121 protein-coding genes, 2 tRNA genes and 1 other RNA gene are annotated in these 110,573 nt (G+C 67.8%); 78 read left to right on the top strand and 46 right to left on the bottom strand.

The window, feature by feature from the left end; all coding sequences use genetic code 11:
• Positions 1 to 44: 44 nt before the first annotated feature.
• A tRNA-Asn gene (locus RQG77_RS08030) sits at positions 45 to 120 on the top strand.
• 143 nt (positions 121 to 263) lie between these two features.
• On the opposite strand, the gene RQG77_RS08025 is transcribed toward RQG77_RS08030, so the two are convergent.
• Positions 264 to 779, bottom strand: coding sequence for a septum formation family protein (locus tag RQG77_RS08025; protein WP_056307280.1), 516 nt, complete (start codon positions 777 to 779; stop codon positions 264 to 266).
• 120 nt (positions 780 to 899) lie between these two features.
• Positions 900 to 1,466 (bottom strand): peptide deformylase, encoded by a 567-nt coding sequence (gene def / locus RQG77_RS08020; protein WP_311244259.1) that lies wholly within the window; start codon positions 1,464 to 1,466, stop codon positions 900 to 902.
• Between the two features lie 49 nt (positions 1,467 to 1,515).
• On the opposite strand from def, the gene RQG77_RS08015 reads away from it, so the two are divergent.
• Positions 1,516 to 2,526: a DMT family transporter gene (locus RQG77_RS08015; RefSeq protein ID WP_311244452.1), complete on the top strand. Its 1,011-nt coding sequence runs from the start codon at positions 1,516 to 1,518 to the stop codon at positions 2,524 to 2,526.
• 10 nt (positions 2,527 to 2,536) lie between these two features.
• On the opposite strand, the gene pgl is transcribed toward RQG77_RS08015, so the two are convergent.
• From pgl to tkt, 6 genes are read right to left on the bottom strand one after another with little or no spacing between them, the layout of a single operon-like run.
• Entirely contained in the window at positions 2,537 to 3,322 is a 786-nt protein-coding gene (gene pgl / locus RQG77_RS08010; RefSeq protein ID WP_311244258.1) for a 6-phosphogluconolactonase, read from the bottom strand.
• Positions 3,322 to 4,257 (bottom strand): glucose-6-phosphate dehydrogenase assembly protein OpcA, encoded by a 936-nt coding sequence (locus tag RQG77_RS08005; protein ID WP_311244257.1) that lies wholly within the window; start codon positions 4,255 to 4,257, stop codon positions 3,322 to 3,324. Before RQG77_RS08005 ends, pgl begins: the two co-directional genes overlap by 1 nt.
• Positions 4,254 to 5,804: a glucose-6-phosphate dehydrogenase gene (gene zwf / locus RQG77_RS08000; protein ID WP_311244256.1), complete on the bottom strand. Its 1,551-nt coding sequence runs from the start codon at positions 5,802 to 5,804 to the stop codon at positions 4,254 to 4,256. Before zwf ends, RQG77_RS08005 begins: the two co-directional genes overlap by 4 nt.
• A gap of 22 nt (positions 5,805 to 5,826) precedes the next feature.
• Complete coding sequence (locus tag RQG77_RS07995) at positions 5,827 to 7,434, bottom strand: glucose-6-phosphate isomerase (RefSeq protein WP_311244255.1); 1,608 nt, start codon at positions 7,432 to 7,434, stop codon at positions 5,827 to 5,829.
• Entirely contained in the window at positions 7,431 to 8,543 is a 1,113-nt protein-coding gene (tal, locus tag RQG77_RS07990; RefSeq protein WP_311244254.1) for a transaldolase, read from the bottom strand. Before tal ends, RQG77_RS07995 begins: the two co-directional genes overlap by 4 nt.
• Positions 8,540 to 10,636 (bottom strand): transketolase, encoded by a 2,097-nt coding sequence (tkt, locus tag RQG77_RS07985; RefSeq protein ID WP_311244451.1) that lies wholly within the window; start codon positions 10,634 to 10,636, stop codon positions 8,540 to 8,542. Before tkt ends, tal begins: the two co-directional genes overlap by 4 nt.
• A 330-nt stretch (positions 10,637 to 10,966) precedes the next feature.
• On the opposite strand from tkt, the gene RQG77_RS07980 reads away from it, so the two are divergent.
• Positions 10,967 to 11,881 (top strand): heme o synthase, encoded by a 915-nt coding sequence (locus RQG77_RS07980; protein ID WP_396653402.1) that lies wholly within the window; start codon positions 10,967 to 10,969, stop codon positions 11,879 to 11,881.
• Here RQG77_RS07980 and RQG77_RS07975 read toward each other — a convergent pair.
• Positions 11,827 to 12,273: a hypothetical protein gene (locus RQG77_RS07975; protein ID WP_311244253.1), complete on the bottom strand. Its 447-nt coding sequence runs from the start codon at positions 12,271 to 12,273 to the stop codon at positions 11,827 to 11,829. The genes RQG77_RS07980 and RQG77_RS07975 overlap by 55 nt on opposite strands.
• A 100-nt stretch (positions 12,274 to 12,373) precedes the next feature.
• The gene (locus tag RQG77_RS07970) at positions 12,374 to 13,483 is read right to left on the bottom strand and encodes a COX15/CtaA family protein (RefSeq protein WP_311244252.1); all 1,110 of its coding nucleotides are present in this window, start codon (positions 13,481 to 13,483) and stop codon (positions 12,374 to 12,376) included.
• 233 nt (positions 13,484 to 13,716) lie between these two features.
• On the opposite strand from RQG77_RS07970, the gene sufB reads away from it, so the two are divergent.
• The 6 genes from sufB to RQG77_RS07940 are packed head-to-tail and all read left to right on the top strand — an operon-like array spanning position 13,717 to position 18,933.
• Positions 13,717 to 15,135 (top strand): Fe-S cluster assembly protein SufB, encoded by a 1,419-nt coding sequence (sufB, locus tag RQG77_RS07965; RefSeq protein ID WP_042537589.1) that lies wholly within the window; start codon positions 13,717 to 13,719, stop codon positions 15,133 to 15,135.
• Between the two features lies 1 nt (position 15,136).
• Positions 15,137 to 16,342: a Fe-S cluster assembly protein SufD gene (gene sufD, locus RQG77_RS07960; RefSeq protein WP_311244251.1), complete on the top strand. Its 1,206-nt coding sequence runs from the start codon at positions 15,137 to 15,139 to the stop codon at positions 16,340 to 16,342.
• Positions 16,339 to 16,665 carry a non-heme iron oxygenase ferredoxin subunit gene (locus RQG77_RS07955; protein WP_053096453.1) on the top strand — a complete coding sequence of 109 codons (327 nt, stop codon included), beginning with the start codon at positions 16,339 to 16,341 and terminating at the stop codon, positions 16,663 to 16,665. The genes sufD and RQG77_RS07955 overlap by 4 nt, the downstream gene beginning before the upstream one ends.
• Positions 16,666 to 17,436, top strand: a complete 771-nt coding sequence (gene sufC / locus RQG77_RS07950; RefSeq protein WP_056307297.1) for a Fe-S cluster assembly ATPase SufC — start codon at positions 16,666 to 16,668, stop codon at positions 17,434 to 17,436.
• Positions 17,437 to 17,446: 10 nt separating this feature from the next.
• Positions 17,447 to 17,776, top strand: a complete 330-nt coding sequence (locus tag RQG77_RS07945) for a metal-sulfur cluster assembly factor (protein WP_045280093.1) — start codon at positions 17,447 to 17,449, stop codon at positions 17,774 to 17,776.
• Between the two features lie 2 nt (positions 17,777 to 17,778).
• Positions 17,779 to 18,933 carry an aminotransferase class I/II-fold pyridoxal phosphate-dependent enzyme gene (locus tag RQG77_RS07940; RefSeq protein WP_311244250.1) on the top strand — a complete coding sequence of 385 codons (1,155 nt, stop codon included), beginning with the start codon at positions 17,779 to 17,781 and terminating at the stop codon, positions 18,931 to 18,933.
• 62 nt (positions 18,934 to 18,995) lie between these two features.
• Here the strand turns inward: RQG77_RS07940 and RQG77_RS07935 are convergent, their stop codons facing one another.
• Positions 18,996 to 19,577 carry a TetR family transcriptional regulator gene (locus RQG77_RS07935; RefSeq protein ID WP_311244249.1) on the bottom strand — a complete coding sequence of 194 codons (582 nt, stop codon included), beginning with the start codon at positions 19,575 to 19,577 and terminating at the stop codon, positions 18,996 to 18,998.
• Positions 19,578 to 19,632: 55 nt separating this feature from the next.
• On the opposite strand from RQG77_RS07935, the gene RQG77_RS07930 reads away from it, so the two are divergent.
• The 3 genes from RQG77_RS07930 (at position 19,633) to RQG77_RS07920 (ending at position 21,492) form a co-directional block, all read left to right on the top strand.
• On the top strand, positions 19,633 to 20,220 hold the full coding sequence (locus RQG77_RS07930) for a biotin transporter BioY (protein ID WP_311244248.1): 588 nt from the start codon (positions 19,633 to 19,635) through the stop codon (positions 20,218 to 20,220).
• An 85-nt stretch (positions 20,221 to 20,305) separates the two neighbouring features.
• The gene (locus RQG77_RS07925) at positions 20,306 to 20,902 is read left to right on the top strand and encodes an ABC transporter ATP-binding protein (RefSeq protein WP_311244247.1); all 597 of its coding nucleotides are present in this window, start codon (positions 20,306 to 20,308) and stop codon (positions 20,900 to 20,902) included.
• Positions 20,899 to 21,492 (top strand): energy-coupling factor transporter transmembrane protein EcfT, encoded by a 594-nt coding sequence (locus tag RQG77_RS07920; RefSeq protein WP_311244246.1) that lies wholly within the window; start codon positions 20,899 to 20,901, stop codon positions 21,490 to 21,492. The genes RQG77_RS07925 and RQG77_RS07920 overlap by 4 nt, the downstream gene beginning before the upstream one ends.
• Here RQG77_RS07920 and RQG77_RS07915 read toward each other — a convergent pair.
• The 4 genes from RQG77_RS07915 to RQG77_RS07900 form a co-directional block, all read right to left on the bottom strand.
• Positions 21,439 to 22,755 carry an acyltransferase gene (locus RQG77_RS07915; protein WP_311244245.1) on the bottom strand — a complete coding sequence of 439 codons (1,317 nt, stop codon included), beginning with the start codon at positions 22,753 to 22,755 and terminating at the stop codon, positions 21,439 to 21,441. The genes RQG77_RS07920 and RQG77_RS07915 overlap by 54 nt on opposite strands.
• Positions 22,756 to 22,865: 110 nt before the next feature.
• Positions 22,866 to 23,537 (bottom strand): response regulator transcription factor, encoded by a 672-nt coding sequence (locus RQG77_RS07910; protein ID WP_311244244.1) that lies wholly within the window; start codon positions 23,535 to 23,537, stop codon positions 22,866 to 22,868.
• Complete coding sequence (locus RQG77_RS07905; RefSeq protein WP_311244243.1) at positions 23,534 to 24,790, bottom strand: sensor histidine kinase; 1,257 nt, start codon at positions 24,788 to 24,790, stop codon at positions 23,534 to 23,536. The genes RQG77_RS07910 and RQG77_RS07905 overlap by 4 nt, the downstream gene beginning before the upstream one ends.
• Positions 24,791 to 24,795: 5 nt before the next feature.
• Complete coding sequence (locus RQG77_RS07900; RefSeq protein ID WP_311244242.1) at positions 24,796 to 25,416, bottom strand: VTT domain-containing protein; 621 nt, start codon at positions 25,414 to 25,416, stop codon at positions 24,796 to 24,798.
• Positions 25,417 to 25,443: 27 nt separating this feature from the next.
• Here RQG77_RS07900 and RQG77_RS07895 point away from each other — a divergent pair, with 27 nt between their 5' ends.
• The 5 genes from RQG77_RS07895 (at position 25,444) to RQG77_RS07875 (ending at position 29,242) form a co-directional block, all read left to right on the top strand.
• On the top strand, positions 25,444 to 25,830 hold the full coding sequence (locus RQG77_RS07895) for a CHY zinc finger protein (RefSeq protein WP_311244241.1): 387 nt from the start codon (positions 25,444 to 25,446) through the stop codon (positions 25,828 to 25,830).
• 93 nt (positions 25,831 to 25,923) lie between these two features.
• Positions 25,924 to 27,522 (top strand): ABC-F family ATP-binding cassette domain-containing protein, encoded by a 1,599-nt coding sequence (locus tag RQG77_RS07890; RefSeq protein ID WP_120493569.1) that lies wholly within the window; start codon positions 25,924 to 25,926, stop codon positions 27,520 to 27,522.
• A gap of 36 nt (positions 27,523 to 27,558) precedes the next feature.
• Positions 27,559 to 28,173, top strand: coding sequence for a pyridoxamine 5'-phosphate oxidase family protein (locus RQG77_RS07885; protein WP_311244240.1), 615 nt, complete (start codon positions 27,559 to 27,561; stop codon positions 28,171 to 28,173).
• On the top strand, positions 28,170 to 28,604 hold the full coding sequence (locus tag RQG77_RS07880) for a cupin domain-containing protein (protein WP_311244239.1): 435 nt from the start codon (positions 28,170 to 28,172) through the stop codon (positions 28,602 to 28,604). The genes RQG77_RS07885 and RQG77_RS07880 overlap by 4 nt, the downstream gene beginning before the upstream one ends.
• Positions 28,592 to 29,242, top strand: a complete 651-nt coding sequence (locus RQG77_RS07875; protein WP_311244238.1) for an HAD family hydrolase — start codon at positions 28,592 to 28,594, stop codon at positions 29,240 to 29,242. The genes RQG77_RS07880 and RQG77_RS07875 overlap by 13 nt, the downstream gene beginning before the upstream one ends.
• A gap of 21 nt (positions 29,243 to 29,263) precedes the next feature.
• Here RQG77_RS07875 and RQG77_RS07870 read toward each other — a convergent pair whose 3' ends face one another.
• The 4 genes from RQG77_RS07870 to RQG77_RS07855 form a co-directional block, all read right to left on the bottom strand.
• A complete protein-coding gene (locus tag RQG77_RS07870) occupies positions 29,264 to 30,076 on the bottom strand; it encodes an SURF1 family protein (RefSeq protein ID WP_311244237.1) in 813 nt (270 codons plus the stop codon).
• Positions 30,073 to 30,267, bottom strand: a complete 195-nt coding sequence (locus RQG77_RS07865; protein WP_311244236.1) for a hypothetical protein — start codon at positions 30,265 to 30,267, stop codon at positions 30,073 to 30,075. Before RQG77_RS07865 ends, RQG77_RS07870 begins: the two co-directional genes overlap by 4 nt.
• Entirely contained in the window at positions 30,264 to 30,623 is a 360-nt protein-coding gene (locus tag RQG77_RS07860; protein ID WP_311244235.1) for a DUF3099 domain-containing protein, read from the bottom strand. The genes RQG77_RS07865 and RQG77_RS07860 overlap by 4 nt, the downstream gene beginning before the upstream one ends.
• 64 nt (positions 30,624 to 30,687) lie before the next feature.
• Positions 30,688 to 31,380 (bottom strand): DUF4190 domain-containing protein, encoded by a 693-nt coding sequence (locus RQG77_RS07855; RefSeq protein ID WP_311244234.1) that lies wholly within the window; start codon positions 31,378 to 31,380, stop codon positions 30,688 to 30,690.
• A 137-nt stretch (positions 31,381 to 31,517) separates the two neighbouring features.
• Between RQG77_RS07855 and RQG77_RS07850 the strand changes: the two genes are divergently transcribed.
• On the top strand, positions 31,518 to 32,225 hold the full coding sequence (locus RQG77_RS07850; RefSeq protein WP_056516934.1) for a beta-ketoacyl-ACP reductase: 708 nt from the start codon (positions 31,518 to 31,520) through the stop codon (positions 32,223 to 32,225).
• Between the two features lie 70 nt (positions 32,226 to 32,295).
• On the opposite strand, the gene RQG77_RS07845 is transcribed toward RQG77_RS07850, so the two are convergent.
• The 3 genes from RQG77_RS07845 to glgC are packed head-to-tail and all read right to left on the bottom strand — an operon-like array spanning position 32,296 to position 34,964.
• Complete coding sequence (locus RQG77_RS07845) at positions 32,296 to 32,994, bottom strand: alpha/beta fold hydrolase (protein ID WP_311244233.1); 699 nt, start codon at positions 32,992 to 32,994, stop codon at positions 32,296 to 32,298.
• 32 nt (positions 32,995 to 33,026) lie between these two features.
• On the bottom strand, positions 33,027 to 33,662 hold the full coding sequence (gene serB, locus RQG77_RS07840) for a phosphoserine phosphatase SerB (protein ID WP_311244232.1): 636 nt from the start codon (positions 33,660 to 33,662) through the stop codon (positions 33,027 to 33,029).
• A gap of 60 nt (positions 33,663 to 33,722) precedes the next feature.
• Complete coding sequence (gene glgC, locus RQG77_RS07835; protein ID WP_056307331.1) at positions 33,723 to 34,964, bottom strand: glucose-1-phosphate adenylyltransferase; 1,242 nt, start codon at positions 34,962 to 34,964, stop codon at positions 33,723 to 33,725.
• A 69-nt stretch (positions 34,965 to 35,033) separates the two neighbouring features.
• On the opposite strand from glgC, the gene glgA reads away from it, so the two are divergent.
• From glgA to RQG77_RS07820, 3 genes are all read left to right on the top strand, one after another.
• A complete protein-coding gene (glgA, locus tag RQG77_RS07830; RefSeq protein WP_311244231.1) occupies positions 35,034 to 36,218 on the top strand; it encodes a glycogen synthase in 1,185 nt (394 codons plus the stop codon).
• A 17-nt stretch (positions 36,219 to 36,235) separates the two neighbouring features.
• Positions 36,236 to 37,021: an ABC transporter ATP-binding protein gene (locus RQG77_RS07825; RefSeq protein WP_056307335.1), complete on the top strand. Its 786-nt coding sequence runs from the start codon at positions 36,236 to 36,238 to the stop codon at positions 37,019 to 37,021.
• A gap of 91 nt (positions 37,022 to 37,112) precedes the next feature.
• Positions 37,113 to 37,370, top strand: coding sequence for a type B 50S ribosomal protein L31 (locus RQG77_RS07820; protein ID WP_056307337.1), 258 nt, complete (start codon positions 37,113 to 37,115; stop codon positions 37,368 to 37,370).
• 67 nt (positions 37,371 to 37,437) lie between these two features.
• Here RQG77_RS07820 and RQG77_RS07815 read toward each other — a convergent pair whose 3' ends face one another.
• From RQG77_RS07815 to RQG77_RS07805, 3 genes are all read right to left on the bottom strand, one after another.
• Complete coding sequence (locus RQG77_RS07815; protein ID WP_311244230.1) at positions 37,438 to 37,719, bottom strand: hypothetical protein; 282 nt, start codon at positions 37,717 to 37,719, stop codon at positions 37,438 to 37,440.
• A 66-nt stretch (positions 37,720 to 37,785) separates the two neighbouring features.
• Entirely contained in the window at positions 37,786 to 39,033 is a 1,248-nt protein-coding gene (locus tag RQG77_RS07810; RefSeq protein WP_311244229.1) for an alpha/beta fold hydrolase, read from the bottom strand.
• Position 39,034: 1 nt separating this feature from the next.
• Positions 39,035 to 41,038 carry a DUF262 domain-containing protein gene (locus tag RQG77_RS07805; protein WP_311244228.1) on the bottom strand — a complete coding sequence of 668 codons (2,004 nt, stop codon included), beginning with the start codon at positions 41,036 to 41,038 and terminating at the stop codon, positions 39,035 to 39,037.
• Between the two features lie 176 nt (positions 41,039 to 41,214).
• Here RQG77_RS07805 and RQG77_RS07800 point away from each other — a divergent pair, with 176 nt between their 5' ends.
• Both RQG77_RS07800 and RQG77_RS07795 read left to right on the top strand, forming a co-directional pair.
• Complete coding sequence (locus tag RQG77_RS07800; RefSeq protein WP_311244227.1) at positions 41,215 to 41,988, top strand: hypothetical protein; 774 nt, start codon at positions 41,215 to 41,217, stop codon at positions 41,986 to 41,988.
• Between the two features lie 187 nt (positions 41,989 to 42,175).
• Positions 42,176 to 42,679, top strand: a complete 504-nt coding sequence (locus RQG77_RS07795; protein ID WP_311244226.1) for a DUF3145 domain-containing protein — start codon at positions 42,176 to 42,178, stop codon at positions 42,677 to 42,679.
• Positions 42,680 to 42,820: 141 nt separating this feature from the next.
• On the opposite strand, the gene RQG77_RS07790 is transcribed toward RQG77_RS07795, so the two are convergent.
• Positions 42,821 to 44,224 carry a PLP-dependent aminotransferase family protein gene (locus RQG77_RS07790; RefSeq protein WP_311244225.1) on the bottom strand — a complete coding sequence of 468 codons (1,404 nt, stop codon included), beginning with the start codon at positions 44,222 to 44,224 and terminating at the stop codon, positions 42,821 to 42,823.
• 95 nt (positions 44,225 to 44,319) lie between these two features.
• Here RQG77_RS07790 and RQG77_RS07785 point away from each other — a divergent pair, with 95 nt between their 5' ends.
• Positions 44,320 to 44,976, top strand: a complete 657-nt coding sequence (locus RQG77_RS07785; protein ID WP_311244224.1) for a hypothetical protein — start codon at positions 44,320 to 44,322, stop codon at positions 44,974 to 44,976.
• Between the two features lie 68 nt (positions 44,977 to 45,044).
• Here RQG77_RS07785 and RQG77_RS07780 read toward each other — a convergent pair whose 3' ends face one another.
• From RQG77_RS07780 to aceE, 6 genes are all read right to left on the bottom strand, one after another.
• Positions 45,045 to 46,283, bottom strand: a complete 1,239-nt coding sequence (locus tag RQG77_RS07780; RefSeq protein WP_056307355.1) for a beta-ketoacyl synthase — start codon at positions 46,281 to 46,283, stop codon at positions 45,045 to 45,047.
• Between the two features lie 90 nt (positions 46,284 to 46,373).
• Positions 46,374 to 46,622, bottom strand: a complete 249-nt coding sequence (locus RQG77_RS07775) for an acyl carrier protein (protein ID WP_017202249.1) — start codon at positions 46,620 to 46,622, stop codon at positions 46,374 to 46,376.
• 69 nt (positions 46,623 to 46,691) lie between these two features.
• Entirely contained in the window at positions 46,692 to 47,693 is a 1,002-nt protein-coding gene (locus tag RQG77_RS07770; protein WP_311244223.1) for a beta-ketoacyl-ACP synthase III, read from the bottom strand.
• Positions 47,690 to 48,610, bottom strand: coding sequence for an ACP S-malonyltransferase (locus RQG77_RS07765; RefSeq protein WP_311244222.1), 921 nt, complete (start codon positions 48,608 to 48,610; stop codon positions 47,690 to 47,692). Before RQG77_RS07765 ends, RQG77_RS07770 begins: the two co-directional genes overlap by 4 nt.
• A 105-nt stretch (positions 48,611 to 48,715) precedes the next feature.
• Positions 48,716 to 49,921: a helix-turn-helix domain-containing protein gene (locus RQG77_RS07760; RefSeq protein WP_311244449.1), complete on the bottom strand. Its 1,206-nt coding sequence runs from the start codon at positions 49,919 to 49,921 to the stop codon at positions 48,716 to 48,718.
• Positions 49,922 to 49,952: 31 nt separating this feature from the next.
• The gene (gene aceE / locus RQG77_RS07755; RefSeq protein ID WP_311244221.1) at positions 49,953 to 52,679 is read right to left on the bottom strand and encodes a pyruvate dehydrogenase (acetyl-transferring), homodimeric type; all 2,727 of its coding nucleotides are present in this window, start codon (positions 52,677 to 52,679) and stop codon (positions 49,953 to 49,955) included.
• Positions 52,680 to 52,833: 154 nt separating this feature from the next.
• On the opposite strand from aceE, the gene RQG77_RS07750 reads away from it, so the two are divergent.
• The 3 genes from RQG77_RS07750 to RQG77_RS07740 all read left to right on the top strand — a co-directional run bounded on the left by RQG77_RS07750 (position 52,834) and on the right by RQG77_RS07740 (position 54,838).
• Positions 52,834 to 52,906, top strand: a tRNA-Val gene (locus tag RQG77_RS07750).
• A gap of 163 nt (positions 52,907 to 53,069) precedes the next feature.
• Entirely contained in the window at positions 53,070 to 54,707 is a 1,638-nt protein-coding gene (locus RQG77_RS07745) for a sodium-dependent transporter (RefSeq protein WP_311244220.1), read from the top strand.
• Positions 54,704 to 54,838: a methionine/alanine import family NSS transporter small subunit gene (locus RQG77_RS07740; RefSeq protein ID WP_311244219.1), complete on the top strand. Its 135-nt coding sequence runs from the start codon at positions 54,704 to 54,706 to the stop codon at positions 54,836 to 54,838. The genes RQG77_RS07745 and RQG77_RS07740 overlap by 4 nt, the downstream gene beginning before the upstream one ends.
• Here RQG77_RS07740 and RQG77_RS07735 read toward each other — a convergent pair.
• Genes RQG77_RS07735 through RQG77_RS07725 form a run of 3 tightly spaced genes read right to left on the bottom strand, consistent with a single transcriptional unit; the run spans position 54,790 to position 56,434 of the window.
• Positions 54,790 to 55,122 carry a DUF6510 family protein gene (locus RQG77_RS07735; protein WP_311244218.1) on the bottom strand — a complete coding sequence of 111 codons (333 nt, stop codon included), beginning with the start codon at positions 55,120 to 55,122 and terminating at the stop codon, positions 54,790 to 54,792. The two genes, RQG77_RS07740 and RQG77_RS07735, sit on opposite strands and share 49 nt — an antisense overlap.
• A complete protein-coding gene (locus tag RQG77_RS07730; protein ID WP_311244217.1) occupies positions 55,122 to 55,847 on the bottom strand; it encodes a ferredoxin reductase in 726 nt (241 codons plus the stop codon). The genes RQG77_RS07735 and RQG77_RS07730 overlap by 1 nt, the downstream gene beginning before the upstream one ends.
• Entirely contained in the window at positions 55,844 to 56,434 is a 591-nt protein-coding gene (locus tag RQG77_RS07725; protein ID WP_311244216.1) for a molybdopterin-dependent oxidoreductase, read from the bottom strand. The genes RQG77_RS07730 and RQG77_RS07725 overlap by 4 nt, the downstream gene beginning before the upstream one ends.
• A gap of 256 nt (positions 56,435 to 56,690) precedes the next feature.
• Here RQG77_RS07725 and RQG77_RS07720 point away from each other — a divergent pair, with 256 nt between their 5' ends.
• The 17 genes from RQG77_RS07720 (at position 56,691) to RQG77_RS07640 (ending at position 70,406) form a co-directional block, all read left to right on the top strand.
• Positions 56,691 to 57,494: a sigma-70 family RNA polymerase sigma factor gene (locus RQG77_RS07720; RefSeq protein WP_056517012.1), complete on the top strand. Its 804-nt coding sequence runs from the start codon at positions 56,691 to 56,693 to the stop codon at positions 57,492 to 57,494.
• Between the two features lie 116 nt (positions 57,495 to 57,610).
• On the top strand, positions 57,611 to 58,435 hold the full coding sequence (locus RQG77_RS07715; protein ID WP_311244215.1) for a flagellin: 825 nt from the start codon (positions 57,611 to 57,613) through the stop codon (positions 58,433 to 58,435).
• Positions 58,436 to 58,537: 102 nt separating this feature from the next.
• Complete coding sequence (gene fliD / locus RQG77_RS07710) at positions 58,538 to 59,902, top strand: flagellar filament capping protein FliD (protein ID WP_311244214.1); 1,365 nt, start codon at positions 58,538 to 58,540, stop codon at positions 59,900 to 59,902.
• Between the two features lie 58 nt (positions 59,903 to 59,960).
• Positions 59,961 to 60,371 (top strand): flagellar export chaperone FliS, encoded by a 411-nt coding sequence (gene fliS, locus RQG77_RS07705; protein WP_311244213.1) that lies wholly within the window; start codon positions 59,961 to 59,963, stop codon positions 60,369 to 60,371.
• 6 nt (positions 60,372 to 60,377) lie between these two features.
• Positions 60,378 to 60,656, top strand: a complete 279-nt coding sequence (locus RQG77_RS07700) for a hypothetical protein (protein ID WP_311244212.1) — start codon at positions 60,378 to 60,380, stop codon at positions 60,654 to 60,656.
• Positions 60,657 to 60,765: 109 nt separating this feature from the next.
• A complete protein-coding gene (locus tag RQG77_RS07695; RefSeq protein WP_311244211.1) occupies positions 60,766 to 61,113 on the top strand; it encodes a flagellar biosynthesis protein FlgB in 348 nt (115 codons plus the stop codon).
• Complete coding sequence (gene flgC, locus RQG77_RS07690) at positions 61,110 to 61,502, top strand: flagellar basal body rod protein FlgC (RefSeq protein ID WP_056307381.1); 393 nt, start codon at positions 61,110 to 61,112, stop codon at positions 61,500 to 61,502. Before RQG77_RS07695 ends, flgC begins: the two co-directional genes overlap by 4 nt.
• Complete coding sequence (gene fliE, locus RQG77_RS07685; RefSeq protein ID WP_311244210.1) at positions 61,502 to 61,822, top strand: flagellar hook-basal body complex protein FliE; 321 nt, start codon at positions 61,502 to 61,504, stop codon at positions 61,820 to 61,822. Before flgC ends, fliE begins: the two co-directional genes overlap by 1 nt.
• Positions 61,822 to 63,462 carry a flagellar basal-body MS-ring/collar protein FliF gene (gene fliF, locus RQG77_RS07680; RefSeq protein ID WP_311244209.1) on the top strand — a complete coding sequence of 547 codons (1,641 nt, stop codon included), beginning with the start codon at positions 61,822 to 61,824 and terminating at the stop codon, positions 63,460 to 63,462. Before fliE ends, fliF begins: the two co-directional genes overlap by 1 nt.
• Positions 63,459 to 64,541 (top strand): flagellar motor switch protein FliG, encoded by a 1,083-nt coding sequence (gene fliG, locus RQG77_RS07675; RefSeq protein WP_311244208.1) that lies wholly within the window; start codon positions 63,459 to 63,461, stop codon positions 64,539 to 64,541. Before fliF ends, fliG begins: the two co-directional genes overlap by 4 nt.
• Positions 64,542 to 64,674: 133 nt before the next feature.
• Positions 64,675 to 65,328 (top strand): FliH/SctL family protein, encoded by a 654-nt coding sequence (locus RQG77_RS07670; protein WP_311244207.1) that lies wholly within the window; start codon positions 64,675 to 64,677, stop codon positions 65,326 to 65,328.
• Positions 65,325 to 66,653: a FliI/YscN family ATPase gene (locus RQG77_RS07665; protein ID WP_311244206.1), complete on the top strand. Its 1,329-nt coding sequence runs from the start codon at positions 65,325 to 65,327 to the stop codon at positions 66,651 to 66,653. Before RQG77_RS07670 ends, RQG77_RS07665 begins: the two co-directional genes overlap by 4 nt.
• Positions 66,650 to 67,075 (top strand): hypothetical protein, encoded by a 426-nt coding sequence (locus tag RQG77_RS07660; protein ID WP_056307391.1) that lies wholly within the window; start codon positions 66,650 to 66,652, stop codon positions 67,073 to 67,075. The genes RQG77_RS07665 and RQG77_RS07660 overlap by 4 nt, the downstream gene beginning before the upstream one ends.
• Positions 67,072 to 67,425 (top strand): hypothetical protein, encoded by a 354-nt coding sequence (locus tag RQG77_RS07655; RefSeq protein ID WP_311244205.1) that lies wholly within the window; start codon positions 67,072 to 67,074, stop codon positions 67,423 to 67,425. Before RQG77_RS07660 ends, RQG77_RS07655 begins: the two co-directional genes overlap by 4 nt.
• The gene (locus tag RQG77_RS07650) at positions 67,422 to 68,747 is read left to right on the top strand and encodes a hypothetical protein (RefSeq protein WP_311244204.1); all 1,326 of its coding nucleotides are present in this window, start codon (positions 67,422 to 67,424) and stop codon (positions 68,745 to 68,747) included. Before RQG77_RS07655 ends, RQG77_RS07650 begins: the two co-directional genes overlap by 4 nt.
• A gap of 12 nt (positions 68,748 to 68,759) precedes the next feature.
• A complete protein-coding gene (locus RQG77_RS07645; protein WP_056307397.1) occupies positions 68,760 to 69,209 on the top strand; it encodes a flagellar hook capping FlgD N-terminal domain-containing protein in 450 nt (149 codons plus the stop codon).
• A gap of 30 nt (positions 69,210 to 69,239) precedes the next feature.
• The gene (locus tag RQG77_RS07640; protein WP_120493589.1) at positions 69,240 to 70,406 is read left to right on the top strand and encodes a flagellar hook protein FlgE; all 1,167 of its coding nucleotides are present in this window, start codon (positions 69,240 to 69,242) and stop codon (positions 70,404 to 70,406) included.
• Between the two features lie 109 nt (positions 70,407 to 70,515).
• On the opposite strand, the gene RQG77_RS07635 is transcribed toward RQG77_RS07640, so the two are convergent.
• On the bottom strand, positions 70,516 to 70,983 hold the full coding sequence (locus RQG77_RS07635) for a hypothetical protein (RefSeq protein WP_311244203.1): 468 nt from the start codon (positions 70,981 to 70,983) through the stop codon (positions 70,516 to 70,518).
• Between the two features lie 171 nt (positions 70,984 to 71,154).
• Here RQG77_RS07635 and RQG77_RS07630 point away from each other — a divergent pair, with 171 nt between their 5' ends.
• The 19 genes from RQG77_RS07630 to RQG77_RS07540 all read left to right on the top strand — a co-directional run bounded on the left by RQG77_RS07630 (position 71,155) and on the right by RQG77_RS07540 (position 85,978).
• Positions 71,155 to 71,370, top strand: a complete 216-nt coding sequence (locus RQG77_RS07630; protein ID WP_311244202.1) for a flagellar FlbD family protein — start codon at positions 71,155 to 71,157, stop codon at positions 71,368 to 71,370.
• On the top strand, positions 71,367 to 72,173 hold the full coding sequence (locus RQG77_RS07625; RefSeq protein ID WP_311244201.1) for a MotA/TolQ/ExbB proton channel family protein: 807 nt from the start codon (positions 71,367 to 71,369) through the stop codon (positions 72,171 to 72,173). The genes RQG77_RS07630 and RQG77_RS07625 overlap by 4 nt, the downstream gene beginning before the upstream one ends.
• Positions 72,170 to 72,982 carry a flagellar motor protein MotB gene (locus RQG77_RS07620; RefSeq protein ID WP_311244200.1) on the top strand — a complete coding sequence of 271 codons (813 nt, stop codon included), beginning with the start codon at positions 72,170 to 72,172 and terminating at the stop codon, positions 72,980 to 72,982. The genes RQG77_RS07625 and RQG77_RS07620 overlap by 4 nt, the downstream gene beginning before the upstream one ends.
• A 33-nt stretch (positions 72,983 to 73,015) precedes the next feature.
• Positions 73,016 to 73,909 (top strand): flagellar motor switch protein FliM, encoded by an 894-nt coding sequence (locus tag RQG77_RS07615; protein WP_311244199.1) that lies wholly within the window; start codon positions 73,016 to 73,018, stop codon positions 73,907 to 73,909.
• Positions 73,909 to 74,565, top strand: coding sequence for a FliM/FliN family flagellar motor switch protein (locus RQG77_RS07610; protein WP_311244198.1), 657 nt, complete (start codon positions 73,909 to 73,911; stop codon positions 74,563 to 74,565). Before RQG77_RS07615 ends, RQG77_RS07610 begins: the two co-directional genes overlap by 1 nt.
• Before the next feature lie 3 nt (positions 74,566 to 74,568).
• The gene (locus RQG77_RS07605; protein WP_311244197.1) at positions 74,569 to 74,994 is read left to right on the top strand and encodes a flagellar biosynthetic protein FliO; all 426 of its coding nucleotides are present in this window, start codon (positions 74,569 to 74,571) and stop codon (positions 74,992 to 74,994) included.
• A 200-nt stretch (positions 74,995 to 75,194) separates the two neighbouring features.
• Entirely contained in the window at positions 75,195 to 75,965 is a 771-nt protein-coding gene (gene fliP, locus RQG77_RS07600) for a flagellar type III secretion system pore protein FliP (RefSeq protein ID WP_311244448.1), read from the top strand.
• A complete protein-coding gene (fliQ, locus tag RQG77_RS07595; RefSeq protein WP_056307414.1) occupies positions 75,965 to 76,240 on the top strand; it encodes a flagellar biosynthesis protein FliQ in 276 nt (91 codons plus the stop codon). The genes fliP and fliQ overlap by 1 nt, the downstream gene beginning before the upstream one ends.
• Positions 76,240 to 77,001 carry a flagellar biosynthetic protein FliR gene (locus tag RQG77_RS07590; protein ID WP_056307416.1) on the top strand — a complete coding sequence of 254 codons (762 nt, stop codon included), beginning with the start codon at positions 76,240 to 76,242 and terminating at the stop codon, positions 76,999 to 77,001. Before fliQ ends, RQG77_RS07590 begins: the two co-directional genes overlap by 1 nt.
• Positions 76,998 to 78,101 (top strand): flagellar biosynthesis protein FlhB, encoded by a 1,104-nt coding sequence (locus RQG77_RS07585; protein ID WP_056307418.1) that lies wholly within the window; start codon positions 76,998 to 77,000, stop codon positions 78,099 to 78,101. Before RQG77_RS07590 ends, RQG77_RS07585 begins: the two co-directional genes overlap by 4 nt.
• A 45-nt stretch (positions 78,102 to 78,146) precedes the next feature.
• On the top strand, positions 78,147 to 80,213 hold the full coding sequence (locus RQG77_RS07580) for a flagellar biosynthesis protein FlhA (RefSeq protein WP_311244196.1): 2,067 nt from the start codon (positions 78,147 to 78,149) through the stop codon (positions 80,211 to 80,213).
• Between the two features lie 89 nt (positions 80,214 to 80,302).
• Positions 80,303 to 80,551, top strand: a complete 249-nt coding sequence (csrA, locus tag RQG77_RS07575) for a carbon storage regulator CsrA (protein WP_311244195.1) — start codon at positions 80,303 to 80,305, stop codon at positions 80,549 to 80,551.
• Between the two features lie 117 nt (positions 80,552 to 80,668).
• Positions 80,669 to 81,151, top strand: coding sequence for a flagellar export chaperone FlgN (gene flgN / locus RQG77_RS07570; protein WP_056307424.1), 483 nt, complete (start codon positions 80,669 to 80,671; stop codon positions 81,149 to 81,151).
• Between the two features lie 6 nt (positions 81,152 to 81,157).
• Positions 81,158 to 82,564 carry a flagellar hook-associated protein FlgK gene (flgK, locus tag RQG77_RS07565; protein ID WP_311244194.1) on the top strand — a complete coding sequence of 469 codons (1,407 nt, stop codon included), beginning with the start codon at positions 81,158 to 81,160 and terminating at the stop codon, positions 82,562 to 82,564.
• Between the two features lie 17 nt (positions 82,565 to 82,581).
• On the top strand, positions 82,582 to 83,469 hold the full coding sequence (gene flgL, locus RQG77_RS07560) for a flagellar hook-associated protein FlgL (protein ID WP_311244193.1): 888 nt from the start codon (positions 82,582 to 82,584) through the stop codon (positions 83,467 to 83,469).
• Positions 83,466 to 83,861 carry a flagellar assembly protein FliW gene (locus RQG77_RS07555; RefSeq protein ID WP_311244192.1) on the top strand — a complete coding sequence of 132 codons (396 nt, stop codon included), beginning with the start codon at positions 83,466 to 83,468 and terminating at the stop codon, positions 83,859 to 83,861. Before flgL ends, RQG77_RS07555 begins: the two co-directional genes overlap by 4 nt.
• 71 nt (positions 83,862 to 83,932) lie before the next feature.
• Positions 83,933 to 84,469: a hypothetical protein gene (locus RQG77_RS07550; protein ID WP_311244191.1), complete on the top strand. Its 537-nt coding sequence runs from the start codon at positions 83,933 to 83,935 to the stop codon at positions 84,467 to 84,469.
• 219 nt (positions 84,470 to 84,688) lie between these two features.
• Complete coding sequence (locus RQG77_RS07545; RefSeq protein WP_056307433.1) at positions 84,689 to 85,003, top strand: HU family DNA-binding protein; 315 nt, start codon at positions 84,689 to 84,691, stop codon at positions 85,001 to 85,003.
• 177 nt (positions 85,004 to 85,180) lie between these two features.
• Positions 85,181 to 85,978: a sigma-70 family RNA polymerase sigma factor gene (locus tag RQG77_RS07540; RefSeq protein WP_311244190.1), complete on the top strand. Its 798-nt coding sequence runs from the start codon at positions 85,181 to 85,183 to the stop codon at positions 85,976 to 85,978.
• A gap of 45 nt (positions 85,979 to 86,023) precedes the next feature.
• Here RQG77_RS07540 and RQG77_RS07535 read toward each other — a convergent pair whose 3' ends face one another.
• Entirely contained in the window at positions 86,024 to 87,112 is a 1,089-nt protein-coding gene (locus RQG77_RS07535) for an AAA family ATPase (RefSeq protein ID WP_311244189.1), read from the bottom strand.
• Positions 87,113 to 87,242: 130 nt separating this feature from the next.
• Here RQG77_RS07535 and RQG77_RS07530 point away from each other — a divergent pair, with 130 nt between their 5' ends.
• Entirely contained in the window at positions 87,243 to 87,623 is a 381-nt protein-coding gene (locus RQG77_RS07530; protein WP_311244188.1) for a hypothetical protein, read from the top strand.
• Positions 87,624 to 87,633: 10 nt separating this feature from the next.
• Here RQG77_RS07530 and RQG77_RS07525 read toward each other — a convergent pair whose 3' ends face one another.
• Entirely contained in the window at positions 87,634 to 88,467 is an 834-nt protein-coding gene (locus RQG77_RS07525; protein ID WP_311244187.1) for a zinc-ribbon domain-containing protein, read from the bottom strand.
• 115 nt (positions 88,468 to 88,582) lie between these two features.
• On the opposite strand from RQG77_RS07525, the gene RQG77_RS07520 reads away from it, so the two are divergent.
• Positions 88,583 to 89,473 carry a TIGR01777 family oxidoreductase gene (locus RQG77_RS07520; protein ID WP_311244186.1) on the top strand — a complete coding sequence of 297 codons (891 nt, stop codon included), beginning with the start codon at positions 88,583 to 88,585 and terminating at the stop codon, positions 89,471 to 89,473.
• Between the two features lie 27 nt (positions 89,474 to 89,500).
• On the opposite strand, the gene RQG77_RS07515 is transcribed toward RQG77_RS07520, so the two are convergent.
• Complete coding sequence (locus tag RQG77_RS07515; RefSeq protein ID WP_311244185.1) at positions 89,501 to 90,265, bottom strand: SDR family NAD(P)-dependent oxidoreductase; 765 nt, start codon at positions 90,263 to 90,265, stop codon at positions 89,501 to 89,503.
• Positions 90,266 to 90,365: 100 nt separating this feature from the next.
• On the opposite strand from RQG77_RS07515, the gene RQG77_RS07510 reads away from it, so the two are divergent.
• Positions 90,366 to 91,202 (top strand): helix-turn-helix transcriptional regulator, encoded by an 837-nt coding sequence (locus RQG77_RS07510; RefSeq protein WP_311244184.1) that lies wholly within the window; start codon positions 90,366 to 90,368, stop codon positions 91,200 to 91,202.
• On the opposite strand, the gene RQG77_RS07505 is transcribed toward RQG77_RS07510, so the two are convergent.
• Positions 91,174 to 92,109: a methyltransferase gene (locus RQG77_RS07505; protein ID WP_311244183.1), complete on the bottom strand. Its 936-nt coding sequence runs from the start codon at positions 92,107 to 92,109 to the stop codon at positions 91,174 to 91,176. The two genes, RQG77_RS07510 and RQG77_RS07505, sit on opposite strands and share 29 nt — an antisense overlap.
• A gap of 27 nt (positions 92,110 to 92,136) precedes the next feature.
• A complete protein-coding gene (locus RQG77_RS07500) occupies positions 92,137 to 92,976 on the bottom strand; it encodes an aldo/keto reductase (protein ID WP_311244182.1) in 840 nt (279 codons plus the stop codon).
• A gap of 22 nt (positions 92,977 to 92,998) precedes the next feature.
• On the opposite strand from RQG77_RS07500, the gene RQG77_RS07495 reads away from it, so the two are divergent.
• From RQG77_RS07495 to rnpB, 4 genes are all read left to right on the top strand, one after another.
• Positions 92,999 to 93,424, top strand: a complete 426-nt coding sequence (locus tag RQG77_RS07495) for a YchJ family metal-binding protein (RefSeq protein ID WP_311244181.1) — start codon at positions 92,999 to 93,001, stop codon at positions 93,422 to 93,424.
• 34 nt (positions 93,425 to 93,458) lie between these two features.
• Positions 93,459 to 94,190 carry a C4-type zinc ribbon domain-containing protein gene (locus tag RQG77_RS07490; protein WP_311244180.1) on the top strand — a complete coding sequence of 244 codons (732 nt, stop codon included), beginning with the start codon at positions 93,459 to 93,461 and terminating at the stop codon, positions 94,188 to 94,190.
• Positions 94,191 to 94,215: 25 nt separating this feature from the next.
• Positions 94,216 to 95,910: a bifunctional 3'-5' exonuclease/DNA polymerase gene (locus RQG77_RS07485; RefSeq protein WP_311244179.1), complete on the top strand. Its 1,695-nt coding sequence runs from the start codon at positions 94,216 to 94,218 to the stop codon at positions 95,908 to 95,910.
• 30 nt (positions 95,911 to 95,940) lie between these two features.
• Positions 95,941 to 96,297, top strand: an RNA gene (gene rnpB, locus RQG77_RS07480) — RNase P RNA component class A.
• Between the two features lie 57 nt (positions 96,298 to 96,354).
• On the opposite strand, the gene ppgK is transcribed toward rnpB, so the two are convergent.
• On the bottom strand, positions 96,355 to 97,101 hold the full coding sequence (ppgK, locus tag RQG77_RS07475; protein ID WP_056517137.1) for a polyphosphate--glucose phosphotransferase: 747 nt from the start codon (positions 97,099 to 97,101) through the stop codon (positions 96,355 to 96,357).
• Positions 97,102 to 97,171: 70 nt separating this feature from the next.
• On the opposite strand from ppgK, the gene RQG77_RS07470 reads away from it, so the two are divergent.
• From RQG77_RS07470 to RQG77_RS07455, 4 genes are all read left to right on the top strand, one after another.
• Positions 97,172 to 97,387, top strand: a complete 216-nt coding sequence (locus RQG77_RS07470; RefSeq protein WP_056307461.1) for a hypothetical protein — start codon at positions 97,172 to 97,174, stop codon at positions 97,385 to 97,387.
• Between the two features lie 2 nt (positions 97,388 to 97,389).
• Positions 97,390 to 98,727 carry a type I glutamate--ammonia ligase gene (glnA, locus tag RQG77_RS07465; protein ID WP_042541155.1) on the top strand — a complete coding sequence of 446 codons (1,338 nt, stop codon included), beginning with the start codon at positions 97,390 to 97,392 and terminating at the stop codon, positions 98,725 to 98,727.
• Between the two features lie 9 nt (positions 98,728 to 98,736).
• The gene (locus tag RQG77_RS07460; RefSeq protein WP_056307463.1) at positions 98,737 to 101,712 is read left to right on the top strand and encodes a bifunctional [glutamine synthetase] adenylyltransferase/[glutamine synthetase]-adenylyl-L-tyrosine phosphorylase; all 2,976 of its coding nucleotides are present in this window, start codon (positions 98,737 to 98,739) and stop codon (positions 101,710 to 101,712) included.
• A gap of 69 nt (positions 101,713 to 101,781) precedes the next feature.
• Entirely contained in the window at positions 101,782 to 102,696 is a 915-nt protein-coding gene (locus RQG77_RS07455; RefSeq protein WP_120493606.1) for a diacylglycerol kinase family protein, read from the top strand.
• Here the strand turns inward: RQG77_RS07455 and RQG77_RS07450 are convergent.
• Positions 102,683 to 103,831: an AI-2E family transporter gene (locus tag RQG77_RS07450; RefSeq protein WP_056307466.1), complete on the bottom strand. Its 1,149-nt coding sequence runs from the start codon at positions 103,829 to 103,831 to the stop codon at positions 102,683 to 102,685. The two genes, RQG77_RS07455 and RQG77_RS07450, sit on opposite strands and share 14 nt — an antisense overlap.
• Positions 103,832 to 103,959: 128 nt before the next feature.
• Between RQG77_RS07450 and RQG77_RS07445 the strand changes: the two genes are divergently transcribed.
• Entirely contained in the window at positions 103,960 to 104,460 is a 501-nt protein-coding gene (locus RQG77_RS07445; protein WP_311244178.1) for a GNAT family N-acetyltransferase, read from the top strand.
• A 56-nt stretch (positions 104,461 to 104,516) separates the two neighbouring features.
• Here the strand turns inward: RQG77_RS07445 and glnA (RQG77_RS07440) are convergent, their stop codons facing one another.
• The gene (gene glnA, locus RQG77_RS07440) at positions 104,517 to 105,941 is read right to left on the bottom strand and encodes a type I glutamate--ammonia ligase (protein WP_056307474.1); all 1,425 of its coding nucleotides are present in this window, start codon (positions 105,939 to 105,941) and stop codon (positions 104,517 to 104,519) included.
• 160 nt (positions 105,942 to 106,101) lie between these two features.
• Between glnA (RQG77_RS07440) and RQG77_RS07435 the strand changes: the two genes are divergently transcribed.
• Entirely contained in the window at positions 106,102 to 106,488 is a 387-nt protein-coding gene (locus tag RQG77_RS07435) for an RDD family protein (protein ID WP_311244447.1), read from the top strand.
• Positions 106,489 to 106,494: 6 nt separating this feature from the next.
• Here RQG77_RS07435 and RQG77_RS07430 read toward each other — a convergent pair whose 3' ends face one another.
• A complete protein-coding gene (locus RQG77_RS07430) occupies positions 106,495 to 106,974 on the bottom strand; it encodes an ATP-dependent zinc protease (RefSeq protein ID WP_259162628.1) in 480 nt (159 codons plus the stop codon).
• Between the two features lie 26 nt (positions 106,975 to 107,000).
• Here RQG77_RS07430 and RQG77_RS07425 point away from each other — a divergent pair, with 26 nt between their 5' ends.
• Entirely contained in the window at positions 107,001 to 108,188 is a 1,188-nt protein-coding gene (locus tag RQG77_RS07425) for a RimK family alpha-L-glutamate ligase (RefSeq protein WP_056307480.1), read from the top strand.
• Positions 108,189 to 108,251: 63 nt separating this feature from the next.
• Here the strand turns inward: RQG77_RS07425 and RQG77_RS07420 are convergent, their stop codons facing one another.
• Positions 108,252 to 108,962 carry a DUF4191 family protein gene (locus tag RQG77_RS07420; RefSeq protein ID WP_056311620.1) on the bottom strand — a complete coding sequence of 237 codons (711 nt, stop codon included), beginning with the start codon at positions 108,960 to 108,962 and terminating at the stop codon, positions 108,252 to 108,254.
• A gap of 161 nt (positions 108,963 to 109,123) precedes the next feature.
• On the opposite strand from RQG77_RS07420, the gene RQG77_RS07415 reads away from it, so the two are divergent.
• Positions 109,124 to 110,573: hypothetical protein (locus RQG77_RS07415; RefSeq protein WP_311244177.1), on the top strand; the 1,450-nt coding region annotated here is incomplete at its 3' end.

Here is a 110,573-nt window from a genome sequence, read left to right as displayed (position 1 = left end):
GGAGTTTGCTAGGATTGACGAGTTGCCCGCGCAGCGGAGCACATTCCTCGGTAGCTCAATTGGCAGAGCAGCCGGCTGTTAACCGGCAGGTTCTTGGTTCGAGTCCAAGCCGGGGAGCCAATGAAAAGCCCCTCTTCGGAGGGGCTTTTCCCTTTCCCTCGGTCCGTCCATGGGGACGGATCGCGCACTGCGGCAGGCGATCGCTCCCGCGCATGAAAGAAGGCCCCGTCGATGACGGGGCCTTCATTCGTGTCAGCGTCGGATCAGCGTGCTGCGCCCTGGAGCGAGCCCGTGGTCTGGCCGGCCGGGTCCGAGATGACGCACTGCACGATGCGGTCGTTCAGCTCGTCCCAGGTCTGCTGGGTCGGCGTGATCGGGTAGACCTCGAGCACGGAGTCGTTGAACGCGATACCGACGAAGCTCGTGTAGGCATCGCCGATGCACTCCTGCGAGGCTGCGTCGACGCTCTCCTCGGAGAACTCGCCGTCGTCCATCGTGATCTCGTAGTAGACCTCTTCGTCGTGCGGCTGGTCGCACGGGACGACGTCCGCATCTTCGATCAGGCCGGTGGCGCTGGCCATCTTGCAGTCGCCCAGCTTGAGCGCGAAGATGTCGATGTTCGAGCTTTCGGTGACCTGCCCGGTGTCCTCGTCGCGGTCGGCATCTCCCGAACCGCCACCCAGGATCCCGTTCAGCGCGCTACATCCGGTCAGTGCGACCGACAGCGCCACAGCAGAACCTGCAAGCGCCAGTGCGCGTCGCGTGCGCAGTTTCATCATGATTTCCCCTCCCAGAGCCTCTTGGTGCGTGGTATATCGAAACACCACCTCAAGCACGCTATCCGTGTCGGAGTCTGTGATGCAACTCCGAGAAGGCTTTGATTGGGCTGAAAGGTTAGGTCAGCCTTCCAAGTCGTCGACTCCGGGCATCCAGCTGGCGCCGGGCTTGCCCCACCCGCGCTTCTTCGCGATCTTCTGAACCGTCTTCCAATCGCCGTCCGAGAGACGGTCGATGTAGAGGATGCCGTCGAGGTGATCGAACTCGTGCTGCATGATCCGCGCACGCCAGCCGTCGACCGCGATCTCGACCGGCGCACCGTCGAGATCCATGCCTGTGACTCGTACCCGCTCGGAGCGACGCAGGGGGAATCGCTCGCCCGGAAAGGAGAGACACCCTTCCGACTCGAGGTCGTCGTCCGGCTCGCCCGGCTCGAGCGGCACCATCCAGAGCTCGGGGTTGATGATGACGCCGCGCCACGGCTGGTCGTCATCGTCGACGTAGGCATACGTGTAGATACGCAGTGGCACACCCACCTGGGGTGCCGCCAGGCCGACGCCTGGAGCCGTGTCCATGGTCTCGAACATGTCGGTCACGAGTGTGCGGATGTCGTCGGAGATCTCCTCGACGACGGAAGCGGGGGAGTGCAGGACGGGATCGCCCATGATGCGAATAGGAAGAACAGCCACGCCATAACCCTACTCGGCGCTTATCGCCGGGTAGGGTCGTAGGGTGAGCATCTCCGTATGGGCAGCTGGGGCGGAAGACGTCACCGACCAGTTGGTAGGCGCGTTCCAGAACCCGGGACTGCTCCTCGGCATCCCCCTCGCACTCGCGGGCGCGGTCTTCATGTCGCTCGGTGCTCAGTATCAGCACCGCGGCGTCGAGAAGATGGAGCGGCTGAGCGGTGCGGACGGAGCATCCGGTCTGTCGATGGCTCAGGTCCGCGGGCTCCTGACGAGACCCTCGTGGCTCGTCGGGACATTGATGCTGGGCCTTGCCATCGTCTGTCAGCTTGCAGCGCTGACCGTGGCACCTCTGATCGTCGTGCAGCCGCTCGGCGCGATCGCGCTGGTCATCACCACACTGCTCAACGCGCGCATCTCGGGGCACTCACCGACCAAGCAGTCCATCACGGCGATCATCTGCTGCGTCGGAGGGATCTTCCTCTTCGTCTTCTTCGCGGCGATCTTCGCCACAGAGAAGGACGTCACCGACACCGAGCTGTTCACGATCCTGGCGATCCTGCTCGTCGTGATCATCATTCTCGGTGCCTGCTGGCTCGTGCTCCGTCACCGGATGCGCGCGCTCTTCTACATCGTGGGCGCCGGAATCCTCTACGGCTTCGTCGCGACGCTCGCGAAGGTCGTGATCAAGCGTGTCCAGGCCGGTGACTTCGAGTGGATCACGCTCGTATGCGTGATCGCACTGATCGCCGCAAGCGCCGTCGGCGCCTACTTCGTGCAGACGGCGTACAGCTCTGGTCCGCCTGACCTCGTCATCGCCGGGCTCACCGTCGTCGACCCGCTGGTCGCCGTGCTGATCGGCATGGTCGTGCTCGGTGAGGCCGCCGCCGCGCCGCCGTGGGTTCTCGTGATCTTCGGCATCGCCGGCGCGATCGCGGTGTGGGGCGTCGTAGGGCTCGCCCGGTATCACCCGCAGGTGCTCAGCGACAGCCAGGAGATCGGTATCACCCGCGGAAGCGATGACGAAGCGAAAGGCCCCGAGGCGAAGAACCCCGAGGCCTGATCACACCGGCTCAGTAGGCCGGATCGATGAGATCCGGTGAGACCTCCGAGGCTGCCGCCTCGTCGACGAAGAACACCGTGCGCTTGCGCCCCTTGGCGCCCGCTGCAGGAACATTCGTGTAGCTGGCCCCGGCGAGAGCGAGGCCCAGCGCTGACGCCTTGTCAGCGCCGGTGAGCACGAGCCAGACGCGCTTGGACGCGTTGAGCACCGGGCGGGTCAGCGTCACCCGCTCGGGCGGCGGCTTGGGGGAGTCGCGCACGGGCAGTGCCGCGGCATCCGTCACGGTGACCTCGATGCGATCGGGGAACAGCGATGCGATGTGGCCGTCGGGACCGACGCCGAGGAAGCACACGGCGAACGAAGGCCACGGGTGCTCGTCGGTGCCGAATTTCGCGAGCTCAGTGGCATAGGCCTCGGCGGCCTCGTCGAGGGTCAGCCCTTCGCCTGCGGCCGCGACCTCGTGCACGTTCTCGGCAGGGACGGGGATGTGGTCGAGCAGAGCCTCACGGGACTGCAGCGCGTTGCGATCGGCATCGTCACGAGCGACGAACCGCTCGTCGCCCCACCAGAAGTGCACGAGCGACCAGTCGATCTGCGACGAGCGCGGGTCGTCGCGCGTCGCGCGCAGGACCGCCCCACCCATCGAACCGCCGGTGAGGGCGACGTGGGCGATGCGGCCGTTGCGCGTGCGCGCGCGAAGACGTGTCAGGAACCTGTCGGCCACCCTCGCGGCGAGTGCGGCGGGGGTGGATTCGACCACGACCCGCTTCTCTGCGGACGCTGTCTGAGACGACATCATTCTCCTGTCTCGGGCGGACCCAGCTTCTCCCAGCCCTCGGTGATCACTCGACCGTACAGGACGTCGGGGTCGAGGCGACGCAGCTCCTCGGCGAGGCACTCGCGCAGAGTGCGGCGGGGGAGGTGCAGATCGTGATCCGGCTGATCCGGCTGCGTGAGCACTGCGACGCCCGGGGTCGGACGCTCGAGCAGGATGTCGCCCGAAGCGCGATGGAGCCGCACGGACTTGATGCCCTCCTGCCAGTGCTCCGGGTCTTCGTAGGACCAGGTGACGGGGATCTCGAGCGCCATCTGCAACCAGGCGGCGAGCAGCGCGGTCGACGGCGAGGCGGACCCGCCTCGCACCTCGACCGCGGCGACCTCTTCGAACGGCGGCTGATCGAGCACGGCGGCGAGCTGCTCGCGCCAGTGCGTGAGACGCGTCCACGCGAGGTCGGTGTCGCCGGGAGCGTGCGTCTTACCGAGCGAGGCGAGCCGGTCACGCACGTCGGGCGCGGTGGCCGCATCCGTGATGCGTCGCTGTGCGATCTTGCCGAGGGGCGACGCGGCGGGCGAGGCAGGAGCCTCTTCCGGCCACCAGGCGACCACGGGCGCATCGGGCAGGAGAAGACCGGTGACCAGGCTCTCCTCGTTGCTGGCGGCGTCTCCGTAGGCGTGGAGCACGACCACCTCGGAGGCGCCGGCGTCACCGCCCACGCGGATCTGCGCGTCGAGGCGCGACTCGCCTTCACCGGTGGTGAGGACGATCACGCGCATCGGGTGCTCGCGAGAAGCATCGTTGGCCGCATCGATCGCAGCCTCGGCGACGCCGTTGCGTGCCGAGATGATCAGAGTGAGAACGCGGCCGAGGGCGACAGCGCCGCCCTCTTCGCGGACCTTGACCAGCTGCTTGGCGACCTGGCTGACCGTCGTGTCGGGAAGGTCGATGATCACGGGCGTCTCCAGACTCGTCCATCACGGGCAAGGAGGTCGTCGGCGGATGCCGGACCCCACGAGCCGGGTGCATACTGATCGACCGGACCGCCGACGGCAGCCCAGTACTTCTCCACCGGGTCGAGGATCTTCCACGAGAGCTCGACCTCTTCGTGGCGCGGGAACAGCGGTGGGTCGCCGAGCAGCACATCGAGGATGAGTCGCTCGTAGGCCTCGGGGCTCGCCTCGGTGAACGCGTGGCCGTAGCCGAAGTCCATCGTGACGTCGCGCACGTTCGTTCCGTTGCCTGGGACCTTGGATCCGAAGCGGATCGTGACGCCCTCGTCGGGCTGCACGCGGATCACGAGCGCGTTCTGGCCCAGCTCCGACGTGTTCGAGCGACCGAAGAGGTGCTCGGGCGCCTTCTTGAAGACGACGGCGACCTCCGTCACACGGCGTCCGAGGCGCTTGCCGGTGCGCAGGTAGAACGGCACGCCGGACCAGCGGCGGGTGTCGATCTCGAGCTTGATCGCGGCATACGTCTCGGTCGCGGACTCGGGGTTCATGCCGTCTTCGTCGAGGAAGCCGGTGACCTGCTCGCCGCCCTGCCATCCGCCGGCGTACTGGCCGCGGGCGGTCGCGAGGGAGAGATCATCGGGCACGTGCACCGCGGCGAGGACCTTCTCCTTCTCGGCACGGAGGTGCTCGGCCGAGAGACTGATCGGCTCTTCCATGGCGGTGAGCGCCAGCAGCTGCAGCAGGTGGTTCTGGATGACGTCGCGCGCGGCGCCGACACCGTCGTAGTAGCCGGCACGGCCACCGACGCCGATGTCCTCGGCCATCGTGATCTGCACGTGGTCGACGTAGTTGCGGTTCCAGATCGGCTCGTACAGCTCGTTCGCGAAGCGCAGCGCCAGGATGTTCTGAACCGTCTCCTTGCCGAGGTAGTGGTCGATGCGGAAGATCGAGTCAGCCGAGAACGCGACCTCGAGGGCGGCGTTGAGCTCGCGCGCGGATTCGAGGTCGTGCCCGAACGGCTTCTCGATCACGACGCGGCGCCAGCGCTCGTCGTCATCGTCGTTGTCGCCGACGAGACCCGAGTCCTTGAGCTGTTTCGCGACCAGCGGGAAGTCCTTCGGCGGGATCGACAGGTAGAACGCGTGGTTCCCCATCGTGCCGCGCTCGACGTCGAGCTGGTCGACCGTCTCGCGGAGTTTGCGGAAGGAATCGGGGTTGTCGAACTCGCCCGAGACGAACCGAATGCCCTGCAGCAGCTGCGCCCAGGTCTCCTCGCGGAAAGGGGTGCGCGCGTACTGCTTGACGGCGTCGTAGACGACCTGAGCGAAGTCCTGGTCCTCCCAGTCCCGACGGGCGAAGCCGACGAGAGCGAATCCGGGCGGAAGGAGTCCGCGGTTGGCGAGGTCGTAGACCGCGGGCATGAGCTTCTTGCGTGACAGGTCTCCGGTCACACCGAAGATCACGAGGGCGCTGGGCCCCGCGATCCGGTTGAGACGGCGATCATCGGGGTCACGCAGCGGGTTGTGCCCGCGCGAGATGGGAACAGACATCGGTGGGGGATTCTCCTGGCTGTTACTTCTGTGCTGCTTCGAAGAGGGTGAGGACGTCGGCCGACGAATCGGTGATCGTCAGGGAGACGACCGGGCGGCCGTGCTCAGCGAGGACACCGGCGTCGCCGGCTGCCTGCGCTTCGATGAGCTGCCCGAACGTGAAGGGCCTCTCGGGGATCTCGAGATCGACCTCGGTGCTCTCCAGGATCTGCAGGAACACACCCTGCGCGGGCCCGCCCTTGTGGTACTGACCGGTGGAGTGCAGGAAGCGCGGACCCCAGCCGAACGTCGTGGGACGCCCGGAATCGGCGGCCACGAGTTCGCGGAGGCCCTGCAGCTGCGGGACGTCGAGTCGGTTCACGTACGCCTGGATCGAGACGTAGCCGTCTGTCGGCAGCTGAGCCCAGAGCGCATCGAGCACGCCTTCGACGGTGCCGGATGCCGCGAGAACGGGATCGGACACGCGCACCTCGACGCCGTTCTCGACGAACGCGGGTGCGGTGGGCTCGGGGCGTGCGTCCAGAAGACCGCGGGCGGCCACCTTGGCGGACTCGACGTCGGGCTGGTCGAAGGGGTTGATGCCGAGCAGGTAGCCCGCGATCGCCGTGGCGTACTCCCAGACGACGAGCTGAGCGCCCAGCGATCCGCTGACCAGGATCTCGCCCTCGTGCCTCTCGCGGAGGTGGAACTCGTTCGCGTCGTCGACCAGGCGCACGATCTGCAGGTCCGACGGCTTCGAGTCGAGCTCCGGCGACACAGGAAGGAGCACGACAGGCAGGATGCCGGTGCTGTCCTTGCCCGTGGACTCGGCGATGAGCTGCTCGATCCAGTCGGGCAGCCCGTTGATGTGCGTGCCGTCGGTGATCAGACCCAGCTTGTCGCGGCGGGGCGACGTTGCGGAGATCGCCGCTGCGAGTCGCAGCGCCGGGTTGTCGGCAGAGTCGATCGCGACCTCGAGAAGCGAGGCGTCGGCCTCGTTCAGGAGCTCATCGATATCGGCTCCGGCGAGCCCGGACGGGACGAGACCGAAGGCGGTGAGCGCCGAGTAGCGCCCTCCGACGTTCGGGTCCGCGTTGAACACGCGGTATCCCGCCTCGCGAGCCGAGACGTCGAGCGGTGAACCGGGGTCGGTCACGATGACGATGCGCTCAGCCGGATCGATGCCCACGTCGCGGAAAGCGGCCTCGAACGTGCGGCGCTGCGAGTCGGTCTCCACCGTGGAGCCGGACTTCGACGACACCACGAGCACGGTGTCCTCGAGACCCTCGTCCAGTGCGGCGAGCACCTGGCTCGGAGCGGTGGAGTCGAGGATCGTGAGCGGGACGCCCGCGGTCTGGGCGATGACCTCAGGTGCGAGCGATGATCCGCCCATGCCGGCGAGCACGACTCGCGTCACGCCCTTCGCATGGAGATCCGCGCGGAGGGCTGCGATCTCGGCGACCAGCGGACGCGAGACCGAGACCGCCTCGATCCATCCGAGGCGGATCGAGGCCTCGGACTCGGCTGCCGGACCCCAGAGGGTCGCATCGCCGCCGGTGAGGCGGGAGGCGATGAGGTCGTGGACGAGAGCGGGGACCGTCTCGTCGATCGCGACCCGAGCCGCGCCCGAGGCGTGGATCGCGAATGTCATCGCTGCGCCTCGAGGCCCTCTGCCACCTGCGTGAGCAGGTCGTGCCAGGAGTCGATGAACTTGGCGACGCCCTCGTCCTCGAGCACCTGGGTCACGTCCGTGAAGTCGATGCCGAGGCCGGCGAGGCCGGCGAAGACGGCGCGGGCCTCTTCGTAGCCACCCGTGATGGTGTCACCCGTGACCACGCCGTGGTCGAAGGTCGCCTCGAGCGTCTTCTCGGGCATCGTGTTGACGACATCCTTCGCGACGAGCTCGGTGACATAGAGGGTGTCCGGCAGAGCCGGGTCCTTGACGCCGGTCGATGCCCAGAGCGGGCGCTGCGCGTTCGCCCCGAGCTTGATGAGGTCCTGAGCGCGCTTCTCGGCGAACTTCTGCTCGAAGAGCTCGTAGGCCAGGCGTGCGTTCGCGAGCCCGGCCTTGCTCTTGAGCGCCTCGGCCTCGTCGGTTCCGATGGCCGAGAGACGCTTGTCGGTCTCGGTGTCGACACGCGACACGAAGAACGAGGCGACTGAGTGGATGCTCGAGAGGTCGAAGTCGGCGCCGTGCGCCCGCTCGAGACCGGCGAGGTACGCGTCGATGACCTCGGCGTAGCGCTCCAGGCTGAAGATCAGGGTCACGTTGACGCTGATGCCGGATGCGATCGCCTCGGTGATGGCCGGGAGCCCGGCCTTCGTCGCGGGGATCTTGACGAGGAGGTTCGGACGGTCGACCTTGGCCCAGAGCTGCTTGGCCTGTGCGACGGTGCCCTCGGTGTCGTGCGCGAGGTCGGGGGAGACCTCGATCGAGACGCGGCCGTCGACATGGCCGGATGCCTCCCAGACGGGGCGGAAGACGTCGAGCGCCGCCGCGACGTCCTGCGTGGTCGCGGCGAAGACGGCCTCTTCGGCCGTCGCGCCGGACGCTGCGAGCTCGGTGACCTGAGCGTCGTACGAGGTGTTGTTCTTGTCGGTGATCGCGTTGGCGAAGATCGTCGGGTTCGTGGTGACGCCGACGACGTTACGGGTCTCGATCAGCTCGGCCAGGTTGCCGGAGGAGATGCGGGTGCGCGACAGGTCGTCGAGCCAGATGCTGACACCGGCTGCTGCGAGGTCTGCGGTGGGGGTGCTCATGCGTTCTCCTTGATGGTCTCGCGTGCGGCCGCGATGACGGCCTCTGTGGTGATGCCGAACTTCTCGAACAGGGTCTTGTAGTCGGCGGATGCGCCGAAGTGGTCGATGCCGACCGAACGGCCGCGGTCGCCCACGATGCCGCGCCAGCTGAGGACGGAACCCGCCTCGACCGAGACGCGGGCGGTGACGGACTTCGGCAGGACCGACTCTCGGTACGCGTCATCCTGCTCGTCGAACCACTCCAGAGACGGAGCGGAGACGACGCGCGCGTTGACACCCTCCTCGGCCAGGGCTGCACGGGCATCGACCGCCAGCTGGACCTCGGAGCCGGTCGCGATGATGATCACGTCGGGGGTGCCGTTCGGAGCCTCGGCGAGCACGTATGCGCCCTTCGAGACGCCGTCGGTCGAGGCGAAGACGTCACCGTCGGCCGCACCCTGGCCGCGCTCGAACACCGGGATGTTCTGACGGGTCAGGGCGATGCCCGCCGGGCCCTCGTGGCGGCGCAGGATCTCGAGCCAGGCTGCAGAGGTCTCGTTGGCGTCGGCGGGGCGCACCAGGGTGAAGTTCGGGATGGCGCGGAGTGTGGCGATCTGCTCGACCGGCTGGTGCGTCGGGCCGTCCTCGCCGAGCGCGACGGAGTCGTGCGTCCAGACGAAGATGCTGGGGACGTTCATCAGCGCGGCCAGACGCACCGGCGGGCGCATGTAGTCGCTGAAGATGAGGAAGGTGCCGCCGAAGGCGCGCGTCGGCCCGTGCAGCACGATGCCGTTGACGATCGCGCCCATGGCGTGCTCGCGGATGCCGAAGTGCAGCACGCGGCCGTAGGGGTCACCCGACCACTCGTGGGTGGACCACTCGGCGGGGATGAAGGACTTCGAGTCCTTGATCGTGGTGAGGTTCGACTCGGCGAGGTCGGCCGATCCGCCCCAGAGCTCGGGGAGCTCGGCGGCGAGTGCGTTGATGACCTGGCCGGATGCCGCGCGGGTCGAGACGTCCTTGCCGCTGGCGAAGACGGGAAGAGCGGATGTGATGTCGGCCGGGAGCTCTTTGGCCTCGAGACGGTCGAGGAGTGCCTTGCGCTCGGGGTTGGCCGCGGCCCACGCGTCGAACGAGGTCTGCCAGGCGGCACGAGTCTCGGCGGCGCGGTCGGCGAGAGACCGGGTGTGAGCGATCACGTCGTCGGCGATGGCGAAGTGCTCCTCGGGGTCGAAGCCGAGGACCTTCTTGGTCGCAGCCAGCTCGTCGCCGCCGAGGGCGGAGCCGTGGATCTTGCCCGAGTTCTGCTTGCCGGGCGAGGGCCATCCGATGATCGTCTTGAGGATGATGAGCGACGGCTTCGAGGTCTCGCCCTTGGCGGCCTCGATGGCGGCGTTCAGTTCGGCGACGTCTTCGACGTACTCGCCCGTCTTCTTCCAGTCGACGGTCTGCACCTGCCAGCCGTAGGCCTGGTAGCGCTTCGCGACATCCTCGGTGAAGGCGACGTTCGTGTCGTCCTCGATCGAGATCTGGTTGGAGTCGTAGATCGCGATCAGGTTGCCGAGCTCCTGGTGGCCGGCGAGCGAGGAGGCCTCGCTGGTCACGCCCTCCTGGAGGTCGCCGTCGCCGGCGATCACGTAGACGAAGTGGTCGAACGGGCTCGTGCCCGCAGCGGCCTCAGGGTCGAACAGGCCGCGCTCGTAGCGGGCCGCATAGGCGAACCCGACCGCGGAGGCGAGACCCTGGCCGAGCGGGCCCGTGGTGATCTCGACGCCCTTGGTGTGGCCGTACTCGGGGTGGCCGGGAGTGAGCGAGCCCCAGGTGCGGAGCGCCTTGAGGTCGTCGAGCTCGAGACCGAAGCCGCCGAGGTACAGCTGCACGTACTGCGTCAGCGACGAGTGACCGACCGAGAGGATGAAGCGGTCGCGGCCGAGCCAGTCGGTGTCGGTGGGGTCGTGGCGGAGAACCCGCTGGTAGAGGAGATACGCGGCTGGAGCGAGGCTCATGGCGGTGCCCGGGTGGCCGTTCCCGACCTTCTCCACGGCATCCGCTGCCAGAAGACGCGCGGTGTCCACCGCACGTCGGTCGATCTCATCCCACTGCAATTCCGACACTGTGAAGCCCTTCTGCAACTGTTCGAGAGCGTCCGGAGTGCACATTCGCAGACCGCAACGTTACGGAGGGGTGTGTGATGTGCGCCGGACGCGCGAGTCATTTCAGCATAGCGCCGTGGTGTGACCCGTTACCCAGTCTTACAACGCGTCACCGGCCCAGGAATTCCATGGCCGAGAGGGTGTGTCGCCCACTCCTGGGACCGGAGATCAACGTGTACGGAACGCGGTCTCGCGATGTCCCGGGCGAGTCCCTGGGCGGGGCCGGCCGGGCCTCCGACGTGCCCTAGACTGGGAAACGCTGTAGTGACGCGTGTGGAGGAGGCGATCGAGATCTCGACGATGTCTGATCAGACCGTTGTGAAGAAGTCCATCGGTCGTACCGTGAAGGCGTACGTCGCCCTCACCAAGCCGCGTGTCCTCGAGCTGTTGCTGGTGTCGACCGTCCCGGTGATGTTCCTCGCCCAGGGCGGTCTGCCAGACATGTGGCTGGTGCTCGCGACTGTGATCGGCGGCTCGCTGAGCGCCGGTTCGGCAGCGGCGTTCAACATGTACCTCGATCGCGACATCGACGCGCACATGCACCGCACCGAGAACCGTCCGCTCGTGACGGGAGAGATCACCCCTCGGGGCGCTCTGATCTTCTCCTGGACCCTCGCCGTGCTCTCGACGGTCTGGCTCTGGTTCACGACGAACTGGCTGGCGGCCACGCTGTCGGCAGTCGCGATCTTCTTCTACGTCGTGATCTACACGATGATCCTCAAGCGCCGCACCGAGCAGAACATCATCTGGGGCGGCATCGCCGGATGCTTCCCGGTCCTCATCGGCTGGGCGGCCGTCACCGGTTCGCTCGACTGGCCGGCATTCATCCTCTTCGCCCTGATCTTCCTCTGGACGCCGCCGCACTACTGGCCGCTCTCGATGAAGTACAAGGATGACTACGACGACGTCGACGTGCCCATGCTCGGAGTGACCCGCAACGCCTCGCAGGTCGGCCTCCAGGTCATCCTGTACGCCTGGGCGACCATCGCCTGCTCGCTGCTGCTGATCCCCATCGCGAACATGGGCCTCGTCTACACCGTCTCCGCCCTCGTGTTCGGCGGGTGGTTCATCTACGAGTCGCACCGCCTGTACAACCAGGCCGTGCGGGGGAACGAGGCGCGGCCGATGCGAGTCTTCCACGCCTCGATCACCTACTTGACGCTGATCTTCGTGGCCGTGGCGGTCGACCCGCTGCTTCCGTTCTGAGGCTCGTCGTTCTCGACGATCGTCTCGTCCTTCGACGCGACGAGGGTGGGGTCGTCATCCGTGGCCGGCTCGATCGCGTCGTCGGCGTCCGCCTCTGACGTCCAGTCGATGGGCTCGACGACGACGGGTGCCGTCGCGGGCATGAGCGCCTGCACCGCCGTGAGAGCGATCGCGATCAGGAGTCCGATGACTCCGGCGCCCAGGAGGGCCGCGCCGACCACGACGAGCGACTGGCCCACGTAGACCTCGATGCCCGTCGCCGTGCCGTCGAGAAGAGTGCTCGTCATCGTGCCGACCTGCCCGGCGATCAGCCATCCGCCGACGCCCGCCGAGGCGAGCGAGAGCACGAGGAGGAGCCAGAAGCCGATGCTGCGTGTCAGTGACTTGTTCATGTCTGCCACGGTGCACGACGAACTGATGAGCCTCTGATGTCGCAGCTATGCATCCACTGTGCCGGTCGCCGGGCGCCGGTCGCCGGGCCAGTGGCCGTCGTCAGTCCCGAGCGGAGACCGGCTTCTTCAGGTGCAGCACCACGACCGTGTAGGCGGCCGCAGACAGCGACGCGAGCACCATGTGGATGCCGACGAGCAGCGGGGGGAGTCCCTCACGCGCCTGCCAGATGCCGACGCCCACCTGCACGAGGATCGCGAGCACGAGGACGAGCAGCCACTTGCGGGGTTCGAGCCGAAGCGCCCACGCCGAGATCGTCAGCGCGGCGACGAGGGCGGCGAGGATGTACCCGGGCCACGAGTGCACGTGGGCGAGGATCGTGGCGTCGAATCCGTGCCGCAGCACGTCGGCGTCGCCGGAGTGCGGCCCGGATCCCGTCGTCAGAACACCGAACACGATGGTGACTGCAAGGGCGAGACCGGTGACGTGGCTGAGGACGGCGAACCATTTCGGGACGGCGCTCACTCGGGGTCCTGGCGCAGCGTAGAGCCGCACCAGGAACGCCGCCGTGACGCACACGAGCAGCAGCGACGAGACGTAGTGGAACCCGACGATGAAGGGGTTCAGGCCGGTGAGGACGGTGATGCCGCCCACGAGTGCCTGCGCGACGACTCCGACGAGGACGATCCAGGCGAGCACGACGAGGTCGCGTCGTTCGGACGAGAGCCTGAGCGAACGGATCATCGCGGCGATCACCGTGACGAGCAGCGCGCCCATGGCGAAGGGCGTCGCGGGAAGGGAGAACAGGGAGACCAGCCCGAAGACGACCGCCGCAGCCACGATGCCGCTCGCGGCGAAGCGCAGAGCGGAGAACACGAGGCGTCTGCCGCCCACGCGCGCCAGCACGAGCAGGAGGACGGCGAGCGCGATGATGCCGACCACGCCCGTCATCACGCGGTTGCCGAACTCGATGATCCCGTGTATTCCCTGATCGGCATAGATCGGCACGAGGGACTCGGGAGTGCACAGCGGCCACTCCGAGCATCCGAGGCCGGAACCGGTGAGACGCACCGCGCCTCCGGTGCCGATGATGATGGTCTGCGCGAGGAACGAGAGCCAGGCGCACACGCGCAGCATCCGCCCCCACAGGAGCGCGGCCGTCGAGGTCGTCTGCGGTGCATTCGTGGGGGAGGAGGTCGTCGTCTCGGGCATAAGTCTCTCCGAACCGCGCCGGACACGGCGAGCGGCCCTGTCTTCAGGCGGAACCTGTAGAATCGGATTGTTGTGATGAGCGCTGACCGCGCTGAAGCATCGCTAACAGTTTAGGCGCGATGGATGCGCCGGTGATGAGGGCCCACCAACGGCACCCGCTCCCGCAGACTCGACGGGGATCAGGTGTGTCGGGGCGGATGACACCGTTTTGGGACCTGTGAGGAGAGTGTGTGATGTCGGATGTTCTGATCGACCGCCCGGAGCTTGACGGCCTGGGGGTGTACGAATTCGGGTGGCATGACGAAGATGCTGCCGGAGCCATTGCCAAGCGCGGTATCTCCGAAGAGGTGGTCCGTGGGATCTCGGCGCTCAAGCATGAGCCCGAATGGATGCTGAAGACCCGTCTCAAGGGATACCAGCTCTTCGGACGCAAGCCGATGCCGACCTGGGGCGCAGACCTCAGCGAGATCGACTTCGACAACATCAAGTACTTCGTGCGCTCCACCGAGAAGCAGGCGCAGTCGTGGGAAGACCTTCCCGCCGAGATCCGCGAGACCTACGAGCGCCTCGGCATCCCCGAGGCAGAGCGTCAGCGTCTCGTGGCCGGCGTCGCGGCTCAGTACGAGTCCGAGGTCGTCTACCACCAGATCCGCGAGGACCTGGAGGAGCAGGGTGTCATCTTCATGGACACCGACACGGCGCTGCGCGAGCACCCCGAGTTCTTCGAGGAGTACTTCGGATCGGTGATCCCGGCCGGGGACAACAAGTTCGCGGCCCTGAACACGGCCGTGTGGTCGGGCGGATCGTTCGTCTACGTCCCCAAGGGCGTGCACGTCGAGATCCCGCTGCAGGCGTACTTCCGCATCAACACCGAGAACATGGGCCAGTTCGAGCGGACCCTGATCATCGCCGACGAGGACAGCTACGTCCACTACATCGAGGGCTGCACGGCCCCGATCTACAAGTCGGACTCGCTGCACTCGGCCGTCGTCGAGATCATCGTGAAGAAGAACGCCCGCGTTCGCTACACGACGATCCAGAACTGGTCGAACAACGTCTACAACCTCGTCACCAAGCGTGCGGTCGCGCACGAGGGCGCGACGATGGAGTGGGTCGACGGCAACATCGGCTCCAAGGTGACGATGAAGTACCCGTCGATCTACCTGATGGGCGAGCACGCCAAGGGCGAGACGCTCTCGGTCGCGTTCGCGGGCCCCGGACAGCACCAGGACGCCGGCGCGAAGATGATCCACATGGCTCCCTACACGCAGTCGTCGATCGTCTCGAAGTCGATCGCGCGCGGCGGCGGACGTGCCGGATACCGTGGCGAGGTGCGAGTGGACGCCAACGCGCACCACTCCGCGAACACCGTGCGCTGCGACGCCCTGCTCGTCGACACCAAGTCGCGCTCCGACACCTACCCGGCGATCGACATCCGTGTCGACGACGTGCAGCTCGGCCACGAGGCCACGGTCTCGAAGGTCAGCGAAGAGCAGCTCTTCTACCTCCAGTCACGCGGCATGCCCGAGGACGAGGCGATGGCGATGATCGTGCGCGGCTTCATCGAGCCGATCGCACGGGAGCTGCCGATGGAGTACGCGATGGAATTGAACAAGCTCATCGAGATGGGCATGGAAGGATCGGTCGGCTGAGATGACGGCCCAGACGACGACGCCCACGGCGTCGCATCATTCGAGCGCGCATGTCGACCCGGCCGCGCAGGTCGCGGACGCCGGATTCGTTCCGGTTCAGACGCGTTCCGAGCGCCCGCATTCGTTCGAGCCGGCGGACTTCGGCGCGCCGACCGGCCGCGAGGTCAACTGGAAGCACACGCCCGTCGCGAAGCTCTCGTCCCTCTTCGAGGTCGCGGGCTCCGCTGAAGGAGTGAGCTACACGTTCGGCGCAGGAGAGCAGTACATCTCCGCGCCGCTCGCCTCCGGCGATGCTCCCCGCGGCGAGGTCTTCCTCGCCGAGGACATCACCGCGGCCATCGCGTGGCAGGGCTCGCCCGAAGCGCTGCACATCCGCATCCCTCGTGAAGAGGAGGTCGCAGAGCCGATCCTCGTGGCGATCGACGGTCTCGGCGCAGAACTGCGCGCCGATGCCCACATCGTGATCGAGGCGCTCGAGCACAGCTCGGCCACCGTCGTGCTCCAGCACACCGGAGTCGCGCAGTACTCGCAGAACGTCGAGATCATCGTGCGCGACGGAGCGAAGCTCACCGTCATCAGCCTGCAGCAGTGGCAGGATGCGGCCGTGCACACCTCGGCGCATCAGGCGCGAGTCGACGCGGATGCCACCCTCAAGCACTTCGTCATCAGCTTCGGCGGCGGCGTCGTGCGCGTGAACCCGAGCGTCGAGCTCGCGGGTGCCGGATCGGAGGGCTACCTCTACGGTCTGTCGTACGCCGATGCGGGTCAGCACCTCGAGAGCCAGGTGTACCTGCACCACAAGGGCGCGCACACCAAGGGCGACGTGCTCTACAAGGGTGCGCTCCAGGGCGAGGGCGCGCACAGCGTCTGGATCGGCGACGTGCTGATCGGCGCCGACGCGACGGGCACCGACTCGTACGAGGCGAACCGCAACCTGGTGCTCACCGAGGGCGCTCGTGCCGACTCGATCCCGAACCTCGAGATCGAGACCGGAGACATCCTCGGCGCCGGCCACGCCAGCGCCACAGGTCGCTTCGACGACGAGCAGCTGTTCTACCTGCAGGCTCGCGGCATCAGCGAAGAGGAAGCACGCCGTCTCGTGGTGCTCGGGTTCCTCACCGACATCGTTCAGCGCCTGGGCATCCCGGCTCTGGAGACCGAGCTGCTCGACGCTATCGAGACGGAGCTCGCCGAGGTGAACGCGTGAGCGCCGAGCGCGTGTGCGGCGTCGCGGAACTCGAGCAGGACATGCCGATCCGTGTCGAGCCGAACGGCGTGCCGATCACCGTGATCAAGGACTCCGAAGGTGTCATCCACGCCATCGGAGACACCTGCACGCACGGCGACATCTCTCTCGCCGAGGGTTTCGTCGAGGGCGACACGGTGGAATGCTGGGCCCACGGCTCGGCGTTCTCGCTGCTCACCGGCAAGCCCCAGAATCTCCCCGCTTATGAGCCCGTTCCGGTCTACGTCGTCGAGATCGACGGCGACGACGTGCTCATCGACCCGACTGTGACGAAGGAAGTCTGAATGTCTGTTCTTGAAATCCGCGACCTGTACGTGACGGTCGAGACCGAGGCGGGTACCACCCCGATCCTCAACGGCATCAACCTCACCATGAACACCGGTGAGACGCACGCCATCATGGGCCCCAACGGCTCGGGCAAGTCGACCCTCGCGTACACGATCGCCGGTCACCCGAAGTACACGGTGGCCTCGGGGTCGATCACCTTCGACGGCCAGGACGTGCTCGAGATGAGCGTCGACGAGCGCGCTCGCGCCGGACTGTTCCTCGCCATGCAGTACCCGGTCGAGATCCCGGGCGTGACGGTGACGAACTTCCTCCGCACCGCCAAGACGGCCCTCGACGGTGAAGCCCCTGCGATCCGCGGCTGGACCAAGGACGTCAAGGCGGCCATGGCGAACCTCCGCATGGACCCGAAGTTCGCGCAGCGCAACGTCAACGAGGGTTTCTCGGGAGGCGAGAAGAAGCGCCACGAGATCCTCCAGCTCGAGGTTCTCAAGCCGAAGTTCGCGATCCTCGACGAGACCGACTCCGGTCTCGACGTCGACGCACTGAAGATCGTCTCCGAGGGCGTCAACCGCGCCAAGGAGTCGACCGGTCTCGGCGTTCTGCTCATCACGCACTACACGCGCATCCTCCGCTACATCCGTCCCGACTTCGTGCACGTGGTCGTCGCGGGCAAGATCGTCGAAGAGGGCGGCCCGGAGCTCGCAGACCGGCTCGAGGACGAGGGATACGACCGTTTCCTCGACCCCGCAGCCCCCATCGAGGCGTAGGCTGATTCGCATGACAGCCACCCTCACGGACCAGAAGTACGACGAGGTCACCGAGGCTCTCAAAGACGTCATGGACCCGGAGCTCGGGATCAACGTCGTCGACCTCGGTCTCATCTACGACCTCGCGTGGGATGACGAGAACGATGCTCTCGTCATCCACATGACGCTGACCAGTGCCGGCTGCCCCCTGACCGACGTGCTCGAAGACCAGACCGCACAGGCTCTGGACAGCGTCGTCGACCGCTTCCGCATCAACTGGGTGTGGATGCCGCCGTGGGGTCCGGAGAAGATCACCGACGACGGCCGCGACATGATGCGCGCCCTCGGCTTCGCGATCTGAGGATGCTCGAGGTCAAGGCTCTGGCTCTGGCCGAGCTCCGTGAGCGGAGCAGCGAGAAGTGGCGGGAGTATCCCGCCGATGTGCTTCCGCTGTTCGTCGCGGAGACCGACTTCCCCCTCGCGCCCGCGATCTCGGCGGCGCTTCGCCGCGCCGTCGAGACGGGGGACACCGGGTACATCGCGTCGCGGACACCCTTGCCATCCACCTACGCGGCGTTCGCCCGGCGACGATTCGGATGGGACGTCGATCCTGCCCGCATGCGCACCACGGCAGACGTGAGCATGGGCATCGTGGAGATCCTCCGTCGCGTCACCCAACCGGGGGAGCGCGTCGTCGTGACGCCTCCGGTGTATCCGCCGTTCTACGATCTGGTCTCCGAGGCCGGCGCCGCGGTCTCGCGTGTTCCGCTGCGTGACACGGGCACGGCGTGGGAGCTCGACCTCGACGGCATCCGTGCCGCGTTCGAAGACGGCGCGACCGCGATCCTGCTCTGCAACCCGCACAACCCGACCGGGACGGTCCACAGCCGCGACTCTCTCGCCGCACTGGCCGAGATCGCCGACGAGTTCGGCGCATCCGTGATCTCCGACGAGATCCATGCGCCGCTGGCGCAGCCGGGCACCGGTTTCACGCCGTTCCTCGATACCGGCGAGGCGGCCGAGCGGGTCGGATTCGCGATCGTCAGCGCCAGCAAGGCGTTCAACCTCGCCGGCCTCAAATGCGCCCTGATGGTGACGGCATCCGACGACACGAGCGAGGTCGTGCGCGGCCTGCCGATCGAGGTCGTCTGGCGTACCGGGCAGTTCGGTCTTCTCGCCGCTGTCGCCGCGTTCTCGGAGGAGAGCGACGAGTGGCTCGGCGGACTGCTCAGGACGCTCGACGCGAATCGAATTCTTCTCGAGGATCTGCTGGCATCGCACCTGCCCCAGGCGCGCTATCGGATCCCGGATGCGGGCTACCTCGCCTGGATCGACCTCTCAGGACTTGGATGGGGCGAGAACCCGGCGCGCCGCATCCTCAAGGAGGCCAGGGTCGCGCTGCACTTCGGCCCGGCCTTCGGAGACGAAGGAGCGGGGCATGTGCGTCTGAACTTCGGCACGAGTCCCGAGATCATCACCGAAGCCGTCGAGCGCATTGCGGCGCTCGTGCAGGGTTGACCGCGCGGAGGTGACTGCGCAGAGCTGACAGCGCAGAGCTGACTGCCCGATAGGTGACGGCGTCACCGGAGCCGTCGATCGCCCGTCTCGTCTACTGTGTCTCTCGCCAGTGCTGTCACGCCGAGGTCGAAGATCCGATCCAGCCCCGCGGTGACGTCGACCGCGTCGCCTCCGGGGAGGGCGCCGTGGCTGTCGGCGTGCATGCGCTGCTGCACGAGCGTCGCGTGACCGAGGATGAAGTGCAGGAGGGCGACGGCACGCTCCCTCGAGTCCTCGGCTCCCACGCGGCGCAGGGAGTCTTCGAGCGCCGTCTGCGCCTGCGAGGAGCCGAGCTGCAGTGCGTACGTGCTGAGCACGAGTTCTGCGCCGTCGCGATACGTGAACAGGGCGTCGCGGATGCTGCGCGCTGTGGTCAGCACATCGGCGTCATCACGCGGGATGGTCGAAGTGATGCGGTCTGCGAGATCGGCGAGCAGCTCCTGTTTGCTCGTGAAGTGCCAGTAGAGCGCGCTCGGCTGGACATCGAGCCTGCTCGCGATCCTCCGCATCGATAGGTCGGCGAGCCCGACCTCGTCGAGGAGCGCGAGGGCTGCCCGAGCGACACCGTCGCGATCATGGCGAGTCGAGTTGTGATCGGGGCTCATGTTCTCACTATAGTGAACACCGTTCAGGTGAACAGTGTTCAGGAAGGTGTCGGATATGACGCAGCAGCGAGGCGACCTCGGTCGCGAACTGGCCAGAGCGGCGATCTTCGCCGCCCTCATCGTGGTGCTCGGGATGGTGACGATACCGATCCCCGGCGGGGTTCCCATCACCGCGCAGACTCTCGGCGTGATGCTCGCCGGCGCCGTTCTCGGCCCGCGGCTCGCTCCGCTCTCGATCCTGCTCGTGCTCGCTCTCGCGGCTGTGGGGCTTCCGGTCCTCGCCGGAGGGCGCGGTGGACTCGGCGTGTTCGTCGGTCCCACCGCCGGGTACCTGCTCGGGTGGGTGGCCGGAGTCGTTGTGATCGGACTGATCGTGCACCGGGGCAGGCTCACGTGGTGGCGCATCGCGCTCGGCACCGTGGTCGGCGGCATCCTGGTCGTGTATCTGTGCGGGATCCCCGTCACCGCGCTCGTCCTCGGCCTCGACCTCGCGCCGACGGCCGTGGCCGCACTCGTGTTCCTGCCGGGGGATCTCCTCAAAGCCGCAGCAGCTGTGGCGTTGACACTCGCGCTGCGGCGCGCGTACCCGAGGGCTTTCGGCGCTCGGGCGGCTCTCGCGCCGGCACCCGTCCGTGCGGTCTGAGAGGAGTCACGCGCGCGTCGCGCTCGACGGGGTGACCGTCGAGCGCGAGGGCCGACGGATCCTCCGCGATGTCAGCGTCGATCTCATGGCGCCGCGAATCGCGGTCATCGGTGCGAACGGATCGGGAAAGTCGACCTTCGCGCGGCTTCTGAACGGTCTCGTCGTGCCCACATCGGGGCGGGTGAGCGTGCACGGCCTCGACACGCGACGTGACGTCGCGGCGCTGCGTCGCCGCGTCGGCTTCGTTTTCACCGATCCTCAGGCCCAGATCCTGATGCCGACCCCCGCCGAGGATCTCGCGCTGTCGCTGCGCGGCCTGCCCAGGGCGGAGATCGATGCGCGGGTGGCCCATGCGCTCGCTGAGCACGGACTCGCGGATCGGGCGGACGTCGCGGCATCGGACCTCTCCGGTGGTCAGAGACAGCTCCTCGCACTCGCGTCGGTGCTGATCACCCAACCGCGGTTGATCGTCGCAGACGAGCCGACGACGCTGCTCGATCTGCGCAATGCTCGGCGCATCGCAGACCTCCTGCTCGCACAGACGGCGCAGGTCGTGCTCGTCACCCACGATCTCGACCTCGCGGCCCGCTGCGATCACGCGGTGCTGTTCGACGACGGCGCTGTCGTGGCCGCGGGCGAGCCGGGTGCCGTGATCGCCATCTACCGGAACCTGTGCCGATGATCCAGATGTACAGGCCGGGCACGAGCGTAATCCATCGGATGCCGGCGGGAGTCAAGCTCGCGATCTTCGCCGCACTCGCGATCGTTCTCTCCGCCTATCCGCACGATGCCTGGAGTGTCGGCGTCACCGTGAGCGGTGTCTGCGCGCTCTTCGCCCTCGCCCGCCTGCCGCTGCGTGTGCTGGCCGCTGAGGCGTGGCGCCTCCGCGGGCTCGTGCTCGTGCTCGGAGGAGCGCTCTGGCTCTTCGTCTCGCCGCTCGCGGCCTGGATCAGCACCGCACGCGTCCTCTCGCTCGTACTGCTCGCCTCGCTGCTCACGATCACGACGCGAATGGGCGATCTGCTCGGCGTGCTGCACCGGATGCTCCTCCCGCTGCGACGCCTGGGTGTCGACGCAGACGCCGTCTCGATGGCGATCTCGCTCACGATCACGATGATCCCGGTGGTGGCATCGTTCGCGCACGAGATCAGGGACGCGCAGCGGGCGCGGGGGGTTCGGCTCGGTATCCGGGGCGTCGTGCCCCTTCTCGTCCGCACGCTACGCCACGCGGACGACGTGGGCGACGCTCTCGCCGCTCGCGGTCTGGTGTGAGCGCCGAGCCAGTCGAAGCGCCCAGAGCATCCCGCAGACGGCGACGGCGGCGGTCAGTACGGTCGTGCCGATCAGCAGCAGCAGGACGACAGCGGTGAGCCCCACTGTCACGGCGCCGAGCACGCGTCGGGGCGACTCCGTCAGCGCGGGCGACTGCCGGGTCTCGACACGGGTGAACGCGACCGCGACCGCAGCGGTGAGGGCCAGCGCGGTCACGAGCCAGAGCGGACGGGAGATCCACCAGGCGATGCTGCTCGGCTCGGGGAGCGCCAGGCCCGTCATCAACGCCGCGACGGCCGAGAGTCCGGCCATGCCGAGCAGCACGGGCATGTGCCAGAGATAGATCGTCATGGTGCGACGGTTGACGAACGCGGCGAAGGTCGCGGCCCGTGGGCGTCGACTGAACGCCTCGATGCGGCCGCGGAACAGCGACACGGCACTCAGATGGATGACGCCGACGAGCAGGAGCGCTCCGGTGGGCGGGTTGATGTTCGCGATGAGGTCGGGGGAGTAGATGCCGCTGACGAACGTCGCGACGAGCACGGTGGCCGCCGCCGCGCCGCAGAGGGCTCTGCAGGGCCTGCTCAGTCGCTCGATCGTGCCGTCCGCGAGGAAGAACCCGATCTGCTGCAGCGCGAGCCACACGAAGGCGAGGTTGAGGAAGCCCAGGCCGTCGACACCCGTCAGCGCGCGGAGTCCGTCGACAGCGACTGATGCCGCCACCAGCGCTGCCAGAGTCGTCCTCGGTGCTCTGTCGTGCGCGCTCGCGAGCATCGGGAGCAGGGCCTGGCAGAGCAGGAAGACACCGAGGAACCAGAGCGGCTGACCGTAGCGGAAACCGGCGACCACCACGAGCTCGGCGGGCACGCCGGCGAGACTCAGCACCGCGAGCGCTGTGCCCACTATCCCGATCGCGAACACTGCCGGCCGGAGGAGTCGGTGTACACGGGCAGCCACGAAGCCGGATGCACTGCCGCCGCGCTCACGCTGCCGCCGGTGGGCGAGGAAGCCCGCGAAGCCGCCGATGATGAAGAACAGCGGCATGACCTGCAGCATCCAGCTCACCGGCACGATCCACCGGGTGCCCTCGCTGGCGTTCTCGAAGACAGGAGCGCCGTCGACGACGGTGACGCCCACCATGATCGCGTGAAGGAGCACGACGCCGACGACGCAGAGTGCACGCAGGAAGTCGATCGCGGTGTCTCGACCGCTCGGAAGCGGAGCCTGCTGAGCGGTGAGCGGGGGTGCCTCGACGATGGTCATCGTTCCTCCTCGGATGGGGTGTCCGAGGAGCGTACGAAGACGATGTCGGGTGGCGGATCAACCTGTGGGGCTGTTCGCACCCCTACCGTGGGGTGATCTCTTGCCGACGTTCACGACGCAGGCTCGACGAGCCCGGTGTCGTAGGCGAGGATCACGGCGTGCACGCGGTCGCGCAGCCCGAGCTTGGCGAGCACTTTGCCGACGTGGGTCTTGACCGTCTGCTCGGCGATGAAGAGGTCGCCTGCGATCTCGCTGCTGGATCGACCGCCGCCGATGAGCACCAGCACCTCGCGTTCGCGTTCGGTGAGGTCGGCCAGCGCGGCGGCTGCCCGAGGCGTGCGCGGCCGGCGGCCGGCGAACTGCTCGATCATCCGCCGGGTGACGCTCGGTGCGAGCAGCGCGTCACCGCCCGCGACCACGCGCACGGCGTGGACGAGCTCTTCGGGGAGAGCGTCCTTCAGCAGGAATCCGCTCGCGCCGGCTTCCAGGGCGTCGTAGACGTAGTCGTCGATGTCGAAGGTCGTGAGCATGAGGATGCGGGGCACGTGTGCTGCGGGATAGCCAGGGCCGAGGATGCGCCGCGTCGCCTCGATGCCGTCCACCTCGGGCATCCGCACATCCATCAGGATGACGTCCGGATCGAGCCGAGCGGCGAGGGCGACGGCTTCGGCGCCGTTCGCCGCCTGACCTGCGACGCGGATGCCCTCGTGAGCGTCGAGGAGTGCCGCGAAGCCTGCTCTGACCATGGCCTGGTCGTCGGCGATGAGGACGCTGATGGTCACGGGGTCTCCTCCAGGGGTCCAGCGGTGTCGGTACGCGGATCCGGGTCGCGCAGCGGCAGGGACGCCGCCACCTCCCAGCCGCCGTCGGTGATGGGTCCCGCCGTGAAGGTGCCGCCGAGCAGTTCGACGCGCTCGCGCATACCGCGGAGCCCGTAACCGCCGCCGGTCGCTGCAGGAGGAGCGGAGGTACGGCCGTTGCGCACGCGGACGCGGACCGCGTCGGCATCCGCCTGCACCCGAACGGTCACCGGAGCGCCCGATGCGTGCCGCACCGCGTTGCTCAGAGCCTCCTGCGCGATCCGGAACGCGGCGATCTGCACGGCCTGCGAGGCGTCCGCACCGGCGCCGGTGATCTCGAGCCCGACCGTGACTCCCGCTCGTCGGATGGTGTCGACGAGTGCGGGGATGTCGTCGATGCGCTGCTGCGGGGCGAGCTCGGCGGTCTGATCCTCGGTGCGCAGGACGCCGAGCATCCGTCGCATCTCGGTGAGGGACTCCCGTGCGGTCGCCGCGATGCTGTCGAACTCGGCGGACGCTGTGTCGCCGATCTCGGGAAGCCGATATCGCGCCGTGGACGCCTGCACCTGGATCACCGACATGCTGTGTGCGATCACGTCGTGGAGCTCGCGGGCGATGCGCGTGCGCTCCTCGACGAGTCCCCGGCGGGATTCCTCGAGCGCGGAGTGCTCGCGCTCGCGCGTGAGCTCGGCAGACACGCGCACCCGGCCGGCGACCAGGATGGCGACCAGGAACATCGCCGTGGCCACGGACGTGGTGACGATGAGGTCGGCGGTCGCGCTGCCGGCCGTGGGCGCTGTGGCGACGATCTCGGGGCGCAGCAGGGGAGCCGTGAGAGAGAGGACGGCGCCGATCACGAGAGGGAACGCGCCGAGCCTGGCGCCGTGCATGAAGGTCACGACGCCGACGAGGAGCACGAAGGTCAAGAGTGCAGGCACTGACCACGGCCACGGTGACTCGGTCGCGAGCGCCGGGACGACGATGAGGGGAAGTGCAAAGGCAGACGCACAGAACGCCGTGATCGCCCAGCGCGGGTGCGTCAGTGCCAACAGCGGCGATCCGCACAGGGCCGCGCCCAGGATGAACGACAGAGGGAGGGACGTGCCGTAGAGAACGGTCTGGATAGGCACCAGCACCGAGAACAGCACGAGGCATGCAGCGCCGAGTGCCGACAGGCCGGCGGTGCGGCGGCTGATGCGGGGAGCGCGCTCGGTGCGCGGCCGACGACGTGCCATGACTGTCATCCTGCCAGCTGTGCCACGGGTGCACGTCGCCGACGGGCGGCGGTGACACGGTCGATGACGAGCCCGATGACGAGTGCGACGACGATCCCGATGCCGGCGCTGAGCAGCGGCTGGTCGGTGCCCCACGAGCCGGCGAGCAGTCCGATGGCGAGGCTCAGTGCGCTCCAGCTGATGCCGGCCACGACGCTCAGGGGCAGGAACCGCCGCCACGAGAATCGGAGGGCGCCGGCAGACATGTTCACCGCGACCCGACCGACCGGGATGTAGCGGGCACCCAGGATGAGGGCGGCGCTGCGCTGCTCGAGTGCACGTTCGGCGTGCGCGAATGTCGCGGCCACGCGGGGGCGACGCATCCAGGCCCATCGTGTGGTGCCCAGGCGCCGTCCGAGCGCGAAGGCGATGTTGTCGCCGATCGCGGCGCCGAGCGCGGCGACAAGGCCCAGAGGAATCAGAGCCCAGTACTCGCCCGTCGACGCGAGCACCGCCGCCGCGGCGACGAGGACGGTCTCGCTCGGCACCGGCGGGAAGAACCCGTCGACGATGGTCACCGCGAGCAGCACGACGTACAACCAGGGCGATGCGACGGTCTGCATGATGAGCTCGTTGATAACATCCACCCCAGAAGGCTAGGAAGCAGGTGGCACGTGGGGCATCACCCTGAGGTATCGACCGCATCCCCCCTGAGAGGTAGATCGACCGACCGCCCGACGCGCGTCGGCGAGATCACGGTGCACGGGCTCGTGGTCGACGGCGAGACGCGCTGCGAGCACTATCGCGGTGCTCTCGACGTCATCGCGATCCAGTTCGCCTGCTGCGGTGACTGGTACCCGTGCCATCTGTGCCACGAGGAGGTCGCTGATCACGAGGCGCGGCAGTGGGCGCGGGGCGAGCGTGCGACGACTGCGGTCCTGTGCGGTGTGTGCGGGTCGAAGCTGAGCATCCACGCCTACCTCGACGCACAGGGGTGTCCCGAGTGCTCGGCCGGTTTCAATCCGGGATGCCGGCTGCACCACGATCTCTACTTCGACTGAACACTGCACGTCGGCTGAACACACAGCCGATCGATCTATACTGGGAGTTTGGCCCCTCGGCCGCTTCCCCTTGAAAGAACGGACATCCCGCCTGTGCTTGCCGTGCACGAACTCGAGATCCGCGTGGGCGCACGCCTCCTCATGGAGAACGTGTCGTTCCGTGTGAGCGACGGAGACAAGATCGGTCTCGTCGGCCGCAACGGTGCAGGCAAGACCACGCTCACCAAGGTGCTCGCCGGTGACGTCCTCCCGTCGGGCGGCAGCGTGACGCGGTCGGGCGAGCTCGGCTACCTGCCGCAGGATCCCCGTTCGGGCAACCCCGAGGACCTCGCACGCACCCGCATCCTCGACGCGCGCGGACTCGGTCAGCTCAACCTCGGGATGACCGAAGCGGCACTCGCGATGGGATCAGACGACCCCGCGGTCGCCGAGAAGGCGATGAAGCGCTACGCGCGACTGACCGAGGAGTTCGAAGGGCAGGGTGGGTACGCCGCTGAGGCTGAGGCGGCATCCATCGCGAACAACCTGTCTCTGCCCGACCGCATCCTCGACCAGCCGCTGTCGACGCTGTCTGGTGGTCAGCGCCGTCGCATCGAGCTGGCCCGCATCCTGTTCTCCGATGCCGAGACGATGATCCTCGACGAGCCGACCAACCACCTCGACGCCGACAGCGTGGTGTGGCTGCGTGAGTTCCTCAAGAACTACAAGGGCGGGCTGATCGTGATCAGTCACGATGTCGAGCTCGTCGGCGAGACCGTCAACCGCGTCTTCTACCTCGACGCGAACCGCCAGATCATCGACACCTACAACATGAACTGGAAGAACTACCTGCGTCAGCGGGTGGCCGACGAGGAGCGCCGCAAGAAGGAACGCGCCAACGCTGAGAAGAAGGCCACGACCCTGCAGCTGCAGGCTGCCCGCTTCGGGGCGAAGGCGTCGAAAGCGGCTGCTGCTCATCAGATGATCGCGCGTGCCGACAAGCTGCTCGCTGGCCTCGACGACGTCCGCCAGGAAGACCGCGTCGCGAAGCTGCGCTTCCCGAAGCCGGCTCCCTGCGGCAAGACCCCGATGATGGCGACCGGACTCTCGAAGTCCTATGGGTCGCTCGAGATCTTCACTGATGTCGACCTCGCGATCGACCGCGGGTCGAAGGTCGTCGTGCTCGGGCTGAACGGCGCGGGCAAGACGACGCTGCTGCGCATGCTCGCGGGGGTCGACCAGCCCGACACCGGCCAGCTCGAGCCGGGACACGGCCTGAAGGTCGGGTACTACGCGCAGGAGCACGAGAACCTCGATGTGAATCGATCGGTCCTCGAGAACATGGTGTCGGCCGCACCGCACATCACCGAGATGGAAGCGCGCAGGGTGCTCGGCTCGTTCCTGTTCACGGGAGATGACGTGCTGAAGCCCGCCGGAGTGCTCTCCGGAGGCGAGAAGACCCGTCTCTCTCTGGCGACCCTCGTGGTGTCGTCGGCCAACCTGCTGCTGCTCGACGAGCCCACGAACAACCTCGACCCCGCCTCGCGCGAGGAGATCCTCGGCGCTCTCGCGCATTACGAGGGCGCTGTCGTGCTCGTCTCGCACGACCCTGGAGCGGTGCAGTCGCTCAATCCCGAGCGCGTGCTGATTCTGCCTGACGGCGTCGAGGATCTCTGGAGCCAGGAGTACCAGGACCTCATCGAGCTCGCCTGACCTGCGCCGTCCGTGGTCGGTGGCATAGTCGATAGCGTGACGGACGAACAGGAACTGGACCTTCTCTCGCTCAACGAGTGGTTGAAAGGCAGGCACGCTCTCACCGGGGTCGCCCCGGTCTGGGATCTCGGTGCGCTGCCCGATCAACCGAGCGCGCTCTTCGCCGGCTGGCTGCGCGAGGCATCCGACGCCGGAGTGGCGGAGCCGCACACCGTCACCCTCGCGACCGTGGACGCGGACGGCGTTCCCGATGCCCGCACGCTCATCCTGAAGAGGATCGACGAGCGCGGGTGGGCGTTCGCCAGCACGAGATCCTCTCGCAAGGGCGCGCAGCTCGCCGCCGTACCCGCGGCAGCGTTGAACTTCTGGTGGCAGCCCCAGGTGCGTGCGGTGAGAGTGCGCGGACGCGTCGAAGAGGCGACGGCCGAGGAGAGCGCCGCAGACCTCGCCGCGCGCTCAGCATCCGCGCGTGCAGACATCGAGGCCGGTGACTGGACGCTCTGGCGACTGATCCCGACCCGGGTCGAGTTCTGGCAGGGATCGAGAGACCGACGTCATACGCGTGTGGTCTACGACGCGATGGATGAGAGCTGGACGCGAACGCTCATCGGCGGAGCCGCGGAACAGCTGACGCAAGGTCGCGGAGCGTGAAGGGCTTCGAGGTCGTCGAGATCGGTGCGCTCGACGAGTGGCGCGAGCATCACGGAGGGTTCGATGCGGCGCGGTCGCGCGACGGACGCCGGGTCGTCGATCACGAACTGACGATGCAGTACATCGGTCTCACCGCGAATGCGCTGGCCCCTGGCGAGGAGGCCGGCTACTGGCACGTCCACTCGCGCGTCGAAGAACTGTACGTCTTCCTCGACGGCCGAGGACAGATGGGGCTGGACGATGAAGTCGTCGAGGTCGGTCCGGGCACAGTGATCCGCGTCGGACAGGACGTCGCCCGCACCTGGCGTGCTCGACCCGACAGCACCGGTGAACTGCGCTGGCTCTGCATCCGAGCCGGCGGCACGGAGCTCCCGCACCTCCCCGACGACAGCTCCCGTCTTCCCGAGAAGCCGATGCCGTGGGTGGACTGACCGGCATTCGCGCCGTCTGCTGGGATTGGAACGGCACGCTGCTGGACGATGTGGACATCTGCATCCAAGTGATGAACGAGGTGCTCACTGAACACGGTGAGCCACCTCTCCGAGACGCGGTCGCCTATCGCGCCACATTCCGGTTCCCCATACGCGACTTCTACAGCGACGTGGGTATCGGCCCCGATCGCTTCGAGTCGGCTGTCTCGCTCTATCTCCGGCGGCTCCAAGCCCGTGCCGCTGAGTCGCAGCTTCAGGCGAATGCACGCCAGACGCTCGACGGAGTCCGCCGGATGGGCCTGCGGCAGGTGCTTGCTTCTGCCACGCTGCCTGATCTGCTCGAGCTCCAGATGGCACCTCATGATGTGGCAGGTTCATTCGAGCGCATTCTTGCGATCGATGATCCGTTGCGGGCATCGAAGCGCGAGGTGATCGAAGAGTGGTTGGCCGGATCCGGTCTTGCAGCCGAGCAGGTATTGCTGATCGGCGACACGAACCACGACCACGAGATCGCGCGCGAGCTGGGAGCACCGTTCCTGCACTTCGGTGGTGGCCACCAAGTGCCCGAGGGTGACGGGCGGAGCATCGATGCGCTGGACGATCTGCTCCGCATGCTTCGTGTGGGGCTATCGGAGTAAACGACCTGGTGCTGAGGCGCGTCAGCGCGCGTCGAGGAGCTCGTCCTCGACGTCCGCATCCCTGTCGCGGCGCCGAGACTTCTTGACCGGAGCGGGAACGCCCTCGACCTCTTCACGGTGCTTCACGATCTCGGTGCGGATGATGTAGCCGATGAACACGAAGCCCATGAGCGCGAACAGGATCCACTGGATCGCGTAAGACAGATGCGGACCGGGGTCGTCGGTGGGGGAGTCGAAGCCGCCCAGCGTGCCTTCTCCTGCAGGCTCCTCGCTGACGATCTGCCCGTAAGCGCTCGTGATCACATCGCCGTCGACCAGCTCGGCGATCGACGGGAGGTTGATCGTCGGCACCTGGCCTTCGGGCGCGCCTCGTCCGGATGCCGGAAGCTGCTCGCCCGGACGCAGTCGCACGATGACCTCGACTTCGCCGTTCGGGGGAGCGGGAACCGCATCGGGGGAATCCCCGTCTCCTGGTGGGACCCACCCGCGGTCGACGATGAACACCCGCCCGTCGACGTCACGGAAAGGCACCAGCACTTCGAAGGCGCTCGTGCCGCCGTGCGGGCGGTTGCGCACGAGAAGCTGCTCGTCGGCGACGTACTCGCCTGTGAGCACGACCGGGTGCCACACGTCACCGGGATCGAGTGATCCGTCGGTGCCGATGAGATCGGCGAGCGGCACGGCATCCGCGTCGTAGTTCTTCTCGACCAGAGCGATCTGCTCGGATCTGGTCTCGTTGCGTTCGAACTGCCAGTTGGACAGGAAGGCGCAGGCGATCGCGAAGCCGATCGCGATCAGCACGTACACGGTCCATCGACCCATTCGGGCGCTCATGAGGGGACACCATCTCTCACGGTCACGGGGAAGTCCCTTGCTGCCAGGTAGTCGCGAAGGAAGCCGACATGCTCAGCGCAGGCGAGCCAGATCTTCTCGCGGTCGGCGGCGTGGATGCGCGGATTGCGCCACACCACCTGCATGGTCGCGGTGTTCCGGCATCCGGCTCGCGAGCACTCCAGTCCACTCACTCGCGATCCTGGCGGCTTTCGTGGATGGTGAACACGCCGGGTGCGGCCTCCGGCACGATCGGGAGCGTCTCGGCGGGTGCGGCGGGAGCTTCGAGCTCCTGCACCGGCGACTCAGCGATGGTCTCGGTGCTGTCGCTGCCGGCATTCGCGAAGACGACCGCGATATAGGGCAGCACGGCCGCAGCGAGAGCGAAGACCCAGGTGTACCAGCCGTAGGGCTGGATGAACATCATCAACGCGAAGCACACGATTCTGATCGCCATCGTGAGGACGTACCGGCGCACGCGGTGGTCTGCCTCGTCCTGCGGCGACTGCGGCAGTGAGGTGACAGCAGGAACCGGGTGCTTGCTCTTCACGATGACTCCAGCCTACGCCGGTGCGGGCACGACGGCGCGCCCTGCCGCGCCTCGAGCGAGGGAGTCAGGAGGAGAAGATGAACGGCAGGGTGAAAGCGCCGAAGAACACGAAGCTGATGATGGTCATGATGATGGTGATCACCAGGAAGCCGACCATGACGTAGCCCATGATCAGGCCGGCGAAGGCCATGCCGCGACCGCCGATCGCAGGGTTCGCCTTCGTCTGGCGCAGCGCCATGTGACCGGTGATGACGGCGACGATCGATGCGAGCAGCGGGATGAGCGCCCAGAAGAGCACCACACCCGCGATGCCGCAGATGAGCGAGGTGACGGCGAGTCCGCTCGCCGGACGCGCAGGCGGATAGATCGGGGCGCCGTAGTTCGGGTATCCCGCACCGGGCTGACCGGGAGCGGGCGCGCCGTACTGCTGCGGGGCTGCGCCATAGGGCTGGATGGCGGCGGCCCCGTAGGGCTGCTGTGCCGGCGCCGCGCCGTAGGGCTGCTGTCCGGGTGCGAACGACGGCACTGCTCCGGGGTAGGACTGCGTCGGCGCGGCGGCGGGGTAGGACGGTGCGGGGGCGGCAGCGGGGTACGACGGACTCTGCGGAGCCGAGGGGGCCGACTGGTAGGGCGCTGCCGGCGGCGCCGGGGCGAGCGGCGGCGCCGGGGCGAGCGGCGGCGCCGGGGCGAGCGGCGGCGCCGGGGGCGGCGTCGGCTGCTGTCCGCCCGGAGGGGTGGGGATGCTGTTGTCGCTCACGGTGAAGCCTTTCGTCGAGATCAGCGTCCCAGCCGGGGCAGGGGCTGTCAAACGCGGACCCGATCGAGTCACGGCATCATCGGTAGGATCGATGACGACCCGGCCCCGACCCCCACCGGCCAGATCAGGAGTGGAAAATGAGTTCTCGCGTCGTCCTCGTCACCGGCGGCAACCGCGGCATCGGCCGTGCGATCGCCGAACGATTCGTCCGCGACGGATACCGCGTCGCCGTCACGGCGCGCAGCGGTGAAGGTCCCGAAGGCACACTGACCGTCCGCGCCGACGTCACGGACGCCGCTGCGCTCGATGCCGCGTTCACCGAGGTCGAGCAGCAGCTCGGACCGGTCGAGATCGTCGTCGCGAACGCGGGCATCACCAAGGACACTCTTCTGCTGCGCATGAGCGAGGACGACTTCGACAGCGTCGTCGCGACGAACCTCGGCGGCACCTTCAGAGTCGTCAAGCGCGCCTCGAAGGGGATGCTCCGTGCGCGCTTCGGCCGCGTGATCCTGATCTCCAGCGTCGTCGGCCTGTATGGCTCGGCCGGCCAGGTGAACTACTCCGCGTCGAAGAGCGCGCTCGTAGGCTTCGCCCGGTCGCTGACGCGCGAGCTCGGCGGGCGCGGCATCACCGCCAACGTCGTCGCGCCCGGCTTCATCGAGACCGACATGACGGCAGAGCTCCCCGAAGAGACGCAGAAGCAGTACAAGGCGAACATCCCGGCGGGGCGCTTCGCGACTCCCGACGAGGTCGCCGGCGTCGTCACCTGGCTCGCCGGCGACGACGCGGGCTACATCTCCGGCGCCGTCATCCCTGTGGACGGCGGACTCGGGATGGGGCACTGACTGAGCGCAGAGCTGAGCCGAGCACAGGGCTGAGCCGAGCACAGCACTGAGTCGAGTGAGGGGCGCTGCCTCAGTGGCGGGTGACCGCAGCGTCGATGAGGTCGGCCAGTCTGCTCGGCACCGAGAACTGCGGCCAGTGGCCTGAGCCGACGCGCACGACCTCGGCGTCGGCGATCGCCCGGAACTCGTCGGCGTACGGACCCCACTGCTCGAGCTCGGACTCGAGAGTCTCTCGGTCCATGCCGCCCATGAGCAGCGTCACGGGGACGGAATGCCGAGCCCCGGAGCCGAGCGTGATCTCGTCTGTGGGCACTCTGGCTGGCACGCTTCGTGCGAGCGGCGCGGTACGCGCGCGCGTCACCTCGTCGAGATCGTCGACGTCTTCGGCGGGAAAGTAGTCCCAGCCGGGGAAGGGCACGACGCCGTCGACCACCTCGAACTCGCTGATGCCGAACCCGGAGGGCGGCGGGACGGTGTCGACGAACACGGCTCGCGTCACGACGTCGGGGCGCGCATCGGCGACACCCCAGGCGACGTTGCCGCCGCCGCTGTGCCCGACCACCACGACGGGCCCGCCGACCGCATCGACCGCGGCCACGGCGGCGTCGACCCACTCGGAGATGCCGATATCGGACGACTCGGTGGCGGGGGCTCCGACGCCGGGCATCGTCAACGGGTGCACGGTGTGACCGGCGCGCTCGAGATCGACGGCGACGTCGCTCCAGCTGGAGGCATCGAGCCAGAGGCCCGGGATGAGGATGATGTCCATGGCCCGACGATAGACCGGGCCACCGACATGCGCTACGGGAGCAGCGCGATGACCTCGGACAGGTCCTGCGGGCCGACGACCAGGCTGGCGGCGGCGCGTACGGCCGGCTTCGCGTTGAACGCGAGTCCGAGCCCGGCGACCGACATCATCTGCAGGTCGTTGGCGCCGTCGCCGATCGCGATCGTCGCGTGGCGCGGTACTCCCAGCTCGTCAGCCCAGGCCAGCAGTGACGCGGCCTTGGCTGCGGCATCCACGATCTCGCCGTCGACCCGGCCGGTGAGGGTGCCGTCTGCGACCTCGAGGCGGTTCGCGCGCCAGCGGTCGACGCCGAGCCCTGGGGCGACGTCGTCGAGGATCTCGTGGAAGCCGCCCGAGACGACGCCGACGACACCGCCGCGTGCGTGGACGGCGGCCGTGAGCTCGCGCACACCGGGGGTCGGCTCGATGCGGGCGAGCACCCGGGCGAAACCGGACACGGGAACCCCCGCGAGAGCCGCCACGCGGGAGCGCAGGCTCGTCGCGAAGTCGATCTCGCCGCGCATGGCGGCCTCGGTCGCGGCCTGGACCTCGGCACGGCGCCCCGCCTCGTCGGCGATCAGCTCGATCACCTCGTTGCGGATGAGGGTGGAATCGGCATCGAGTACGACGAGGAAGCGCGTGGAAGTCACGCCTCAGAGCCTATCGACAGCCGTGATGGTCGACGTGCGGCCCGACTCGCGGCGACGCGGTCAGCGTTCGATGAACAGGCCCTTGCCGACCACGGTGATGCCGGATTCCGTCACGGTGAAACCTCGGGCGAGATCTCGCTCTCGATCGACGCCGACCGTCGCACCGTCGGCGAGGACCACGTTCTTGTCGAGGATCGCACGATGCACGCGGGAACCCGCACCGACTCTCACCCCATCGAAGACCACGGAGTCGGTGATCGTCGAGCCACCGCCGGCGAGCGTCCAGGGACCCACGACGCTGCGCTCCAGATGAGTGCCCGAGAGCACGGATCCGAGCGACACGATCGAGTCGATCGCGTTTCCGATGCGGCCCACCGAATCGCGCACGAACTTGGCGGGCGGCGAGTTCACCGCCTGCGAATGGATCGGCCATTCCATGTTGTAGAGGTTGAAGATCGGGAGCGTCGAGATCAGGTCCATGTGGGCGTCGAAGAAGGAGTCGATCGTACCCACATCGCGCCAGTACGAGCGGTCTCGCGGAGAGGATCCAGGGACGTCATTCTGCTTCATGTCGTAGTACCCGGCCTCGCCACGGTCGACGAAGTACGGCACGATGTCGCCACCCATGTCGTGCCCGGAGGTCGGTGATTCGCCGTCGGCCTCGACGGCGGCGATCAGCGCATCGGCGTCGAAGATGTAGTTGCCCATCGATGCGAGCACCTCGTGAGGCGAGTCTTCGAGGCCCGCGATGTCGGTCGGCTTCTCGAGGAACTGCTTGATTCGTCCGGTCTCGGTGTCGGCATCGATCACACCGAACTGCGAGGCCATCGCGAGGGGCTGACGGATGCCGGCGACGGTGGCCTTCGCGCCGGATTCGATATGCGCCTCGAGCATCTGGCGGAAGTCCATGCGGTAGACGTGATCGGCACCGATCACGACCACGATGTCGGGCTTCTCGTCGTTGATCAGGTTGAGGCTCTGAAGGATCGCGTCGGCGGAGCCGGAGAACCAGCGCTTGCCGAGCCGCTGCTGCGCGGGCACGGACGTCACGTACGAGTCGAGCAGAGCCGACATGCGCCACGTCTGCGAGATGTGGCGGTCGAGACTGTGCGACTTGTACTGCGTGAGGACGACGATCTGGCGAAGGCCGGAGTTTATGAGGTTCGAGATCGCGAAATCGATCAATCGGTACTGTCCGCCGAAGGGCACAGCAGGTTTCGCGCGATCAGCCGTGAGAGGCATGAGACGCTTTCCCTCGCCGCCGGCGAGGATGATGCCGAAGATCTTCTTTGGTGCGGACATGCACCAACCATAGAGGCGAATCGGCCCGCCGAACTAGCATCTGGACAAGTGAGTCACTACCGTCTAGACATGCGCGTCGAGATGATCACGAAGGAATACCCGCCGGAGATCTACGGAGGTGCGGGCGTCCACGTCGCCGAGCTCGTCACGGCGCTCCGGCAGAATATCGATGTACAGGTTCGAGCCTTCGGGGCTCCCCGCGATGAGGCGGGCACTTTCGCCTATCGGACGCCCTCAGAACTCGCCTCCGCGAATGCCGCGCTGCAGACGCTCGGCACCGATCTCGAGATCGTCGCGGCGATCTCCGACGCCGATATCGTGCACAGCCACACCTGGTACGCGAACTTCGCCGGGCATATCGCCTCCCAGCTGCACGGGATACCTCACGTGCTCACCGCGCACAGCCTCGAGCCGCTGCGTCCGTGGAAGGCCGAGCAGCTCGGGGGCGGATATGCGGTGTCGAGCGGCATCGAGAAGCTCGCCTACGAGAACGCGGCAGCGGTCATCGCGGTCAGCGCAGGAATGCGCGCCGACATCCTTCGCAGCTACCCGTCGATCGACCCGGCCAAGGTGCGCGTGATCCACAACGGGATCGACGTCGAACGCTGGCGCCCGGTGCAGAACCCCGCCTTCCTGGAATCCGTCGGGATCGACCCCGCTCGGCCGTCCGTCGTCTTCGTCGGGCGCATCACCCGCCAGAAGGGTCTTCCTTATCTGCTGCAGGCTGCTCGTCTGCTCCCGCCCGAGGTGCAGCTCGTCCTCTGCGCCGGCGCCCCGGACACCCCCGAGATCATGGCGGAGGTGCAGGAGGGCGTGAAGCTCCTCCAGCAGACCCGCGACGGAGTGGTCTGGATCGAGCGGATGCTGCCGCGCGACGAGCTCTCGGCGATCCTCACCGCCGCGACGACCTTCGTGTGCCCGTCGGTCTACGAACCGCTCGGCATCGTGAACCTCGAGGCGATGGCCTGCGGCGCCGCGGTCGTCGGCACGGCGACCGGCGGGATCCCCGAGGTCGTGGCCGACGGTGTCACCGGACGGCTCGTGCCGATCGAGCAGCTGCAGGACGGCACGGGCACGCCTGTCGACCCTGAGCGCTACATCGCCGATCTGGCCGGAGTGCTCACGGAGGTGACCTCCGACCCGGAGCGCGCACGAGCCTACGGCGAAGCCGGGCGGGAGCGTGCTCGGGACGAGTTCAGCTGGGGTGCGATCGCCGACACCACGCGCGCGCTGTACGCGGAGCTGACCTCCTGAGCCGATAGGCTGGAGGCATGTCGAGCGCTCTGGAATTCACCGACGTCGTCGTGCGCCGCGAGGGCCGCAACATCATCGATCACGTGACCTGGCAGGTCGACGACGATCAGCGATGGGTGATCCTCGGACCCAACGGCGCCGGCAAGACCACGCTGCTCCAGTTGGCCGACACGCTGATGCACCCGACCTCCGGGACAGTGACGGTGCTGGGGGAGACCCTCGGCCGCACCGACGTGTTCGAGGTGCGCCCGCGCATCGGCTTCGCGTCCTCGGCGATGGCGAAGCGCGTGCCCCGCGACGAGACCGTGCTGAACACCGTCCTCACCGCCGCGTACTCGGTGCTCGGCCGCTGGAACGAGAACTACGAGGACATCGACGAGCGTCGCGCACTGCGCGTGCTGGGCGACTGGCGTCTCGAGCACCTGGCAGACCGCACGTTCGGAACGCTGAGCGACGGCGAGCAGAAGCGCGTCCAGATCGCCAGGGCCGTCATGACCGATCCCGAGCTGCTGCTGCTCGACGAGCCGACAGCGTCCCTCGATCTGGGCTCGCGCGAAGAGCTGCTGGCTCTGCTCAGCGGCTATGCCTCGTCGCCGACCACCCCCGCGATGCTGATGGTCACCCATCACGTCGAGGAGATCCCGGTGGGCTTCACGCACGTGCTGCTGATGCGCGAGGGGCGCATCGTCGCCGCCGGCCCCGTCGCCGAGACGCTCACGGCCGAGACGCTGACCGAGACGTTCGGCATGCCGATCGTGCTCACCAGCGAAGACGGCCGCTACGCCGCGCGCGCGGCATCCTGATCACGATCTGGTAGAATCGATCCTTGGTGCTCTCTGCACCACAGACTTCCCTCGTCCCTGGCACAATCCAGGGCAGCAACTAAGGAATCCCATGAAGACTGACATTCACCCCGAGTACAAGGCTGTCGTGTTCCGCGACCTGGGCTCGGGAGAGACGTTCCTCACCCGTTCGACCGTGACCGGCGACAAGACCATCGAGCTCGACGGCGTCGAGTACCCGGTCATCGACGTCGAGATCTCGTCGGCATCGCACCCGTTCTACACGGGCAAGCAGCGCATCATGGACTCGGCCGGCCGCGTCGAGAAGTTCAACCAGCGCTTCAAGGGCTTCGGCGGATCGACCAAGTAACGATCGCCGCACTCGAAGGCCCCGTGTTCCTCGGAACACGGGGCCTTCGTCGTACCTGTGGCGAGAGTCAGATGTCGATCACGATGCGTTCGCCGTCGATCCTGCTGGGTGGGTCGCCGGCAGAGGGAGCGGGAGCCGTGCGCGTGGTCTGCCTGTCGCGTTCCATGCCGGCCTCGTGCGCCGAGGGCATCCAGACCGCCTCGAACGATCCGCCCATCCCGCCGCCGGCACTCTCGTACTTCTTCTCGAGAGGTGCCTTCGCGTAGGTCGCCACGATCACGACGACGATCGCGATCACGACAATGAGGAGGATCGCGACCGTGAGGAGCATCCCGAGGGTGTCGGCCATGAGTCCAGGCTATTCGGCGTGCGCAGTATCGGCATCCGTCTGCAGGAGGATTCCGACAGAGGAGTCTCAGCGGATGCGGCGGCCGTGCGCGAGGTCGAAGAGGTGCGTCAGCACGGGGCCCGAGCGGACGCCGTTGTGCTCGTGCTCGCTGGTCACCCAGAGCTGCACGCCGGGCAGCAGCCGAGCGGTCTCGAGTGAGAACTCCATCGGCACGTAGACGTCGTTCACGTACACCGCCGCGGCGCCTGTCGCTCCGGAGGTGGCGACGGCGACCTCGTCGTAGATCCGGGGCCACTCGAACTCCGCCAGCGCGAGCGTGACATCACGCCACGGCCGGAACGCCGGCACCGTCTCGGTCCAGTCGCGCCGGATGTGCTCGCCCGTGAACAGGGTGACGTCATCGCGGAAGTCCTGGGGCTCGGTGCGCTCCGCCGACCACCGTGTCGCGTGCCCGCTCGCGTAGCTCGACTCATGGAAGGCGAAGTAGAGAGGGTTGCGGCCGCCGTAAGGCATCGCGTGCATCAGGTCGTGCCGGAAGGCGTTCGACGCGGGATCGCGCTCGAGCAGCGACCACACGGTCTGCCACCCGTCGTTCGTGCCGAGGGCGGAACCCACGGAGCGCAGTCGTGACGGGGAGACCACTTCGCCGTCCGGGAGCACGATGTCGCCTGCCTCGGCCCGCTCGACCAGGCGGCGCATGGCGTCGCGGTGCTCGGGGAACCGGCGGTAATACCGCTCGGAGGCCGAGCGCATCTTGTCATAGCAGAGCGCGTAGACCTCGTCGGGGTGCCGGTTCACGGTGCTGAGCCCACCCGTGATGAAGACGTCGGCGATCGAGTCCGCGTCGGTCGACAGGTAGGCCAGGGTCGTGAAGCCACCGAAGGACTGTCCCAGCACGCTCCACGTCTCGGCCGCGAGGTGCTCGCGCATCGCCTCGCAGTCGCGGACGATCGAGTCCGCGCGCAGATGGGTGAGGTACTCGGCGACCTCGGCGGAGCCGCGTTCGAGGTCGGCGTCGCCGACCGGCGTCGAGAGTCCGGTGCCTCGCTGATCGAGCATCACGACCCGATAGTGCGCGAGAGCCTCATCGAGCCAGGCGGGGGAGGTGGACGAGTGGAACGGGCGCGGCGCCTCGTGCCCGGGGCCGCCCTGCAGGAAGACGAGGTAGGGAAGCCTCTCGCCTCCTTCGCGTGTGACGACACGGGCGAAGACATCGATCGTACGGGTGTCGGCTGGGTCGCCCCATACGAGCGGCACGGTGAGCGTGTGCTCCTCGACGGTGAGGTCGAGCAGGCGACGGATGGTGGTGGTCATGTCACATCACATTCCCGATATAGGAGTACTTGACGAACACCTCGGAGGCGATGCCCGCCTCCTGGAGCACGCCCTGCACCGCGTTCATCATGTAGTTCGAATCCCACCCCATGTACAGGTGGTGCGACTCGTCTAGCTGGTCCCACTGGCCCTTCCACGCCATCCCGTCGTAGATGGGTCCGCCGTGGGCGGCGCAGTACGAGACGGCGGCAGCACGCGTGTCGGTCCACGCGCGCCGGAAGACGCGATTGAAGAGATATCGGACGTCGAAGACCTCCCACCGCTCGCCGCGGTACTCGACGTAGTCGAACTCCCGCTCCCAGCCCGCCGGCCAGCCACGTCGGCGGACGGCGTCGAGGATCGGCGTCAATCCGTCGTCGTCGATCTCGGGCAGGGCCGGGCGCGCCCAGATGCGCAGCAGATCGGCGGTCAGGCGGACCGTCCGCTCGGAGATCGCGGCGGTGCCCCAGGTCTCGATGCGCTCGAGCATCCTGGTCTCGGGGACCGTGCTGCGCGCATACGCCGAGTCGCGCTTGACCGCGAACGACTCGCCGAACACGCGCTCCGCGAGGTGCTGCTCGAGCAGGGTGAGGTTGCCGAGACTGGGGGCGAGAGCCCTGTGGGCGTTGCGCTCGTCATCCGAGTAATCGATCCAGGGGCGCACGCCGTCGCCCGACCAGCTGTCGCTCGGAACGGTCGGAACGATGTGCTCGACGTCGAAGTCGGCGGCGTCGTCGACACCCTCCAGACGCCCGAGCACATAGGCGGGATGCGGCAGCTCGCTGTACTTCAGCACCGCACTCACGCGCTCGTCAGACGGAGTGATGCGCGCGAAGGCCCGGGCCAGCGCGTCTCGGCCGTCGGAGCGGGCGCGGCAGAGACGCGCGACGAGCCGCTCGTTGGGAAGGTTCACCAGCGTGCGACGCAGATACATGGTCTGGATCCACTCGAGCGTCTCGATGAGCTCGTCGCGGGCGATGAGTCCGCGCGAATGGTCGCTGTACACGCTCAGCACCAGCGGATACGACGCACGGCCGAAGGTGTTCACGAACCGCAGCTGCTGCGCGATCTCGGCGTCCTTCTCGAGAGAGGGATCGAGCAGGATGCCGTAGATCTCGGCATAGTGCCGCCACACCTCGGCATCCGCCTGCAAGTGGTCGAGGTCGACGCGGGGGAAGGAATGCCGGAACGCGCTGTACACGCCGTGCTCGCCGTTGGCGGCGACCTCGCGGCCCGTGGTCATGACGAGGTAGTGCCGCCAGAACGCGCCGATGGTCTCACTAGTGTGCTGTTCGATCGGCAGCCAGAATCGCTCTTCGACATCGAGCTGCTCGGTGTGGGTGAGCCCCATCAGGATGTAGTTGTGGATCAGCTCGTGATCTCGCAGCGGTTCGCCGGTGGAGTTGAGGCTCTCGAAGATCTGCTGGGCGTTGGCCTCGGCGCCGAGGGTGATCGACACGTGCTCGAGTCTCTGCAACCCCCGCCAGATCATCGGAGCCTCGTCGGTGTGCACCTGGCTGCGGAAGAAGGCGTAGTTGTCGTCGAAGCGCGACTCCCGGTCAGCCTGGTCGCCGCGCTCGAGCACCACAGACTCGTACAGGTCCGCCCAGGCGTCGTGCGGGCGCAGCTTGGTGCGGGTTGCGTCGTCCGGGCGCACGAGAACACGATCGAGTTCGGCGGCGAGCTCGGGGGAGGAGTCCTGCACCGCGTGCCGCAGTGCTGCGACGAGCAGCATGAGCGTCGTGATGCGCTGCTGGCCGTCGATCAGCACGAGGTCGGTGTCGGCGTCGGAGTCGTCTGCGGCCGACAGGATCGAACCGATGAAGTGGCGATGGGACTCGTCTTCGCGGGCGACGGCTCGGACGTCCGAGAGTAGCTGCTCGCATCCGCCGATGTCCCATCGGTACTGACGCTGATACACCGGTACGACGATGGTCGTGGAGTCCTCTGCGAGCCACTCGATCGTGTTGACAGCTGTCGCCTCGACGTTGGTCGCAGTGCTCATGCTGGTGTCTCGTCCTCCCGTAACGCCGGGCGCCGAGGAGTCGCCAGGCACCCGATTCAGTCTATTCGCTTATTCACGGCGACCCTCTGCGGCGCTCCAGAGGTGCCCTGTTAGGCTTGCCTTATCAGGGCCTGTTAAAACGTGCTGGCCCCCGATGAAAGGATCTGGTTCAGATCATGGGATACATCAAATCTGCCGCGCTCGAAGACAAGGGCTTCGTCGTGCTCGACAGCTACAACCAGGAGCTCGACCCCAAGGAGTGGCTCGACATCGAGTACAACGACTGGAAGTCGTCGGGCGACACCCGGTTCGCGCCTCTCGCCAGCGCCAAGGGCGAGATCGAGTGCAACGGCTTCTGGAACCACAAGCCGCCGCGTACCGACAAGGACGGCGTCTGGATCGACGAGCAGACCTCCAAGGCTCCGAACCTGACGCGTCGTGCGCAGGAGCCGGGTGCCAACGTCGGTCGCTGCCGCGTGATCGAGCTGCAGCCGACCCCGTACGGCGAGTGCCTGTACAACCTCCACCAGGACGACAACAACCGTCTGAACCCCGACGGCACCGGCTGGGTCGTGCGCGGCTTCTTCAACCTCAGCGACGACAAGGACAGCTTCTTCGTCCTCCGCGAGAACCGCACCGACCCGAGCATCGAGTACCGCATCGCTCTGCCGGCCGGAGCGCAGCTGATCGTCGACACGCAGCGTCTGTGGCACGCGGCGACCCACGTCGGCACCGAGCCCCGCTACTGCCTCATCACGTCGTGGACGTCGGGCCCCGAGCTCGACGCCTACATCGAGAAGTACAACGGCACCCAGGATGTGCCGAACGTCGAGGTCCCGCAGGACGTGCTCGAGGCCGGCTACGCCGAGCAGGCTCGTCGTGACGCCGCCCGTGCCGCGTACTACGCGGCCAAGGGCCAGCAGGTCAAGCAGGCGATGAGCGAGGCCTGAGCCTCATTCGATCAGGACCGGCGACGGTCCGAAGGCCCCGGTCCTCGCGACCGGGGCCTTCTTCGTGGAATCACATGCTTGTGATTTCGCCTGGTCTGGGCGAGAATGGCCCCATAACCGCATATTCACGCCAGTTCTCGTTGTTTCAGGTCGTTGGGGAAGACGCACCTGATGAAACGGAGAGATCATGGCGACGGCTTACGCACGCGGAGTGGTTTTCGTCCACTCTGCACCCCGCGCGCTCTGCCCGCACCTGGAATGGGCGGTAGGACGCGCCATCGGTCGCGCGGTGAACTTCGACTGGAGCGACCAGCCGGTGCTCGACGGTGCACGCCGTGCCGAGTTCTACTGGGACGGCCCGGTCGGCACCGGTGCGGCTCTCGCCACCGCGATCCGCGGCTGGGAGCACCTCCGCTTCGAGGTGACAGAGGATCCCACCCCCGGCAGCGACGGCGGACGCTGGCTGCACACTCCGGATCTCGGGATCCACTATGCGCAGACGGATGCCGCGGGCAACATCGTCATCGGCGAGGATCGCATCCGCTACGCGATGGAGATCGCCGCCGGCAGTGCGACCGAGCTACAGCGTGAACTCGACGTCGCACTCGGCTCGGCCTGGGACGAGGAGCTCGAGCCCTTCCGCCACGCGAGCGACGACGCCAGGGTCGTCTGGCTCCACAAGGTGGGCTAATCGACGACACCGCACAGACCTGGAGCGGGAAGGCGCGAGTATCGGATGCCGGTGAGTGATCCCGGACGCTGAGAAGGCGAATCCCTGTTCCACACGACGAGGACCCCGCCCCTGGATCAGGGACGGGGTCCTCGTCTGCGCTCAGATGACGGCGGTGCTCGGCATCTCCCGAAGCGCGGATGATCCGCCGACCATCACGTCGTTCCAGGCGAGTTGCAGTCGTCCCATCGCATCGGCCGTGCGCTCCGGCGGCAGCGTGATGGGGATGCGCAGGCGTCGCTCCAACACTCCTCCGGTCGAGAATCGCGGCCCCGGCGGCAGGACGAGCCGGTGGTCGCGTGCGGCGAGAGAGAGCGCCGTCGATATCGGCGCGCCGAGATCGAGCCAGGCGGAGAGACCGCCGGGCGCCGGTGGCATCGACAGTCCACCGATGGATGCGAGGCCCTCCGCGACTGCTTCTCGCCCCGCCTGCAGCCTTGTCGTGACATGAGCGGTGAGCGCCGGCATGTCCTGGAGCAGCTCGACCGCGATGCACTGCTCGAGGAGCGCTGTGCCCAGTTCGAAGGAGGGCCGGGTGGCGAGTAGCCGGGTGATGAGTGAGCGCTCGGCGCGGATCCATCCGATGCGGAGCCCGCCCCAGGCGATCTTGGACATCGACCCGACCGTGATGATCTGCGGACTGTAGGCGGCCATCGGCAACGGCGACCATCCTCGGTCGATGTCGAGCTCGGCGGTGGTCTCGTCGACGATCACGTGCGTACCGGCGTTCCGCGCGGTCGTCGCGATGCGGGAGCGCTCGGCGTCGCTCAGAGTCGCCCCGGTCGGGTTGTGGAAATCGGGGATGAGGTACGCGACGTGCGGGCGGCTGCGCAGGAGAGTGTCGCTGAGGTGGCGCTCGTCCCATCCTGTGACGTCCACCGGGGTGGGGAGCAGTCGGTACCCGTGCCGGTGCAGGGCCTCGAGAGCGTGGGGGAACGTCGGCTGCTCGACCAGGGCTCGTTCTCCCCGTCGGCCGATCGTGGCGAGGACGAGGTGGAACGCATTGAGCGCGCCCGACGTGATGATGATCTCGTCGGCATTTGTCTCGACTCCGCGTTCGGTGAAGCGGCGCGCGACCGCCTCGCGCAGTTCGGGGAGTCCCCGCAGCGAATAGCCGCTCGTGCCTCGGAGAGCGGCGAGCCGGGGGAGCGACCTCACGGTGGCGTCGTAGAGCCCCGGCGTCGAGTCCATCGAGGCGATGGAGAGGTCGATGGCGTCGTCGTCGTCCGTGCTCGTGGAGGCGCGTGTGGAGTGCGGAAGGGTGACTCGTGTGCCGCCGCCGTGCACACGGGACACGTAGCCGTCACCTTCGAGGAGCCCGTACACGCGCGTTGTCGTCGACCGTGAGCGGCGCAACTCGAGCGCGAGGGCACGCTCGCTGGGCAGTCGCTCTCCGACGGTCAGCCGACCGTCGAGGATCAGAGCGCGGATCTGCTCGGCCAGTGAGGCGGCAGTGGCGCCGGCGACGTTCTGCGCGCCGAGATGCTCGACGAGTCGTGATGTCATCACTCCAGCATGCCGCAAAGTGGACTCGTCACAGCAGGCCACTTTTCACCGAGTGGCCTCGGCATCACGCAGAGCAGCGGGGCCACGATGGAACAATGCACCTCCGTTCCGTCTTCCTCCCGATCACGGCCACCAGCCGACGCGACGTCGTCGAGCGCATCGTCCAGCTGCTGGCGGGCCTGTTCCTCTACGGCGTGGCCCTCGGTCTGATGGTGCGTGGCGGCATCGGTGTCGCACCGTGGGACGTGCTCGCGCTGGGGATCTCCGGGCAGACGGGCATCGGGTACGGCGTCGTCACCGTGCTCGTGTCGGTGCTCGTGCTGGTGCTGTGGATCCCGCTCCGCCAGCGCGTCGGCCTTGGCACGCTGCTGAACGCCCTGCTCGTGGGCCCGAGTGCCGACCTGGCCCTCTTCGTGATCCCCGAACCCTCGTCGATCTGGATCGGCGCGCCGATGTTCGTGGCGGGGCTGCTCCTGCTCGCGTTCGCGACGGGCCTCTACATCGCCGCGGACTTCGGCCCAGGACCGCGGGACGGACTCATGACCGGACTCGTGGCGCGCACAGGTCGGCCCGTCTGGCTGGTGCGCACCCTGATCGAGGGCAGCGTGCTGCTGATCGGCTTCCTCCTCGGAGGGCCGGTCGGCGTGGGAACTGTGCTCTTCGCCTTCGGGGTCGGGCCGCTCGTGGGCTGGTTCCTGCCCTGGACCACGCGTCTGCGGGCAGCCCGTTCGCGGCAGCTCGCCCGGGCATAGTCCCATCTGCCGGAAGAGGAGAACGGCCCCCGGGATCACCCGGGGGCCGTTCTCTCTGCGGTTGCGAGTCAGTCGACGCTCGCGAAGACCGCGACGGCATTGTGACCGCCGAAGCCGAACGAGTTGCTGATCGCGTAGAGCTTGCCGTCGCCGAGGGGCTGCGCCTCGCCCGAGAGCTTGAACGGCACGGCCGGGTCGGGCTCGGTCATGTTGATCGTCGGCGGAGCGACGCGGTCGCGAAGCGCGAGGAGCGAGAAGATCGCCTCGAGGGCTCCCGTACCACCGAGCAGGTGACCGGTGGATGCCTTCGTGGCCGACACCGGGATCTCGTCGATGCGGTCGCCGAAGACCTTCTTGAGCGCGACGTACTCGTTCGGGTCGCCTACCGGGGTCGACGTCGCGTGAGCGTTGATGTGAGCGACCTGGTCGGCGGTGATGCCGGCCTCCTCGAGGGCCTGGGTGACAGCGCGTGCCGCCCCGTTGCCCTCGGGGTCGTTGCCCGTGATGTGGTAGGCGTCGGCGGTCACTCCACCGCCGAGGACGTAGCCGTAGATCTTGGCGCCGCGAGCCTTGGCGTGCTCCTCGGTCTCGAGGATCAGCACCGCGGCACCCTCGCCCATGACGAAGCCGTCGCGGTCGATCGCGCCGGGGCGGGATGCGGTGGCAGGGTCGTCGTTGCGGCGTGACAGCGCCTGCGCCGATGCGAAGGAGGCCATGGTGATCGGGTGGATCGCCGATTCGGTGCCACCCGCGATCACGACGTCCGCGAGACCGTCCTGCAGGTGGTGGAACGCGTGGATGATCGATTCGGTGCTGGAGGCGCACGCGCTCACGACGGTCTGGGCGTAGGCGCGAGCCTGGAACTGCAGCGACAGGTTGCCGGCTGCGGCGTTCGGCATCAGCATCGGCACGGTCAGCGGCATCACGCGGCGGGGGCCCTTCTCGCGCAGAGTGTCCCACGCGTCGAGGAGGGTCCACAGGCCGCCGATGCCGGTGGCGAAGTCGACGCCGAGGCGCTCGGGAGCGACCTCGGGGGAACCTGCATCCGCCCAGGCCTCGCGCGCAGCGATGAGGGCGAACTGAGAGGAGGGGTCGAGCCGCTTCGCCTCGTGGCGGGGCAGGACCTCTTCGGGGCGGACGATCGCCTCGGCGGCGAAGGTGACGGGCAGCTCGTACTGCTGAACCCAGTCGTGTTCGAGGGTGCGGGTTCCGGACTGTCCTGCAAGCAGGTTGGTCCAGTTGTCGGGAGCTGTCCCGCCGATGGCGGACGTGGCGCCGATGCCGGTGACGACGATGCGCTTGGTCATGTGTGGTTCCTTGTCAGGCGGGTCGAGCAGAAGGCGGGCAAGGCGGAGGATGCCACGCCCCGCATACGCGGGGGTGGCATCCTGCGTGGATTACTCCTGGCCGGCGACGATGAAGTTGACGGCGTCTCCGACGGTCTTGAGGTTCTTGACCTCGTCGTCGGGGATGGTGACGCCGAACTTCTCCTCGGCGTTGACGACGATCGTCATCATCGAGATCGAGTCGATGTCGAGGTCGTCGGTGAACGACTTCTCGAGGGCGACCTCGGAGGCGTTGATGCCGGTCTCGTCGGTGATCAGCTCTGCGAGGCCAGCGAGGACCTCATCGTTGGTGAAAGCCATGTGGTCTTCCTCTTTCTTACGGGTTGTATATCGGAACCGTGGAACAGTCTAGGGAAGGTCGGCGCGTTCTCAGGGGAGGACGACGACCTGAGCGGCGAACACGAGGCCCGCGCCGAAGCCGATCTGCAGCGCGAGGCCGCCCGAGAGCTCGGGGTGCTCGGCCATGAGGCGGTGGCTGGCGAGCGGGATCGACGCAGCCGAGGTGTTGCCGGTCGTCTCGATGTCGCGCGCGATGACTGTGGACTCCGGCAGCTTGAGCTGCTTGGCGAACTCGTCGATGATGCGCATGTTCGCCTGGTGCGGGATGAACGCGGCGATGTCGGTCGGTTCGACGCCAGCCCGATCGAGAGCCTCGCGAGCGACCTTGGCCATCTCCCACACCGCCCAGCGGAAGACCGTCTGGCCCTCCTGGCGCAGCGTCGGCCACGGCACCTCGCCGTCGCGGAACTCGGTGAGAGTGCCGTTCATGCCGACCGCGTCGGCCTTCGATCCGTCGGAACCCCACACCGCAGGCGCGATGCCCGGCGTGTCGCTCGGGCCGATGAGTGCCGCGCCCGCGCCGTCGCCGAGCAGGAACGAGATGCTGCGGTCGGCGGGGTCGACGATGTCCGAGAGCTTCTCGGTGCCGATCACGAGGGCGTAGCGCGCGGCGCCCGATCGGATCAGTGCATCGGCCTGCGTGACGGCGTAGGCGTATCCGGCGCACGCGGCGTTGATGTCGTAGGCGGCTGCCGGGTTCGCGCCCACGCGGTCGGCGACGATCGCGGATACCGAGGGCGACTGCTTGGGGTTGCTGATGGTGGCGACGATGACGAGATCGACCTGGTCGGCCGAGATGCCGGACTTCTCGATCGCCTCGGCGGCAGCGGTGGTCGCGAGATCGATCGCATCCGTGCCCTTGTCGGCCCGCACGCGGGTCACGATGCCGGTGCGCTGGCGGATCCACTCGTCGCTCGAATCGATCGGGCCGATGAGGTCGTCGTTCGGTACCGCGTTCTCGCCGCGCGCGGCCCCGTAGGAGTAGATCCGGGTGTACGCGGGACCGGTGACCTGGTTCAGGGTGGGGCTCATGCGGCTTCTCCGTTCAGCAGCGCGACGGCCGCATCGAGGTCATCGGGGGTCTTGACGGCGACTGTCGGCACGCCGCGCAGGCCGCGCTTGGCGAGCCCGGTCAGCGCACCCGCAGGAGCGAGCTCGATCAGGCCGGTGATGCCCTGATCGGCGAAGGAGGCCATGCACAGATCCCACCGCACGGGCGAGGAGACCTGATCGACGAGGTAGCTCAGCGCCTTCGCGCCCTCGGTGACGACCGAACCGTCGCGGTTGGTCCACAGCGTGAGGTCGGGGTCGGAGGGGGTCACGGTCGACACGGCGTCGCGCAGGGCGGCGACAGCCGATCCCATGAACGACGTGTGGAACGCGCCGGCCACCTGAAGGGGGATGACGCGGGTGCCCTTGACCGGCTCGGTGGCGAGGGCGTCGAGCCCTGCGAGCTCGCCGGCCACGACGAGCTGACCACCTCCGTTGTAGTTGGCGGGGGAGAGGCCGAGCTCGCTCAGGCGCGTGAGGATCGTCTCCTCGTCTCCTCCGAGCACTGCGCTCATGCCGGTCGGGGTCTGTGCTGCGGCATCGGCCATCGCACGACCGCGGATGCCGACGAGCCGCATCCCGGTCTCGGCGTCGAGCACACCGCTGCCCACGAGTGCGGCGATCTCACCGACCGAGTGGCCGGCGACGCCGTCTGCACGGCGGCCCGCGCGGGCAGTCAGGGCGTTCGCGGCGATGAGCGACGCGGCGACGATCAGCGGCTGGGCGACGCGCGTGTCACGGATCGTGTCGGCATCCGACACCGTCCCGTGCTGCTGGAGGTCGACCTCCGCGGCTTCGGAGTAGGCGGCGAGGGCCTCCGTCACGCCTTCCAGCTCTAGCCAGGGGGAGAGGAAACCGGGGGTCTGCGAGCCCTGTCCAGGGCATACGACGACAATCACCACCCCAGTCTGCCAACGATCCGCCGGAAGTGGTGGATGATTCATCACAACATTCCGAAGAACCCTTGTGTGTGGCGTACAGCAGTTCGGTGTCTGCCGCCTTGATCAGCGCGAGGGGCGACGCAGCGGCGGGCGACGGCGGACCTGATCGGCCGCGCCGATCGAGCCGAGGATGAGCGCCGTCTGCAGGATCAGCGCCTCGCGCGGACCCGTGGCATCCCAGCCGATGACCTCGCTGACGCGTTTCAGGCGGTAGCGGACCGTGTTGGGGTGCACGAACAGCTCGCGTGCGGTGGCCTCGAGTGATCGGCCGTTGTCGAGGTAGCTCCACAGCGTCGTGACGAGATCGGTCGAGTGCGCCTGCAGCGGGCGATAGATGCGCTCGATCAGCGTCTGCTTCGCGAGGGGATCGCCCGCGAGTGCGCGCTCGGGCAGGAGGTCGTCTGCGTCGACAGGCCGCGGCGCGCTGCGCCAGGCGCGCGCGACGGCGAAACCTGCGAGTGCGGCGCGTGCGCTTTGGCTCGCGTCGACGAGCGCGGCGACGGCAGGGCCGAGGACGACGTATCCGGGACCGAACGAGGGCTCGAGACGGGACGCGATCTCCTCGAATCCGAGTTCTTCCTCTTCGCCCTCGTCGAGTTCTTGTCCGGCGATGCGTGCGCGACCGATGACGAGCACGAGCCGTGAGCCCTGTACCCCGATGAGGACGTCCACCGCGAGCTTGCGCGCCGTGCGGCGCACGAGGTCGACGTCGAACTGCGGAGGAGTCGTGCCGACCAGCACCGCGACCTCGCCGTGGCCGTGCCAGCCGAGTGCGGCGATCCGGCTCGGCAGCTCTTCATCGGCTTCACCCGTGAGGATCGAGTCGACCACGAGAGCTTCGAGTCGCGCATCCCACAGTCCACGGGCCTCGGCGGCGCGGGCGTAGACGTCCGCGGCGGCGAAGGCGACGTCGCGCGAGTACAGCAGGATCGCTTCGCGAAGATCGTTGCCTCGACCGGCGACCCGCTCCTCCGTCACCTCGACAGTGACGCGGATGAGCTGCAACGTCTGCTGCAGGCTGACGCTGCGCAGAAGCTCGCGTGGTGCCGCGGCGAAGATGTCCGCGGCGATCCAGGGGGTCGAGGTCGGATCCTCGTACCACTGGATGAAGGAGGTGATGCCGGCCTGAGCCACCAGCCCGACCGCAGAGCGGCGGGCTGGTGGCATGTCGGCGTACCAGGGGAGGGTGTCCTCGAGGCGCTTGATCGTCACCGAGGCGATGTCACCGGAGATCCGGCGCAGCCAGGTGAGCGTGGCGGCCTTGTCCATGCCGCGCGAAGAGGAACCCGTCACCGATGGCTCAGCTTTCGCCGCCCGCGTTGCCGCTGGTGCCGGCGTTCACGTCGTGCAGGCTGTACTTCTGGATGGCCTGCGCGGCGAGAGAACGGTCGACGACCCCGTCTTCGGCGAGCGACTGCAGCGTGCGGACGACGATCGACGGACCGTCGATCTTGAAGAAGCGACGCGCAGCTGCACGCGTGTCGGAGAATCCGAATCCGTCGGCACCCAGCGTCGCGAAACGCTGCGGGACCCAGGGGCGGATCTGGTCCTGCACGGCGTGCATGAAGTCGCTGACGGCGACGACGGGACCTTCGGCACCCTGCAGCTTCTGCGTGAGGTACGCGGTGCGGGGCTCTTCTTCCGGGTGCAGGAAGTTGTGCTCGTCGGCGGCGAGGCCGTCACGGCGCAGCTCGGTCCAGGACGTGACCGACCAGACGTCGGCGATCACACCCCAGTCGTTCTTCAGCAGCTGCTGCGCCTCGAGGGCCCAGGGGAGTCCGACGCCCGATGCGAAGAGCTGGGCACGGGGGCCCTCGCCCTCGCCGACCGAGACGCGGTGGATACCGCGCACGATGCCGTCGACGTCGACGTTCTCCGGCTCGGCGGGCATCACCATCGGCTCGTTGTAGAGCGTGATGTAGTACATGACGTTCGGGTCTTCGTGGTCGCCGCCGTACATGCGCTCGAGACCCGAGCGCATGATGTGCGCGATCTCGTAGCCGTAAGCCGGGTCGTACGAGACCGTCGCCGGGTTGGTGGCGGCGAGCAGGTGCGAGTGGCCGTCGGCGTGCTGCAGACCCTCACCCGTGAGGGTGGTGCGGCCTGCCGTCGCGCCCATGATGAACCCTCGGGCCATCTGGTCGCCGGCGGCCCACTGAGCGTCGCCGGTGCGCTGGAATCCGAACATCGAGTAGAAGAGGTAGATCGGGATCAGCGGCTCGCCGTGCGTGGCGTAGGAGGTGCCCGCTGCGGTGAACGCCGCGAGAGCGCCCGCCTCGTTGATGCCGACGTGCACGATCTGGCCCTGCGGGCTCTCCTTGTAGGCGAGGAGGAGCTCACGGTCGACCGATGTGTAGTGCTGGCCGTTCGGGTTGTAGATCTTCGCGGACGGGAAGTACGCGTCCATTCCGAACGTACGAGCCTCGTCGGGGATGATCGGGACGATGCGGTGGCCGAAGTCCTTCGAGCGCAGCAGGTCCTTCAGCAGACGGACGAACGCCATGGTCGTGGCGATCTCCTGCGTGCCTGAGCCCTTCTTGGGCAGCGCGTACGCGGTGTCGTCGGGAAGCGAGAGTCCGACGTGCGTGGAACGGCGCTCCGGCAGATAGCCTCCGAGAGCCTGGCGACGCTCGAGCATGTACTGGATCGTCTCGTCCTGGGGGCCCGGGTTGTAGTAAGGGGGCAGGTACGGGTTCTCCTCGAGCTGCGAATCCGTGATCGGGATGTGCATCGCGTCACGGAACGTCTTGAGGTTGTCCAGCGTCATCTTCTTCATCTGGTGGGTCGCGTTGCGGCCTTCGAAGTGCGGACCGAGGCCGTAGCCCTTGACGGTCTTCGCGAGGATGACGGTGGGCTTGCCCTTGTGCTCGGTCGCGGCCTTGAACGCGGCGTAGACCTTGCGGTAGTCGTGGCCACCGCGCTTCAGGTTCCAGATGTCGTCGTCGGAGTAGTCCTTGACGAGGGCTGCGGCGCGCTCGTCGCGGCCGAAGAAGTGCTCGCGGACGTAAGCGCCGGACTCGGCCTTGTACGTCTGGTAGTCGCCGTCGGGGGTGACGTTCATGAGGTTGAGCAGCGCGCCCTCGCTGTCGCGGGCGAGCAGGTCGTCCCATTCGCGACCCCAGACGACCTTGATGACGTTCCAGCCGGCGCCGCGGAAGAACGACTCGAGTTCCTGGACGATCTTGCCGTTGCCGCGCACAGGGCCGTCGAGGCGCTGCAGGTTGCAATTGACGATGAACGTGAGGTTGTCGAGGCCCTCGTTGGCTGCGACCTGCAGCTGGCCGCGGCTCTCGACCTCGTCCATCTCGCCGTCGCCGAGGAATGCCCAGACGTGCGACTGCGAGGTGTCCTTGATACCGCGGTTCTCGAGGTACTTGTTCGACATCGCCTGGTAGATGGCGTTGATCGGGCCGAGACCCATCGAGACCGTCGGGAACTGCCAGTACTCCGGCATCAGACGCGGGTGCGGGTACGAGGGGATGCCGTGCGGTGCGTGCGACTTCTCCTGGCGGAAGCCGTCGAGCTGGTCTTCGCTCAGGCGGCCCTCGAGGAAGGAACGCGCGTAGGTTCCGGGGGAGGCGTGGCCCTGGATGAAGATCTGGTCGGCGCCGCCGGGGTTGTCTGCACCCTTGAAGAAGTGGTTGAAGCCGACCTCGTACAGCGCGGCCGACGACGCGTAGGTCGAGATGTGGCCGCCGACACCGATGCCGGGGCGCTGCGCGCGGTGCACCGTGATCGCGGCGTTCCAGCGGATCCACGCCCGGTAGCGGCGCTCGATCTCTTCGTCACCCGGGAACTCGGGCTCGTTCTCGGCGGCGATCGTGTTGATGTAGTCGGTGGTCGGGACCATCGGCACGCCCAGGTGCAGCTCCTTCGAGCGCTTGAGCAGGCTGAGCATGATCTCGCGGCCACGACCGTGGCCCTTGGCGTCGACGAGCTCGTCGAGCGACTGCTGCCACTCGCCCGTCTCTTCCGGATCGCTGTCGAGGGGGCCCTGGGAATACGGATCCTGGTCGTGCACAGTCACGGGGGAGCCTTTCGTCAAGCTGGCAGGTCATGCCATTGAAACGGGAAGCGACGCGGGCAGCCTTGTCGGCTGTGCACAACGCGTGCCTCCCTCACCCTATCCCCCTTCCACGGCATCAGCGCGCACCGGGTCGTCTGTAGACTGGGACGCACCAGGGCCTTTAGCTCAGCTGGTAGAGCGCCACGTTTACACCGTGGATGTCGTCGGTTCGATCCCGGCAGGGCCCACCGTCACTGCATGTCAGATCCTCGCGCAGATCATGCGTTCCCGGGGATCTGGACATCCCGATCCGCCGGCACCCTCGCAGCAGGACCCGTCGTGGTCTGGGATCGCGGGTGGCTGCGCGGGGGAGCGAGGACGGGGCCGTCGAAGGCGGGTATCCTCATGCGCATGGCCACCGCAACGACGCAGACCCCGAAACGCGAGGCATTCGGCTCTCGTAACGTCTTCATCCTCTCGGCGATCGGCTCTGCCGTCGGGTTGGGCAACATCTGGCGCTTCCCGTACGTGGCGTATGAGGGCGGTGGCGGTGCGTTCCTCATCCCGTACCTGTGCGCTCTGCTGACCGCGGGCATCCCGCTGCTCTTCTTCGACTACGCCATCGGCCACCGATTCCGCGGATCCGCTCCGCTGGCCTTCCGACGGATGCACCGCAGGGCCGAGCCGCTCGGCTGGTGGCAGGTGCTCATCTGCGTGGTCATCGCGGTCTACTACGCGGTGATCATCGCGTGGGCGGCGATGTACACCTGGTTCTCGGCGCAGCTGACGTGGGGCCCCGGCAACGAGAACGACTTCTTCTTCATCGACTTCCTGCGCTCGGCGGACGTCGCTGAGACGGGCATCTCGACCGAGTTCGTGCCGCAGGTCGGCATCCCGCTCGTGGTGGTCTGGCTGATCGTCATCGTGATCATGGCGCTCGGAGTGAAGCGCGGCATCGGCCGGGCGAACATGATCCTGATGCCCCTGCTGACGGTGATGTTCGCGATCCTCGTCGTGCAGTCGCTGTTCCTGCCCGGCGCGATGGACGGACTCAACGCCTTCTTCACGCCGAATTGGGAGGCGCTGGCAGACCCCGCCGTCTGGGCCTCGGCCTACGGCCACATCTTCTTCTCGCTGTCGGTCGCCTTCGGCATCATGGTGACCTATTCGTCGTACCTCAAGCGCAAGACCGACCTCACCGGTTCCGGCCTGGTCGTCGCGTTCGCGAACTCCGGGTTCGAGATCCTCGCCGGCATCGGGGTGTTCGCAGCCCTCGGCTTCATGGCGCAGGCGCAGGGCACCGAGGTGGCAGGGGTGGCGTCGTCGGGCATCGGGCTGGCGTTCATCGCCTTCCCGACGATCGTCTCTCAAGCGGCGGGCGGCTCGATCATCGGGGTCCTCTTCTTCGGGGCGCTGGTGTTCGCGGGTGTCACCTCGCTCATCTCGATCCTCGAGGTGATCGTCGCCGCTCTGCAGGACAAGCTCGGCTGGGCTCGCATCCGCACGACCCTGACGGTCTCGATCCCGCTCGCGATCGTCTCGATGGCGCTGTTCTCGACGACCACGGCACTGTCGGTGCTCGACACGGCGGATGCATTCGTCAACGCGTTCGGCATCATGGCGGTCGCTCTCGTCGCGGTGGTCGTCGTGGCCTGGCTGCTTCACAAGCTGCCGGCCCTGGTCGATCATCTCGATCGTCGGTCGAGCTTCCGGGTCGGCCGGTTCTGGATGCTTCTCGTGGGCGCGCTCGCGCCGCTGGTGCTCGGCTACCTGCTCGTCACCGAGCTGATCTCGAAGATCTCCGAACCGTACGGCGGCTACCCCGGGTGGTTCCTCGCCGTCTTCGGGTGGGGCATGGTCATCGCGCTCGTCGTGATCGCACTGCTGCTGTCGGCACTGCCCTGGAGCGGCCGCTCGCACGCGAAGGACGATCCCGAGTACGACGAGTTCCTCACCGAGGAAGACTATGAACCGGATGCCGAGACGTCGTCGATCCCGCTGATCACGACCTCGGAACCGGGCGCGACGGAGAAGGGAGCGGGCGCATGACCGCGACAGCGATCGTCATGATGATCATCGCGATGGCGACGATCTGGGGCGGCCTCATCGCCGCGATCGTCAACCTCGCGCGTCATCCGGAGGCTGCGGACTCGGAGCCCGCACCGCCTGTGGAGCTCTGACCGTCGAGGGCAGCCCATCGCAGCCGAGTCAGTGTGCCGATCGCCAGGGTATGCGCCCCGTCGAGCGTCAGACAGGTCAGCAGGGTGTGGCGGCATCCGCGGCAGAGAAGGATCACTCCGGCGTCGTCGAGCTCGGCGACGGCATCGGCCAGCGCTGCCTCATGCGCGCAGTGTCGGCACGTCGCGCGTGCGGCCGTCATGTCTCTGCCGAAGATCTCGAGCAGGAGGCCTCCGGCGGCGTTGCCGTCGACCCTGTGGTGATGACCCGGGTGGGTGGTGTTCATCAGGCACCTCCGAAGCGTTCAGTGCGGATGCGGTCGGGGGAGTGCCCTGCCGCGACGAGCAGGTCGGCGACGGCCTCGACGAAGCCGGTCGGTCCGCACACGTACACCGACGGATGCTCGGCCGCGGGAATCGTGGATGCGGCGATCGTCGCCGCATCCACTCGTCCTGCCGGGCGGAGGACGCCCGGCGGTGCGGAACGGGTGTAGGCCCAATCGACGGTGAAGGCATCGCGTTCGAGGCCGATCAGCTCATCGGCGTAGAACGCGTCGTCCTGCGAGCGGACCGAATACAGCAGTCGCATCGGCACGGTGCCTGCAGCGAGAGCGTGCACCCGCGCCATCGCGACGAGTGGGACGATGCCCGATCCGCCGGCGATGAGCTGCACCGGCTCCGCACGCTCGGGAGTCCACACGAAGTAGGCGCCGATGGGGCCGCGCACTTCCAGCTCGTCGCCGGGGAGCACGTCTTCGACGAGGTAGGGAGAGACCTCCCCGTTAGGGAGCTCGTCGACGGCGAGCTCGAGGATCTCGGAGTCTCCCGAGGAGGCGAGGGAGTACGAGCGAACGGCCTGGTAGCCGTCTTCGGCCGTGAGGCGCACATCGACGTGCTGCCCCGCGAGGTTGCCCGGCCAGCCGGCGACTCGAAGGTGAAGAACCCGACCGTGCGGCGTCGCCGGTCGGGTCTCGACGACTCGAGCGACCAGCCACGGTGATGAGGTCGTCACCAGTACCGCTCCTCTTTCCAGGGATCGCCGTACATGTTGTAGCCGTTCTGCTCCCAGAACCCCGGTTCGTCGTGCTCCAGCATGTCCAGTCCGTGCACCCACTTCGCGGACTTCCAGAAGTAGAGATGGGGGACGAGCAGGCGCGCGGGTCCGCCGTGCTCGGCGGCGAGCGGCTCGCCCTCGAACTCGAATGCGATCCAGGCCTTGCCGCCCGCCAGGTCTGCCCGTGGAACATTGGTGGTGTAGCCGCCGTACGAGAAGACCCGAGTGAAGTCGCCGCCGCCGGCATCCTGCAGCAGATGGTCGAGCGAGACGCCGCGCCACCGCGTGCCCAGCTTCGACCAGCGGGTCACGCAGTGGATGTCGGTGCTGATGTCATCGATCGGGAATTCGTGCAGCTGCTCCCACGACCAGGTGCGGCGGATGCCGTCGAGCCCGACGATCGCGAACTCCCACGTGTCTGTGGAGACGCGCGGGGTGGGACCTGCGGAGAGAACGGGGAAGTCTTCGGTGAGGTACTGACCGGGAGGGAGTCGATCGTCGGACTCTCTGCGCCGTGTACCGAACCCGCGGGAGATCACAGCCATGTTCGTCTTCTTTCGTCGGTCGAACTCATTCCACCCGATCGCTCGGCCACAGTCGTCCTGCACATGTCGAAGCCTGATGCACGCGTGTCGCCCTGATTCTATGGGCGGTCGGAGCGAGATCGTTATGTGCATTTTTTACTCATAAACGTGAACTTCATGCTAGCTTCACTCGTAAAACAGTTGATCTAACCTCGGAGTCACATTGCTGAGTAATTCTGCTCTTTCTGCTGATTCCAGCATCGTCGCCGACGCACCCGTGACACCCGATCGACTCGCGCGCGACAACATGCCGCTCGCCACCTTTCTCGCAGTCGAGAAGGCGCGATCAGCGACGCATGTCGATCTCGACGATCTGCTCTCCGCCGCACGACTGGGCCTCGCCCGCGCGGCGATGACGTACGACGCATCTCGCGGCATCCCGTTCGGAGCCTTCGCCAGCAGTCAGATCAACTGGGCGATGCTCTCGGAGATGCGACGAGCAGACCCCGCCGGCGAACGCGGACGCGACAAGATCGAGCGAGTTCGCGTGGCCGGCGAGACCGTGCTGGCCCGCACCGGGCGCACGGCGAGCCTGGCCGAGCTCGCGAAGGAATCCGGCCTCGATGTCGATGCCGTCGCCGAGATGATGCAGCTCGACCAGATGGTGCGCACCGCCATCAGCTTCGACGAGCACTTCGATGTCGAGACCGGTCGTCAGGCGGTCGATCTCACCGACAGCGTGATCCTCCCTGAACACGCGGTCGAGCAGTCCGAGACACGAGCGATGGTGAATCGCGTGGTCGATGCTCTTCCCGCGGCGATGCAGCAGGTCGTGCGCGGCATCTACCTCGAGGACCGCATGGTCAAGGACATCGCCGAGGAACTCGCAGTCAGCCACGCCTACGTATCGAAGCTGCGCTCGCGAGGCCTCGCCCTCGTGCGCGAGGCGATGGAGGCATGGGAGAGCGGCACGACTGGCGACCGCTCCACCAAGGCGAAGACCGAGTTCTTCGAGACGCTCTTCGGTCCCGCCCGCGTCGACACGCGCCTGCGATCGGGTGAGCTCCTCGTCGCGATCTGAGGCGACGTCAGAATCTTCGCGATCGGTGGTTACGCCGACGTCGGATGTCGCGAATATCGGTTGTGCAGGTCCACGGATGGACCGGCATTCAGTCCCATAACCACGGAGGAACACTCATGGGTCTTCAGATCGCAACCAACGTCGGCGCGCTCAACGCGTACCGCAACCTGTCCGTCAACCAGAACGACGTCTCGAAGTCGCTCGAGAAGCTCTCGAGCGGTCTGCGCATCAACCGCGCAGCCGATGACGCCGCCGGCCTCGCCATCTCCGAGGGCCTGCGCTCGCAGGTCAACGGCCTCAACGTCGCAGCCCGCAACGCCCAGGACGGCATCTCGGTCATCCAGACCGCAGAAGGCGCCCTGACCGAGGTCCACTCGATCCTGCAGCGTGTCCGCGACCTCGCGGTGCAGGCGGGTTCCGACTCGAACAACGCCGATTCGCGTGACGCCATCAAGACCGAGATCAACACGCTCGGCGAGGAGCTGACCCGCGTCGCGGCCAGCACGAACTTCAACGGCATCAAGCTGCTCGACAGCGCGAGCACGCTGACGTTCCAGGTCGGTGCCGGTTCGGAGGCCGCAGAGGACCAGATCGCGGTCACCCTGACCAACTTCTCGGGCCTCGGTGCGACGATCAGCGGCCTGACCGTCGATTCCGCAGCCACCGCTCTCGCGTCGATCGCGACGATCGACACGCAGATCACCGGCGTCTCGACGGCTCGCGCCGGTCTCGGTGCGGTGCAGAACCGCTTCGAGTCGACGATCAACTCGCTGCAGGTCTCGGCCGAGAACCTCGCGGCAGCCAAGAGCCGTATCGCGGACACCGACATGGCCGCCGAGATGGTCAAGTACACCGCCTCGAACATCCTGCAGCAGGCCGGCACCGCCATGCTCGCGCAGGCGAACCAGTCGGGCCAGGGCGTCCTGCAGCTTCTCCGTTGAGTCGCTGCGCCTGAGGCGCACCAGGCGCCCGGGCGGAGTCACCTCCGCTCGGGCGCCTTCCTGTAGGACACCTTTGACCGCACCGCACGGAAGACGACCGGGATGAAACTCGACGGACTCGTATCAGGGCTCAAGACCGAAGAGCTCATCAAGGCGCTGATGGACGTCTCGGCGATCCCGAAGACGCTGATCACGAACAAGATCACGGACCGCAACTCGATCATCACGAACCTCCAGTCGCTCAACACCACGCTGCAGGACCTCGTCACGAAGGCGAAGACCGCTGCGGGTGCGACGTCGCTGGCCTCGTTCACCGCGTCCTCCTCATCGGACACCGTCACCGTCACAGCCGGCGCGAAGGCCAGCGCGTTCTCGACCGCGGTCGTCGTCGACGCCGTCGCCACCGCACATTCGGTCGTGACCGCCGCAGGAGGATCCACCGCATGGGGTGGCACGTTCACGCTCGTCGGCGCCGACGGCGAATCCGTCGAAGTGGCTCCGGTGGGCACAGGCCCGCAGGACCTCGCCAAGGCGATCAATGCCTCGAAGGCGGGAGTGAGCGCCACTGTCGTCCCGGCCGGGACGGATGCCGACGGCAAGCCTCTCTCGCGTATCCAGCTGACGTCGATCGACACTGGGGCTGCCGGTGAGTTCACCGTGCACCGCGGCACGGCGGCCGATGTCGCCGCCGGAACCTCGACGGAACTCGGCGCCGAGCCGGGGGCCGCGATCATCACTCAGGGCACTGACGCCCGCATCCGTCTGTTCGCCGGCACGGCCGCCGAGCAGACGCTGAACAGCGCCAGCAACACGATCAGTGTGGGCGAAGGCATCGAGGTCACCGTGACGACTGCGAGCGCCGACCCCGTGACGGTGACCGTGGCGCGGGATGCGAAGAAGCAGACCACGACGGCTGAGGCGTTCGTCAAAGAGATCGCGGCACTCCTGACCCGCATCGACAAAGGATCGACGGCGACGGTCGGAGCGGTCGGGGAGACCACCACACTGGGCGTCTTCACGGGCGACAGCACGGTCCGAAATCTTCGCGGTGCACTCACGAGCGCGATGCAGCATCCGGTCGACGGAGTCTCGCCGTCGACGATCGGCATCTCGATCAGCGACAAGGGCGTGCTCTCCTTCGATGCCGAGAAGTTCGCGAAAGCGCTGGCTGAGGATCCGGAGAAGACACAGGAGCTGTTCTCGTCGATCGCCGGTCGTGTGGAGGGCGTGACGACGCAGTACTCCGACAAGTACGACGGTCTGCTCACCCAGCGAATCACCGGCCAGGAGGCCGAGGTCAAGACGCTCAAGACCCAGGTCGAGCGGTGGGACATCCGACTCGAGCAGCGCCAGGCCACACTCGAGCGCACATACGCGCAGCTGGAGGTTCAGCTCTCGAAGCTGCAGTCGCAGTCGTCGTGGCTGACCAGCCAGCTCGCGGGTCTCTCGTCGTCCTCGGACTCCTGACCCCTCCGGCACCCAGACACCGTCATCCTGACCACGCACCGCATCGGAGCTCGCACTCATGGCACTCACCTCCCTCGACCGGGCCAAGCAGCAGTACCTGGAGCAGCAGGTGGCATCGGCCACCCCTGAGCGTCTGCTCACCCTGCTCTATGACCGGCTCCTGGTCGACATCGACCGTGCGGCGTCGGCGCAGGATGCCGAGGACTGGCCGGGCGCGGGCCCGCACCTCACGCACGCGCAGTGGATCGTGTCCGAGCTCAACGGCTCGCTCACCGACGTCTGGGACGGTGCGGAGGAGCTGCGCGGCGTGTACACCTACCTCACCGGTCGCCTGATCACGGCGAACATCTCGCGCGATCGAGCCGCGACCGCGGAGTGCCGGGACCTCGTCGCACCTCTGCGTGACGCCTGGCACGCGGCAGCCGAGATCACGACCGCGGCCGCGCCCCGCGTCTCGGCCCTGGGCTGAGACGACGTGCCCGACAACCTGACCGAGTGGCTCGCAGTTCTCGAGCAGTTCGAGCGCGCGCTCGACGCGGCAGACGAGACGCTGGAACCTCGGGCCTTCGAGCCGCCCTCCGGACCCATCCCCGATGAGCTCAGGGCTCGAGCAGAAGCGGTGCTCACCCGACAGCAGCTCATGATCAGCGGACTCACCGCGTCGCGCGCCCACGTGGCACGCGAGATCGCCGCACTGCGCCGCGTCCCCAGCGGACGAGACGACGTGCCGATCTACCTCGACGTCGAGGGGTGAGCATTCGCGGTTACGGCGAGCACCTGCCGTCGCGATAGTCCATACAGAGCACGGATCGCTCGACGATTGGCCAGGGATCGGCCTCTCCACCAACATCCGGAGTGCCCCCGTGCTCGAATCCGTCACCTCCTCCGCGCTGATCAGCGCTCTCGACGGGCTGGCGTTGCGCCAACGCTCGATCGCCGAGAACATCGCCAACATCAATACCCCCGACTATCAGTCCCAGCGCGTCCAGTTCGAGGACGAGCTGCGGTCCGCTGTCGAGAGCGGCTCAGGCACCGTCGCAGCCACGATCGAGCGGTCGCTCGAGCCGACCAGGCTGAACGGCAACAACGTCAACCTCGACACCGAGACGCTGTCGAACATCGACACCGTGCTGCGATTCCAATTCGCCAGTCAGGCGATCGGCGGCCAGGCCGCATCGATCACCAAGGCGATCGGGCAGGCTTCTTCATGACCTTCGACGCCATCGGCATCGCCGGCACGGGACTGACAGCGCACCGCAAGTGGCTCGATGCGCTCAGCGACAACATCGCCAACGTCAACACCGCGACCCCTGCGGGCCAGGAGGCCTTCCGTGAGAAGTTCGTCACGGTGCAGGCGGGCACCGACAGCCCCGGTGTCTACGTCGCGGGCGTCGTCGAGTCGGACGCCGAGGGCAAGCTCGTCTACGACCCCGAGCACCCGTACGCGAACGAGGACGGATACGTGCAGTACCCCAACGTCGAGCTCGGCGACCAGATGAGCATGCTGATCCTCGCCCAGCGCGGGTACGAGGCGAACGCCGCCGTCGTGGATCGCGCCAAGACGACCTACGAGGCCGCGCTGCAGATCGGACGCAACTGATGAGCGGCGCTGTCGAGGCGGTCTCCGCCGCAGGCGTCACCCCGCTCGCTCCCCTCAGCTTCGAGACCGGTCCTGGAGCGACCGGCGCGTCGTCGTCGGCGGGCGCCTTCGCGACCACGCTCACGGGTGCCGTCGAGAACCTCCAGCAGCTGCAGTCGACGTCGAACGAACTGGCCGTGCAGGCCGTCACGGGCGACCTGCAGGACATCCACCAGGCGATGATCGCCTCGACCCGCGCCTCGGTGACGCTCGACCTCGTGGTCGCCGTCCGTGACCGCAGCGTGTCGGCGTTCAACGAGATCATGAGGATGCAGGCCTGATGCCGAAGATGCTCACGGGATACTTCGACCGCGCGAAGCAGGTCGTGGGAGGATTCTCGCTCGCTCAGCGCACGATCGCCATCATCGGCGTCGCGCTGCTCGTCATGGGAGCGATCGCGCTGGGATCGTGGCTGACCAAGCCGCAGATGAGCCCGCTGTTCACCGGTCTGAGCGCGGGCGACGCCTCGGCCGTCGTCGAGCAGCTGAAGTCCGCCGGTGTCGGCTACGAACTCACCGAGGGCGGCGCGACCATCCTCGTGCCGGACGACCAGGTCTACGCGCAGCGGCTCGCCGCAGCGTCCGCCGGCCTTCCCGGCGACACCAGCGAGGGATACACGCTGCTCGACGACATGGGCGTGACCGCGAGCGAGTTCCAGCAGTCGGTCACCTACAAGCGCGCGATCGAGGGGGAACTGGCCGGCACGATCGGCGCGATGGAGGGAATCTCCACCGCATCCGTGCAGCTGGCGATCCCCGAAGAGAGCGTCTTCGTCTCGGAGCGTCAGAGCCCGACGGCATCGGTCTTCGTGAAGACCCGCAGCGGAGCGACTCTCAGCGACGAGAAGATCGAGGCGATCGTGCACCTGACCAGTGCCGCGGTGCCGGGCATGACGCCCGAGGATGTGGCGGTCACCGATCAGGACGGCAGGGTGCTCTCGGCCGTGGGCACGGGGCTCACTGGCTCTTCGTCGAAGCAGGCCACCGAGCACGAGGCGAAGGTCGCGGCATCCGTCAGCAAGATGCTCGAGACGATCGTCGGCGCCGGCAACGCGACGGTCACGGTGTCGGCCGACGTCGCGAACTCGACCTCCGAGCGCATGGATGAGACCTACTCCGCCCCCGAGGGCGACCTGAGCGCGTCGGAGCAGACCAAGACCGAGACGTACACGGGCGGTCAGGGCGGCGGCACCGGAGTGCTCGGCCCCGACAACATCGCGGTACCGAACGGCGCGGACGGGAACGGCGCCTACGAGTTCGAGGAGACCTCGCGCAGCAATGCCGTCAACAAGTCGACCGAGAAGACGATCACCCCGGCCGGCGAGGTCACGCGGCAGACGGTCAGCATCGCACTGAACCGAGGAACGGTCACGGGTGTGACCGCGAACCAGATCGAATCGCTCGTCGCATCGGCCGCCGGGATCGACGTCGAGCGTGGCGACGAGATCGCCGTCGAGTTCGTCGAGTTCAACGAGTCGGGAGCGACGGCTGCGCAGACCGCTCTGGCGGCAGCGGAGGCCGAGCGTGATTCGCTGTTCCAGCAGGAGCTGCTGAAGTCCGCGATCATCGGCGGCTCGATACTCCTCGCGGTGATCATCCTGATCGTCTTCCTGGTCGTGCGTCGTCGGATGAAGCGCCGGGTGCTGTACACCGATGAAGGTCCGATCGAGTACTTCGCCACCGTGACCGAGAGCGAGGAGCAGAAGCTCAAGTCGCTTCGCGGTCTGAAGGACGCCGATGCGATCGCTCCGACGGCACCGACCAAGCTGCTCCCGTCGGCGATGGTCGACCTCGACGACGAGCCGGAGCCCGACAAGGTGCTCGTCGAACGTCGGCGTCGCGAGATCGACGACCTCGCCAAGCGCGAGCCGGACTCGATCGCCAGTGCCCTGGCCGAGCTGATGGATGAGGCGAGGGTATGAGCCTGCTCACCGATGTGCTGGACGCGCAGGCCGACACGGTCGAGGTGTCGACCGCTGCCGACACCGTCGCCGCACCGGTCCCCGAGATGAGCGGCCTGCGCAAGGCCGCGATCGTGCTGATGAACATGGACCGCGCCGCCAGCGCCGAGGTGCTGCGTCATCTCGGCGAGGAGCGCTCCGAGATGCTGGCCGCGGAACTCACCCAGCTCGGCGGGGTGGACGTCGCCTCGACCGCGCGCGCACTCGGCGAGTTCCGCCGCATCGCCATCGGCGGGTCGGTGCCGTCTCGTGGCGGCCAGGAGTTCGCCACCGGCCTGCTCGAGACCGCCTTCGGGCGCGAGAAGGCCGTCGGGATGGTCGGACGCGTGATGTCGCAGGGGTCGGTCTCGTTCGACTTCCTGAACGCCGCCGACCCCGCGCAGCTCGCCACGATCATCGAGGGCGAGCTCCCCACGACGGTTGCGGTCGTGCTGGCGAATCTTCGCGCCGATCGAGCGGCGGCCGTTCTCGCCGCCCTGCAGGATCCGCTGCGCACCGACGTCGCCCAGGCGATCGCCACGATGGGCACTGCCACGCAGGAGGCGATCTCGATCGTGGCGGACTCGCTGCGTTCGCGCACCGGCGTGTTCGCGATGCGCGACAACCACGAGTCGATCGGGGGAGTGCAGCCGCTGGTCGAGATCATCAACCGCTCGGACACCGCTCTCGAGAAGTCTCTGCTCGCGAGCCTCGAGGGGCGGGACCTGGCGCTGGCCGAGGACATCCGCAGCCGCATGGTGACGTTCGCCGACATCGCCCGCCTCGAGGATCGCGACGCTCAGCGGGTGCTGCGCGGGATCGACCTGCGCATGCTCGCCCTGGCGCTGAAGGGCGCGGAGGAACAGATCACCGACAAGGTGAAGGGCAATATGACCGAGCGCAACCAGGAGAACCTGGCGGAGGAGACGCGCGTGCTCGGTCCTGTGCGGATGCGCCAGGTCGACGAGGCCCGCGCCGAGATCGTGCGCATCATCCGCGAGCTGGAAGCCGCGGAGGAGATCACGATCTCACGCGAGGACGAGGATGAACTCATCGAGTGACTCCGTGACCACGACTGATTCGGCGTACGCGGTTACCGCCGCAGAATATCGTCGCGATAGTCGGCAGAGAGCACGGATAGCTCGCCCTTCGGGCCACGGACAGGCCTCGTCATCTGACCCCGAGGTGTCCACCGTGCTCGATTCCGCCTTCACACCCCTGGTGGTGCCGCGCGTGGGCGAGACGCCGATCGACATCCGCAGCGAGGCAGATCGCGCACGCACCCGCGGATACGCCGACGGATTCGCCGAGGGACGCCGTCTCGCGCTCGACGAAGCCGAGGTGGCGCAGCATGCGCATCAGCAGCGGATGCAGGAGCTCCAGGAGCTGTACCTGCACGAGCGAGGCTCGGCGCTCCGCGCACTGGAGGCCGCGCAGGTACTCCTGGACCACCGGATCGACGAGCTGAGCCTGCTCACGGCGGATCGGATCGAAGGGCTCGCCGTGGAGCTCGCCACGACCATCCTCGGAGCCGAGCTGTCGGATCCGGCACGATCGGCCGCCCACGCGGTGCGACGCGCGATCGCGGAGATGCCCGTCGACCGCTGGACGCGCGCGTCGTTCAGCGAGCAGGACCTGCAGACCCTCCGGTCGGACCCTCCGGCGATCGATCCGTTGCAGGGGGTCGACATCGTCGGCTCGCATGCGGTGGACCCGGGAGGTGCGATCGTCGAGATCGAGGACGGCGCCGTCGACACGAGGATCACCGAGGCCCTCGCCCGCGCCGCGGCAGCGCATCGCGGTGCTGACGAGCTCGGTGACGAGCTCGGCGGCGAGGTGATCACGTGACTGCCGCGACGAGGTCATGGCAGCGGGTCCTCGACGCCGCGAAGGCCGAACGCTCAGGCACGGTGAAGGCCGTGCGAGGGCTCGGCGTCGAGGTGCTCGGCATCGATGCCGCCGTCGGCGACCGCATCCGCATCGATGCGGCGCACGGCAGATCGGTCGATGCGGAGATCGTCGCCGTCGATGGAGCCTCAGCAAGATGCATGCCGCTCGGCCGTCTCGACGGCATCACGGCCCGCGCCCGCGTGCGTCACGGGGGAGCGCCGCTGCAGGTGCCGACCGGACGGGCTCTGCTCGGTCGTGTGCTGGACGGTCTCGGTCGCCCCATCGACGGCAAGGGGCCGCTCGAGCGGACCACGACGCTCGTGTCGCTCGACCACGACGCTCCGAGCATCATGGATCGTCAGCGCATCGACAGCCAGCTCGGCCTGGGCGTGCGGGTGCTCGACACCATGACGCCGGTGGGCACCGGACAGCGACTCGGCCTCTTCGCCGGCTCCGGGGTGGGAAAGTCGTCGCTCATGTCGATGATCGCCCGCGGCTCGACCGCAGACGTCAACGTCATCGCTCTCGTCGGCGAGCGCGGGCGCGAGGTGCGGGAGTTCCTCGAAGACGATCTGGGACCTGAAGGTCTCGCCCGCTCGGTCGTGGTGGTCGCGACGTCTGACCAGCCGGCCATGGCGCGACTGCGGTCCGCGTTCGTCGCGACGCGTATCGCCGAGGCGTTCCGAGACGACGGCCTCGACGTCGTGCTCATGATGGATTCGCTGACCCGCGTCGCGATGGCGCAGCGCGAGATCGGCCTGAGCGCCGGCGAACCGCCTGCCACACGCGGCTACCCGCCATCGACGTTCTCGGTTCTCGCCCGCCTGCTGGAGCGCGCAGGAACAGGGCAGGTCGGATCGATCACGGGTCTCTACACGGTGCTCGTCGACGGCGACGACCACAACGAACCGATCGCGGATGCCGCGAGGGGAATCCTCGACGGACACGTCGTGCTCGACCGAGCGCTGGCCATCCGCGGACACTTCCCGGCCGTCGACGTGCTCGGCTCGGTATCGCGTGTGGTGTCGAAGATCACCACCGCCGAGCAGAGACAGAACGCCGTGACCCTGCGGAGCGTGCTGGCCGCTCGTCGCAGCGCGAACGACCTGATCGACATCGGCGCCTATCGGCCGGGGGCGAATCCGCTGGTGGATGCCGCACTCACGCATGAAGCCACCATCTCGCGTTTCCTCATGCAGCGGATGGACGATCTCACGGCATCCGACGACTCTTGGCGGCAGCTCGCCGCCCTCACCACCGATTTCGGAGGACTCACCCCATGACCTTCCCCCTGGCCGGTCTTCTCCGGGTGCGAGGCGCCCAGGAGCGTGTCGCCGCCGAGCGGCTCTCCCGCGCGAGCGCCGAGCGTGCGCATGCCGAAGCCGCCGAGCAGAGCGCGATCTCGAGCCTCGCCGACATCAGCGCGCAGATCGACGACCCCCGCGCGCTGATGGCCATGGCTGCTGCCCGGTCCGCGGGTCGCAGCACTCTCAGCGACCTGCAGGCACTCGTCGACATGCGGCGAGGCGCCGAGTCGGAGGCGAAGTCCGCCCATGTCGATGCCCGCCGCGAGCTCAAGGGTCTCGAGCGCCTCGAGAGCACTCACCGGGTCGAATCCGCCAAGGCGGAGCTCGCCGCGGAGCAGACGGCTCTCGACGAGATCGCCGTGGTGCGCACCTCACGCCGAGAGGGGAGCGCCGCATGAGCGGCCTCGCCTCCGTGATCGCGCGCGTCGACGCGATCGAGAGCCAGATCGTCTCACTCGATCCGGCGGCTCGGGCAGCGGCTGCGACAGCGACTGAGTCGACCGCTGAGGCGGGCGCGACGAGTGCGGCCAGCGCGGCGACGTTCTCGGGCGTGCTCGAGGCGGCGAAGGCGGCCTCCTCCACCGAGACGACGACCCTCACGTCAGCGGCGGGTGCGGCGACGGATGCCACGTCGAGCGCGAACAACGCCGAGCTCGTCTCGGCTCTGCAGACGCTGTTCTCGGCGAACACATCGGGCTCGGCAGGATCTGCTGCGTCGATGCCGAAGCTCATCGAGATGCTCGGATGACCGCGGTGAGCCTGTTCGCGGTCTCGCTCGGCACCCCGACCGACGGTGAGGGCGCTGGGCGCGCGGCCGGCGACTCGGGATCACGGTTCGGAGACGCGCTGACCGCCGCGGGCCAGATGCTCGTCGGTGCTGACGGCGAGTCCGCGATGTCTCCCGGTGCGAAGGGGGAGAGCGACGCGGATCCCGGTGACGGGAGGCCGGGCGCCTCATCCGACACCTCGCTCGAGGGGGATGCCGCCTCCACCGCCCTGCTCGGGCTCGCGGCCCCGCTGCGTCCCGTCGCACCGGACGCACAGGCGACGGTGGACTCGGATGAGCACGAGGGCGGCTCCGAGCAGTCGCTGCTCGCAGCGGTCGCAGGCGTCGAGACGTCCACGGCACCGGTAACGGAGCAGTCGCTCGTCGAGGTGCAGCCGGAGGGCGAGCCCGTGCCCGCGACCGCGAGCGCGACACCGCCCGCAGCCGCAGCCGCAGCCGCCCCAACCGCCGGAGCCGCAGCCGCACCGGTCGACGGTGGGGCCGGCGACGCCGCATCCTCTGCTCCGGCACTCGCATCCTCCACGTCAGCCCCCGACGCACCCGGGGCGCAGCCCTCGCCCGGAGCGCAGTCCCCGGGCGCATCCGCCGGACGGACTGCTCCGGCTCCCACTCCTGACCTCGCGGTGGCGTCCTCCGGGTTCACCGGAGCCGGGAATGCGTCAGGGGCGAACGCGCCGTTGAGCGAGACATCCGCGCGGATGGATTCCGGTGAACGTGCACCGTCGAGCCAGCCCGCTCCGAGCATCGCACCCCTCGCTCCACCCCAGACCGCCGTGACGGCTGCGACCCCCGTGTCGACCCCGGAGACCGCGTTCGCGAACCGCGCCGTCGCCGCCCAGGTGTCGCCGGTGGTCGTGAGCGTCGCCCAGCGACCGATGGGAACCCACCACCTCACCATGACGGTGAACCCCGACAGCCTCGGACCGGTCACCGTGCGTGCGCACATCAGCGCGAGCGGTGAGGTGCAGGTCGAGCTCAGCGGTGCCACGGATGCGGGGCGCGATGCCCTGCGCGGCATCCTCGTCGATCTGCGCCGGGACCTGGCCGCAGCGATGCCGCACGCCACGCTGAGCCTCACCCAGACCTCCGCAGCGGACGCGAACGGCGACCGCAGCGGCCAGGGCGCGGGCGACACCGCCGGAGACCGGGGCAGCGCCGACCGCGACGCGAGTCGCGGACGTTCGGAACAGCGCCCCGGTGCCGAGCGAGCGCCTGACCTTCCCCGCATCATCCAGACCACACCCCACGCCGCCGTCGGCGCGGGTCTCGACATCTTCGCCTGAGAGGACGACCGCATGACCGTCGACGCAGTGAGCGCTCCGAGCTCGATCTACACAGGAGGCACGACCGACCCCGCCGCGCGCAAGCAGGTGCTGGACGGCGAGGTGTTCCTGAAGCTCCTGGTGACCCAGCTGACCCACCAGGATCCGTCGAGTCCGATGGACACCAACGAGATGATCTCGCAGACGACCCAGCTCGCCATGATGGAGCAGCTCACCGCCCTCGCGGACAACGGCGCCGAGGCCTTCGCCCTGAACATGCGTCAGGCCGCGAGCGCGCTCATCGGCCAGGAGGCGAGCTACAAGGATGCCGACGGCAAGACGCTCTCGGGCGTCGTCACCAAGGTGTCGTTCGACGGGCCCATTCCGCAGGTGACGATCGGCGACAAGACCGTCGCCCTCGATGCCATCACCGGCGTCACCTCCAAGACCACCCCTGCCGTGCCGAACCCGGCCGCAGCCTGACCTCCGTCTCACACAGGAAGAGAGAATCACATGCTTCGCTCGCTCTACTCCGGCATCTCCGGACTCCGCTCGCACCAGACCATGCTCGACGTGACCGGCAACAACATCGCCAACGTCAACACGGCGGGCTTCAAGGGCTCGTCCGTGCTGTTCCAGGACTCGCTGTCTCAGCTCATCGGCAACCCGGGCATCCCCGACGACGAGGTCGGCGGCCGCAACCCCGCGCAGGTCGGCCTCGGTGTGCAGGTCGCCGGAGTGCGCACGAACTTCGCGCAGGGTTCGGCCCAGGCCACAGGGCGCGGGGGAGACCTGATGATCTCGGGCGACGGGTTCTTCGCCGTCCGCTCGGGCGGAGAGACGCTGTACACCCGTGCGGGCGGCTTCTCGTTCGACCCGACGGGCAAGATGGTCACCGCCGACGGCGCCGTCGTCCAGGGGTGGTCGGCGCAGAACGGCGTCGTCAACACCGGTCAGGCGACGGGGAACATCGTGCTTCCGCTCGACGCGGTCTCACCGGCGAAGGCGACGACCGGCGCCACCGTGACCGGCAACCTCCCCTCGACCGCGGCAGACGGTGACGAGCTCGTCCGCGACGTGACCGTCTACGACGCGCAGGGCACTCCGTCGACGCTGAGCCTGACGTTCACGAAGACCGCGACCGGTTGGGATGTCACGGAGCCCGTCAGCGGAGCGACCGGCTCGCTGACGTTCACCGACGGCAAGCAGGCGGGAGCCGGTCTCACACTGACGGCGGGCACCGTGAGCGTCGACCTCGGCGCGGTCACCGGCTACGCGAACATGTCGACCGTCGCCGTCTCGGAGCAGAACGGCTCGGCGGCCGGTTCGCTGAAGTCGTACAGCATCACAGGTGACGGATCGATCGTCGGCACGTTCAGCAACGGCGCCACCCAGACGCTCGGAAAGATCGCGATGGCGACCTTCGCGAACCCCGAGGGACTCGAGAAGGCCGGAGGCACGGCATACCGGGTCTCGGTGAACTCGGGAGCCGCGCGCATGGGGGAGCCGGGGCAGGCGGGCTTCGGCAACCTGGTGTCCGGCGCGCTGGAGATGAGCAACGTCGATCTCTCGCAGGAGTTCACCAACCTCATCGTCGCGCAGCGCGGGTTCCAGGCCAACGCGCGCATCATCACCACGAGCGATGAGGTCCTGCAGGAGCTCACCCAGCTGAAGCGCTGACTTCGACGAGCATTCAGGAACTCCGTGCTCGACGCCGTTTCCGGCAGGCTCCCCGCCGCGTGCGGGGGCCTTCGGAAACGCCGTCGCCGGGCGGTCGCGAGCGGAGACGTCAGCGGAGCATCTCGGCCTGGATTCGCCGATCGAGGTCGTCCAACTCGGCGAGAAGCTCCGCGGCCACCCAGACACGGTCTCGCTTGCGGCCGGTGATCTCCTGGATGAAGCCCCTGTCCGCAAGCTGAGCTATGGCCCTGTAGGTCTGCTGTTCAGAAGATCGCGAACGTCGATCTATCTCGGCTGCCGACATGACGGGATGGTCGTAGAACGCGGGGATCAACGCGGCGACAGCGGATCCGGCGCGCGGGCGGAGCTCGGCATCCCACTCCGCAGGCAACGCCTTGATGCGGGCGATGGACTCCCGTGAGCACAGGGCAGCGGCGCGCACCGACCTTGCGAAGAGATCGATGAGAGGCGTGGGATCGCCGCGCCGGTAGGCGCCGAGGGCTGCGAAGTAGTCATCGCGTCTTGCGAGAAGCCCGCTTGCGAGAGGGACCACGGCGTTGCGGGTGACCCCGCGCACCGATCATCGCACTTCTTACTAAGGTTTAGGCCTGCTAAACACGAATAGATGCGGCGTGCTCGTCTGTGGCACCGTCGAGAGACGCGGCCCGCCCCTGGTTACCGGGGGCGGGCCGCGTCGCGATAGTCGGGGCAGACTTCCCCCTCTCGTCCGAAGCCCGGAGACCCCGCGATGATCATCGTCACCCGCCTCGACCGCACCCGGTTCGCGTTGAACCCCGACCTGATCGAGCGCATCCACTCGTCGCCGGACACGACTCTGCACATGGTCGACGGCAAGGTCTACGTCATCGAGGAGACGCTCGACGCGGTGATCGACCTGATCGTCGCCTACCGGGCACGCGTCCTCGGTGCGGCCCACGCGCTGACCCCGCAGACTGGGGCGTGACGGTGGATCCCGCGTTCATCATCGGCGTCATCCTGGCGTTCGGCGCTCTCGTCGCGATGATCACGATGGAGGGCGCGAGCTTCGAGGCGCTGCTCATCCCCGCCCCGATGATCCTGGTGCTCGGTTCGACCATCGGCGTGGGTATCGCGAGCCACACGCTGCGCGACACCATCCTCGCGGTGCAGAGCCTCGGGCGCACGGTGCGCGGGCCGAAGATGACTCCGGAGGCGGTGATCCCGTTCCTGGTCGGCTACGCCGAGAAGGCGCGTGGCGAGGGCCTTCTCGCGCTCGAGCAGGAGCTCGACGGCGCACCGGACGCGTTCACCCGGCAGGCGCTTCAGGCGCTCGCAGACGGCACGGACGCCGAGGACCTGCAGATGGTGATGGACGACGAGATCGCGGCCACCTCGTCTCGCAACCGCGTCGCCTCGAAGTTCTTCGGCTCTCTGGGCGGCTACGCGCCGACGATCGGCATCGTCGGCACGGTCGTCTCCCTCACCCACGTGCTCGAGAAGCTCGACGAGCCCGACCACCTCGGCCCCATGATCGCCGCCGCGTTCGTGGCCACGCTGTGGGGTCTGCTGTCGGCCAACTTCATCTGGAACCCGATCGCCGGTCGACTCAATCGCATCGGTGCGGTCGAGCTCGAGCGGATGACACTGGTGTCCGAGGGCATGCTCGCGATCCAGGCGGGGAGCGCACCGCACCTGCTGCAGGAGCGTCTCGAGGCGCTGTCGAGCGTCAAGCCGAAGGCCAAGAAGCAGAAGCGGGAGCAGGAGTCTTCCGTGGAGGACATCCTGTGAGCCCGGCCCGCCGCGCGCGCGGCCGCGGGCATGAGGACGACTCGCACGACGAGCCGGACGAGCGCTGGGCCGTGTCGTACGCCGACATGGTGACCGTCCTGATGTGCCTGTTCATCGTGCTTTTCGCAGTCTCCAACGTCGACAAGACGAAGTTCGAGATGCTCGCCAACAGCCTCGCGACGGGGTTCGGCCAGGAGAGCACCGAAGGCGGAGCCGACAGCGCTGAGGGGCTGATCGTCCCGCCCGAGCTGCAGGATGACGACGGCGTGGTCGATCTCGCCGCCCGAGCCGCTGCCGAGTACGAGTCGTTGGAAGAGCTGCGTGATCGGATGAGTTCCGCCCTGGCCGCCCAAGGACTTCAGGACACCGTCTCGTTCGTGATAGACGACCGCGGGCTGCAGGTCGGGCTGGTCGGCGCCGAGACGTTCTTCGCCGACAACAGCACCGAGCTCTCGGCGAAGGCGGATGCCGTGCTCAACGCGATCGGCGACGTGCTCGTCACGGTCGACAACCAGGTCAGCGTGGAAGGGCACGCCGACCACCGCGTGTCGGCCGCACCGTTCGCCACCAACTGGGAGCTCTCCGGAGGGCGTGCCACACAGGTGGCGAGATTCCTCGTCGAGCACGAGGGCGTCGGCGGGCCGCGGGTGAAGGCGACCGCGTTCTCGGACACACGACCGATCGTGCAGGGAGACAGCCCGCAGGCCCTGGCCAGCAACAGACGCGTCGACATCGTCGTCGAGTCCACCGAGGAAGAGCAGGTGCGAGCGCTGATCCCGGCCCTCGCAGCTGCCGCAGCGACGAGCTGAGCACACGTGAAAACCACCGTCGAGGAGACACCCATGACCGCAGCCGCCGTGCTTGAGGACCCGGCCGCGCGCTACCCCGCATACGACTTCGGCCGCCCCGCCCAGCTCGGACGGGAGAGCACCCGGCACCTGGAGGCGGCATTCGAGTCGTTCGCGCGCCTGTGGTCGTCGCAGCTGACGGCGAAGATCCGTGTGCGCGCCCATCTGACGCTCGAGTCCGTCGACCTGGTGTCGTACGAAGAGTACGCCGATACGCTGCCCGGCACGACGGCCATGGTGGCCGGTGCCTTCGCGGACCGCGAAGAGCCCTGCGTGGTGCAGTTCGGTCTCGACAGCGCGCTTCTGTGGGTCGTGCAGATGATGGGCGGGCGCAGCACCTCCCTGCCCGAGGCGCGGACGTTCACCCCGATCGAGCTGGCGCTCGTCCGCAACCTCATGGAGGGCACGTTCGAGCACCTCCACGCGAGCCTCGACGCACTGCTCCCCGGGGCGCCACGATTCAGCGCCGTGCACTACAACCCGCAGTACATGCAGGTGATCGCAGCGACCGCCGCGGTCATCGTCGCGCGGTACACGATGCATCTCGGCGATGCCGAGACGACGGCGACGGTCATGCTCCCGGCATCCGCCGTCGTCGACCGCCTGGCCGCAACAGGGTCGGATGCGGGCTCCGCCCACACGGCAGAGCAGACGCTGGAGCAGCTGCGCAGCACGCCGATGGAGATCACACTGCGCCTGGCGCCCATCACGATCGGCGCGGGTGAGGTGCTCGACCTCGCGCCCGGCGATCTGCTGCGCCTGCCGCATCCGGAGACGAGACCGTACGAGCTCGTGGCAGGGGAGACCCGGATTGCCCTCGCCACCCCTGGGAGCAGAGGCTCGCGCCTCACCTGCAAGATCACGACCACCCCTGAGGAGACCCACTGATGAGCACCTTCCACGAGACCGCCATCGCCGCGGCGATCGCCGGCAAGCTGCCGTTCGGCTACCCCGTCATCCCCGCACCCTCGACCGATCCCGGCGCATCCGGTGAGGCGGTCGCGGTCACCTTCGCAGGCAGCCCCGGGGCCCGCCTCGCGATCCAGGTCGTCGATCCGTCGCAGCTCGAGGACGGCTCGAAGAACGCTCCGCTGGCCGATCGACTGCATCCGATCTTCGAGGCGGCCGTCGCCGTACTCGGCAGCGGCGCGCTCGGTGACGGCGAACTGGTCGATGCCGCAGGCGTCTTCACCGACACCGGCACCCAGGTGTTCGACATGATCGACGCCGCGGGCAGCGTCGTCGCGCGGGCCGCGGTGCGCATCGACGGAGCGCGGGCCGCTGCGTCGTCGGGGCCGCAGCGCCTGAGCCGCATCGCCGGCGTCGAGATGGAGCTCGTGGTCGAGATCGGTCGCACGCGGATGCCGGTGCGCGACGTGCTGTCCCTCGAACCCGGCCGTGTCGTCGAACTCGACCGTGCGGCGGGCTCGCCTGCCGACATCAAGCTCAACGGCCGCCTGATCGGGCACGGCACCGTCGTGGTCGCCGAGGGCGACTTCGCCATCCGTGTCGAGCGCATCCTCGACGGCGCAGAGGTCGTCTGACCCATGGACGACATCCTCGTCGCGCTCCGTGCGATCGTCGCCCTGGGAGCGGTACTCGGTCTGCTGCTGTTCCTCAGCCGTCGGCTGCAGAAGTCGCAGGCGAGGGGAGTGAGCCCGCTCGCGGGGTTGATGCCGAAGAAGCTCGCCCGGCTCACCGAGCTCAGGCCGTCGCGCCCGGCGGCGGGCCCGAAGCCGCGGCCCGAGAAGATCACGGTCGTCGCGCGGTCGGGCATCGGCGGGAAGGCGCAGCTCGTGGTCGCCGAGTTCGGGGGCATCCGCTACGTCCTCGGTGTGACCGAGCACGGGATCAACGTCGTCGACACGCAGGAGGCGCCTCCCGTCGAGGAGGAATCGACGACGGAGGAGTCACCTGTCGTCGACGACCTGTCGAACGACATCGTCGACAGGGCGCTCAAGTCCGTCGCCTGACGCCGACCGGCGCTGGGCAACCGCCTCACGGTTACGCGCACGCCGTCGTGTCGCGATAGTCGACTGCGAGCACGGATCGCTCGCCCCCCTGGCTACGGATCGGCCACGTCACCCATCTTCGGAGTGCCGCCGTGCCCGTATCCGCCGCCGCTGCCACCGCGCCGCTCGCGCGTGCGCCGCGCCTGCCGCGACGCGCGTGGATGCTGATCGCAGCAGGCCTCGGCGTCGCGGCCGTCCTGGTGGTGCTCGACGCGACGGGCGCGAACGCGGCATCCGCCCTCGTCCCTATGGAGACCGGTGACGGCGAGGGCGTGACGATCAACGGCATCAACGGCACGCCGTCGGACAGCATCATGACGCTGCTCGGGATCACGGTCCTCAGTGTCGCCCCCGCGCTGCTGCTGATGATGTCGAGCTTCACCAAGATCTTCGTGGTGCTGGCCCTCACCCGCAACGCGCTCTCGCTGCCCTCGATCCCCCCGAACCAGGTGCTGGCAGGTCTCAGCCTCTTCCTGACCCTGTTCATCATGTGGCCCGTGCTGACTGACATCAACACGGTCGCCGTCAGCCCGTTCACGGAAGGGCAGATCGATTTCGGCCGCGCGTTCGAGCTCGCCCAGGAACCGCTGCGAGAGTGGATGCTCTCGTACACGCGCGAAGAGGACATCGCCCTGATGTACCGGGCCGCGCAGATGGACAACCCGACCGACCCCGCCAGCATCCCGCTGCAGACCCTCGTGCCGGCCTTCATGATCAGCGAGCTGCGGGCCGCCTTCCTGATCGGGTTCATCATCTTCGTCCCGTTCCTCGTCATCGACCTGGTCGTCGCCAGTGCGCTGATGTCGATGGGAATGATGATGCTCCCGCCGGTGATGATCTCGCTGCCGTTCAAGATCCTGCTGTTCCTGCTCATCGACGGCTGGGGCATGGTCATCACCGCGCTCGTGCAGTCGTACAACGGGGGTGGCTGATGAACCCGGAAGCAGTCATCGACATCGGACAGGCGGCGCTCATCGTCGGCGCGAAGCTCTGTGCCCCGCTTCTGATCACGGCGCTCGTGGTCGGCTTCGCGATCTCGCTGCTGCAGTCGATCACCCAGGTGCAGGAGATGACCATCTCGTTCGTGCCCAAGCTCGTCGCCGTGGGCATCGCGCTGTTGATCAGCGGGCACTGGATGATCGCCGAGATGATCGCCTTCTCGAACGAGATGTTCGCGCGGATACCGTCGCTGCTGAACGGCGGCTGATGAACATCCCCATCGACTTCACCTGGCTCGAGGCCACGTCGCTCGCGTGCGTGCGCATCACGGCCTTCCTGGTGCTCGCGCCACCGTTCAGCCACGGCACGATCCCGATGAGAGTCAGGGCGATGCTGGGCGTCGGGCTCGCCCTCGCCGTGTCGCCGGTGGTGACCGCGGGCTACGAACGTCTCGACACCGGGGGATTCATGCTCGCTCTGGCGGGCCAGGCCCTCACGGGGGCACTGCTCGGATTCCTGGTGATGGTGCTCTTCAGCGCCATCCAGGGCGCCGGCCATCTGGTCGACACTTTCGGCGGGTTCCAGATGGCGCAGGCGTTCGACCCGGGCATGGCGATCAACGGCGCCCAGTTCACGCGGCTCTTCCAGATGACCGCGATCATGCTGCTCTTCGCCTCCGACGGGTACCAGCTCGTGCTCGGCGGTCTGTTCCGCTCGTTCGATGCCGTGCCGGTGACCGGGATGATCGACCTGGGCAAGCCGGCGGAGGCGCTGGTGGGAGCCGCCGGGCAGATGATGCTCAGCGCCGTGCAGATCGCGGGTCCCCTGCTGATCGTGCTCTTCCTCGCCGACGTCGGGCTCGGTCTCGTCAGCCGGGTCGCACCCGCACTGAACGCGTTCGCGATGGGCTTCCCGGTCAAGATCGGTCTGACGCTGCTGCTCGTGGGCTTCGTCTACGCCGCGCTTCCCAGTGTCGTCGCGGTCATCGCCGAAGACGCGGCGAAGCTCCTGCTGGGGGTGACCAGATGAGCGAGACCGACAGCGGCGAGCGCACCGAGAAGGCGACCGACCGTCGCCTCAAGGAGGCACGCAGGAAGGGCCAGATCGGCCGAAGCCAGGACTTCACCGCGTGGGTGTGCATCGCCGCCGCCGCGGTGATGATGGTGCCGACGATCTCGTCGGGCACGCAGGTGCTCACGGAGCTGTTCCTGGCCGTGACACCGGTGGCGAAGAACCCCACAGACGGGGCCGCACTGGATGTGCTGGGTTCTGCGATCTCCTCGCTCGGCGGCATCCTGCTGCCGATGCTGGCGGTCGTGCTGCTCGCGACCACGGCGACGGCTGTCGCCCAGGGCGGCATCCACCTGCGCGGCGTGACGATGCGCACCGAGCAGTTCAACATCGTGTCGGGTCTCAAGCGCGTGTTCGGCCAGCAGGCTCTGTGGGAGGGCGCGAAGGCGCTCCTCAAGACGGCCGCCATCGGCGTCGCACTGTGGATCGTCGTATCGGGTCTCGTGCCCGTGCTGATGGCGAGCGGCAGCCACAACATCACGTGGCTTCTCGAGCAGGCCGCCGGGGGAGCGGTGTCGCTGCTGCAGGTCGCCGTGGCCGTGGGCATCCTGTTGGCGGCGATCGATGTCGCCGTGGTCATGCGACGCAATCGCAAGCACACGCACATGACCAAGAACGAGGCGAAGGACGAGCACAAGAAGAGCGAGGGCGATCCGCTCGTGCGCTCCCAGCGCCGTTCGCGGCAGCTCGCGATGAGCCGCAACCGGATGATCGCCGCGGTCGGCGACAGCGACGTCGTGTTGGTGAACCCCACGCACGTGGCTGTGGCGCTGCGGTACGAGCCGGGCAAGTCCGCCCCGCGGGTCGTGGCGAAGGGCGCGGGCATCGTCGCGCAGAAGATCCGCGAGAAGGCCGAGGAGGCCGGTGTCCCGATGGTCCGCGACATCCCGCTGGCGCGCGCCCTGCACTCGGCATGCGACATCGGCCGCGAGATCCCCGAGGAGCTGTACACCGCGGTGGCGCAGGTATTGGCCTTCATCGAGCACCTCAAGCGTCGCGGATCGGCGCGAGGCACCCACACGATGCCCTTCGACAGCACCAGGGATCGCGGCCTCTGAGCCGCCGGATCCGCATCTGGACGAGTAGAGAGAACGAGAAGACGCATGATCGGTCAGATCCTGTCCAAGGGCGCGGTGCCCGTGGGCGTCGTGGGCATCATCCTCCTGCTCATCATCCCGATCCCGACGGGACTGCTCGACGTCCTCATCGTGCTGAACATCTCGTTCGCATTGCTGATCCTCCTCACCGCGATGTTCGTGAAGAAGCCGCTCGACTTCTCGGTGTTCCCGAGCCTGCTGCTGGTCGCCACCCTGTTCCGACTCGGCCTCAACGTCGCCTCCACCCGTCTCGTTCTCAGCGAGGCGCACGCCGGGCAGGTGATCCAGGCGTTCGGGCAGATCACGATCAGCGGATCGCTCGTGATCGGCGCGGTGATCTTCCTGATCCTCACCGTCATCCAGTTCGTGGTGGTGACGAAGGGTGCCGAGCGCGTCGCCGAAGTCGGCGCGCGCTTCACCCTCGACGCCATGCCCGGCAAGCAGATGGCCATCGACGCCGACCTCAATGCCGGGCTCATCACCGATACCGAGGCGCGCCGGCGTCGAGCCGAGGTGGCCGCAGAGGCCGACTTCTACGGCGCGATGGACGGTGCGTCGAAGTTCGTGAAGGGCGATGCGATCGCGGGCATCGTGATCGTCGTCATCAACTTCGTCGGCGGCATCATCATCGGCATGGTCCAGCACGGCATGGAGATGGGGGACGCGCTCGAGACCTACAGCATCCTCACCATCGGCGACGGCCTGGTCACACAGATCCCCGCGCTGCTGATGGCCGTGTCGACCGGCATGATCGTGACCCGCGAGAACGCGGAGAGCGAGATGGGGCAGGCAGCGGGCAGGCAGCTCATGCAGTCCCGCAACGCGCTGGTCATCACCGGGCTCGCGGCCATCGCGATGGGGTTCATCCCGGGGATGCCGCTGGTGGTGTTCCTGGCTATCGGGTGCGTGCTGCTGTTCGCCGCATCCCGGGTCAAGGCGAACGAGGATCGCGACGCCGCGCTCGAGGCCGACGCGCTGCAGCAGGAGGCCGTCGAGGCGGGTGTCGAGGGGCCCCAAGAGCTGATGGACCGGATGCGCGTGCATGCCCTCGAGATCTCGCTCTCGCCCGACATCGTCGATCTGGCCTCCGGGGGAGCGGGTGACCTGCTCACCCGTGTGAAGTCGCTGCGGCGAAAGCTCGCCCTCGACATCGGGATCCTGATGCCGCCGGTGCGGACGAGGGACAACATCGACCTGCCGGCTCAGACCTACTCGATCCTGATCGCCGGGGTCGAGGCGGGCCGCGGATCCGTGCCGCGAGGGCATGTGCTCGCGATCGGCACGGGACTGGAGCAGCTGCCGGGGTCCGCGGTCGTGGATCCGGTCTTCGGTCTCGAGGGCAAGTGGGTGCCCGCCGAGATGTCGCACGCCGCCGACATGGCCGGCGCCACCGTGATCGACCGCGCGAGCGTGATCATCACGCACCTCTCCGACATCGTGCAGAGCCAGGCCGACCGCCTGCTCTCGCTCGAGGACGTCCGTCAGCTGACCGAGCACCTCAAGCAGTCGAGCCCCGCGACCGTCGAGGAGTTGACGCCGGCCGTGCTGTCGCTCGCCGGCATTCAGCGGGTCCTTGCAGGCCTTCTGGCCGAGCGGGTGCCGATCAACGACCTCGCCCGCATCTATGAGGCTCTCGCCTTGCGCGGAAAGACGTCGACCGAGACGGCGGGCCTGATCGATGCGGCACGAGCAGCTCTGGGCCCTGCGATCGCCGCACGATTCGCCGAAGACGGACGCATCCGCGTGGTGATGTTCGAGCCGATGCTCGAGCAGCAGATGCTCGAGGGGATGCGTGTGATCGACGGGAACCCGCAGATCGTGCTGACACCGGAGACGACGATGCACGTGCTCGAGAACGTCCGCCGAACGGTCGCCGAACTCGAGCAGGTCGGGCCGGAACCGGTGCTCGTGTGCGCGCCGTCGCTGCGCCAGGCCGTGCGCCGGATGGTCTCGTCACAGGTGAGTGGACTCCCCGTGCTCTCGTACGACGAGGCTGCAGCCGGAGGACTCGCGACCGACGTGGTCGGGGTGGTCCGGATGACGCAGTCCGCTCTGCCCAGCGCAGCGGTGTAGTGGCATAATCTGCTCATTTACGAGACGAGTGCGATACGTTTGTGAGCAGAGGGCGCATCGGCGCTCACGCCATGGAAGGCAGACGACGCATGCTGGTACTCACGAGACGCGCCAATGAGAGCATCGTGATCGGTGATGACATCACCGTGACGATCCTGGCGGTGACGCCGAGCGGAGTCCGCGTCGGCATCGATGCCCCGCGCGACAAGCGCATCAACCGCGCCGAGATCGTCATCGCGGTGAGCGACGCGAACCAGGAAGCCGTCCAGGCGTCGTCGGACGAGTCGGCCGAGTCGCAGCTGTTGGGCGCGCTCGGGCGCGCCGCCATCACGTACTGACCCGTCCTGCGCCGTTCTCCTCACGCTCGGAGTTACTGTCCAGGGGGTTGTCGCGATAGTCGTGGATGTGACGGGCGATCCCGTCACGGAAACCGTGACATGACGAGGTGACGAATCGTGGCCGCTCACGACCTGAGCATGCAACTGATGCGAGAGCGCGATCTGCTGGAGGTGCTGCTGTTCAAGCTCGACGAACAGCAGATGCTGCTGGCGACCGGGCGCAACCGCTGGATCCATCATGCGGCGAACGAGATCGAGCGCGTGCTCGCGGCCATGCCGACGGTGGCGCTCTCGCGTGACACGCTCGTCATCTCGGTGGCGGACGAATGGGGAGTGCCCGAGGCGACGACGCTTCGCGAGCTGATCGACGCCGCGCCGACGGATGCGTGGCGCGAGGTCCTCTCCGGCCATCTGGATGCCATGACCGCCCTCGCCGACGAGATCGGCGACATGAAGAAGGTCAACGAGCAGCGCCTGCGCACCGCCATCCGTGTCACGCAGGAGACGATCGCCGGCCTCGGTGTGCCCACAGGCGAGTACGACCCGCAGGGCGGTGTCGTCCGCGACGGTGACGCCCGACTCCTCGACACGAGGGTGTGAGGCGTCATGTCTTCGTTCGCAGGTCTCCGTCTCGCCGAATCCGCTCTCTCCGCCGCCCGCGCGGGGATGACCGTCACCGGGCAGAACATCGCCAACCAGACCACCCCCGGCTACACCCGTCAGCGGGTCGACCAGGTTCCGATCTCGGCTCCCGGTCAGACCGGACTGTGGCCGTCCGGACTCGGCATCGGCGGCGGTGTGAGCGTCACCGGCATCGCCCGGCTCGGCGATGACATCCTCGATGCCCGAGTGCGCGACGCGCTCTCGACCTCCGGCTTCTGGGCGGCGCGGGCGACGGCTGCCGGCCAGGCGGAGGCCGTGATGGCCGAACCCACGAAAGACGGTCTCGCCGCGAACCTGAACCGGTTCTGGGCGGGCTGGTCCGATCTCGCCAACACCCCGGATTCGGCGGCCGCGCAGGTCGTGCTCACCAACGCGAACGTGCTGATCGGGCAGATCGCGGCCGGGTACCAGTCGATCGCGGGGCAGTGGGCCGACCTCCGTGGTCAGGTCGACAGTCAGATCGCCGACGTCAACGCCATGGCGGGGCAGGTGGCCACCCTCAACGGGCAGATCCGAGACGCGCTGCAGTCTGGCCGCAACGCCAACGAGCTGATCGATCAGCGCAACGTCCTCGCCCAGCAGCTGTCGACCGCGGTCGGAGCCAAGGGCAACGTCGAAGCCGACGGGACCCTCACGCTCCGTGTCGACGGGAACGCGCTCGTCACCGCCGACAGCAGCCGTGCCCTCGTCGCGAGCGGGCCGCGGGACATCGCGGACGCCGGCCGCATCAGTGTCGCGTGGGCGAATCGCCCCGAACTGCCGGTGACGATCACCGGCGGGCTGGTCGGCGGCACCATCAGCGCGCTGGCGCCTGTCGCCGACGGCGGGACCCTGGCCGGCGTCGCCGCCGCGTACAACGAGACCGCGACCGCTCTCGCGACAGCCGTGAACGACGTCCACCGCACAGGTGTCACCCCGTCGGGTGCCGCAGGTGGCGACTTCTTCTCGATGAGCGGCACCGGACCCGCAGCCCTGGGGCTGAGCGTTGTTCCCGCAGGCCTCGACGACCTCGCTCTCGCCGCACCCGGCGCGGGCGCCAAGGACACCACGATCGCCGATCGCATCAGTGCTCTGGGTGCATCGGCGACGGGACCGAGCAAGACGTGGTCGAGCTTCGTCACGGGCTTCGCGGTCGCGGTCGCCGGTGACGTGCAGCGCGCCGACATCGCCGACATGGGGGCCGTGGCCGCAGTCACCGCCCAGCAGTCGAACGCCTCGGTGGACGGCGACGAGGAGACGATCAACCTCCTGACCTACCAGACCGCCTACCAGGCGGCGGCTCGCGTGCTGACGGCCGTGGACGAGGCCCTGGACCTTCTGATCAACCGCACCGGCCTCGTCGGCCGCTGACTCTGGGGAGAGCCATCATGATCGGTCGCATCACGAGCAACACCATGACGCAGCAGTCGCTGCGGACGCTGCAGACGAACCTCGCGGATCGCGAGCGGCTGCAGAACCAGGCCGCCTCGCAGCGCGCCTTCCGCTCGCCGAGCGAGGATCCGGCCGCGGCCGCGACGGCGCTCGGCGTGCACGGCGACCAGTCCCGCGTCGCGCAGTTCGCGCGCAACCTCAGCGACGGGATGGCATGGGTGACCACGGTCGACACCGCTCTCGGGGCGAGCGTCGACCTGCTCAACCGCGCCAGGGACCTCACCGCGCAGGGCGCGAACTCGGGTGCGCTCAGCCCCACGGCCCGCGAGTCCATCGCCCAGGAGCTGGAGTCGATCAGCGCCGAGCTGCTGGCGAAGGCGAACACCACCGTCCTCGGTCGCAGTGTCTTCGCCGGCACCAGTGATTCAGGCGCGGCATTCGACCCGGGGACCTTCACCTTCAACGGCAGCCCGGGAACCGGAGTGCAGCGCCGCATCAGTGACAACGAGACGGTCCGCGTCGACTTCGACGGCTCGCAGGCCTTCGGCGACGGCGCGAACAGCGCGTTCGCGCTGCTCAACGACATCGCCGCGGAGCTGCGCGGCGGTGGGGAGGTCAGTGCTCGCCTGGCCGACATCGACGGACGTCTGAAGGACGTCATCGCGGCCAGGGGTGCGACCGGCGCGCGCCAGGTGCAGCTCGAGCGGGCTTCGTCTCAGAACCTGTCGACATCGATCGATCTCGAAGCGCGCCGCGCCGAGGTCGAGAACGTGGACAGCCTCGAGGTGCTCGTGCGGCTGCAGTCGGCCGAGCTCGTCTTCCAATCCGCTCTGCAGGTGACCGCGAAATCTCTGCAGACCAACCTCCTGGAGTTCATCCGATGACCGCGACGACCGCCGACACGACGGGATTCGCCGTCGAGTTCACCACGCCGATGCCAGGCCTGAGCCCGTACACGTCGTTCGCACTCGAGCAGATCGCCGGCGCGGAGGGGCTGTATACGCTGCGCGCCGCGGATGCAGACGTGCGCCTCTTCCTCCTCGATCCGCTCTCGGGCGACTACGGGTACGCCCCGGCTCTGCCCGCCGTTGTGCTGTCCGAGCTCGGCGCCGCCGACGACTCGGAGATCCGCGTGTTCGTGGTGGCGAATCCCGCCGACGACGGCGTGTACATCAATCTCCGAGCCCCGGTTCTCGTGCACGGCGAGACGGGGCAGGCCGCGCAGGTCATCCTGGATGACCAGGCGTACCCGATCCGCGCGCTCCTCGGCGACTGAGTCCCAGCGCGAACACCCAGTGATCGGCGTGCCGCGACGAGCCGCCGACCAGAACGCACAGGAGAGATGACGTGGTCGATCTGCGATCGAAGATCCATGGCGCCGGGGCGACTCAGGCGGTGAACCTCGTGGTGATGGCCTTTCACGACCGCGTCGCGTCCGACGCCGAGGGCGTGATCACCGCGCACTACCTCGACGCTCGGGTGCACCCGGGCGATCGCAGGGCACCGGGGCAGTCGAGTCTCGCGCTCGTGTCGAAGAAGGGCACGAGGTCGTCGACGGTCTTCGCGAACTCGGCACGGTATACGCCGCTGCAACTGGCGTCCATCGAACAGACGGCTGCCGACAACGTCGCCGATCTGACCGACGCGTCGGGGAGGGTGGTCGGCAGAGCCTTCGGCGTGAGAGCGGACCTGCTCATCAACAGCGGAGAGGTCGTCGTGAACACGAAGACTCTGGCGCCCACCGAGCTGTCTGTCGGCGAGGACGCGGACGGTCGCGACATCCGCGCGCAGATCACCGACTCGGTGGCTGCGGCGCGGAGAGCGCGCGATGCCGCGCGCGCCCTCGTGAGTGAGTCGGCGGGCGGTGTCCTCTCGCACGTATAGCCGAGGGAGTGCGGTGGTCTTCTGAAAGCAAAGAAAACCGAGATTCACCGCATATACCAAGGAAGAGCCTCTAGGCTCTGGGAGCACAGGCTGGGGTACTGGCAGATCCCGGCGTCGTCGCAGGAGAGGGGAAGCCTGCGCGCGCTGCGGATGCGGCTGGTAGGGGTACAGCGCAGAGAAGCCCGGTGACGGGCGACATTCCATGGGACGGAAGACGACATGAGCACATCAAGGACGCTCGAGACGAACAGGGTGAGCAAGCGCGAGTTCGTGCAGCGATTCGCACGACGAGGGGGCATCTCGGTCCCGGCCGCGCAGACGGCCTACAACGCGATGATCGACGAGCTGCTCGACCTGGTCGGCCGGGGGAACACGGTGACTCTCACCAACTTCGGCAAGTTCTACCCGCAGACGCACAAGGGACATCGCGTGCAGTTCGCGAAGGATGAGGGAGACGCCGAGGTCAACGACTACACGGTGTTGAAGTTCTCCGCGACGCGTGAGGTGAACCGACGCGTGAAGGTGAACGACTAGCCATCGTTATCTGAACGTAAACGAGAATCCCCGAAGGTTTCGACCTTCGGGGATCTTTCTTGCCCGTTGCGCCCCTAGCATGTAGTTGAATGTAGTTCTGGCCGCTGGGGAGGGGCCTCGCTGTGAGTCGCTGGGGAGGGCTTGCACTTACAGTGGAAGAGACGGAATTCGATGCCGATGCGCGCACGGAACCAGCTCGTGGTCGAGCACCTGCACATCGTCGGTGCGGCGACAGCATATGTGGCGTCCCGCCTCACACAGGTCTCCCGCGATGACCTGGCCTCGGCAGGTGCGTTCGCACTCGTCCGCGCGGCGGAGAAGTTCGACGCGACTCTCGGCGTGCCGTTCGGCGCTTTCGCACGCGGGCGCATCAACTGGGCGCTGAAAGATGAGCTGCGGTCGATGGATTGGGCCCCGCGCGACATCCGCGTACGGGCGAAGGAGACGACGAAGGTGCGCCAGACGCTGTCGGCGGCTTTCGGGCGGACGCCCACCGTCGTCGAGATAGCGGCGGCCATGGGCGTGGACACGGGGTCTGTGCGGGAGGGGCTGGCCGATGCCGAGCGCATGCTCCTGAGCCTCGACGCCCCCGACGCGCCCGAGATCGTCTGGACCGGCTATCTCCCCGAGGAGCAGGCGATCGCGTCCGAGCGGGACGAGTTCCTGCGCCGAGCCGTCGATGCGCTCCCGGAGCGCAAGCGCGAGATCATCCGCGCGATCTACTTCGAGGACCGCAGCGTGAAGGAGCTGGCGGACGAGTTCGGCGTCTCGCACGCGGCCGTGTCGCAGCAGCGCGCCGAGGCGGTGCGGATGCTCCGCGATGCCCTCGACCGGCACTACGCCGACGCGCCCCTCGGCGAGACGGCGCCGACGTCGCGCTCCTCCGCATCCGCTCTCGAGGCGTATTTCGAGCGGCTCGCGACCGGAGGTCAGCGTTTCACGCGGGCGATCCTGTCGCACGCCGTCGGCGCCTGACCGCGCACGCCGCGCGGACCTCTGGATCCGCCCTTCGATCTCCGTTCAGAGGCCGAAGCCGTAGCTGGCCTGCCCGACCAGGATCAGACTCACAGTGGTGGGGTAGACCTCAGGCTCTTCGTCTTCGTCGTCGAGCAGATCGAGCTTGTGGATCGGCACGAAGATACCGCCGTCCGGCTCGAAGATGAGATCCTTCGGGACGAACGAAGCGAAGATCGAGCGCGTCGAGTTGCGCAGCTCATAGGTCCGGCCGACGTCGCCGCGCTCGAAGAGGTTCATCTCGACCTCCTCGGACCAGACCTTGCCGTCGGGGAATCGGGCCTCGATGCGGTAGGTGCTGGGCTCGACGGACTTGATGTTCAGGTCTTCGACGATCTCGGAGAAGAGCGTGTCGGGCTGCTCGAGCTCGAACGCGATGGCGCGGAGGTGGTCGTAGTTCAGTCGCGCTCGGCGCGAGAACAGCGCCACGTTCTCGATCTCGTCCGGGTCGGCGTTCGGCGCCTGGTCGATCAGGTACTGCCTGACCTCGTCGGGCCCCGGGTACTCGAAACGCATGTGATAGTGGAATCGACCTGGCCGGTTTACGATGTAGGTGCTGACGTCGGCGATGTCGTTCACCGTGAGGCAGTAAATGCGTTTCACGGACGACAGCCCGTCGAACAGCGACAGGAACTGGTTCTGCCTGTTGCTCCCGTCTCCGCCGCTGCGACGGCCGGCGGGGAAGATCTTCTCGAACTCGTCGAAGATGATCAGGCACTCGTCGAGCGTGTCGAGGAACTCGACGATGCCGTCATTGTCCTCCGAGACGATCACCACAGGAAGGCACTGCTCGCGGGCCTCTTCGGCGACCATGCGCAGGAAGAGAGTCTTGCCGATGCCCTTGTCGCCCGACAGCATCACTCCCAGACTGCGGTCGGTGAGCGCGTAGGAGCGGAAGATCTTGTCGACCTTCCTGTCGCGACCGCCGTAGATGCGCTCGGTGCCGACGGTGAGGTCGTCGATCTTGATGAGGCTGAAGCCCTCTTTCGAGGTGAAATGCACCCGATAGGTGCCGAGCGGGAACACCTGATGTGTGCGGACGGCGTCGTCGTAGACGCGAACGTGTCCACCCGTCTCGATGTAGGTGCTGGTCAAGGTCCTCCTCCTTCGCTCCCCGTTGTACATATCGGTCGAGATCTGCGCGCCGTAAGGCGAGCGGGAAGAGAGTTTCGCAGTACCCTGAGCGGATAGCGGGCGTGGGGACGTCCGAGGTCTGGGGGCCGTCATGGGTGGGTACGAAGGTGTGGAGCAGCCGGTCGACGGATCGATCGTCGTCATGGTCGAGGCGGCGCCTCAGGGACTCATGCAGTACACGCTCGATCCCGATGCGCGCCAGCCCGCATGGAGGGCGATCCTTATCGCTCATGACGACGCTGTCATCGGTGCCGCGACGTCTCCGGAGCAGACGGCCGACCTGCTCGTGCGTGGCAGCATCGAGTGCATCCGGCGGAGCATTCCCAGTCTCGATGTCGGTGGCCTGACGATGCGCCCGGAGGTCGGGCCGAACGACAACGCGCAGATCGTCGCGGCGGGCGATGCGAGGTTCCTGCGATCCGAGTGGGACGCGGTCGTGCATGAGATCGAGCACGAGATCGACGACGCATAGTGCGTAATCGTCAGTCGTCGACCAGGTAGGCGTTCACCAGCAGCGCCCCGCGGATGTGACGCAGGGTGTCGATCACACGATCCACGCCGCGCGCCGTGACGGACGGCATCTGCAGATCGTGCGGCCCCAGCGGTTCGAGCTTTCCCGTGCGGATGCGGATGACCTCCCAGCCGGCGGCTCGCAGAGCGCGATCCTTGCGCAGATCGGCGTCCTGGCGTGTGCCGACGTGCTCGAGGCCGTGTCGGCCGACCGTGTCGTACTCGATCGCGACCCGCAGCTCGGGCAGGAGGATGTCGGGCCAGACCTCGGTGTGCCGGAAGAACGGCCGGGCGACCTTGACAGCATTGACGCCGGTGGTGACGCGGAGCCGGGACTCGAGCGCCGCGCGCAACTTCGCCTCGGCGGCGGACGCCGGTGCCGGGGCGCACACGCTCAGGAACGCCTCTCCGACGGGGAGGTCTGGCGTCTTCGCGCACAGTGTCGTGGGCGGCTTGGGTCGTCTCGGGATCGCGCGCGCTTCTCCGAGGACCACCGGCTGCGGCCGGGCGAGAGCAGAGCACTCCGGGCACCATGACGACTGCCGGCGCACGCGTCCTGGGCGCTCGCGCTGTTCGGTCGGCGTGGCTGCGAAGCGGTGACCCATCCGGCACTCCCAGCACAGCAGTACGTCGGCTGCGAGCGGCACCTGCGACAGTGCGATCCCATGGTTGAGCTCGGGGTGGTACTGGCGGATCAGTTCGGGATATGCCGCCCAGGCGGCACTGTAGGTGCCCTTCTCGTACGGCACGTCGCGTCCGCGCGAGAACTGGCGTCTCGCCCACCACGACTGCACGGAATCGGTCACGCGAGGACGCTACCCGCAGCCGCCGACATCGCGAGGAAGGACCGGACGTGCCAGACTCGCGGAGACGGACGCGCCGTGAGACGGACGAGCCGGGACACGGACAGAGGGAGCAGCCATGGCGCAGCGGATCGTGATCAGCGGTGCATCGGGTCTGATCGGCACAGCACTCGCGTCATCGCTCCGGGCCGACGGCGTGGAGGTGGCGACGCTCGTCCGCCGGACGCCGCGTGTGCCCTCCGAGGTCGAGTGGTCCCCTGGCGAGCGCGAGCTCGACCCGGACGTGCTGGCGGGGGCGGATGCCGTCGTCGCGCTCGGCGGCGCGAGCGTCGGCCGACTTCCCTGGACGCGCCGGTACCGCCGCGAACTCGTCGAATCCCGCCTCACGACGACCCGCACACTCGCGACAGCCGTGCGCACGCTGCGAGATGACGCACCGGCGTTCGTCTCGGCATCCGCAGTCGGCTACTACGGCTCGGCTCCGGGGGAGACCCTGACCGAGGAGTCGCTCGCGGGTGACACGTTCCTCGCGCAGCTCTGCGTCCGGTGGGAGCAGGAGGCGCAGCGCGCGGGGGAGCAGACCAGGGTCGCACTGCTGCGCACCGCGCCGATCATCCACCGTCAGGGAGTGCTCAAGCCGCTGATCCAACTGACCCGATTCGGTGTGGCCGGTCCTATCGGCCCCGGCACCCAGATCTGGCCCTGGATATCGCTCGATGACGAGGTGCGCGGCATCCGCCATGTGATCGACGCCCGTCTCGAGGGCCCCGTCAACTTCACCGGTCCCACGCGGGCGTCGGCGAACGACTTCGGTCGGGCGCTCGCGAAGAGGATGCGTCGCCCGTTCTGGATTCCCGCGCCCAGCTTCGCGCTCCGTCTCGCGCTGAGCAGGTCCGCCGCCGACTCGCTGCTCCTGTCGGATGCGGATGTGCGACCGACGGCGCTCGAGAGATCGGGTTTCGAGTTCACGCACACGACTGCGCAGCAGGCGGTCGACGCGGCGCTCTGATGCCACCAGGTCGACCGCCCGGCCGGATCAGTGCCCGTGCGGGTCGCGTCGGTTGAGTGTCTCCACTACCTGGGCGTAGTCGCCCCGCGCTTCGCCGTAGCGCAGGAACTTCACGTTCTCGACCTGGATCTCGGTCGCCTCCGGTCGCGTCTCGATCAGCCCGACGACCTCGTCGACGAAGTCATCGAGAGGCATCGCGAAGTCGCTGGATTCCTGGCCGGGCATGAGAGACGTGCGCACGGCCGGCGGCTCGAGCTCGAGCACCTTCACGGTGCTGCCCTCGAGCTGCAGGCGCAGCGACTCGCTGAGCATGTGGATCGCTGCCTTCGTGGCGTTGTAGGTCGGCGTCACTCGCAGCGGCGCGAAGGCCAGGCCTGACGAGACCGTCATGATCGTCGCATCGGGAACGGTGCGCAGGTGCTCGATGAATGCGGCGATCAGACGGATCGGGCCGAGCAGATTGGTGGTGACGGTCGCCTCTGCGGTCTCGAGGAACCCGGCCGGCGTCGTCCAGTCCTCGGCATGCATGATGCCCGCCATCGTGACGACGACGTTGAGGGTCGGGTGGTCGGCGAGCACCGTCTGCGCCGCCACGCGGATGCTGTCGGCATCCGCCGTGTCGATCCTGACCGTGTCGATGGCGGGGTTCTCGGCGGCGATCCGTTCGAGCAGGTCGGTGCGGCGTCCGCCGACGATGACCGTGTTGCCGCGCTCGACGAACTTCTGGGCGAGAGCGAGCCCGATGCCGCTGGTCGCCCCGGGGATGAAGATGGTGTTTCCGCTGATGTTCATGCCTCCACTCTTCGTCCGACGGGATCGGCCCACCAGAGAGCGCTCATCCAGGGATCCGCGATCCCTGGATCACCGCCGGCGCGAACGGGATACTCGAGGGGTGGACAGAGAAGCACTGGCAGAGTTCCTCGTGCGCCGCAGGGAGCAGCTGAAGCCGTCGGACGTCGGCCTCGGCGCCGGAGCGCGACGCCGCACACCGGGCCTCCGTCGAGAAGAGGTGGCGCAGCTCGCGGCGATGTCGACGGACTACTACGCCCGTCTCGAACAGCAGCGAGGGCCGCAGCCGAGTGTGCAGATCCTCGCGTCACTGGCGAGGGCGCTGCGACTCACCCCGGATGAGCGCGACTATCTGCATCGCATCTGCGGACACAGCGCGCCTGACCGCACGATGTTCACCGACTACGTGCACCCCGGCATGCTCCGCGTGCTGGATCGCCTCGACGACACACCGGCCTTCGTGGTGTCGGTGCTCGATGAGGTGCTCATCCAGAACGATGCGGCGCGTGCTCTGCTCGGCGACTCGAGCGGGCTGGAGGGACTCGAGCGCAGCGGGATCTACCGGTGGTTCGCGCACCCCGATAACGAGCGCGGGCGCTACCCGCAGGAGGATCAACCGCGGCATAGCCGGGTGCTCGTCGCCTCGCTGCGGGCCGCCTATGGAGCGCTCGGCGAGCGATCGCGCGCGGGCGACATCGTCCGGGAGCTCTCCTCCCGCAGCGCCGAGTTCGCCGACCTCTGGGACGTGCACGAGGTGCGCAGGCGCTTCGAGGACCACAAGGTGCTCATCCACCCGGAGATCGGGCCGATCGAGGTCGACTGCCAGGCGCTCTTCACCGAGGACGAGTCGCAGGCGCTCATCGTGCTGACCGCCGCCCCGGGCAGCGACGCCGCGAGCAAGCTCGAGCTTCTCAGAGTGCTCGGGACGCAACGGGTCTGACGGGCACCCAGCACGCCACGCGGTTGCGGTAGGCGGCGAACTCGGACCCAAAGCGGGACTCCAGATCGGCCTCCTCGAGCGGCCGGACGACCGTGTTCCAGAGGATCGAGCCGAACAGCGAGTAGGCGACGACCATCCAGGACCCGAGCAGGAGGCCGACAGCGACCCCTTGGGCGATACCGGCCACGGCCATCGGGTTGCGCACGTAGCGATAGGGGCCGGTGATCACGAGTCGGTGGGCCATCTGCGAGGGGAGCGGCGTTCCCTCGCCTTTCACCGACATCGATACGGCCGACCAGATCCCGAGTGCCGTCGCGCAGACGAGCAGCACGCCCCCTGCGATCCGCACGCCGAGGGGGACCTCGATGCGGAGCATCCAGCGCGCCTCGATCAGAGACACGACGACGGGGATCACCAGGAGGAAGGTTCCCCAGAAGAAGAGCGTCTGCAGGCTGGTGCGGGCGAGCAGCCGCCCTGTGCCGACCCGATCGGCGGATCGGAACGCGAGCGGGCCGATGACCATCCACTCCACCGGAGCCCTGCCGAGGAGCAGGATGATCGCCGACACGATGCTCGCTCCGGCGGCGACGACCATCAGCAGGGCGCCCCACCCGGCGAGCGAGGTGAGCGTGGCGTAGACGCACATCGCCGCCGCCACCAGCGCCGTCCAGGGTGCGACAACCCAGAGCGCCCAGCGGAACCCGGCGGCGACCAGGGCGGACGCGATGACGAAGAGCGGGATGTCGAGCATCGCCACGGGTGCGACCGGAAGGTCTCCGAGCGTGGCACGACGCACCGCGTCCGACAGCGGGACCGCGATCCACCAGAGTGCCCCCGCGAGAGCCTGGAGGGCGAAATACACCCGCGCCGTCACCGGAGTGATGCGGATGCCTGCGATGACGGGCATGGCTGCCAGTCTACGAGCGGGTTCCGATCACGACTCCTCGTGCGTGGCCGGGTCGGCGTCGAAGAGGCGGCCGTCGGGGCGTCCGAGCGCGGTGATCGCCTCGACTTCGGCGGCGGAGAGCACGATCTCGCCCGCAGCCAGGTTCGAGGCCTGATGCTCGAGAGACGACGCCTTCGGGATCGCGACGGTCTCGCGGGCGACATGCCAGGCCAGAACGGTCTGTGCGGGGGAGATTCCGTGCGCGGCGGCCACCTCGCCGATCACCCGCTCTTGGATCAGCTCCTTGGCTCGTCCCAGCGGACTCCAGGCCTCGGTGATGATCCCATGCTCGCGGTGATACGCCAGCTGCTCGTCCTGCGGGAAGTACGGGTGGACCTCGATCTGATTCACGACCGGGCGCACGCCGGTCTCGCGCTCGATGCGCTCCAGGTGCTCGGGGAGGAAGTTCGACACGCCGATCTGACTGACGGTCCCGCGCTGCTGTGCCTCGACCAGTGCCTCCCAGGCCTGCACATATTCGTCCTGGTGCGGGTTCGGCCAGTGGATCAGGTGCAGGTCGATCGCGTCGACGCCGAGACGCGAGCGGCTCTCCTCGATGCTGGCGCGGGCCTTCTCGCGCGGGTGATGACGACCGGGGAGCTTCGTCGTGATGATGATCTCGGCACGGTCGACGTCGGCCGCGCGCACCCCGCGGCCGACGGATCCCTCGTTCTCGTAGTTGAAGGCCGAGTCGAGAAGGCGGTAGCCCGCACCGATCGCCGTGGCCACGGAGTCTGCCCCCGCATCGCCGTTGAGGGCGTAGGTGCCGAAGCCGAGGGCGGGAAGAGCGAAGCCGTTGTGTGCGGTGAATCGAGGAAGAGCCGTCATGCCGCCAGCGTACGCTTGTGGCATGACGGGAGGGCGAAGCGTGGCAGTCGATGACGGCGGTGTCCCCGGTGACTCGAGCCGGTGTCCGTGCGGTTCGGGCGATGTCTTCGGCGGATGCTGCGGCCCACTGCTCTCAGGGGCTCCCGCCCCGACAGCTGAGCGTCTGATGCGGTCGCGATTCACGGCCTTCGCACTGCACGATGCGTCGTATCTCCGCGCCAGTTGGCATGGGTCGACACGTCCCGCGACGATAGACTTCGACGACGACCTGGTCTGGAAACGGCTCGTGATCGTCGATCGCGTCGCGGGCGGTCCATTCGACCGTGAGGGCGTCGTCGAGTTCGAGGCGTTCTTCAAAGAAGGCGCGGAGCGCGGTTCGCTGCGCGAGCGCAGCCGCTTCGTGCGGGAGGGGCGATCGTGGCTGTACCTCGACGGGCAGGTCGGGTGATGCACACGACTGCGCAGCGACTAGATTTGAGAGCGTGAACGCCAGCCCAGAACACCAGCGCATCCTGCTCGACGTCGCCGACCTGGACCGGCGCATCGCGCAGGCGGAGCGCGCACGTACCACGCCCACCCAGGCGGCTCGGATCACCGAACTCGTCGCGATCCGCCAGGAGCAGCTCCGCGAGCTGACCGCACTGACCGGCACGCGCGACGACGTGCGCACCGAGCTGACTCGGCTCGAGTCCGATGTGAAGCTCGTCGAGCAGCGTCGGGCACGCGATGTGGACCGCCTCGCCGTCGCGACCAACCCCAAGGACGCGCAGGCGCTCGAGCACGAGATCGCCAGCCTCACGAAGCGCCAGAGCGACCTCGAGGACATCGAGCTCGATGTGATGGGGCGCGTCGAGGATGCCGATGCGGCGGTCGCCGCCCAGCAGGCGCTGCTCGCGACGACCACTGCCGAGGGCTCGGCGCTGACCGCGCAGGCCAAAGCCGACGTCGCGTCGGCGACCGAGCTCGGCGCCCAGCTGACGCGCGACCGTGAGGCCGTGACCGCGGTGATCCCCGCACCGCTGCTCGCCGAGTACACGCGCCGTGCCGCCAACAGCGCGGGTGCCGCTCTTCTCACGCGCGGCACCTGCGAGGGCTGCCGCATGTTCCTTCCGGGCACCGACCTGAACGACATCCGCAACGCGGCGGACGACCTCGTGGTCTCGTGTCCCGAGTGCGGCTGCATCCTCGTCCGCACCGAGGAATCCGGGCTGTGATCTCCGCGCCGCGCGCACGACGGCGGTGAGCTCGCCGCAGAGCACCGAACGGCGTGTGGCGTTGCTCGCCCGAGCCGGCGGGTACACGGCGGTGGAACTCGCCGCCGACGATTCGGAAGTCGGACGAGTCGAGCTCTCGGCGGCAGAGATGCCGGCGTGGGTGTCCGAGCAGGAGGCGACCGACGCGCCACGCTGGGTGATCCGCAGCGCGAGAGACATCTATCCCAGGCTGCTCGATGCGGGCGTGATCCTCGGCCGCTCGCACGACCTGCTGCTCTGCCATGCCATCCTCCGCGACACCGACAAGGTGGCGAGGCCGCTCGCACCCTCCTCGTCGTGGGTACGTCGTGAGTCCGTCGATGAAGCGCCGGCTCTTTTCGACGTCGTCGAGGAGAGCGAGTCCGGCGACCACGTGGGCGACGCGCTCGATCAGTATCGAGAGCAGCGCCGCGTGCTCCGTGACGGCAAGGACGGGCGTCTGACGCTGCTCGCCTCGGCAGAGTCTGCGGGCGGGCTGATCGCCGAGGAGATGCGCGCCGCGGGTCTGCCGTGGAACGAGGCGGCGCACGACGAGATCCTCACCGAGATCCTCGGCACGCGCCCTGCCGCAGGGGGCCTGCCCAGCCGGATGGTGGCGCAGGGAGAGCGTGTACGTGCGATCCTCAGCGACCCGACCTTGAACCTCGAGAGCCAGCCCAAGCTCCTCCGCGCACTGCACAGGGTGGGCGTGCAGGTCGAGTCCACGGGCCGATGGGAGCTCGCCCAGCACAGCCACGCGGTCGTCGAGCCGCTGCTGGCGTACAAGAAGCTGTCGCGCCTCCTCAGCGCCAACGGGTGGGCCTGGCTCGCGGAGTGGGTGCATGAGGGCCGCTTCCGGCCGATCTACATCACCGGGGGCGTCGTGACCGGGCGCTGGGCGTCTGCCGGCGGCGGTGCGCTCCAGCTGCCGCGCAACCTCCGCGCGGCTGTGCGGGCGGACGAGGGCTGGACGCTCGTCGTCGCCGATGTCGCGCAGCTGGAACCGCGGATGCTCGCGGGCATGGCCGGCGATCGGGCTATGGCGAAGGCCGCGCAGGGCAAGGATCTGTATGCCGGCGTCGTGGAATCCGGGGCCGTCGCCACCCGCGAAGAGGCGAAGTACGCCGTGCTCGGCGCGATGTACGGAGCGACCACCGGCGACAGCGGCCGCCTCGTTCCTCGGTTGCGCAAGGTCTATCCGCGGGCCATGGCCCTCGTCGACAAGGCTGCACGTTTCGGAGAGGACGGCGGAGTCGTCTCGACCTGGCTCGGACGCTCTTCGCCTCGTCCCTCCACCGAGTGGGAGGCAATGCAGGCGCGGGCGACCGATGCCGACGCCGATCCCGCAGACGTCGCTATCGCGCGACGACGAGCGAGGGACTGGGGCCGGTTCACCCGCAACTTCGTGGTGCAGGGGACGGCTGCCGAGTGGTCGCTGATCTGGCTGGCCGAGATCAGACACCGCTTGCAGGCGCTGCCCGATGCGGAACGGCCGGCGACGGCATCCGGAGTCTTCCGCTCCCGCGCGCACCTCGCCTTCTTCCTGCACGACGAGGTGATCCTGCACGTTCCGGCCGATCAGGCGGAGGCGGCGGCGGATGCCGTGCGCGAGGCCGCAGCGGTCGCCACCCGACGGCTCTTCGGCGGCTTCCCGATCGATGTGCCGCTCGACCTCCGCATCGCGGAGTCGGCCGAGAAGTAGTCATGCGCCGACGTAGACTGGGACTGCGAATGGGTCGACTGGACGGCCGCGTGGCGGGCAACCGCACCGAGGAACGTCCGGGCTCCTCAGGGCAGGACGGTGGGTAACGCCCACCCGGAGCAATCCGCGAGAAAGTGCCACAGAGAGTAGACCGCCCCGCAAGGGGTAAGGGTGAAAGGGTGGTGTAAGAGACCACCGGGGGCCATGGTGACATGGCCCGCCAGGTAAACCTCGTCCGGAGCAAGGTCAGACAGAGGATGTTGACGCGGCTCGCCGAGTCCTCGGGTAGACCGCTAGAGTGCCACGGCAACGTGTCGCCGAGAGAGATGGCCGTCGAAGGGGCGAAGAACCCCGGAACAGAACCCGGCGTACAGGTCGGCCCATTCGCCCAGACACGAAGAAGGCCCCGCTGATCCAGCGGGGCCTTCTTCGTGTTCGGGGGCTTCAGTCGCCCGCGAGGGACGCTGCGCCGATGATGCCCGAGTTGTTGCGGTGGATCGCCGGGACGATCGGCGTCTTGAGGTCGAGCAGCGGCAGGAAGTCTCCCGCGTTCTTCGACACGCCGCCGCCGACCACGAACAGATCGGGGCTGAACAGGAACTCGATGTGCGAGTAGAACTTCTGCAGACGCTCTGCCCAATCGGCCCAGCTGAGCCCCTCGCGCTCGCGTGCCGAGGTCGCGGCGTAGGTCTCGACGGACTCGTACTCGCCGAAGTTCAGGTGACCGAGCTCGGTGTTCGGAAGCAGCACGCCGTCGTAGAGGAACGCCGACCCGATGCCGGTGCCGAGGGTCGTGAGAAGCGTGAAGCCGCGCACGTCGCGGGCGGCGCCGTGGCGAGCCTCGGCGACGCCGGCCGCATCCGCGTCGTTCACGAAGACGATGTTGCGCCCGAGGCCGTCGCGGAAGAACCGCTCGGCGTCGAAATCGACCCACTCCTTCGAGACGTTGGCGGCGGAGAGCGTCTTGCCGCGCTTGACGATGGCGGGGAACGCCACGCCGAGGGGGAGAGTCGAGTCGTGCACGTCGAGAGTCTTCAGAACCGTCTTCACGGCCTCCAGGACGTCCTGGGGCGATGCGCCCTCAGGAGTGGGGACGCGCACCCTGTCGGAGGCCATGATGCCGTGCTCGAGGTCGACCAGACCTGCCTTGATACCCGTGCCGCCGATGTCGACGCCGATCGCTTTTGCCATGGTCGATAGCTTAGCGACCGCCGCCAGCGCCAGTAGGATCGATGACACCACGTGATGAAGGGGATCTGCCATGTCGAACGGCGATGAGAAGTACTGGTACAACCTGGAGACCGGTCAGGTGGAGTTCGGCATGATCTCGCCGTCCGCCGATCGGGTCGGTCCCTTCGACACCGAGCATGAGGCCGCCCATGCCCCGGAGAAGATGCAGGAGCGCTCGCGCGCCTGGGCCGACGAGGAAGCAGCCGAGAGCGGCTGGGACGCCGGCATCGGCAAGGGCGCAGAGTAACCGTGGACAAGCAGAGGGATTTCGTCCTCCGGACGATCGAGGAGCGCGGCGTCAAGTTCGTGCGCCTGTGGTTCACCGATGTCATCGGCACACTCAAGTCCGTCGCGATCGCCCCGGCCGAGGTCGAGGGGGCGTTCGCCGAGGGAATCGGCTTCGACGGCTCGGCCATCGAGGGACTCACCCGCAGCTACGAGTCCGACCTGCTCGCGCAGCCGGACCCCACCACGTTCCAGACCCTGCCGTGGCGCGGTGAGATCGACCCCACCGCGCGCATGTTCTGCGACATCACCACGCCCGACGGCCGACCCGCGGTCTCCGACCCCCGACACGTCCTCAAGCGCACGCTGGCCAAGGCGGCGGACGCAGGATTCACGTTCTACACGCATCCCGAGATCGAGTTCTATCTGCTGAAGTCCTCGTCGTTCGGTCCCGAGGGTCCGGTTCCGGTCGACTCGGCCGGCTACTTCGACAACGTTCCGGGCGGAACCGCGCACGACTTCCGTCGTCGTTCGGTGCGGATGCTCGAGGATCTCGGCATCTCGGTGGAGTTCAGCCACCACGAGGGCGGCCCCGGTCAGAACGAGATCGACCTCCGTTACGCGGATGCGCTGACGATGGCAGACAACGTGATGACCTTCCGCACGGTCATCAAAGAGGTCGCGATCGAGCAGGGCGTCTACGCCACCTTCATGCCGAAGCCGCTGAGCGGACACCCGGGAAGCGGCATGCACACGCACATGTCGCTGTTCGAGGGCGAGCGCAACGCGTTCTACGAAGAGGGCGCCAAGTACCAGCTCTCGAAGACGGGCCGGCACTTCATCGCAGGCCTCCTGCGGCACGCCAACGAGATGGCGGCGGTCACGAACCAGTTCGTGAACTCGTACAAGCGTCTCTGGGGTGGCGATGAGGCTCCGAGCTTCGTCACCTGGGGCCACAACAACCGTTCGGCGCTCGTGCGCGTCCCGATGTACAAGCCGAACAAGGGCGGCTCCTCGCGCGTGGAGTACCGCGCACTCGACTCCGCGGCCAACCCGTACCTCGCCTACGCGCTCATGCTCGCCGCCGGCCTCAAGGGCATCGAGGAGGAGTACGAACTGCCTCCCGAGGCCGAGGACAACGTGTGGTCGCTCAGCGACGCCGAGCGTCGTGCTCTGGGTTACTCGGCGCTGCCGGCGAGCCTCGACCACGCGCTCGAGTACATGGAGAGCTCCGAGCTCGTCGCCGAGACGCTGGGGGAGTCGGTCTTCAACTACGTGCTGCTCAACAAGCGCAAGGAGTGGGAGGCCTACCGAGGCCAGGTCACGCCGCTGGAGCTGAAGAACAACCTCGAGCTTCTCTGAGCGTCGCGCATGGCCCGTTCGGACGACTCCGTCTCTCTCTCCGCGCTGGCCAGGCTCGGGTTCGCCGAGCTCAGCGAGGCCGCGGCCAACCTCGCGGAGCTTGCGACCCTGCTGGGCGTCGAGCGATCGCTGCTGCTCGGTGAGGCGGACGGCGCGGACCCCGATGCCGCGGTCGAGGGGATGCTGCGCGTGGCGCGGCGCGACCCCGCGCCGCTGGCCGCGTTGTTCGTCGATCCGGAGTCGCGTCGACGGGTCTGGCGGGTGTTCGGCGCATCGCAGGGTTTCGCGGACTTCTTCCTGAGGCACCCGGACCAGATCACGGTGCTGGGTGAGGCCACGAGCGAGCTGCCGTCGGCAGATCAGCTGCGCGAGCGGTTGCTGGACGCGGTGGGGGCGCGCGACGGGTTCGCCGAGTCCGCAGACGATGCGGCGGTGGTCACGCTGCGCGTCGCCTACCGGCGCAACCTCGCCGAGATCGCCGCGTTCGACCTCACGGCGCACAATCCGGTGCGCATCGTGGGCGACGTCGCCGCGGCGCTGGCCGACATAGCGGGAGCCGCGCTCGAGGCCGCGCTCGCGGTCGCCCGCCGACGGCTCGCAGACACCCTGAGCCGGGAGCAGGTCGCGGCGACCCAGCTCGCGATCATCGGTATGGGCAAGGCAGGCGCGCGGGAGCTGAACTACGTCAGCGACGTGGACGTCATCTTCGTCGGCGGCACGACCGACGAGGAGATCGTGTCCGAGGCCCGGGCGATCGACATCGCGACGCGCCTCGCCAGGGAGACGATGCGCGGGCTCAGCGGGATCGAGGTCGAGCCGCCGCTGTGGGAGGTCGACGCGGCGCTGCGCCCCGAGGGCAAGCAGGGCGCTCTGGTGCGGTCGCTCGCCTCGCACCTGGCGTACTACGACCGCTGGGCCAAGAGCTGGGAGTTCCAGGCCCTGCTGAAGGCTCGGCCCCTCGCGGGCGACCCCGACCTCGGTGCGGAATACATCGCCGCCGTACAGCCCAAGGTCTTCTCCAGCGCTGCTCGGGAGAACTTCGTCGACAGCGTGCAGCGCATGCGCGAGCGCGTCATGGAGCACATCGATCCGGAGGATGCCCCGTACCAGCTCAAACTCGGCTCAGGCGGGCTGAGGGACATCGAGTTCACCGTGCAGCTCCTGCAGCTCGTCCACGGCCTCACAGACCCCCGTCTGCGGACGAGGGGAACCCTCGAGAGCATCGATGCCCTGGTCGAAGGCGGCTACATCGGCAGGGCCGAGGCCGCATCGTTCGCCGACGACTACTGCATCCTGCGGTTGATGGAGCATCGTCTTCAACTGAAGGAGCTCAGTCGCACCCACCTGATGCCGCGAACGCCCGCGGGACTCCGCGTGCTCGCGCGCAGCACCGGTCTGGGGGAGTCCGGTGAGGCGATCTGGGCGCGGTGGGAGAGTGTGCGCCGCGAGGTGCGCGACATCCACACCCGGCTTTTCTATCGCCCCCTGCTCAGCGCGGTGGCTTCGCTTCCCGAAGAGGAACGCACGCTGTCGACGGCGCAGGCGCACGACCGTCTCATGGCGATCGGTTTCCGCGACCCCGCCGGCGCCCTCCGTCACATCGGTGCCCTGACCACCGGCCTCAGCCGGAAGGCGACCATCCAGCGGCACCTGATGCCGGTCATGGTGCGCTGGTTCGCCGACGGCAGCGATCCCGACTACGCCCTCATCGCATTCCGCCGGATCAGCGAGCGACTCGGCGACACGCCCTGGTTCCTCCGGATGCTCCGCGACTCCTCCGGTGCCGCGGAGAGCCTGACGAGGCTCCTGTCGTCGTCGCGGTACGTCGGCGAGCTCATGGAGTGGATCCCCGAATCCGTCGCGTGGCTCGACAGCAGCGATCTGCTGCGCCCGCGCAGTGGTGCCGCGATCGACGAGGAGGCGCGGGCGATCCAGACCCGCCACACGAGCGTCGGTGACGCTCTGCAGGCTGTCCGCGCGCTCCGTCGCCGCGAGCTGCTGCGCACGGCCATGGGCGGTGTGCTCGACGTGCTCTCGATCGAGCAGGTCGCCACCTCGCTCACCGAGATCACCGATGCGACCATTCAGGCCGCGCTCCGTGCCGTGCGCCGCGAGCTCGTTCCGCCGGAGGACGAGGCGCTCGACTTCGCCGTGATCGGCATGGGGCGTTTCGGCGGCGCGGAGCTGGGTTTCGGGTCGGATGCCGACATCCTCTACGTCTACGACGCGAACGGTGTCGAGCCGCAGCGCGCCCAGACCCTCGCGACACGCATCGTCTCCGGGCTGCGCGAACACCTCACGGATCACCGGGTGCCGCTGGATCTCGATGCGGATCTGCGCCCTGAAGGACGCAACGGGCCGGTCGTGCGATCGATCGACGCCTACGCCGAGTACTACCGGCGCTGGTCGCTGTCGTGGGAGGCGCAGGCGCTGCTGCGGGCGCGCGGAGTGGCCGGCAGCACGACGCTCATCGAGAAGTTCACGGCCCTCGCCGACAGTATCCGGTATCCCGCCGAGATCGATCTGCAGGGCAGCAGGGAGATCAAGCGCATCAAGGCCCGCGTCGAGGGAGAGCGGCTTCCCCAGGGCGTCGATCCACGGCGCCACCTGAAGCTGGGCCCCGGCACCCTGAGCGACGTCGAGTGGTTGGTCCAGCTGCTCCAGTTGCAGCATGCGCACGAGGTGCCCGAGTTGCGCACCACATCGACGCTCGGGGCCCTCGAGGCGACGGTCGCCGCGGGGTACGTCCCGGCAGAGTCGGCTGATCTGCTGCGCGATGCGTGGCTCCTGTCGAGCCGACTGCGTTCGGCCATCACGCTGTACACGGGCAAGACGAGCGACGTGCTGCCGACCGACCCCCGTGAGCTCGACGCGATCGGCCGGCTGCTCGGCTACCCCGACCGCTCGGCGAGCGTGCTCGACGACGACTACCTCGGTGTCACTCGTCGTGCGCGGCGGGCGTTCGAGCACCTCTTCTACGGGTAGGCGCTGCCGTGCGAGTCAAGGGCGGGCGCGTCATTTGCTTTTCGCCTGTTCGTCGCTCAGGCTGAGCGCATGACGATCTCGAAGCTCGGTGTGATCTGGAACCCCTCGAAAATCGATGAGGGCAAACTGCGCGCCGCCGTGTCCGACATATTCACCTCGGACGTCGAGTGGTGGGAGACCAGCGTCGACGATCCCGGTCGCGGAATGGCGGCTCAGGCCGTCGAGGCCGGCTGCGACGTCGTCGTCGCCGTCGGGGGCGACGGCACGGTGCGAGCGGTGGCCGAAGCGCTCGCGGGCACCGAGACGGCTCTCGGAATCGTCCCGCAGGGAACAGGCAACCTGCTGGCGCGAAACCTCGAGATCCCGCTCAACAACATCCCCGCGGCGCTGAAGCGCGTCCGCGACGGGGACCCGCGCAAGATCGACATCGGCTGGGTGGACCTGGACGGCACCGAACACGTGTTCGTCGTGATGGTCGGCTTCGGGATCGATGCGCAGATGCTCGTCGAGACCGACGACGACCTCAAGGACAAAGCGGGCTGGCTCGCCTACGTCGAGGCGATGGGTCGCGCACTCGCCGGCACCGAGATGACCGACATCACTGTCACGCTCGATGACGGCGACGCGCAGGAGCTGCGCGGCCACACCATGCTGATCGGCAACTGCGGGATGGTGCAGGGCGGCATCCGTCTGCTTCCGGACGCGGTTCTCGATGACGGTCTGCTCGACATGCTGCTGGTGAGCGCCGACGGGCCGCTCCAGTGGCTCGACACCGTGCGCACGTTCGTCTGGGAGAACGGAATCCGTCGTATTCTCGGCAGCGTCGACGAGGCCGTCAGCAGCGACTCCACGCGCCACATCTCGGCAGAGAAGGCGACGATCGAACTGTCGTCGCCGCTGGCCTTCGAGATCGACGGCGAAGAGGTCGGCGAGGTCTCGAAGTTCTCTGTGCGGGTTCAGCCCGCAGCACTCATCGTTCGCTGAGCGTTCCCGGAGGCACGACCTTGCGGTCCTGTGTCGGGAAGACGACCTTCTGCACGATGATGATGACGCTCGCTGCGACCGGGATGGCGACCAGCGCGCCCAGGATGCCGCCGAGCGCTCCACCGGCGACCGCCGCGATGACGACGAGTGCGCCGGGAACGGCCACTGCCTTGTTCATGATGCGGGGCGACAGGATGTATGCCTCGATCTGCATGTAGACCAGGTAGTAGATGAAGGCGATCAGTGCGGTGACCGGACTCACGATCAGGCAGATCAGCGAGTTGATGATCGAGGCGCTTAGAGTTCCGACGAGGGGGATCATCGACCCGATGAAGGCGATCAGAGCGAGCAGCGCCGGTACCGGTGCGCCGATGATGCTCAGCACGATCAGGCTCAGAACGCCGTTGACCAGCGCGAGGCTCGCCTGGCCGATCACATAGCGCCCGACAGCGCCCGAGACGTCGTCGAGGAGACCGCTGAAGGTGTCGCGCTGGTAGGCGGGGACGAAGCGCGCGGCCACCTTCTTGATGCTGCGCAGAGACGCCATGAAGTACAGCGTGAGGATCAGCACGATCGTCACGCCGGTGAATCCGCCGGCGATGCCGGCACCGACGGCGAAGACACCGCCGCCGATGTCTGCCAGGTTGCCCGGATCCTGCAGGAACGACAGGATGCCGTTCGCGGCATCCTCGAAGGTCGAGCCGAACTGGTCGTTGAGGTCCTTGAACCAGGCCGAGGCCATGATGTCCTTGACCATCTGCGGGCCGTTCTCGATCAGGTTCGCGATCTGCTCCACGAGGATCGGGACGATCGCGAGGATGATGCCTGCGAAGGCGAGCACGACTCCGGCGACCACGATCGCGACCGCCGCAGGCCGGGGGAGCTTGCGCTCGAGGAATGAGACGATCGGATCGAGTCCGAGTGCGAGGAAGATCGCGACGCCGATGTAGACCAGCACGGTCGCGAGCTGGTTGACGATGCCGCCGAGCATGAGAGCCACGAGAACGCCGAGCGCTCCGAGCAGGCCGTACATGAACGGGTTGATGCGGGCGATCGCCGCGGCCGCCGACTTCGGCTGCGCCGGGGGAGTCTCCGTCGTGTGCCTGAGCAGCTGCTTCTCGGTCTTCCGGCGCATGGCGTCGTCCCCTCTGTAGTTCCCGACCTCTCAGTGCACCACCCGCAGCCCTTCGAAGCAAGCGCGACACGGTCATGGTCCGGGTGAGAACGGAGCCGGATGTCGGAGGGGCATGGGAGCGTTCCGGGATGGAGACTCTCACGCTCAGACGCTGGTCCGCCGACGACCTCGGTCTGCTCCGCATCGCGAACACCGCCGAGATGACCGCGCACCTGAACGGCATCGAGACCGAGCAACAGCTCATCGAACGCAACGAGCGCTATCTGCGCCTGTGGCGAGCAGGCGAGGCGAGGATGTTCGTCATCGAAGACGAGCATCGTCGCGCGGTCGGCTCGATCGGTTTCTGGCATGCCGACTGGCGCGGCGAATCAGCTCTCGAGGCCGGCTGGTTCGTGGTTCCCGATGCTCAGGGCGGGGGAGTCGCCTCACGGGCGCTGCGGCTTCTGATCGAGGATGTTCGAGAGCACCGCGGTGGCCGGCGATTCCTCGTCGCCTTCCCGTCCGTCACGAACCCCGGCTCGAACGGCGTCTGCAGGCGAGCCGGGTTCGAGCTGGTGGGTACCTTCACCGAGGAGTTCCGCGGCGCGGAACTGACGATGAACGAATGGGTTCTCGACCTCGAAGCCTGACGCAATGCGAAGAGCCCGCCAGGACGGACCTGGCGGGCTCTCTGCGTGTCTGAGGGTCAGACTCCGAAGTACAGCTCGTACTCGAACGGGTGCGGGCGCTGAGCCATCGGCAGGATCTCGTTCTCGTACTTGTACGAGATCCAGGTCTCGATGAGCTCCTCGGTGAACACGCCGCCCTCGAGGAGGAACTGGTGGTCTTCCTTCAGAGCCTCGAGCGAATCCAGCAGGGAGTTCGGAACCTGCGGGATGTTCTTGGCCTCCTCGGGGGGAAGCTCGTAGAGGTCCTTGTCGACGGGCTCGTGCGGCTCGATGCGGTTCTTGATGCCGTCGAGGCCCGCCATGAGCTGCGCGGCGAAGGCGAGGTACGGGTTGCCCGATGCGTCAGGCGCGCGGAACTCGATGCGCTTGGCCTTCGGGTTCGAGCCCGTGATCGGGATGCGGATCGCAGCCGAGCGGTTTCCTGCCGAGTAGACCAGGTTGACCGGAGCCTCGAAGCCCTTGACCAGACGGTGGTAGCTGTTCAGGGTCGGGTTGGTGAAGGCGAGCACTGCGGGGGCGTGCGCGAGCAGGCCGCCGATGTACCAGCGCGCGATGTCGCTGAGCTGGCCGTAGCCGGCCTCGTCGTAGAAGAGCGGCTTGCCGTCGTTCCACAGCGACTGGTGCGTGTGCATGCCCGAGCCGTTGTCGCCGTACAGCGGCTTCGGCATGAAGGTGGCGACCTTGCCCCACTCTTCGGCGGTGTTCTTGACGATGTACTTGAACTTCAGGATGTCGTCCGCCGAGTGCACCATGGTGTCGAAGCGGTAGTTGATCTCCTGCTGGCCGGCGGTGCCGACCTCGTGGTGCGAGCGCTCGAGGATGAACCCGGCGTCGATCAGCTTCAGGGTGATGTCGTCACGCAGGTCAGCGGTCTTGTCGACCGGGCTGACGGGGAAGTAGCCGCCCTTGTACGGGGTCTTGTTGGCGAGGTTTCCGCCTTCTTCCTCACGACCGGTGTTCCAGGCGGCCTCTTCGGAGTCGACCTTGTAGAAGCTCTCGCCGGCGGTGACCGAGTAGCGCACGTCGTCGAAGATGTAGAACTCTGCCTCGGGAGCGAAGACCGCGGTGTCGGCGATGCCGGTCGAGGCGAGGTACTTCTCCGCCTTCTTCGCGACCTGACGCGGGTCCTTCGAGTAGATCTCACCCGTGCGCGGGTTGTAGATGTCGAAGACCATCACGAGGGTGCTCGCCTCGCGGAACGGGTCGACGTAGGCCGTGGTCACGTCCGGAATGAGCTGCATGTCGGATTCGTGGATGCTCGCGAAGCCTCGGATCGAGGAGCCGTCGAACAGCTGACCGTTGACGAAGAAGTCCTCGTCGACGGTGGAGGCAGGGATGTTGAAGTGCTGCTGGACACCAGGGAGATCAGTGAATCGGATGTCAAGGAACTTGACGTCGTTCTCCTTGATGTAGGACAGCACCTCGGACGAATCTTTGAACATGTACGACTCCTGGATTGCGGATCGATGGCTTCACGGCCATTGTGCACAGTACGTGCGGGGCGTTACCCCACGGTATCCGCTTTGTTTCGGGCATGTTACGCGCCGGTAGGCTTGATACGTGACGGACGCTGTGAACACGTACCCCGGAGAACGACTCGGAATGCCGCAGACGGGGACCGGCAGCATCGCCCGCCCAGGCCGGCGGATCGGTGCTCTGCTGATCGACTATGTCGCGGCGACGATCATCGCTACGGGCTTCCTGGGATACGACCAGTTCGCGCTTCCCGGCGAGGCGGGGCTGACGCAGTTCGCTCCCATGGCGGTGTTCGCGGTCCTGCAGATCCTGTTCATCCCGACGGCCGGCGGAAGCCCCGGACACCGCATCCTCGGCATGCGGGTCGTGCGTCTCGACGGCGGATGGGTGGGGCTGTGGCGTCCGCTCGTGCGCACCCTGCTTCTCGTGGTCGTGATTCCGGCCGTCATCTGGGATGCCGATCAGCGCGGTCTTCACGACAAGGCGGCGGGGCTCGTGCTCATCCGCGCCTGAGCGCAGTCATTCCTTGCCGCGGTTGCGGCGTCTGGCCTCGCGAGGCGCGCGTCCTCCGAGGAACGATCGTGCCGGGTCGACCATGTACCCCTGTCGTAGGGCCTCGCGACCGATGAGCATGCGGAATCCCATCTCGTCCCGGTTGCTCAGAGTGACCTCCGCGAGCACCTCACGATCGTGCAGCCGGATGAGCATCTCGACGACGAGTCGTTCCTGCGCGTGACCCGACGAGCTGCGGATCGCACGGCGATCATGCACGGGGGATTCGACCACCACCGCGTCTTCTTGACTGTCCTGCCAGGGCTTCACCCGGAAGCGCACCCACGACACGCCGTCGCGCTCGAACTCCTGGATCTCGAATGCGTGCAGCGAAGAGGTGCGCGCGCCGGTGTCGATCTTGGCTTTGAGCCAATCGACGCCGAGATCGGGCAGGCTCACCCACTCTCGCCACCCGATAAGAGTGTTTGAATGGGATGACTTACTCACCCGACCATCCTGGCAGGAATTCCCCCGTGAAGATCGCAGTGCTCTCCCGTGCGCCGCAGGCGTACTCCACCCAACGACTGCGTGCTGCCGCGCTCCAGCGTGGTCACACCGTCAAGGTGCTGAACACGCTGCGCTTCGCGATCGATCTCACGGCCGACGAGCCGGATCTGCACTACCGCGGGCGTCAGCTCAGCGACTACGACGCGATCCTGCCGCGCATCGGCAATTCGATCACCTACTTCGGCACTGCTGTTGTCCGCCAGTTCGAGCAGATGGACGTGTACACGCCCAACACCGCGAACGGGATCTCCAGCGCGCGTGACAAGCTCCGCGCCAACCAGATCCTCTCCCGCCACAACATCGCGATGCCGCCGACGGCGTTCGTCCGCAACCGTGCCGATGTCCGTCCCGCGATCGAGCGCGTCGGCGGTGCCCCCGTCGTCATCAAGCTGCTCGAGGGCACGCAGGGGATCGGCGTGATCCTCGCGCCGCAGGTCAAGGTGGCCGAGGCGATCATCGAAACGCTGCACTCCACGAAGCAGAACGTGCTCATCCAGAAGTTCATCTCGGAGAGCCGCGGACGCGACATCCGCGCACTCGTGGTGGGGGATCGCGTCGTCGCCGCTATGCGCCGCTCGGCCGCAGGAGACGAGTTCCGCTCCAACGTCCACCGCGGTGGATCCGTCGAAGCCGTCGAACTCGACCCGATCTACGAGCGCGCGGCCGTGCGATCCGCCCAGATCATGGGACTGCGCGTCGCGGGTGTCGACATGCTCGAGGGCGACGACGGCCCGCTGGTCATGGAGGTCAACTCCTCTCCGGGTCTGCAAGGCATCGAGACCGCGACCAAGCTCGACGTGGCCGGCGCCATCATCGACTACATCGCCGGTCAGGTCGCCTTCCCCGAGATCGACGTGCGCCAGCGTCTCACGGTCTCGACCGGATACGGCGTCGCAGAGCTCATGGTGCACGGCGCGGTCGATCTCGTCGGCAAGACGCTCGGCGAGGCAGGCCTGTGGGAGCGCGACATCACCGTGCTCACCCTCCACCGTGGAGTCTCGGTCATCCCCAACCCGCGCAAGCATGTCGTCCTCGAGGCGGACGACCGCCTGTTCTGCTTCGGCAAGCTGGATGAGATGCGCTCGATGGTTCCCGAGCGCCGCCGTCGCCGCGCCAAGGTGCGCCGACTTCCGCGTCAGCCGCTCTCGGAATGAACGAAGAAGCGCGGCCGCTCCTCATCCGAGGTGCGGCCGCGCTTCTTTCGTCTACGGGCTGGATCAGCGGGGGCGCTGCGCCCTGACCTTGGTCGGGTCGATTCCCTTGGGGATCGGCAGCGACGAGATCGACTGCGACACGGACTCGATGCGTCGGATGACGGCACCCATCGTCGCCTTGTCGATCACCTTGGGAAGCTTCTTGATGGTCTTGGCGAGGTCGGCGATCGCCACGTCGTCGTCGCCGTGCCCGACGTAGATCACGGTCACGGGAACACCGTGGGCCACTCGGGCGGCCTTGCTGCGCTCGTCGTTGACCAGACGCGTCAGGCGTCCGCGAGAGCCTTCGCCGACGACCACGACGCCGCCGCGGCCGACGGTGCGGTACACCGCGTCCTGCGTCTTCGGGTTGATGCCGACCGGCGTCTCAGAGCCCTGCCAATTGCGTCCGAGGCTGGTGCTGATCACGTGACCGGTGGCGCCGGGCATGCCGTCGATCTTCTGGTACATGGCCGAGGTCGACAGGCGGGTCATCAGGAACATCGCACCGAGGATGCCGAGCATCAGGCCCGAGATGCCCCAGAGGATGAGCGTCCACACCTGGAACGGCGGGATGAGGTAGCCGACGATGAGTCCGATCAGGACACCGAGCACCAGCAGCGCGATCTGCGCCCAGGGAAGCCAGGGGTAGATCTCCCTCGTGAACTTGAAGAGGGACTTGATCTGGGAGAAGAACCCCGGACGCTTCTCGGGCGCGGACGAACGGTTTGCCATGTCCATAAGAATACCGACTCCCGGCCGCACTCACGTCGTCGTTCGCGTCAGGCGGACTCATGCACCGGGCACTCGTCCTGCACGGCGTGGAAAGGACGCGGATCCGTTCACATCGCTCAGTTGGAACCCACAGGGGTGGAGCGATGCGATGACATGGGGGCATGACAGTCGCAGAAGTGCCCGTTCGCGGTGCGTCGTCGGTGCCCGGAGCGCATCGAGTGATCCGACAGCTCGACGCCGATGAAGGCCCGTATGCCGGAGCGCTCGTCACGCGCGGGGACTCCGTGGCGGTGCAGATCGACAGCGAGACGCTCGCGGGATGGGCGGGCTGGGAGCACGCGGGTGATGAGCATGTCGCGGGGCCGGTCGACATCGTGCGGCGCCAGGACGGCCACGATGCCCTGCTTCCCTGGTGCGCGGAGCGGATCGGCGCTTTTCTCGGGCGCCGAGCAGCCGCCGAGGTCGCGTTCGCCGCGGGTGAGCTGACCACCATGGTGGCGAGTCTTCTGAGGGGTCTCGGTGAACTCGCTCGTGCAGACGGCCCAGCCGTCACCGGGGACTGGTGGTTGACAGACGACGGGCGCCCGATGTTCGTGATCGGCGTGGGCGACGACGCGCGGTCGGCCACGTCGCGTCTCATCGACCGGATGCAGCGCGATTGCGGCGACCGTTCGCTGAGTCGCTTGCTGGGAGAGATCAGAGACGGGCTGCAGAAGAGCGGTGAGCGTCCGGGGATGCCGGTTCGACAGCTCGAGCGGTGGGAGGCGGAGCTGTTCGCGACTGCGGCCTCGCGGCCGCTCAGGCGTGACGTGCATGTGTCGGAGAAGGCACGGGACCTCGATGTCGCCCGCCGCGTCGTGCCGGTGCCCGGGACGAGACGTGAGGCGCGGGGAGGCAGCTCGGACCACTCGACGGCTCGGGGACCCCGGGGTGTGATCGATCGAACGATCGAGTGGGCGAGGTATCGGTTGGAGGAGGGCAGGACCGCGTTCGAGGGATGGGGCGGGCGGCGTAGGAAGACCGGCAGAGACAGGCCATCTGCGCACGGGGGTAAACCCTCAGAGGGCGTGACCGGTGCTGTCGAGCACCTGCCTCGGCGTCGTCGGCGCAGACTGGTCGTGGCGGGCGCTGCGGCAGCGGTCGTGTTCGGTGGCGGCCTGCTCTGGCCGGGTGGCGCGACCGGCGAGCCCGCGGCCGGGAGAGCGCGACCGTCCCCTGCGGTGAGTCCGAGTTCTGCAGGTACACCGCCAGCGCCGCCGGCATCTCCGATTCCGTCCGCGGAGTCGGCAGATCAGTCGACCGGCTCTGCGGACCCCGTGCTGGCGGCGCGGGCGCTTCTGCTCGCCATACGGCACTGCGCCGAGACGGGTGACATGGCGTGCTCCGACGCGGCGGCTCCCGGCTCGTCCGGGATCGTAGAGGCGCTCACGGGGGCGGCATCGGGGGACAAGGAGCCGGAGCTGGCCGCGGTCGATGAGTACGGTGATGTCGCGGTGATCCGGGTCTCATCGATCGCAGTGATCGGTGATGGGCCCGCGCCGCAGCACATCGAGCAGATGGTCGTGGTGGTGCGAGTGAACGAGAAATGGCTGGTCCGCGACGCCTACGACG

It is taken from the genome of Microbacterium sp. WCS2018Hpa-23 (assembly GCF_031843845.1).
Taxonomy (GTDB): domain Bacteria; phylum Actinomycetota; class Actinomycetes; order Actinomycetales; family Microbacteriaceae; genus Microbacterium.
Note: the sequence above shows the minus strand (reverse complement) of the source record. Positions and strands in the feature narration are given on the sequence as shown.

Excerpts from the sequence above, each read along its gene's own strand:
- RQG77_RS07820 (WP_056307337.1), top strand. The coding sequence starts at position 37,113 with ATGAAGACTGACATTCACCCCGAGTACAAGGCTGTCGTGTTCCGCGAC.
- fliP (WP_311244448.1), top strand. The coding sequence starts at position 75,195 with ATGCTGATCGCAGCAGGCCTCGGCGTCGCGGCCGTCCTGGTGGTGCTC.
- RQG77_RS07815 (WP_311244230.1), bottom strand. The coding sequence starts at position 37,719 with ATGGCCGACACCCTCGGGATGCTCCTCACGGTCGCGATCCTCCTCATT.
- RQG77_RS07545 (WP_056307433.1), top strand. The coding sequence starts at position 84,689 with ATGAGCACATCAAGGACGCTCGAGACGAACAGGGTGAGCAAGCGCGAG.
- RQG77_RS07930 (WP_311244248.1), top strand. The coding sequence starts at position 19,633 with ATGACGCAGCAGCGAGGCGACCTCGGTCGCGAACTGGCCAGAGCGGCG.
- RQG77_RS07655 (WP_311244205.1), top strand. The coding sequence starts at position 67,072 with ATGAGCGGCCTCGCCTCCGTGATCGCGCGCGTCGACGCGATCGAGAGC.
- fliQ (WP_056307414.1), top strand. The coding sequence starts at position 75,965 with ATGAACCCGGAAGCAGTCATCGACATCGGACAGGCGGCGCTCATCGTC.
- csrA (WP_311244195.1), top strand. The coding sequence starts at position 80,303 with ATGCTGGTACTCACGAGACGCGCCAATGAGAGCATCGTGATCGGTGAT.
- fliE (WP_311244210.1), top strand. The coding sequence starts at position 61,502 with ATGAGCGGCGCTGTCGAGGCGGTCTCCGCCGCAGGCGTCACCCCGCTC.
- RQG77_RS07945 (WP_045280093.1), top strand. The coding sequence starts at position 17,447 with ATGACAGCCACCCTCACGGACCAGAAGTACGACGAGGTCACCGAGGCT.
- RQG77_RS07500 (WP_311244182.1), bottom strand. The coding sequence starts at position 92,976 with ATGACGGCTCTTCCTCGATTCACCGCACACAACGGCTTCGCTCTTCCC.
- RQG77_RS07505 (WP_311244183.1), bottom strand. The coding sequence starts at position 92,109 with ATGCCCGTCATCGCAGGCATCCGCATCACTCCGGTGACGGCGCGGGTG.
- tal (WP_311244254.1), bottom strand. The coding sequence starts at position 8,543 with ATGAGCACCCCCACCGCAGACCTCGCAGCAGCCGGTGTCAGCATCTGG.
- RQG77_RS07450 (WP_056307466.1), bottom strand. The coding sequence starts at position 103,831 with ATGCGCCGGAAGACCGAGAAGCAGCTGCTCAGGCACACGACGGAGACT.
- RQG77_RS07495 (WP_311244181.1), top strand. The coding sequence starts at position 92,999 with ATGACGGGAGGGCGAAGCGTGGCAGTCGATGACGGCGGTGTCCCCGGT.
- RQG77_RS07435 (WP_311244447.1), top strand. The coding sequence starts at position 106,102 with ATGCCGCAGACGGGGACCGGCAGCATCGCCCGCCCAGGCCGGCGGATC.
- fliF (WP_311244209.1), top strand. The coding sequence starts at position 61,822 with ATGCCGAAGATGCTCACGGGATACTTCGACCGCGCGAAGCAGGTCGTG.
- RQG77_RS07580 (WP_311244196.1), top strand. The coding sequence starts at position 78,147 with ATGATCGGTCAGATCCTGTCCAAGGGCGCGGTGCCCGTGGGCGTCGTG.
- RQG77_RS07775 (WP_017202249.1), bottom strand. The coding sequence starts at position 46,622 with ATGGCTTTCACCAACGATGAGGTCCTCGCTGGCCTCGCAGAGCTGATC.
- RQG77_RS07935 (WP_311244249.1), bottom strand. The coding sequence starts at position 19,577 with ATGAGCCCCGATCACAACTCGACTCGCCATGATCGCGACGGTGTCGCT.
- RQG77_RS07455 (WP_120493606.1), top strand. The coding sequence starts at position 101,782 with ATGACGATCTCGAAGCTCGGTGTGATCTGGAACCCCTCGAAAATCGAT.
- RQG77_RS07555 (WP_311244192.1), top strand. The coding sequence starts at position 83,466 with ATGACCGCGACGACCGCCGACACGACGGGATTCGCCGTCGAGTTCACC.
- RQG77_RS08025 (WP_056307280.1), bottom strand. The coding sequence starts at position 779 with ATGATGAAACTGCGCACGCGACGCGCACTGGCGCTTGCAGGTTCTGCT.
- RQG77_RS07515 (WP_311244185.1), bottom strand. The coding sequence starts at position 90,265 with ATGAACATCAGCGGAAACACCATCTTCATCCCCGGGGCGACCAGCGGC.
- fliD (WP_311244214.1), top strand. The coding sequence starts at position 58,538 with ATGAAACTCGACGGACTCGTATCAGGGCTCAAGACCGAAGAGCTCATC.
- RQG77_RS07725 (WP_311244216.1), bottom strand. The coding sequence starts at position 56,434 with ATGGCTGTGATCTCCCGCGGGTTCGGTACACGGCGCAGAGAGTCCGAC.
- RQG77_RS07995 (WP_311244255.1), bottom strand. The coding sequence starts at position 7,434 with ATGACATTCGCGATCCACGCCTCGGGCGCGGCTCGGGTCGCGATCGAC.
- RQG77_RS07975 (WP_311244253.1), bottom strand. The coding sequence starts at position 12,273 with ATGAACAAGTCACTGACACGCAGCATCGGCTTCTGGCTCCTCCTCGTG.
- sufB (WP_042537589.1), top strand. The coding sequence starts at position 13,717 with ATGTCGGATGTTCTGATCGACCGCCCGGAGCTTGACGGCCTGGGGGTG.
- RQG77_RS07760 (WP_311244449.1), bottom strand. The coding sequence starts at position 49,921 with ATGGACAAGGCCGCCACGCTCACCTGGCTGCGCCGGATCTCCGGTGAC.
- RQG77_RS07825 (WP_056307335.1), top strand. The coding sequence starts at position 36,236 with ATGTCGAGCGCTCTGGAATTCACCGACGTCGTCGTGCGCCGCGAGGGC.
- RQG77_RS07650 (WP_311244204.1), top strand. The coding sequence starts at position 67,422 with ATGACCGCGGTGAGCCTGTTCGCGGTCTCGCTCGGCACCCCGACCGAC.
- RQG77_RS07785 (WP_311244224.1), top strand. The coding sequence starts at position 44,320 with ATGCACCTCCGTTCCGTCTTCCTCCCGATCACGGCCACCAGCCGACGC.
- RQG77_RS07845 (WP_311244233.1), bottom strand. The coding sequence starts at position 32,994 with ATGGACATCATCCTCATCCCGGGCCTCTGGCTCGATGCCTCCAGCTGG.
- RQG77_RS07640 (WP_120493589.1), top strand. The coding sequence starts at position 69,240 with ATGCTTCGCTCGCTCTACTCCGGCATCTCCGGACTCCGCTCGCACCAG.
- RQG77_RS07795 (WP_311244226.1), top strand. The coding sequence starts at position 42,176 with ATGGCGACGGCTTACGCACGCGGAGTGGTTTTCGTCCACTCTGCACCC.
- fliG (WP_311244208.1), top strand. The coding sequence starts at position 63,459 with ATGAGCCTGCTCACCGATGTGCTGGACGCGCAGGCCGACACGGTCGAG.
- flgC (WP_056307381.1), top strand. The coding sequence starts at position 61,110 with ATGACCTTCGACGCCATCGGCATCGCCGGCACGGGACTGACAGCGCAC.
- RQG77_RS07420 (WP_056311620.1), bottom strand. The coding sequence starts at position 108,962 with ATGGCAAACCGTTCGTCCGCGCCCGAGAAGCGTCCGGGGTTCTTCTCC.
- RQG77_RS07915 (WP_311244245.1), bottom strand. The coding sequence starts at position 22,755 with ATGACCATCGTCGAGGCACCCCCGCTCACCGCTCAGCAGGCTCCGCTT.
- RQG77_RS07735 (WP_311244218.1), bottom strand. The coding sequence starts at position 55,122 with ATGAACACCACCCACCCGGGTCATCACCACAGGGTCGACGGCAACGCC.
- RQG77_RS07590 (WP_056307416.1), top strand. The coding sequence starts at position 76,240 with ATGAACATCCCCATCGACTTCACCTGGCTCGAGGCCACGTCGCTCGCG.
- RQG77_RS07460 (WP_056307463.1), top strand. The coding sequence starts at position 98,737 with ATGGCCCGTTCGGACGACTCCGTCTCTCTCTCCGCGCTGGCCAGGCTC.
- RQG77_RS07940 (WP_311244250.1), top strand. The coding sequence starts at position 17,779 with ATGCTCGAGGTCAAGGCTCTGGCTCTGGCCGAGCTCCGTGAGCGGAGC.
- ppgK (WP_056517137.1), bottom strand. The coding sequence starts at position 97,101 with ATGGCAAAAGCGATCGGCGTCGACATCGGCGGCACGGGTATCAAGGCA.
- RQG77_RS07780 (WP_056307355.1), bottom strand. The coding sequence starts at position 46,283 with ATGACCAAGCGCATCGTCGTCACCGGCATCGGCGCCACGTCCGCCATC.
- RQG77_RS07630 (WP_311244202.1), top strand. The coding sequence starts at position 71,155 with ATGATCATCGTCACCCGCCTCGACCGCACCCGGTTCGCGTTGAACCCC.
- sufC (WP_056307297.1), top strand. The coding sequence starts at position 16,666 with ATGTCTGTTCTTGAAATCCGCGACCTGTACGTGACGGTCGAGACCGAG.
- RQG77_RS07585 (WP_056307418.1), top strand. The coding sequence starts at position 76,998 with ATGAGCGAGACCGACAGCGGCGAGCGCACCGAGAAGGCGACCGACCGT.
- RQG77_RS07645 (WP_056307397.1), top strand. The coding sequence starts at position 68,760 with ATGACCGTCGACGCAGTGAGCGCTCCGAGCTCGATCTACACAGGAGGC.
- RQG77_RS07800 (WP_311244227.1), top strand. The coding sequence starts at position 41,215 with ATGGGATACATCAAATCTGCCGCGCTCGAAGACAAGGGCTTCGTCGTG.
- RQG77_RS07530 (WP_311244188.1), top strand. The coding sequence starts at position 87,243 with ATGGGTGGGTACGAAGGTGTGGAGCAGCCGGTCGACGGATCGATCGTC.
- RQG77_RS07925 (WP_311244247.1), top strand. The coding sequence starts at position 20,306 with ATGGCGCCGCGAATCGCGGTCATCGGTGCGAACGGATCGGGAAAGTCG.
- glnA (WP_056307474.1), bottom strand. The coding sequence starts at position 105,941 with ATGTTCAAAGATTCGTCCGAGGTGCTGTCCTACATCAAGGAGAACGAC.
- flgL (WP_311244193.1), top strand. The coding sequence starts at position 82,582 with ATGATCGGTCGCATCACGAGCAACACCATGACGCAGCAGTCGCTGCGG.
- glgA (WP_311244231.1), top strand. The coding sequence starts at position 35,034 with ATGCGCGTCGAGATGATCACGAAGGAATACCCGCCGGAGATCTACGGA.
- RQG77_RS07870 (WP_311244237.1), bottom strand. The coding sequence starts at position 30,076 with ATGAGCGCCCGAATGGGTCGATGGACCGTGTACGTGCTGATCGCGATC.
- RQG77_RS07605 (WP_311244197.1), top strand. The coding sequence starts at position 74,569 with ATGGACGACATCCTCGTCGCGCTCCGTGCGATCGTCGCCCTGGGAGCG.
- RQG77_RS07905 (WP_311244243.1), bottom strand. The coding sequence starts at position 24,790 with ATGGCACGTCGTCGGCCGCGCACCGAGCGCGCTCCCCGCATCAGCCGC.
- RQG77_RS07470 (WP_056307461.1), top strand. The coding sequence starts at position 97,172 with ATGTCGAACGGCGATGAGAAGTACTGGTACAACCTGGAGACCGGTCAG.
- RQG77_RS07520 (WP_311244186.1), top strand. The coding sequence starts at position 88,583 with ATGGCGCAGCGGATCGTGATCAGCGGTGCATCGGGTCTGATCGGCACA.
- RQG77_RS07850 (WP_056516934.1), top strand. The coding sequence starts at position 31,518 with ATGAGTTCTCGCGTCGTCCTCGTCACCGGCGGCAACCGCGGCATCGGC.
- RQG77_RS07660 (WP_056307391.1), top strand. The coding sequence starts at position 66,650 with ATGACCTTCCCCCTGGCCGGTCTTCTCCGGGTGCGAGGCGCCCAGGAG.
- RQG77_RS07745 (WP_311244220.1), top strand. The coding sequence starts at position 53,070 with ATGGCCACCGCAACGACGCAGACCCCGAAACGCGAGGCATTCGGCTCT.
- RQG77_RS07715 (WP_311244215.1), top strand. The coding sequence starts at position 57,611 with ATGGGTCTTCAGATCGCAACCAACGTCGGCGCGCTCAACGCGTACCGC.
- RQG77_RS07970 (WP_311244252.1), bottom strand. The coding sequence starts at position 13,483 with ATGCCCGAGACGACGACCTCCTCCCCCACGAATGCACCGCAGACGACC.
- RQG77_RS07810 (WP_311244229.1), bottom strand. The coding sequence starts at position 39,033 with ATGACCACCACCATCCGTCGCCTGCTCGACCTCACCGTCGAGGAGCAC.
- RQG77_RS07540 (WP_311244190.1), top strand. The coding sequence starts at position 85,181 with ATGCGCGCACGGAACCAGCTCGTGGTCGAGCACCTGCACATCGTCGGT.
- fliS (WP_311244213.1), top strand. The coding sequence starts at position 59,961 with ATGGCACTCACCTCCCTCGACCGGGCCAAGCAGCAGTACCTGGAGCAG.
- RQG77_RS07445 (WP_311244178.1), top strand. The coding sequence starts at position 103,960 with ATGGAGACTCTCACGCTCAGACGCTGGTCCGCCGACGACCTCGGTCTG.
- RQG77_RS07770 (WP_311244223.1), bottom strand. The coding sequence starts at position 47,693 with ATGAGCCCCACCCTGAACCAGGTCACCGGTCCCGCGTACACCCGGATC.
- RQG77_RS07610 (WP_311244198.1), top strand. The coding sequence starts at position 73,909 with ATGAGCACCTTCCACGAGACCGCCATCGCCGCGGCGATCGCCGGCAAG.
- RQG77_RS07805 (WP_311244228.1), bottom strand. The coding sequence starts at position 41,038 with ATGAGCACTGCGACCAACGTCGAGGCGACAGCTGTCAACACGATCGAG.
- flgK (WP_311244194.1), top strand. The coding sequence starts at position 81,158 with ATGTCTTCGTTCGCAGGTCTCCGTCTCGCCGAATCCGCTCTCTCCGCC.
- zwf (WP_311244256.1), bottom strand. The coding sequence starts at position 5,804 with ATGTCTGTTCCCATCTCGCGCGGGCACAACCCGCTGCGTGACCCCGAT.
- RQG77_RS07790 (WP_311244225.1), bottom strand. The coding sequence starts at position 44,224 with ATGACATCACGACTCGTCGAGCATCTCGGCGCGCAGAACGTCGCCGGC.
- RQG77_RS07920 (WP_311244246.1), top strand. The coding sequence starts at position 20,899 with ATGATCCAGATGTACAGGCCGGGCACGAGCGTAATCCATCGGATGCCG.
- sufD (WP_311244251.1), top strand. The coding sequence starts at position 15,137 with ATGACGGCCCAGACGACGACGCCCACGGCGTCGCATCATTCGAGCGCG.
- pgl (WP_311244258.1), bottom strand. The coding sequence starts at position 3,322 with ATGTCGTCTCAGACAGCGTCCGCAGAGAAGCGGGTCGTGGTCGAATCC.
- glgC (WP_056307331.1), bottom strand. The coding sequence starts at position 34,964 with ATGTCCGCACCAAAGAAGATCTTCGGCATCATCCTCGCCGGCGGCGAG.
- RQG77_RS07740 (WP_311244219.1), top strand. The coding sequence starts at position 54,704 with ATGACCGCGACAGCGATCGTCATGATGATCATCGCGATGGCGACGATC.
- RQG77_RS07615 (WP_311244199.1), top strand. The coding sequence starts at position 73,016 with ATGACCGCAGCCGCCGTGCTTGAGGACCCGGCCGCGCGCTACCCCGCA.